General features: G+C 65.3%; 105 protein-coding genes, 1 tRNA gene and 3 pseudogenes (1 of these 109 cut by a window edge). 55 read left to right on the top strand and 54 right to left on the bottom strand.

Features of this window, described 5'->3' with window-relative positions:
- A protein-coding gene (locus DFR51_RS16880; RefSeq protein ID WP_197723681.1) for a CoA transferase subunit A crosses the window boundary here: on the bottom strand, positions 1-532 show its 5' portion. Its footprint begins 173 nt before the window's first position; only the first 532 of its 705 coding nucleotides appear in the window; it begins with the start codon at positions 530-532; its stop codon lies beyond the left edge, outside the window.
- Between the two features lie 105 nt (positions 533-637).
- Between DFR51_RS16880 and DFR51_RS16875 the strand changes: the two genes are divergently transcribed.
- Both DFR51_RS16875 and rlmN read left to right on the top strand, forming a co-directional pair.
- Positions 638-1,288 (top strand): histidine phosphatase family protein, encoded by a 651-nt coding sequence (locus DFR51_RS16875; protein ID WP_121053341.1) that lies wholly within the window; start codon positions 638-640, stop codon positions 1,286-1,288.
- A 33-nt stretch (positions 1,289-1,321) separates the two neighbouring features.
- A complete protein-coding gene (gene rlmN / locus DFR51_RS16870; RefSeq protein ID WP_243445539.1) occupies positions 1,322-2,536 on the top strand; it encodes a dual-specificity RNA methyltransferase RlmN in 1,215 nt (404 codons plus the stop codon).
- A 24-nt stretch (positions 2,537-2,560) separates the two neighbouring features.
- Here the strand turns inward: rlmN and DFR51_RS16865 are convergent, their stop codons facing one another.
- Positions 2,561-3,097 (bottom strand): septal ring lytic transglycosylase RlpA family protein, encoded by a 537-nt coding sequence (locus DFR51_RS16865; RefSeq protein ID WP_243445540.1) that lies wholly within the window; start codon positions 3,095-3,097, stop codon positions 2,561-2,563.
- A gap of 66 nt (positions 3,098-3,163) precedes the next feature.
- Between DFR51_RS16865 and DFR51_RS16860 the strand changes: the two genes are divergently transcribed.
- The 8 genes from DFR51_RS16860 to DFR51_RS16825 all read left to right on the top strand — a co-directional run bounded on the left by DFR51_RS16860 (position 3,164) and on the right by DFR51_RS16825 (position 11,325).
- Positions 3,164-4,387 (top strand): SAM-dependent methyltransferase, encoded by a 1,224-nt coding sequence (locus DFR51_RS16860; RefSeq protein WP_121053340.1) that lies wholly within the window; start codon positions 3,164-3,166, stop codon positions 4,385-4,387.
- On the top strand, positions 4,384-5,124 hold the full coding sequence (locus tag DFR51_RS16855) for a lysophospholipid acyltransferase family protein (RefSeq protein ID WP_121053339.1): 741 nt from the start codon (positions 4,384-4,386) through the stop codon (positions 5,122-5,124). The genes DFR51_RS16860 and DFR51_RS16855 overlap by 4 nt, the downstream gene beginning before the upstream one ends.
- 130 nt (positions 5,125-5,254) lie before the next feature.
- Positions 5,255-6,655 carry an efflux transporter outer membrane subunit gene (locus tag DFR51_RS16850; RefSeq protein WP_420853256.1) on the top strand — a complete coding sequence of 467 codons (1,401 nt, stop codon included), beginning with the start codon at positions 5,255-5,257 and terminating at the stop codon, positions 6,653-6,655.
- A complete protein-coding gene (locus DFR51_RS16845; protein WP_243445541.1) occupies positions 6,652-8,025 on the top strand; it encodes an efflux RND transporter periplasmic adaptor subunit in 1,374 nt (457 codons plus the stop codon). Before DFR51_RS16850 ends, DFR51_RS16845 begins: the two co-directional genes overlap by 4 nt.
- Positions 8,015-8,719 (top strand): ABC transporter ATP-binding protein, encoded by a 705-nt coding sequence (locus DFR51_RS16840; RefSeq protein WP_121053336.1) that lies wholly within the window; start codon positions 8,015-8,017, stop codon positions 8,717-8,719. Before DFR51_RS16845 ends, DFR51_RS16840 begins: the two co-directional genes overlap by 11 nt.
- Before the next feature lie 3 nt (positions 8,720-8,722).
- On the top strand, positions 8,723-9,931 hold the full coding sequence (locus DFR51_RS16835) for an ABC transporter permease (RefSeq protein ID WP_121053335.1): 1,209 nt from the start codon (positions 8,723-8,725) through the stop codon (positions 9,929-9,931).
- Positions 9,928-10,830 carry a DMT family transporter gene (locus DFR51_RS16830; RefSeq protein ID WP_121053334.1) on the top strand — a complete coding sequence of 301 codons (903 nt, stop codon included), beginning with the start codon at positions 9,928-9,930 and terminating at the stop codon, positions 10,828-10,830. Before DFR51_RS16835 ends, DFR51_RS16830 begins: the two co-directional genes overlap by 4 nt.
- Positions 10,831-10,890: 60 nt before the next feature.
- Entirely contained in the window at positions 10,891-11,325 is a 435-nt protein-coding gene (locus tag DFR51_RS16825; protein WP_121053333.1) for an RrF2 family transcriptional regulator, read from the top strand.
- On the opposite strand, the gene DFR51_RS16820 is transcribed toward DFR51_RS16825, so the two are convergent.
- The 5 genes from DFR51_RS16820 to DFR51_RS16800 all read right to left on the bottom strand — a co-directional run bounded on the left by DFR51_RS16820 (position 11,276) and on the right by DFR51_RS16800 (position 15,350).
- Positions 11,276-11,500 carry a DUF2783 domain-containing protein gene (locus DFR51_RS16820; protein WP_121053332.1) on the bottom strand — a complete coding sequence of 75 codons (225 nt, stop codon included), beginning with the start codon at positions 11,498-11,500 and terminating at the stop codon, positions 11,276-11,278. The two genes, DFR51_RS16825 and DFR51_RS16820, sit on opposite strands and share 50 nt — an antisense overlap.
- Positions 11,497-13,059: an FAD-dependent oxidoreductase gene (locus DFR51_RS16815; protein ID WP_121053331.1), complete on the bottom strand. Its 1,563-nt coding sequence runs from the start codon at positions 13,057-13,059 to the stop codon at positions 11,497-11,499. The genes DFR51_RS16820 and DFR51_RS16815 overlap by 4 nt, the downstream gene beginning before the upstream one ends.
- Before the next feature lie 4 nt (positions 13,060-13,063).
- Entirely contained in the window at positions 13,064-14,023 is a 960-nt protein-coding gene (locus DFR51_RS16810) for an MBL fold metallo-hydrolase (protein ID WP_121053330.1), read from the bottom strand.
- A 109-nt stretch (positions 14,024-14,132) separates the two neighbouring features.
- A complete protein-coding gene (locus tag DFR51_RS16805) occupies positions 14,133-14,711 on the bottom strand; it encodes a TetR/AcrR family transcriptional regulator (protein ID WP_121053329.1) in 579 nt (192 codons plus the stop codon).
- 108 nt (positions 14,712-14,819) lie between these two features.
- Positions 14,820-15,350 carry a dihydrofolate reductase family protein gene (locus DFR51_RS16800; protein ID WP_121053328.1) on the bottom strand — a complete coding sequence of 177 codons (531 nt, stop codon included), beginning with the start codon at positions 15,348-15,350 and terminating at the stop codon, positions 14,820-14,822.
- 251 nt (positions 15,351-15,601) lie between these two features.
- On the opposite strand from DFR51_RS16800, the gene DFR51_RS18865 reads away from it, so the two are divergent.
- Positions 15,602-15,892 (top strand): hypothetical protein, encoded by a 291-nt coding sequence (locus DFR51_RS18865; RefSeq protein ID WP_126494514.1) that lies wholly within the window; start codon positions 15,602-15,604, stop codon positions 15,890-15,892.
- A 26-nt stretch (positions 15,893-15,918) separates the two neighbouring features.
- Here the strand turns inward: DFR51_RS18865 and paaK are convergent, their stop codons facing one another.
- Genes paaK through DFR51_RS16780 form a run of 4 tightly spaced genes read right to left on the bottom strand, consistent with a single transcriptional unit; the run spans position 15,919 to position 19,308 of the window.
- On the bottom strand, positions 15,919-17,214 hold the full coding sequence (paaK, locus tag DFR51_RS16795; RefSeq protein ID WP_121053327.1) for a phenylacetate--CoA ligase PaaK: 1,296 nt from the start codon (positions 17,212-17,214) through the stop codon (positions 15,919-15,921).
- A gap of 15 nt (positions 17,215-17,229) precedes the next feature.
- Positions 17,230-17,784 (bottom strand): VOC family protein, encoded by a 555-nt coding sequence (locus DFR51_RS16790; protein WP_243445542.1) that lies wholly within the window; start codon positions 17,782-17,784, stop codon positions 17,230-17,232.
- Between the two features lie 10 nt (positions 17,785-17,794).
- Positions 17,795-18,547, bottom strand: coding sequence for an SDR family oxidoreductase (locus DFR51_RS16785; RefSeq protein WP_121053326.1), 753 nt, complete (start codon positions 18,545-18,547; stop codon positions 17,795-17,797).
- Between the two features lie 2 nt (positions 18,548-18,549).
- The gene (locus DFR51_RS16780) at positions 18,550-19,308 is read right to left on the bottom strand and encodes an SDR family oxidoreductase (RefSeq protein WP_243446578.1); all 759 of its coding nucleotides are present in this window, start codon (positions 19,306-19,308) and stop codon (positions 18,550-18,552) included.
- A gap of 215 nt (positions 19,309-19,523) precedes the next feature.
- Between DFR51_RS16780 and DFR51_RS16775 the strand changes: the two genes are divergently transcribed.
- Both DFR51_RS16775 and DFR51_RS16770 read left to right on the top strand, forming a co-directional pair.
- Positions 19,524-20,003 (top strand): 2,4'-dihydroxyacetophenone dioxygenase family protein, encoded by a 480-nt coding sequence (locus DFR51_RS16775; protein WP_121053324.1) that lies wholly within the window; start codon positions 19,524-19,526, stop codon positions 20,001-20,003.
- 8 nt (positions 20,004-20,011) lie between these two features.
- Positions 20,012-21,637: a long-chain fatty acid--CoA ligase gene (locus tag DFR51_RS16770; RefSeq protein WP_197723682.1), complete on the top strand. Its 1,626-nt coding sequence runs from the start codon at positions 20,012-20,014 to the stop codon at positions 21,635-21,637.
- A gap of 7 nt (positions 21,638-21,644) precedes the next feature.
- On the opposite strand, the gene DFR51_RS16765 is transcribed toward DFR51_RS16770, so the two are convergent.
- From DFR51_RS16765 to paaI, 8 genes are all read right to left on the bottom strand, one after another.
- Positions 21,645-22,325, bottom strand: a complete 681-nt coding sequence (locus tag DFR51_RS16765) for a PEP-CTERM sorting domain-containing protein (RefSeq protein WP_121053323.1) — start codon at positions 22,323-22,325, stop codon at positions 21,645-21,647.
- A 104-nt stretch (positions 22,326-22,429) separates the two neighbouring features.
- Positions 22,430-23,509: a 1,2-phenylacetyl-CoA epoxidase subunit PaaE gene (gene paaE, locus DFR51_RS16760; RefSeq protein WP_121053322.1), complete on the bottom strand. Its 1,080-nt coding sequence runs from the start codon at positions 23,507-23,509 to the stop codon at positions 22,430-22,432.
- Between the two features lie 8 nt (positions 23,510-23,517).
- On the bottom strand, positions 23,518-23,985 hold the full coding sequence (gene paaD / locus DFR51_RS16755) for a 1,2-phenylacetyl-CoA epoxidase subunit PaaD (RefSeq protein WP_243445543.1): 468 nt from the start codon (positions 23,983-23,985) through the stop codon (positions 23,518-23,520).
- Entirely contained in the window at positions 23,982-24,734 is a 753-nt protein-coding gene (paaC, locus tag DFR51_RS16750; RefSeq protein ID WP_121053321.1) for a 1,2-phenylacetyl-CoA epoxidase subunit PaaC, read from the bottom strand. The genes paaD and paaC overlap by 4 nt, the downstream gene beginning before the upstream one ends.
- Positions 24,734-25,018, bottom strand: a complete 285-nt coding sequence (paaB, locus tag DFR51_RS16745) for a 1,2-phenylacetyl-CoA epoxidase subunit PaaB (RefSeq protein ID WP_121053320.1) — start codon at positions 25,016-25,018, stop codon at positions 24,734-24,736. The genes paaC and paaB overlap by 1 nt, the downstream gene beginning before the upstream one ends.
- 14 nt (positions 25,019-25,032) lie before the next feature.
- On the bottom strand, positions 25,033-26,019 hold the full coding sequence (gene paaA, locus DFR51_RS16740) for a 1,2-phenylacetyl-CoA epoxidase subunit PaaA (RefSeq protein WP_121053319.1): 987 nt from the start codon (positions 26,017-26,019) through the stop codon (positions 25,033-25,035).
- Between the two features lie 70 nt (positions 26,020-26,089).
- Positions 26,090-27,292: a 3-oxoadipyl-CoA thiolase gene (pcaF, locus tag DFR51_RS16735; protein ID WP_121053318.1), complete on the bottom strand. Its 1,203-nt coding sequence runs from the start codon at positions 27,290-27,292 to the stop codon at positions 26,090-26,092.
- Positions 27,289-27,756, bottom strand: a complete 468-nt coding sequence (paaI, locus tag DFR51_RS16730) for a hydroxyphenylacetyl-CoA thioesterase PaaI (protein WP_170151804.1) — start codon at positions 27,754-27,756, stop codon at positions 27,289-27,291. Before paaI ends, pcaF begins: the two co-directional genes overlap by 4 nt.
- A 91-nt stretch (positions 27,757-27,847) precedes the next feature.
- On the opposite strand from paaI, the gene paaG reads away from it, so the two are divergent.
- Positions 27,848-28,636, top strand: a complete 789-nt coding sequence (paaG, locus tag DFR51_RS16725) for a 2-(1,2-epoxy-1,2-dihydrophenyl)acetyl-CoA isomerase PaaG (RefSeq protein ID WP_121053426.1) — start codon at positions 27,848-27,850, stop codon at positions 28,634-28,636.
- A 37-nt stretch (positions 28,637-28,673) separates the two neighbouring features.
- Positions 28,674-30,686 (top strand): phenylacetic acid degradation bifunctional protein PaaZ, encoded by a 2,013-nt coding sequence (gene paaZ, locus DFR51_RS16720; protein ID WP_121053317.1) that lies wholly within the window; start codon positions 28,674-28,676, stop codon positions 30,684-30,686.
- Positions 30,687-30,728: 42 nt separating this feature from the next.
- Here the strand turns inward: paaZ and DFR51_RS16715 are convergent, their stop codons facing one another.
- Entirely contained in the window at positions 30,729-31,460 is a 732-nt protein-coding gene (locus tag DFR51_RS16715; RefSeq protein ID WP_121053316.1) for a LuxR C-terminal-related transcriptional regulator, read from the bottom strand.
- 19 nt (positions 31,461-31,479) lie between these two features.
- On the bottom strand, positions 31,480-32,574 hold the full coding sequence (locus DFR51_RS16710) for a helix-turn-helix transcriptional regulator (RefSeq protein WP_243445544.1): 1,095 nt from the start codon (positions 32,572-32,574) through the stop codon (positions 31,480-31,482).
- 274 nt (positions 32,575-32,848) lie between these two features.
- On the opposite strand from DFR51_RS16710, the gene DFR51_RS16705 reads away from it, so the two are divergent.
- Positions 32,849-35,047, top strand: a complete 2,199-nt coding sequence (locus tag DFR51_RS16705) for a TonB-dependent receptor (RefSeq protein WP_121053315.1) — start codon at positions 32,849-32,851, stop codon at positions 35,045-35,047.
- A gap of 67 nt (positions 35,048-35,114) precedes the next feature.
- On the opposite strand, the gene DFR51_RS16700 is transcribed toward DFR51_RS16705, so the two are convergent.
- The 10 genes from DFR51_RS16700 to DFR51_RS16655 are packed head-to-tail and all read right to left on the bottom strand — an operon-like array spanning position 35,115 to position 48,724.
- A complete protein-coding gene (locus DFR51_RS16700) occupies positions 35,115-37,481 on the bottom strand; it encodes a TonB-dependent receptor (protein ID WP_121053314.1) in 2,367 nt (788 codons plus the stop codon).
- Between the two features lie 34 nt (positions 37,482-37,515).
- Positions 37,516-38,655: a thiolase family protein gene (locus DFR51_RS16695; protein WP_121053313.1), complete on the bottom strand. Its 1,140-nt coding sequence runs from the start codon at positions 38,653-38,655 to the stop codon at positions 37,516-37,518.
- 7 nt (positions 38,656-38,662) lie between these two features.
- Positions 38,663-39,076, bottom strand: a complete 414-nt coding sequence (locus DFR51_RS16690; RefSeq protein ID WP_160119078.1) for a Zn-ribbon domain-containing OB-fold protein — start codon at positions 39,074-39,076, stop codon at positions 38,663-38,665.
- Positions 39,073-40,689, bottom strand: a complete 1,617-nt coding sequence (locus DFR51_RS16685) for an AMP-binding protein (protein ID WP_121053309.1) — start codon at positions 40,687-40,689, stop codon at positions 39,073-39,075. The genes DFR51_RS16690 and DFR51_RS16685 overlap by 4 nt, the downstream gene beginning before the upstream one ends.
- A gap of 1 nt (position 40,690) precedes the next feature.
- Positions 40,691-42,769 (bottom strand): hydantoinase B/oxoprolinase family protein, encoded by a 2,079-nt coding sequence (locus tag DFR51_RS16680; protein ID WP_121053307.1) that lies wholly within the window; start codon positions 42,767-42,769, stop codon positions 40,691-40,693.
- A gap of 12 nt (positions 42,770-42,781) precedes the next feature.
- A complete protein-coding gene (locus DFR51_RS16675; protein ID WP_121053305.1) occupies positions 42,782-44,923 on the bottom strand; it encodes a hydantoinase/oxoprolinase family protein in 2,142 nt (713 codons plus the stop codon).
- A gap of 16 nt (positions 44,924-44,939) precedes the next feature.
- Positions 44,940-45,713: a hypothetical protein gene (locus DFR51_RS16670; protein ID WP_121053303.1), complete on the bottom strand. Its 774-nt coding sequence runs from the start codon at positions 45,711-45,713 to the stop codon at positions 44,940-44,942.
- Entirely contained in the window at positions 45,710-46,045 is a 336-nt protein-coding gene (locus tag DFR51_RS16665; RefSeq protein WP_121053301.1) for an acetone carboxylase subunit gamma, read from the bottom strand. The genes DFR51_RS16670 and DFR51_RS16665 overlap by 4 nt, the downstream gene beginning before the upstream one ends.
- A gap of 3 nt (positions 46,046-46,048) precedes the next feature.
- Positions 46,049-48,064 (bottom strand): hydantoinase/oxoprolinase family protein, encoded by a 2,016-nt coding sequence (locus DFR51_RS16660; protein ID WP_121053299.1) that lies wholly within the window; start codon positions 48,062-48,064, stop codon positions 46,049-46,051.
- A gap of 42 nt (positions 48,065-48,106) precedes the next feature.
- Positions 48,107-48,724: a TetR/AcrR family transcriptional regulator gene (locus DFR51_RS16655; protein ID WP_121053298.1), complete on the bottom strand. Its 618-nt coding sequence runs from the start codon at positions 48,722-48,724 to the stop codon at positions 48,107-48,109.
- A 277-nt stretch (positions 48,725-49,001) separates the two neighbouring features.
- Between DFR51_RS16655 and DFR51_RS16650 the strand changes: the two genes are divergently transcribed.
- Both DFR51_RS16650 and DFR51_RS16645 read left to right on the top strand, forming a co-directional pair.
- Complete coding sequence (locus DFR51_RS16650; RefSeq protein ID WP_121053296.1) at positions 49,002-49,865, top strand: alpha/beta fold hydrolase; 864 nt, start codon at positions 49,002-49,004, stop codon at positions 49,863-49,865.
- A 2-nt stretch (positions 49,866-49,867) separates the two neighbouring features.
- The gene (locus DFR51_RS16645; protein ID WP_121053293.1) at positions 49,868-50,644 is read left to right on the top strand and encodes an SDR family oxidoreductase; all 777 of its coding nucleotides are present in this window, start codon (positions 49,868-49,870) and stop codon (positions 50,642-50,644) included.
- On the opposite strand, the gene recQ is transcribed toward DFR51_RS16645, so the two are convergent.
- The 6 genes from recQ to hisG form a co-directional block, all read right to left on the bottom strand.
- Positions 50,641-52,410: a DNA helicase RecQ gene (recQ, locus tag DFR51_RS16640; RefSeq protein ID WP_121053291.1), complete on the bottom strand. Its 1,770-nt coding sequence runs from the start codon at positions 52,408-52,410 to the stop codon at positions 50,641-50,643. The genes DFR51_RS16645 and recQ overlap by 4 nt on opposite strands.
- Positions 52,411-52,463: 53 nt before the next feature.
- Positions 52,464-53,093 (bottom strand): energy transducer TonB family protein, encoded by a 630-nt coding sequence (locus DFR51_RS19445; protein ID WP_243445545.1) that lies wholly within the window; start codon positions 53,091-53,093, stop codon positions 52,464-52,466.
- A gap of 4 nt (positions 53,094-53,097) precedes the next feature.
- Complete coding sequence (locus tag DFR51_RS16630) at positions 53,098-55,215, bottom strand: TonB-dependent receptor (protein ID WP_121053289.1); 2,118 nt, start codon at positions 55,213-55,215, stop codon at positions 53,098-53,100.
- Positions 55,216-55,321: 106 nt separating this feature from the next.
- Positions 55,322-55,708 carry a DUF2946 family protein gene (locus DFR51_RS16625; protein WP_121053423.1) on the bottom strand — a complete coding sequence of 129 codons (387 nt, stop codon included), beginning with the start codon at positions 55,706-55,708 and terminating at the stop codon, positions 55,322-55,324.
- A 66-nt stretch (positions 55,709-55,774) separates the two neighbouring features.
- On the bottom strand, positions 55,775-57,055 hold the full coding sequence (gene hisD, locus DFR51_RS16620; protein WP_121053287.1) for a histidinol dehydrogenase: 1,281 nt from the start codon (positions 57,053-57,055) through the stop codon (positions 55,775-55,777).
- Positions 57,045-57,701, bottom strand: a complete 657-nt coding sequence (gene hisG, locus DFR51_RS16615) for an ATP phosphoribosyltransferase (protein WP_121053285.1) — start codon at positions 57,699-57,701, stop codon at positions 57,045-57,047. The genes hisD and hisG overlap by 11 nt, the downstream gene beginning before the upstream one ends.
- 81 nt (positions 57,702-57,782) lie before the next feature.
- Here hisG and DFR51_RS16610 point away from each other — a divergent pair, with 81 nt between their 5' ends.
- The 7 genes from DFR51_RS16610 to DFR51_RS16580 all read left to right on the top strand — a co-directional run bounded on the left by DFR51_RS16610 (position 57,783) and on the right by DFR51_RS16580 (position 61,653).
- Entirely contained in the window at positions 57,783-58,085 is a 303-nt protein-coding gene (locus DFR51_RS16610) for a hypothetical protein (protein WP_126494515.1), read from the top strand.
- Between the two features lie 92 nt (positions 58,086-58,177).
- Positions 58,178-58,396 carry a translation initiation factor IF-1 gene (gene infA / locus DFR51_RS16605; protein ID WP_121053282.1) on the top strand — a complete coding sequence of 73 codons (219 nt, stop codon included), beginning with the start codon at positions 58,178-58,180 and terminating at the stop codon, positions 58,394-58,396.
- Positions 58,397-58,408: 12 nt separating this feature from the next.
- Entirely contained in the window at positions 58,409-58,987 is a 579-nt protein-coding gene (locus DFR51_RS16600) for a Maf family protein (RefSeq protein WP_121053280.1), read from the top strand.
- Entirely contained in the window at positions 58,980-59,957 is a 978-nt protein-coding gene (locus DFR51_RS16595) for an Rne/Rng family ribonuclease (protein WP_121053278.1), read from the top strand. The genes DFR51_RS16600 and DFR51_RS16595 overlap by 8 nt, the downstream gene beginning before the upstream one ends.
- Complete coding sequence (locus DFR51_RS16590; protein ID WP_197723684.1) at positions 59,935-60,117, top strand: DNA gyrase inhibitor YacG; 183 nt, start codon at positions 59,935-59,937, stop codon at positions 60,115-60,117. Before DFR51_RS16595 ends, DFR51_RS16590 begins: the two co-directional genes overlap by 23 nt.
- Positions 60,118-60,187: 70 nt before the next feature.
- Positions 60,188-60,263, top strand: a tRNA-Phe gene (locus DFR51_RS16585).
- A 160-nt stretch (positions 60,264-60,423) separates the two neighbouring features.
- Positions 60,424-61,653: a tyrosine-type recombinase/integrase gene (locus DFR51_RS16580; protein WP_121053274.1), complete on the top strand. Its 1,230-nt coding sequence runs from the start codon at positions 60,424-60,426 to the stop codon at positions 61,651-61,653.
- 413 nt (positions 61,654-62,066) lie between these two features.
- Here the strand turns inward: DFR51_RS16580 and DFR51_RS19440 are convergent, their stop codons facing one another.
- On the bottom strand, positions 62,067-62,339 hold the full coding sequence (locus tag DFR51_RS19440; RefSeq protein WP_243445546.1) for a hypothetical protein: 273 nt from the start codon (positions 62,337-62,339) through the stop codon (positions 62,067-62,069).
- Between DFR51_RS19440 and DFR51_RS19435 the strand changes: the two genes are divergently transcribed.
- The 4 genes from DFR51_RS19435 (at position 62,283) to DFR51_RS16550 (ending at position 64,631) form a co-directional block, all read left to right on the top strand.
- Positions 62,283-62,411 (top strand): hypothetical protein, encoded by a 129-nt coding sequence (locus tag DFR51_RS19435; protein ID WP_243445627.1) that lies wholly within the window; start codon positions 62,283-62,285, stop codon positions 62,409-62,411. The two genes, DFR51_RS19440 and DFR51_RS19435, sit on opposite strands and share 57 nt — an antisense overlap.
- A 2-nt stretch (positions 62,412-62,413) precedes the next feature.
- On the top strand, positions 62,414-62,767 hold the full coding sequence (locus DFR51_RS19430) for a HipA N-terminal domain-containing protein (protein WP_243446577.1): 354 nt from the start codon (positions 62,414-62,416) through the stop codon (positions 62,765-62,767).
- Positions 62,768-63,053: 286 nt separating this feature from the next.
- Positions 63,054-64,199, top strand: coding sequence for a P1 family peptidase (locus tag DFR51_RS16555; RefSeq protein WP_197723685.1), 1,146 nt, complete (start codon positions 63,054-63,056; stop codon positions 64,197-64,199).
- 45 nt (positions 64,200-64,244) lie between these two features.
- Complete coding sequence (locus DFR51_RS16550; protein ID WP_121053266.1) at positions 64,245-64,631, top strand: RidA family protein; 387 nt, start codon at positions 64,245-64,247, stop codon at positions 64,629-64,631.
- On the opposite strand, the gene DFR51_RS16545 is transcribed toward DFR51_RS16550, so the two are convergent.
- From DFR51_RS16545 to DFR51_RS16535, 3 genes are all read right to left on the bottom strand, one after another.
- Complete coding sequence (locus DFR51_RS16545; protein WP_121053264.1) at positions 64,609-66,057, bottom strand: sulfatase-like hydrolase/transferase; 1,449 nt, start codon at positions 66,055-66,057, stop codon at positions 64,609-64,611. The two genes, DFR51_RS16550 and DFR51_RS16545, sit on opposite strands and share 23 nt — an antisense overlap.
- Positions 66,018-66,317, bottom strand: a complete 300-nt coding sequence (locus tag DFR51_RS16540; protein WP_121053262.1) for a carboxypeptidase regulatory-like domain-containing protein — start codon at positions 66,315-66,317, stop codon at positions 66,018-66,020. Before DFR51_RS16540 ends, DFR51_RS16545 begins: the two co-directional genes overlap by 40 nt.
- 74 nt (positions 66,318-66,391) lie before the next feature.
- Complete coding sequence (locus DFR51_RS16535) at positions 66,392-67,567, bottom strand: thiolase C-terminal domain-containing protein (RefSeq protein ID WP_121053260.1); 1,176 nt, start codon at positions 67,565-67,567, stop codon at positions 66,392-66,394.
- A 57-nt stretch (positions 67,568-67,624) separates the two neighbouring features.
- Here DFR51_RS16535 and DFR51_RS16530 point away from each other — a divergent pair, with 57 nt between their 5' ends.
- The 17 genes from DFR51_RS16530 (at position 67,625) to DFR51_RS16450 (ending at position 85,656) form a co-directional block, all read left to right on the top strand.
- On the top strand, positions 67,625-68,101 hold the full coding sequence (locus DFR51_RS16530; protein WP_121053258.1) for a MaoC family dehydratase: 477 nt from the start codon (positions 67,625-67,627) through the stop codon (positions 68,099-68,101).
- A gap of 22 nt (positions 68,102-68,123) precedes the next feature.
- Positions 68,124-69,119 (top strand): DODA-type extradiol aromatic ring-opening family dioxygenase, encoded by a 996-nt coding sequence (locus DFR51_RS16525; protein WP_121053256.1) that lies wholly within the window; start codon positions 68,124-68,126, stop codon positions 69,117-69,119.
- Between the two features lie 26 nt (positions 69,120-69,145).
- On the top strand, positions 69,146-70,405 hold the full coding sequence (locus DFR51_RS16520) for a Rieske 2Fe-2S domain-containing protein (RefSeq protein ID WP_121053254.1): 1,260 nt from the start codon (positions 69,146-69,148) through the stop codon (positions 70,403-70,405).
- Positions 70,405-71,052: an RraA family protein gene (locus DFR51_RS16515; RefSeq protein ID WP_121053252.1), complete on the top strand. Its 648-nt coding sequence runs from the start codon at positions 70,405-70,407 to the stop codon at positions 71,050-71,052. Before DFR51_RS16520 ends, DFR51_RS16515 begins: the two co-directional genes overlap by 1 nt.
- 16 nt (positions 71,053-71,068) lie before the next feature.
- The gene (locus DFR51_RS16510; RefSeq protein WP_243445548.1) at positions 71,069-71,470 is read left to right on the top strand and encodes a RidA family protein; all 402 of its coding nucleotides are present in this window, start codon (positions 71,069-71,071) and stop codon (positions 71,468-71,470) included.
- Entirely contained in the window at positions 71,467-72,435 is a 969-nt protein-coding gene (locus DFR51_RS16505) for a hydroxymethylglutaryl-CoA lyase (RefSeq protein WP_197723687.1), read from the top strand. The genes DFR51_RS16510 and DFR51_RS16505 overlap by 4 nt, the downstream gene beginning before the upstream one ends.
- Positions 72,428-73,600 carry a CaiB/BaiF CoA transferase family protein gene (locus tag DFR51_RS16500; protein ID WP_121053247.1) on the top strand — a complete coding sequence of 391 codons (1,173 nt, stop codon included), beginning with the start codon at positions 72,428-72,430 and terminating at the stop codon, positions 73,598-73,600. Before DFR51_RS16505 ends, DFR51_RS16500 begins: the two co-directional genes overlap by 8 nt.
- A gap of 34 nt (positions 73,601-73,634) precedes the next feature.
- Positions 73,635-73,967, top strand: coding sequence for a cupin domain-containing protein (locus DFR51_RS16495; protein WP_121053421.1), 333 nt, complete (start codon positions 73,635-73,637; stop codon positions 73,965-73,967).
- A gap of 8 nt (positions 73,968-73,975) precedes the next feature.
- Positions 73,976-74,848 carry a fumarylacetoacetate hydrolase family protein gene (locus tag DFR51_RS16490; RefSeq protein WP_121053245.1) on the top strand — a complete coding sequence of 291 codons (873 nt, stop codon included), beginning with the start codon at positions 73,976-73,978 and terminating at the stop codon, positions 74,846-74,848.
- A complete protein-coding gene (locus tag DFR51_RS16485) occupies positions 74,838-76,493 on the top strand; it encodes a thiamine pyrophosphate-dependent enzyme (protein WP_243445549.1) in 1,656 nt (551 codons plus the stop codon). The genes DFR51_RS16490 and DFR51_RS16485 overlap by 11 nt, the downstream gene beginning before the upstream one ends.
- Before the next feature lie 119 nt (positions 76,494-76,612).
- The gene (locus DFR51_RS16480) at positions 76,613-78,157 is read left to right on the top strand and encodes a class I adenylate-forming enzyme family protein (protein WP_197723688.1); all 1,545 of its coding nucleotides are present in this window, start codon (positions 76,613-76,615) and stop codon (positions 78,155-78,157) included.
- 31 nt (positions 78,158-78,188) lie between these two features.
- Entirely contained in the window at positions 78,189-79,064 is an 876-nt protein-coding gene (locus tag DFR51_RS16475; protein ID WP_160119080.1) for an SDR family NAD(P)-dependent oxidoreductase, read from the top strand.
- On the top strand, positions 79,061-79,423 hold the full coding sequence (locus DFR51_RS16470) for a Zn-ribbon domain-containing OB-fold protein (protein WP_121053237.1): 363 nt from the start codon (positions 79,061-79,063) through the stop codon (positions 79,421-79,423). The genes DFR51_RS16475 and DFR51_RS16470 overlap by 4 nt, the downstream gene beginning before the upstream one ends.
- Positions 79,420-80,580, top strand: a complete 1,161-nt coding sequence (locus DFR51_RS16465) for an acetyl-CoA acetyltransferase (RefSeq protein WP_121053235.1) — start codon at positions 79,420-79,422, stop codon at positions 80,578-80,580. The genes DFR51_RS16470 and DFR51_RS16465 overlap by 4 nt, the downstream gene beginning before the upstream one ends.
- Complete coding sequence (locus DFR51_RS16460; protein ID WP_121053233.1) at positions 80,577-81,683, top strand: pyridoxal phosphate-dependent aminotransferase; 1,107 nt, start codon at positions 80,577-80,579, stop codon at positions 81,681-81,683. Before DFR51_RS16465 ends, DFR51_RS16460 begins: the two co-directional genes overlap by 4 nt.
- 16 nt (positions 81,684-81,699) lie before the next feature.
- Positions 81,700-83,106, top strand: a complete 1,407-nt coding sequence (locus DFR51_RS16455; RefSeq protein ID WP_170151803.1) for an aldehyde dehydrogenase family protein — start codon at positions 81,700-81,702, stop codon at positions 83,104-83,106.
- A 459-nt stretch (positions 83,107-83,565) separates the two neighbouring features.
- Positions 83,566-85,656, top strand: coding sequence for a TonB-dependent receptor (locus DFR51_RS16450; protein ID WP_170151802.1), 2,091 nt, complete (start codon positions 83,566-83,568; stop codon positions 85,654-85,656).
- A 152-nt stretch (positions 85,657-85,808) separates the two neighbouring features.
- On the opposite strand, the gene DFR51_RS16445 is transcribed toward DFR51_RS16450, so the two are convergent.
- The gene (locus tag DFR51_RS16445; RefSeq protein ID WP_121053227.1) at positions 85,809-86,594 is read right to left on the bottom strand and encodes a phytanoyl-CoA dioxygenase family protein; all 786 of its coding nucleotides are present in this window, start codon (positions 86,592-86,594) and stop codon (positions 85,809-85,811) included.
- Between the two features lie 124 nt (positions 86,595-86,718).
- On the opposite strand from DFR51_RS16445, the gene cuyB reads away from it, so the two are divergent.
- Positions 86,719-87,447 carry a cysteate racemase gene (cuyB, locus tag DFR51_RS16440; protein WP_121053226.1) on the top strand — a complete coding sequence of 243 codons (729 nt, stop codon included), beginning with the start codon at positions 86,719-86,721 and terminating at the stop codon, positions 87,445-87,447.
- A gap of 95 nt (positions 87,448-87,542) precedes the next feature.
- On the opposite strand, the gene DFR51_RS16435 is transcribed toward cuyB, so the two are convergent.
- On the bottom strand, positions 87,543-88,883 hold the full coding sequence (locus DFR51_RS16435; RefSeq protein WP_160119082.1) for an aspartate aminotransferase family protein: 1,341 nt from the start codon (positions 88,881-88,883) through the stop codon (positions 87,543-87,545).
- A gap of 179 nt (positions 88,884-89,062) precedes the next feature.
- Between DFR51_RS16435 and DFR51_RS16430 the strand changes: the two genes are divergently transcribed.
- Positions 89,063-89,449 (top strand): RidA family protein, encoded by a 387-nt coding sequence (locus DFR51_RS16430; protein ID WP_121053222.1) that lies wholly within the window; start codon positions 89,063-89,065, stop codon positions 89,447-89,449.
- A gap of 16 nt (positions 89,450-89,465) precedes the next feature.
- Here DFR51_RS16430 and pepN read toward each other — a convergent pair whose 3' ends face one another.
- Positions 89,466-92,135, bottom strand: a complete 2,670-nt coding sequence (pepN, locus tag DFR51_RS16425; RefSeq protein ID WP_160119083.1) for an aminopeptidase N — start codon at positions 92,133-92,135, stop codon at positions 89,466-89,468.
- 98 nt (positions 92,136-92,233) lie between these two features.
- Between pepN and DFR51_RS16420 the strand changes: the two genes are divergently transcribed.
- Positions 92,234-93,187, top strand: a complete 954-nt coding sequence (locus tag DFR51_RS16420; RefSeq protein ID WP_243445628.1) for an SMP-30/gluconolactonase/LRE family protein — start codon at positions 92,234-92,236, stop codon at positions 93,185-93,187.
- Positions 93,188-93,243: 56 nt separating this feature from the next.
- Here DFR51_RS16420 and DFR51_RS16415 read toward each other — a convergent pair whose 3' ends face one another.
- The 6 genes from DFR51_RS16415 to DFR51_RS16390 all read right to left on the bottom strand — a co-directional run bounded on the left by DFR51_RS16415 (position 93,244) and on the right by DFR51_RS16390 (position 99,508).
- Complete coding sequence (locus DFR51_RS16415) at positions 93,244-94,338, bottom strand: enolase C-terminal domain-like protein (RefSeq protein ID WP_121053216.1); 1,095 nt, start codon at positions 94,336-94,338, stop codon at positions 93,244-93,246.
- Positions 94,338-95,297, bottom strand: coding sequence for a ketopantoate reductase family protein (locus tag DFR51_RS16410; protein WP_121053214.1), 960 nt, complete (start codon positions 95,295-95,297; stop codon positions 94,338-94,340). The genes DFR51_RS16415 and DFR51_RS16410 overlap by 1 nt, the downstream gene beginning before the upstream one ends.
- A gap of 109 nt (positions 95,298-95,406) precedes the next feature.
- Complete coding sequence (locus DFR51_RS16405; RefSeq protein WP_121053212.1) at positions 95,407-96,540, bottom strand: acyl-CoA dehydrogenase family protein; 1,134 nt, start codon at positions 96,538-96,540, stop codon at positions 95,407-95,409.
- 28 nt (positions 96,541-96,568) lie between these two features.
- Positions 96,569-97,732: an acyl-CoA dehydrogenase family protein gene (locus DFR51_RS16400; protein ID WP_243445550.1), complete on the bottom strand. Its 1,164-nt coding sequence runs from the start codon at positions 97,730-97,732 to the stop codon at positions 96,569-96,571.
- A gap of 167 nt (positions 97,733-97,899) precedes the next feature.
- Positions 97,900-98,667 (bottom strand): SDR family NAD(P)-dependent oxidoreductase, encoded by a 768-nt coding sequence (locus DFR51_RS16395; RefSeq protein WP_121053207.1) that lies wholly within the window; start codon positions 98,665-98,667, stop codon positions 97,900-97,902.
- A 28-nt stretch (positions 98,668-98,695) separates the two neighbouring features.
- A complete protein-coding gene (locus DFR51_RS16390) occupies positions 98,696-99,508 on the bottom strand; it encodes an HpcH/HpaI aldolase family protein (protein ID WP_170151801.1) in 813 nt (270 codons plus the stop codon).
- Between DFR51_RS16390 and DFR51_RS19635 the strand changes: the two are divergent.
- The 3 genes and pseudogenes from DFR51_RS19635 (at position 99,483) to DFR51_RS16375 (ending at position 104,276) form a co-directional block, all read left to right on the top strand.
- Positions 99,483-100,620: pseudogene (locus DFR51_RS19635) on the top strand (threonine aldolase family protein). The gene DFR51_RS16390 and the pseudogene DFR51_RS19635 overlap by 26 nt on opposite strands.
- A 121-nt stretch (positions 100,621-100,741) precedes the next feature.
- Complete coding sequence (locus tag DFR51_RS16380) at positions 100,742-102,898, top strand: serine hydrolase (RefSeq protein ID WP_121053205.1); 2,157 nt, start codon at positions 100,742-100,744, stop codon at positions 102,896-102,898.
- A gap of 37 nt (positions 102,899-102,935) precedes the next feature.
- Positions 102,936-104,276 carry an MFS transporter gene (locus DFR51_RS16375; RefSeq protein ID WP_121053203.1) on the top strand — a complete coding sequence of 447 codons (1,341 nt, stop codon included), beginning with the start codon at positions 102,936-102,938 and terminating at the stop codon, positions 104,274-104,276.
- Between the two features lie 28 nt (positions 104,277-104,304).
- On the opposite strand, the gene DFR51_RS16370 is transcribed toward DFR51_RS16375, so the two are convergent.
- Positions 104,305-104,937 carry a TetR/AcrR family transcriptional regulator gene (locus tag DFR51_RS16370; protein WP_160119087.1) on the bottom strand — a complete coding sequence of 211 codons (633 nt, stop codon included), beginning with the start codon at positions 104,935-104,937 and terminating at the stop codon, positions 104,305-104,307.
- Positions 104,938-105,275: 338 nt separating this feature from the next.
- On the opposite strand from DFR51_RS16370, the gene DFR51_RS16365 reads away from it, so the two are divergent.
- From DFR51_RS16365 to DFR51_RS16355, 3 genes are read left to right on the top strand one after another with little or no spacing between them, the layout of a single operon-like run.
- Positions 105,276-106,829, top strand: a complete 1,554-nt coding sequence (locus DFR51_RS16365) for a M81 family metallopeptidase (RefSeq protein WP_121053199.1) — start codon at positions 105,276-105,278, stop codon at positions 106,827-106,829.
- 10 nt (positions 106,830-106,839) lie between these two features.
- Entirely contained in the window at positions 106,840-108,363 is a 1,524-nt protein-coding gene (locus DFR51_RS16360) for a serine hydrolase domain-containing protein (RefSeq protein ID WP_121053196.1), read from the top strand.
- Between the two features lie 14 nt (positions 108,364-108,377).
- Positions 108,378-109,517, top strand: a complete 1,140-nt coding sequence (locus tag DFR51_RS16355; protein ID WP_121053194.1) for an alanine racemase — start codon at positions 108,378-108,380, stop codon at positions 109,515-109,517.
- 49 nt (positions 109,518-109,566) lie between these two features.
- Here the strand turns inward: DFR51_RS16355 and DFR51_RS16345 are convergent.
- The 3 genes and pseudogenes from DFR51_RS16345 to DFR51_RS16335 all read right to left on the bottom strand — a co-directional run.
- Positions 109,567-111,266 (bottom strand): annotated as a pseudogene (locus DFR51_RS16345) (CocE/NonD family hydrolase).
- 433 nt (positions 111,267-111,699) lie between these two features.
- A pseudogene (locus DFR51_RS16340) lies at positions 111,700-112,414 on the bottom strand (ATP-binding protein).
- The coding region (locus DFR51_RS16335; protein WP_420853254.1) for a Mu transposase domain-containing protein at positions 112,399-113,296 on the bottom strand (898 nt) is incomplete at its 5' end. The pseudogene DFR51_RS16340 and the gene DFR51_RS16335, both read right to left, overlap by 16 nt.

Raw genomic sequence — 113,296 nt, 5'->3', positions numbered from 1 at the left:
GGTTGAAGTTGCGCGCGGTCTTGCGGAACACGAGGTTGCCGTAGGGGTCCGCCTTCCACGCCTTCACGATGGAAACGTCCGCGACGAGGCCGGTTTCGAGAATATAGGTCTCGCCGCCGAACTCCTTGTGCTCCTTGCCCTCCGCAACGAGCGTGCCGACGCCCGTCTTGGTGTAGAAGCCCGGGATGCCCGCCCCGCCCGCGCGAATGCGCTCGGCAAGCGTCCCTTGCGGGTTGAATTCGAGCTGCAGCTCGCCCGAAAGATACTGGCGCTCGAACTCCTTGTTCTCACCCACGTAGGAGGAGATCATCTTGGCGACCTGGTGTGTCTTCAGCAGCAGGCCGAGCCCGAAATCGTCGACGCCGGCGTTGTTGGAGATGAATGTGAGGCCCTTCGTGCCCGAATCGCGCAGCGCCGCGATCAGGTTTTCCGGAATGCCGCACAGGCCGAAGCCGCCGGACATCACCGTCATTCCGTCGAAAAGCAGGCCATCAAGGGCGCTCACCGCGTCGTCGTAAAGCTTGTTCGCCAAGGGGCATCTCCCGCGCTGCAGCAAAGAATGTCGCCCTGCTAGCGCACGCGCTTCGCTTAGGAAAGAGTAGGTTTTCTGTAAAAATCTTTGCATAAGCGCGGCGCCATGACCCTCACGACCCCCACGCTCTACCTCGCCCGCCACGCCGAAACCGTGTTCAATGCCGCTGCGCGGATGCAGGGGCACATGGGTCACACGCCGCTCACCCGCAACGGTATCCGTCAGGCGGAAGACATGGGCCGCGCGCTGCGCAATCTGCTTGGCCCCAAGCCCGATATCGATCTCTGGGCGTCGCGCTCGGGGCGCACGATGCAGACGGCGGCGATCATCGCCGAGCATCTGGAGCGCGATTTTTTCGATATCCACGCCGACGATCGACTGCTCGAGATCGACGTGGGGGACTGGGAAGGGCGCAGCTATCAGGAGATCGTCGCCGAATCCGGGCCGATCGTTTGCCCGGACCGCCGCGTGTTCCTCAGGAAGCCGCCGAACGGCGAATGGTATCCGGATATCGCACGGCGCCTTGCAAGCTGGATCGCGGACCTAGATCCTGCACGCCCCGCGCTCGTCATCAGCCACGGCGTCACCGCCCGCGTCCTGCGCGGCGCGCTTGTCGGCGGCACGCCGTTCGAGCCCGGCTGCGTGCCGCTCGCACAGGACGCGCCGCAAGGCACGGTGTTCCGTATCGAAGCCGGTCGTGAGGAGCCGATCCATGTCGGTCACGGCAGCGTCGACGGGAAATCGAAGGGCTTCTAGGCAAAACGCCCGAAAAGCCTTACATGGCGCGCCATGCCGACTGCAGCCATGACGATTCCCGGCGGGGCCGATCCCGTCCCCGTGCCGCGCGCACCCACTGCGCGTGAGGACGGACGTGTCGATCTCGTCGGCCTGAACAAGGCCGAAATGGCAGCGGCGCTGGTCGCGGCGGGCGTTCCCGAAAAGCAGGCCAAGCTACGCGCCAAGCAGGTGTGGCACTGGATCTACCACCGCGGCCTGACCGATTTTGCGGGCATGACTGACATCGCGAAGGAGACGCGCGCGCTTCTCGCCGAGCGCTTCGTCGTCGGCCGCCCGGAAGTGACGCTGCAGCAGGTCTCGACCGACGGCACGCGCAAATGGCTGCTGAAGACTGACGACGGCAACGAATACGAGATGGTGTTCATTCCGGATGCGGACCGGGGCACGCTCTGCGTGTCGAGCCAGGTCGGCTGCACTCTCAACTGCCGTTTCTGTCACACCGGCACGATGAAGCTTGTGCGCAACCTCACGGCGGGCGAAATCGTCGGGCAGGTCATGCTCGCGCGCGACACGCTCGGCGAATGGCCGCAGCCGGGCGAGGATCTGACCGGCGAAGCGCGCATGCTCTCCAATATCGTGATGATGGGGATGGGCGAGCCGCTTTATAATTTCGATAATGTTTCCAAGGGCCTCGGCATCGTCATGGACGAAACGGGCCTCGCGCTCAGCCGCCGCCGCATCACGCTTTCGACAAGCGGCGTCGTGCCCATGATGGCGCGCGCGGGCGCCGAGATCGGCGTCAATCTCGCCGTCTCGCTCCATGCCGTGACGAAGGACGTGCGCGACGAGATCGTGCCGATCAATCGCAAGTACGGCATCGAGGAACTGCTCAAGGCCTGCGCCGCGTATCCCGGCGCCAACAACGCCCGCCGCATCACGTTCGAGTACGTGATGTTGAAGGACAAGAACGATTCGGACGCGGATGCGCACGAACTCGTGCGGCTGATCCGCAAGTACAAGCTGCCCGCGAAGGTGAACCTCATCCCCTTCAACCCTTGGCCGGGCGTGGCTTATGAATGCAGCGACGACGACCGCATCGCGCGCTTTTCCGACATCATCTTCAAGGCGGGCATCTCGGCGCCGGTGCGCACGCCGCGCGGGCGCGACATCATGGCAGCCTGCGGCCAGCTGAAAAGCGAAAGCGAGAAGTTGTCCCGCGCGGAGCTTGATCGGATCGCAGCGGAAAAGCAGGCCGCGCTCGGCTGATACAACCAGCGGCGCGTAAAAAAGTCAGGCGGTGGGAAGCAGTTCCAGCGTCACGTCGGTGAGGCCGGCATTCAGCATGCCGAGCTCGCGGGCGGCGGCTTTGGAAACGTCGATCACGCGGCTGCCGGTGAAGGGGCCGCGGTCGTTGACGCGTACGGTCACGCTGCGGCCGGTCTTTTCGCAGGTCACCTTCACCAGGCTGCCCATCGGCAGGGTGCGGTGCGCGGCGGTCAATGCGTCTTGGTCGAAGATTTCGCCGCTTGCGGTGCGGCGGCCGTCGAACTTGTCTGCGTAATAGCTAGCGCGACCGGAGCCGAGCAGCTGCAGTTCCGCTTCGCTCGCGAAAACCGCGTCTTCGGCGTCAAGGGTTGCGGAAAGTTCGTCTGAGAGTGGGGCAGGTGCGGAAGCTTCGGCAAAGGCGCACAGCGCAAGCGCCGTGGCTGCCGCCGCTGCCGCGCGGATCCAACGTCCGCGAATCTGAATGAGATCGGCCCCAATCACGAGTGTGTCCCTGACGACTTCGCTTCGTCGCATCCACTCGCCTGCGATGAAGCGTTTCAAACCCGCGTTCCGGCGAGAGGGTTAACGGGGATTTGCATGGCCCAAGTTCTTGATTAGGGTCGCGCCATGCTGCTGCTGGATCGTATGCTGAAGCGTCTTGTTCGCGACGGCGAGCTCACAGTCACCACCTCGGATCGGCGTGTCCGCCGCTACGGCAGGCCGCATCCCGCGTTGGCGCCGGTATCCCTGCATTTCACGGATGCGCGCACGCCGCTGCGCATCGCGATGAACCCGGCGATCGGCGCTGGCGAAGCCTTCATGGACGGGCGGCTTCAGTTTACCCAAGGCGGCATTTCAGAGCTTCTCGACCTCGTGGCGATGAACGCGCGCTGGTCGGATGACAATAATATCCGCAGCGAAACCCGCCGCACGCAGAGCATCGGCGCTTATCTCTATCAGCTGAACTACCGCCGCGCCGCGAAGCGCAACGTCGCGCACCACTACGACCTTTCGGACCGTCTGTACGACCTCTTCCTCGATGCGGACCGGCAATACAGCTGCGCCTACTACCGCTCGGACGACACGACGCTCGAACAGGCGCAGGTCGACAAGAAGGCGCACATCGCCGCGAAACTGGCGCTGAAGCCGGGGCAGAAGGTGCTCGACATCGGCTGCGGCTGGGGCGGCATGGCGCTCTATTTGAACCGGGTCGCCGATGTGGATGTGCTCGGCGTCACGCTGTCGGAAGAACAGCTCAAGGTCGCCCGTCGCCGCGCTGAGGAGGCCGGCGTCAAAGACCGCGTGCGTTTCGAACTGATCGATTACCGCGATGTGGAGGGCCCGTTCGATCGGATCGTGTCCGTCGGCATGTTCGAACACGTGGGCCTGCCGAACTATCGCACGTTCTTCCGCCGCGTGCGCGAGCTGCTTACTGTGGACGGCGTCGCGCTGCTCCACACGATCGGCCGTTCGGACGGGCCGGGAGCGACCGACGCATTCACCGCGAAATATATCTTCCCCGGCGGTTACTCGCCCGCGCTTTCAGAGATCGTGCCCGCCATCGAGCGTGAGATGCTCTGGGTCACTGATGTTGAGGTGCTGCGCGTCCACTACGGCAAAACGCTGGACGAATGGCTGCGCCGTACGGAGGCCGCGAAGGCGGAGATCATCCAGCTTTACGACGAGCGGTTCTACCGCATGTGGACGTTTTACCTCGCCGCCGCGCGCGGTGCTTTTCGGCACGACGGTCACGTCAATTTCCAGATCCAGCTCACGCGCCGCCGCGATTCGCTGCCGATCACGCGCGATTACATGGTCGAGGCCGAAGCGCGCTATCGCATGGCGCCATGACAGACCGTCCTTTCGGGCGAACGCGCGCGGCCCTTGGTCTTGCCGGGGCCGCCATGCTGGTGCCGCCCTGGCTCCTGATGAGCCCGAAGAGCATCCCTGCAAAGGCGCTCGAACGCCGCTTCCACCGTACGATCGCTGCAGGTTTCGGCCTGCGCCCGCAGGTTCTGGGAACGCCGGGTATGGCCGGCACGATGTTTGTCGCCAATCACATCAGCTGGGCGGATATCATCAGCGTCGGGGCGGTGGTGGATACGGATTTCGTCGCGAAGGCGGATGTCGCGGCCTATCCCGGCATCGGCGCGCTCGCCGGGCGCACCGGCACGATCTTCGTGGAGCGTGAACGGCGCTCGCAGGCGGGTAGCCAGATGGAGGCGATCCGGCAGCGGCTTATCGCCGGGCGGCGCGTGCTGATGTTCCCGGAAGGCACGACTTCCGACGGGCGCGGGCTGCTGCCGTTTCGCAGCAGCCTGTTCGCCGCTGCGGACGCCGCCCTCGCCGTGCAGCCCGTCACCATCCGCTACACCGCGCCCGGCGGCGGCCCGCTCGATCCGGCGGCGCTCGATGCGATCGCGTGGATCGGAGACGAGGACATGCTGCCGAACGCACTCGCGCTCGCGCGCCAGCGTGCGGGTGTCATCCTGCATTTCCACGAGCCGGTAAAGCCTGCCGCGTTCGACACGCGCAAGGCGCTCGCCGAGCATTGCCGCGACGTCATGCTGCGTCATTACGTTCCGTGAGGGTCGCGGAAGGACGTTTTGCAAAAAATTCTTCAACATATTCATGCGCGCTGCAGGGAATAGCCTGTACGTGGCACGTATGGCGTTTGTGGCGATGGGCCGTGGCCGCTGAATTCGAAACAAGGTGCGCGTGAAGAAGCTGTTTCCCCTCATCTCCGGGCTTGCGCTTGCCGCGTGTGCTGCCGGACCGGACTATCGCGCTCCCGCGCCCGCGGCGCTTGCCGTGCCTGCGGCATGGAGCGACGGCAGTGCCGCCCCCGAAGCCGATGCCGCGCTCGCAGAATGGTGGCGCGTCTATAACGATCCGGTGCTCGACGGGCTGGTCGCCCGCGCCGTGGAAAGCAATCTCGATATCGCGCAGGCGGTGTCGCGGCTGCGGCAGGCGCGCGAATCCCTTCGGCAGTCGCAGGCGGATTTCCTGCCGTCGGTCAGCGCGTCGGGTAGCGGCGGACGCAATTTCCGCGAAGGCGCGGCCGATAACAGCAGCTATTCGCTCGGCGCCGACGCGTCGTGGGAGATCGACCTGTTCGGCGGCACACGCCGCGCCGTGGAGGCCTCGCGCGCCGATCTCGCCGCCGCGGGTTACAGCCTTGCGAACGTGCGCGCGGCGATCATTGCCGAAACCGTCAGCAACTACGTCACCGCGCGGCTCGCGCAGGAGCGTCTCCGCATCGCGCGCGACACGCTGAAAACGGTCGAGGACAATTACGATATCGCGCGCTGGCGCGTGCAGGCCGGGCTCGTCTCGTCGCTCGATGCGGAGCAGGCGCGCGCGCAGCTTGCGCAGAACCGCGCATCGATCCCGTCGATCGAGCAGAGCCTCGCGGGCGCGCTCAATCGTATCGCGGTGCTGACGGGCGATGCGCCGGGCGCGGCGACGCGCGCGCTGGAAACCGCGGCGCCGATTCCGGCTGCGCCCGATGCGATCACGGCGGGCATTCCCGCCGATACGCTGCGCCAGCGGCCCGATGTACGGCAGGCCGAACGCGTACTCGCGGCTGCGACGGCGCGCATCGGTGTCGCGGAGTCGGCGCTTTACCCGTCGCTCCGCATCAGCGGCAATGTGGGCACCAGCGCGCTTTCGCTTGGCAGCCTCGGGGACGTCATTACCGGCGGCCTGTTCGCTTCGATCGGGCAGCTGATTTTCGATGGCGGCGCAACGGCATCGCGTGTCCGCGCGCAGAAAGCGGCGGCGGAAGGCGCGTTCGCGTCCTACAAGGCATCGGTGCTCGGCGCGCTCGAAGATGTGGAGAACGCGCTCGTCGCGCTCCGCGCCGCGCGCGAACGGCAGGTCCAGTTCACCGAAGCCTATGACGCGGCGAACACCAGCGCCATTCTGGCGCGCAGCCAGTATCAGGCAGGCCTCACCGATTTCCGGACGCTGCTCAGCGCCGAACAGTCGCTGCTGTCGGCGCGGCAGGGCCTCGCCGACGCGGACGCCGACGAAGTGTTCGCGGCGGCGCAGCTTTACAGCGCGCTCGGCGGCGGATGGCAGACAATGAACCCGATTGACGGATGGCAGCCCGAATGAACGACACCAACACCCAGACGCTCGATGATTTCCTCGGCGCGCAGCCGGAAAAGCCGTGGCGGAAGTGGGCGATCTATGCGGCCGTCGCCGCGGCGCTGATCCTGTTCGTCATTGTCGTGCGCAGCTTCCTCTCCGACGATGCGCCGCAATACGACACGCGCCCCGTTGAGCGCGGCGACCTTACCGTCACCGTCTCGGCGACGGGCAATCTGAAGCCGATCAATCAGGTCGATGTCGGTTCCGAACAGTCGGGTCTCATCACCAAGGTGTTCGTCGACGTGAATGACCGCGTCACGCGCGGCCAGCAGCTTGCCGAGCTTGATCCTTCGCGGCTCCAGGATACGGTCACCCAGTCGCGCGCGCAGGTTGCATCCGCCGAAGCGAGCGTCGCGCAGGCGAAGGCGAGCGCCGCGCTCGCGAAGGCGACGCTCGATCGGCAGGAGGAGGTCTTCCGCCTTTCGGGTGGCCGCGTCCCGTCGAAGACCGAGCTGGACACGGCGCGCGCGAGCCACAGTCAGGCCGTCGCCAGCCTGCGCGCGGCAGAAGCGCAGGTGCTGGTCGCGAAGGCTCAGCTCTCGTCGTCGCAGACCAATCTTTCCAAGGCACGCATCGTTTCCCCGGTCACGGGCGTCGTGCTCTCGCGCGATATCGAGCCCGGTCAGACGGTGGCCGCCTCGTTCAACGCGCCGGTGCTGTTCACCATCGCCGAAGATCTGAAGCAGATGGAGGTCGAGGTCTCGGTGGACGAGGCGGACGTCGGCCAGGTGAAAGACGGCCAAAGCGCGAACTTCAGCGTGGATGCCTTCCCCGGCCGCAGCTTTCCCGCGAAGGTCACGCGCGTCAACGTCGGCTCGAACGCCAGTTCGAGCAGCAGCAGCAGTTCGTCCGCGTCGTCGAGCAGCACGGCAGCCGTCGTCGCCTACACGGCGGTCTTGAACGTCGACAACCGCGACGAGACGCTTCGCCCGGGCATGACAGCGACGGCGGATATCGTCGCGAGCCGCGTGGAAAACGTGCTGCTGGTGCCGAATGCCGCACTTCGCTTCAACCCGGCGACACAGGCGGGGGCGTCGCGGGGCGGCGGGATCACCGGCCAGCTTGTCATGCGCCCGCGGCGCGGCGGCAATGCGCAGAAGTCGGTGGGCTTCGGCGCGGGCAGCACGCAAACGGTGTATGTCGTCGGCGCGGAGGGTGAGCCAAAGGCCGTGGAAGTCGTCGTCGGCGACAGCGACGGTACCAACACCGCGATCCTGAGCGGCGACATCAAGGAAGGCATGAAGGTCATCGTCGGCCAGCTCGTCGCCGGGCAGGAAGCGCCGCCCGCGCGCGGTAATCGGCGTTCGGCGGAAAAGGCCGGCAATGGGCGATGATCCGATCATCCGCCTGCGCGGCATCTCCAAGACCTACGGTACCGGCGCGACGGCGTTTCAGGCGCTGAAAGGTGTCGATCTCGATATCGCGCGCGGGGATTTCGTCGCGGTGATGGGGCCGTCGGGGTCCGGCAAGTCGACGGCGATGAACATCCTCGGCTGCCTCGATGTGCCGACGAGCGGCGAATACCTCTTTCACGGCCACCATGTCGAAACGCTGGACCGCGATCAGCGCGCGCTGCTCCGTCGCCGCTATCTCGGCTTCGTGTTCCAGGGTTTCAATCTCCTGTCGCGCACCACCGCGCTCGAAAACGTCGAGCTGCCGCTGCTCTACCGCGGAGAGGACCGGCGCGCGCGCTACCAACGCGGCATGGCGGCGCTCGACAAGGTCGGCCTCAAGCCGTGGTGGGACCACACACCAGCAGAGCTTTCGGGGGGGCAGCAGCAACGCGTCGCGATCGCGCGCGCCATCGTCACGAGCCCCGACGTGCTTCTTGCCGACGAACCGACCGGCAACCTCGATACCGAGCGCTCGTTCGAAATCATGGAGCTGCTCACCGATTTGAACCGGACCGGCATCACGGTACTCATGGTCACGCACGAGCCCGACATGGCGGCGTACGCACGTACCATCGTGCATTTCCGCGACGGTCTCGTCGAGCGTATCGAAAACACCGGCAGGGCGGGGGTGTAACCGATGCTCGGCACCACGATCACGCTCGCCTTCCGCGCCATCATGCGCCACAAGCTGCGCTCGTTCCTCACCACGCTCGGCATCATCATCGGCGTCGCCGCCGTCGTCACCATGACGACGCTCGGCAACGGCGCGACGGCTGCCGTGCGCGAACAGATCGCCAGTCTCGGCGCGAACATCCTGCAGCTCCGCCCCGGACAGGGCTTCGGTCGTGGCGGTGGCGGTCCGCGCCCACCCAGTTTCAAACCCGAGGATGTGACAGCGATCGCCAATCAGCTCACCGGCGTGCGCGCCGTTGCTCCGATGGCGCAGTCGTCGGGCACGGCGATCTACGAAGGCAATAACTGGAGCACGACCGTCAACGGCACCTCGGCGTCTTATTTCGAGGCGCAACAATGGCCGCTTGCGGGCGGCCGCCTGTTCATGCCGGAGGAGGAGCAGGCGGGAAAGCCGGTCTGCATCATTGGGAATACGCTGAAAAACAACCTGTTCCGGCAGGTGGATCCGCTGGGCAAACGCTTCCGCATCAGGGGCGTCTCCTGTCAGGTCATCGGGGTGCTTGGATCACGCGGGCAGGGCGGTTTCGGCCAGGATCAGGACGATGTCGTGGTCATGCCGATCAAGTTCGTGCAGCGGCGCTTCACGGGCGACCGCGACATCGGCCAGATCATGGTCGCGGTGGACGATGCCTATGATACGCAGACCGTGCAGGCCTCGCTCGAAGACCTGATGCGCGAACGCCGCAAGATCAAGCCGGGCGATGCCGACAATTTCAACGTCTTCGATACGAAGCAGATATCGGACACACTGACCGGCACCACCACGATCCTCACGCAGATCGTCGGCGCGGTCGCTGCGATTTCGCTGCTCGTCGGCGGCATCGGCATCATGAACATCATGCTGGTGTCGGTCACGGAGCGCACGCGCGAGATCGGTATCCGCCTCGCGATCGGCGCGGTGGCGCGCGAGGTGCTGCTGCAATTCCTTGTCGAAGCCGTGGTACTGTCTTGCCTCGGAGGGCTCATCGGCCTCGTCATCGCGCTGTTCGCGTCGCTCGCGATCGCGCCCTTGATGCAGGTGCCCTTCATTTTCGATCTGAAGATCAATATGCTCGCCTTCATGTTCTCGGCGGCAATCGGCGTGGTCTTCGGCTATTTCCCGGCACGGCGTGCGGCGTCGCTCAACCCCATCGACGCGCTCCGCCACGAATGACACCCGCCCGTAGCGCAGAGCTTCGGGCTTACGCGATGCTCGTGCTTGTCATGCTGTTCTGGTCGGGAAACGCCATCGTCGGGCGCGCGGTGCGGGGCGATGTCCTGCCGTTCACACTGGCCTTCGGGCGCTGGCTCGGCGCGTTTCTCGTCCTCGCGCCGTTTGCGCTGCGCCATGTCGCGGCAGATAGGGAGGTGCTGCTGCGGCATTGGCGCCCTGTGCTGTTCCTCGGGCTCGTCGGGGTCAGTGCGTTCAACGCGTTCATGTATTCGGGGCTGCGATACACGACCGCGACCAACGGCCTCCTTTTGCAGGCCGCGATTCCGGCTCTCGTGCTGATCATCGATGCGCTTGCCTTCCGCGTGCGCGCACCGGCGTGGCAGATCGTGGGCGTCGTGCTTTCGATTCTCGGCGTCGGCGTCGTGCTGTTCCCGGATTTCGCTTCGGTGCTCCGCCTTCACTTCGGGCGCGGCGACGCGCTCGTCCTCGTCGGGGTGGTCGCGTGGGCGATCTACACCAGCCTTTTGCGGCTTCGCCCCGATGTGCACGCCCTGTCGTTTCTCGCCGTCACCTTCGCCATCGGGGTCGCGGCGATGCTGCCGCTCGCGATGCTCGAATGGCGGCACGCGCCGGCCATCGATTGGCGGCCGGAGATCGTCGGCGCGTTCATGTATGTCGCGCTGTTTCCCTCGCTCGCCGCCTATTTCCTGTTCAACGCGGCGGTGGGCATGATCGGGGCCGCGAAGGCAGGCCAGTCGATCACGCTGATGCCCGTGTTCGGTGCGCTGCTTGCGGCGGCGCTCCTCGGCGAACCGCTTGGTCCGCGTTATTTCGCGGGCATGGCGCTTATCCTCTGCGGTATCGGCGTTTCGGTGTTCCTGGTGCGGAAACCGGCCTGAAGAGCATCATCAATTGCCCTCTGCCACGGCATTGCCTTATTGCGGCATCATAGGGGGACCATGCTTTCTCAACGGACGCGGTATACAATTCGCGCGCTCCAACACCTCGCCGACCATTATGGCGAGGGGCCGATCCGGCTCGTCGACATCGCAGACGCGCAGAACATCCCGAAAAAGTTCCTGACCGTGATCCTTTCGGAGTTCAGCCGACTCGGCATCGTCGGCACAAAACGCGGCCCGGACGGAGGCTATTGGCTTGCCGTACCGCCGGTTGATGTGCGCTACGGTGACATCGTGCGCCTGACGCGCGGTTCGGTGGCGCTGGTGCCCTGCGCCAGCCGGTTCGACTACAAGCCCTGCGAGAACTGCGTCACCCAGGAAGAATGCCGCCTGCACCGCCTGATGGTGATGGTGCGCGATGAAACCGCGCGTATCCTCGACACCGTTACCCTCGCGGACCCGATCCCGCTGCCGGAGTCGGAGCTGGCTCTCTAGCCGCCGCAATCGCGTCCTTCACCAGCGCGTCATTGCCGATCTGGTTGATGAGCAGCAGGATGAGCCGCGCCGAGAAGCGCAGGCTTTCCGCCTCGTTCATGCCCGTCTGCGCGGCGATCAGCGCCTCATAGATATCGTCGGGCCGCGCGACGTTCGGCTTCGTTTCAAGGCTCATGCGGCGGCTCCTTCGGCGCGTGCGATCGCGGCGCTGATCTTCGCGGGGCTGGGATGCCGCCAGCGCGCCGCGACATACTGGTCCGGCCGGATCAGGCAGGCGCTTCCCGGTGCAAGATCGTAGCGGTCCACGATCAGCGCCTCGCCCTCAACATCGATCACCGGTACGGGCGCCTCGCCCTTCCAGCCGTTTGCGATCAGGCGGAAGCCGCCGCCGAGCTTGCCGAGCAGCCAGTCCTCTCCAATGGGCGCATCGAGCGCGGGGGAGCCAGGTGGCACGCCGTCCCAGTCCCCATCCTCATCCGGCGTCGAAAGCGGGCTCGCAGGATACGAAACCGCCATCGAAAGACGCCCGCTATTCACGAACGGTCGCGCGAATGGATGCTCGCCCGCAAGGCTCAGCACGGCGTCGCGGTAAGCGGCGCTCGCGGTGGACTTGGGTGTCAGGAAATCGGTCGAGCGCGTCGAATTCAGGATATTCTCGTCCGCGGTCGTGATCGCCTCGTGGTTGTAGCTTTCGAGGAAGCTTTCGAGCGCCTTGCCCTCCAGCACGCGTTCCAGTTTCCAACCGAGGTTATCGACGTCGGCGAGACCCCCGTTCGCGCCGCGCGCGCCGAATGGGGACACGAGGTGCGCGCTGTCTCCCGCGAAGAGTACGCGCCCGTGCACGAAGCGCTGCATCCGCCGGCACTGGAAGGTGTAAACGCTGTACCACTCGCGCTCGAATTCGATCGTGTCGCCCAGCATCGCGCGCACCAACGGCTCGACATTCTCGGGCCGCATCGCCGCCTCGCGGTCGATGTTCCAGCCAAGCTGGAAATCGAGCCGCCACACGTCGTCGGGCTGCTTGTGCATCAGCGCGGATTGGCCGGGGTTGAACGGCGGGTCGAACCAGAACCAGCGCTCGGCCGGGTGCTCGCCCTTCATTTTGATGTCGGCGATCAGGAAATTGTCCTCGAACACGCGCCCTTCGAAATCGAGGCCCATGAGCCCGCGCACGGTGGACTTGTTGCCGTCGCACGCGATCAGCCAATCCGTGTTGAGAGTATAGCGCCCGCCCGGCGCCTCCACGCTCACGCTCACGCCGTCCGCCCGCGCATCGAGCGCGGTCAGTTCATGCCCCCAGCGGATATCGACATTCGGATACCGGCCAAGCGCATCCACGAGTATCGCTTCCACATGATATTGCTGCAGGTTGATGAACGCGGGCCGCCGCTGATCCTTCACCGGCAGCAGGTCGAATTCATAGATCGGCGTCGTGCTTTCGCCCCAGAACACCTTGCCGAGGTTCCACACGACGCCCCGGTCCACCATCGCCTGGCCGACGCCGAGCCGGTCCCAGATATCGAGGCTGCGCTTCGAATAGCAGATGCCCTTGGAACCGGCGGCGATGAAGTCGAGCCGGCTCAGCACCGTCACCTTGCGCCCCCGCCTTGCGAGGTCGAGCGCCATCGAAAGCCCCACCGGCCCCGCGCCGACGATCAATGTTTCAAGATGCGCGCCATCCGTCCCCACCGGCGAAGCGCCGATGGAGCGGTGGACCGGAATGCCTGTCGTCATCGTGTCAGTCCTGAAGTTCAGCCCAAACCTCGCGGTCGCGCTCCATCGTCCAGATGCGCGGCCAGTCGATGCCGTCGAATTCGTCCCACAGTCGCTGCACGTCGAAGGGCAGGCAGTGCTCGAAGATCGGCCAACGTCCGAATTTCGGGAACAACGCCTCGTGCGTCGCCTCGAACGCCTGCTTCAGCGTGCCGCCCGCGCGGTGCACGGTGCCCACCTTGTCGATCATGGTTTTCAGGAATTCGCGCGTCTGCTCGATCGCGGCGTCGGTTTCGGCAAGGCCGCGCGGCACACGCCCGCGCCCGCCGATCAGGTTCTCGGCGCGATAGGCCTTCACCTTGTCGAGCGTGCCCGCCGCCCAGTCCATGTGGAAGGCGTCGCCCGTGTAGAGCGCGGCCTCCGCCTCCACGAGGTCGCCCGCGAACAATGTCTTCGATTTGTCGTGCCACACCACGATGTCACCCGCCGTGTGCCCGCGCCCGCAGAAGGCGAGGTCGAGCTTGCCGCGTGTTCCCCCGAGTTCGATTTCGAACGTGTCGGTGAACGTCTGCGTCGGCCACGTCAGCCCCGGCACCGAATCCGGCTCCTTGAACAGGCGCGGCATCCGGCCGAATTCGCTCGCCCAGTCTTCCTTGCCGCGCTCCTCGATCAGTTTGCGCGTCATCTCGCTCGCAACGATATGCTCGGCCTCGAAGGCGCTCGCGCCGAGCACGCGCACCGCGTGGTAGTGCGTCAGGATCAGGTATTTCACCGGCTTGTCGGTGTGCTCGCGCAGTTTCGCCAGCCAGTCGCGCGCGGCAACCGGCGTCGCCCGCGCCTCAATGGCGACAACGAAATCCTCGCCCTCGAACGCGCCCACATTGGGGTCGCCCTCGGCGGTCAGCGCGTAGACGCCGTCCGCCAGGATTTCGAGCGTTTCAACCTTCTCGGCGGTGTCCGCCGAAGATGCGAAAGGTTTTGCCACGGGTAAGCCTCCTCATGTGCCGCGCTGTGTTCGCGGGCCTTGAGGCGCAGTGTAAACGAGGTGGGCGCCGGCGTCTGTCATCAGCTCTGATGACAAGGGGGCCTCGCGGTTAGCGCAACCCGCCCAGCATCTGGTCGATCACCGTCTCGGCGAGTGCGTCCACGGTAAAGCGGCCGGTGGGGCGGAACCACGTGTGCGACCAGTTGATCATGCCGAAATAGAGCATTGCACGCACGCGGGCGTCCTTTTCGGAAAGCGTGGGCGCGATCTCGCCGAAGGTGTGCGCGACAAGGTCCACAAGCATCCGCTCGGTGTCCACGATGTGGCGCCGCCGCTCCTCGGGAAGCTTGTCGAGATCGTTCACCAGCACGCGGTGCCGCGCCGATGCGTCGGCATAAAGCTCAAGGAACCCGTGCGTCAGCTTGCCGAAGCGCGCGACCGGATCGGCCTCACCCCGATACGCATCCGCCACTTCGGCGAGCGCGCCGATGTGCCCGTCCATGATCTCGAACAGGATGTCCTCTTTGGACGCGAAATAATGATACAGCAGCGACTTCGACATGCCGCACGCGGCGGCAAGGTCAGCGATCGAGCAGCCGTGAAATCCCGAATGCGCATAAAGCTCGGCAGCCTTGTCGAGAACGGCCATCCGCCGCTCGTCATAATCCGCCGCCTGTGTCCGGGCCACCCGTACGCCTTTCCTTCGGGAATAACAGAGCGTTCGTGTCTAGGCGGTGCACGCGGTGCCCGCAACGGCTTCGTCCGGAGAATTGCCGCCGGTATGACGATGCCGCGATTATGCCGGAACGTATGTCAGCCTGACCACCTGCTCGCCGATACGGTCGTGCGCCACGAGCCGCAGCGACGGCCGCGACCCGGCGAAGAACGTTTTCCCCCCGCCGATCACGACGGGATGAACGTACAATCGATATTCGTCGATAAGGCGCAGCGCGGTCAGGCTTGCGGCCAGTTCCGGTCCGGCGACTTCGATCTCCCCGTCGAACCGCTCTTTCAGCGTGCGGATTGCCGTCTCCACGTTGTTGTCGACAAGCGTGGCATTCGGTCCGACCGACTTTAACGTGCGCGACACCACCCACTTCGGCAGGCCCCGCCATGCCGCCGCATATTCCCGCTGCGCGTCGTCCCAGTCGGAATGCTCCTCGTCCCAATAGCGCATCGTCTCGTACATGCGGCGACCGTAAACGGTAGCGGCCAGCCCGCGCACATCGTCGATGAAATGACGAAAAACCTCTGCGTCAGGCGCAAACGCCATATGGTCGACATAGCCGTCCAGCGATTGGTTCAAGGCATAAACGAGCTTCGACATATGGATTATCTACCCCGTCGCCCTCGACTCCCAAGTCTTTGTCACCATAATAAACGGCCAGTGAACATTGTAGTTATGAAACGCGGACGGGGGCAACGTAGCTAAGCTTTCGTATGACTGATCGATTTGAGAGATTGTTCGACCGTGCCGAGGCAATCTTGGAAGGGCGTCAGAACGGGCTTGGCATGCCAATCCTGCGACACTTGGCTTTCCGGCGGTATGGCCCGGCATTGTTGAGCCTAGCGTGTCGAATGACACAAAAGGGTACCCGCTTTGAATGGGGTCGTATCTGCCGAGCGTCCAGCGCTGCAGGAATGATGTATCGCGCGTACCGAATTGGCGAGATCAATGCGGCGCAAAACTTGGCAATGACGCGATTCAATATGGGCGACATGCAAGGCTATCGGCATTGGATGCACCGCGCTGCGAAAGCCGGTGACACCGATGCAGCTTATGAGTTGAAGCTGTTTGAAATACGGATGCCTCATCCCCTCGCGCGCAGGCTGCGTCGATTAAGGTCGTATCGTCGCGACGGTAGCTGACGAACGCAACCATCGCCACAAATACCCTACCCCCGCGGTCGTTTATCGACCACCCGCGCTGCCTTCCCCTGCGAGCGCGGCAGCGCTCCCGCAGGCTGGATGTCGATCTTCACGGAGATGCCGACCATGGTCTTGATGCGGTGGGCGAGCGTGTAGGCGTGCTCGGTGTGGCTGGAGGCGTCGGTGTCCTCACGCGCCTCGACCGAGAGGCGCACCATGTCCATCCGGTCCGGGCGGGTCAGTTCGATCATGAAGTGCGGCGCGAGTGCGGGGACCGAGAGGATGTGCTCCTCGATCTGGCTCGGGAACACGTTCACGCCCCGGATGATCATCATGTCGTCCGACCGGCCGGTGATCTTCGCCATGCGCCGCATGCTGCGCGCCGTGCCGGGCAGAAGCCGGGTGAGGTCGCGCGTGCGGTAGCGGATGATCGGCATCGCCTCCTTGGTGAGCGAGGTGAACACGAGCTCGCCCTCTTCGCCGTCGGGAAGCACGTCGCCCGTCTCCGGGTCGATCACCTCGGGGTAGAAATGATCCTCCCAGATGGTGAGGCCGTCCTTGGTCTCCACGCACTCCTGCGCCACGCCCGGGCCCATCACCTCGGAGAGGCCGTAGATGTCCACCGCATCGATCGCGAACGCGCTCTCGATCTCGCTGCGCATCGCCTCGGTCCACGGCTCGGCGCCGAAGATACCCGTCTTCAGCGAGCTTCTCGCCGGGTCGATACCCTGCCGGCGGAACTCGTCGAGGATCGCCAGCATGTAGCTTGGCGTCACCATGATGATCTCAGGGCTGAAGTCGGTGATCAGCTGCACCTGCTTCTCGGTCTGCCCGCCCGACATCGGGATCACCGTGCAGCCGAGCGCCTCCGCCCCGTAGTGCGCGCCGAGGCCGCCGGTGAAGAGGCCGTAGCCATAAGCCACGTGCACCTTCATCCCCGGGCGTCCGCCCGCCGCATGGATCGAGCGCGCGACGAGGCCGGACCATGTCGCGATGTCCGCCTTCGTGTAGCCCACCACAGTGGCCTTTCCCGTCGTTCCCGACGAGGCGTGGATGCGCGAGAGCTTCTCCTGCGGCACCGCGAAGAAGCCGAACGGATACGCATCACGCAAATCCGCCTTCGTCGTGAACGGGAACTTCGCGAGGTCGCCGAGCGACTTCAGATCATCCGGGTGCACCCCCGCCGCGTCGAACTTCGCGCGGTACGCAGGGTTCCCCGCATACGCATGGGAAAGGCTCGCGCGCAGGCGCTCCAACTGCAACGCCGATATCTCGTCCCGGCTCGCCGTCTCAATGGCGTCGAGACCAACCTTGTCTGTCATGGGTTCAATGTGCCCTTATTCGGCCGGGGGCTGCAACACGCGGATCGGGTCGCTGCCGTCCCAGTTTTCCGACGCGGTCTTCATCATCGTGAAGAAGGCCTCGGTCTGGTCGGTCATCTCGATGAGTTCGATCATGCCGGGCAGCACGTCCGACGTGTCCATATAGGCCGCGCGCGCGCCGACGCCCGCGACGCCGTACAGCGCCATCTCGTGGCCGAGTGCCTTGTATTTCGCAACGTCCGCGTCGAAATCCGCGCACGAAACCGCGAAGTGGTGGAAGCCCCAGCCGCGCTTCTGCTGCACTTCGGTGTAGACCGAAGGCGTCTCCCAGTTGTTCTGCTGGATCAGTTCGAAGCTCATCGAGCCCGAAAAGCCGATGGCGAGCGTGATGTCGAGTTCGGTCGGCGCGCCGCGATACTGCGCATCGAGCAGCGGGAAGTGTTCGATCACGAACCACGGGCCGCAGTTCAGGCGCGGCATGTAGTGTTTCATCGCGGCCGTGATGTCGGGCACGATGTAGGCGATCTGCATGATGCCGCCCATCGGCTGGCCGAAGTCGAGTGTACGCACGGGTTGTCTCCTAATTGGTCAGGCTCATGCCGCCGTCCACGACGACGGCGGTGCCGGTGATGAAGCGCGCCTCGTCGGAGACCAGGAACAGCACCGCGTTCGCGATATCCACGGCCTCCTGCCACGTCTTCATCGGCACCTTGGTGAGGAAGGCCTGCGCGGCGTCATCCTCGCTGATGCCGTGCTCGGCGGCGGTGCGCGCGATCAGCACGTCGTGCATCGGCGTGCGGACCTGCCCCGGGTGCACGCTGTTGCAGCGGATCGCGTAGTTCTTCTCGCAGCAGTGGAGCGCGAGCGAGCGCGTGAACTGCGCGACCGCGGCTTTCGATGCGCCGTACGCGGCGATGAACGGCGTCGGCACCAGTGCGCCGATCGACGACATGTTGACGATGGCGCCGCCGCCGCCTTTCGCGATGGCGGGCATCGCGTATTTGCAGGCGAGGAACACGCTTTCCACGTTCACCGTGTTGATGCGCCGCCAGTCCTCGAGTTCGGCCCCTTCCGGGTCCATCGGGCTTTTGCTCGAAGAGATGCCGGCGTTGTTGACGAGCCCATCGATGCGGCCGTGTTTCGCCATCGTGTCGGCGATCAGCGCCTTCCAGCCCGCCTCGTCGGCGACGTCCTGCTGGATGATGCCTTCTCCGTCCGCGATGTCGGTGCGGATCACCGTGGCGCCTTCTTCCGTCAGCCGGTCCGCGATTGCCGCGCCGAGGCCCGCTGCCGCGCCGGTGACGATGACGACCTTGTTTGAAACACGTCCCATGTTCAGCCTTTCGTGTGCGCGCTGGAGGGGCCTGCAAGCTGCGCCCCGTCGATGATCAGCGGCGATCCGCTCAGCATGGCGGCTTCGTCGGAAACCGCGAACAGGATCGCGTTCGCGATGTCCTCGGGCTTCGCGATGCGGCCCATCGGCACAAGGCTCGCCATCGCCGCCACCATCGCCGCGCGGTCTCCGATTGCTTCGGCGACAGGATCCAGCATCTCGCTATCCACATACGTCGGATGCACCGACACGCACCGTATCGGTAGTCTGCGTTCCGCGCAGTAAAGCGCGACCGATTTGCTGAGTGTCGTCACCCCGCCCTTCGAAGCGCAGTATCCCGCGACGTCCGAAATGCCCACCAGTCCCGCGAGTGACGAGACGTTCACGATCGCGCCGAAACCGCCCGTCTCCGAGATCGCGCGGATCGCGGCCTGGCAGCCGAGCATCACGCCGGTCAGGTTCACCGCGATCATCTTGTTCCAGTGGTCGATGGTCAGGTCCATGATCGTGCCCGGGAAACCGATGCCCGCCACGTTCGCGAGGCTGTCGAGCTTGCCGAAGCGCCTGACTGTGGCGGCGGTCGCCTCGGCCCAAGCCGCTTCGCTCGTCACATCGAGCGGGAGGGCGATCGCCGCGTCGCCGATCGCGGTGGCGGTCGCCTCCGCGCCCGCAAGGTTGATGTCGCTGACGCCGACGCGTGCGCCTTCGCGTGCGAAGGCGATGGCGGTTGCACGGCCGATGCCGGATGCCGCCCCGGTCACGATGGCGACTTTGCCTTGAAGGCGCATGATGTTCGAACCTCTCCCCAACGCCCCTGAAGGGCAGTCCTCGCAGTGTCGCACGAAGGCTAGAGGGGTGGCCGCTCATTCCAATAGCGGGAAACACCTAAGCACCTAGGTGTTTCCCGCCATTTCGGGACTCGGATCGCCGCGTCACAATGCACGCCTGAAAATCCGATAATGAGGGAGGTTTGATCATGGTCCTGCTGACGCGCGAGGATGCGCCCGATATCGAAGAGACGAAGCGCCACACCCCGGCGTTCTACAATCTGAAGGACCTGCCCTGGCATGATTGGGTGATGCCGGAAACCTGGTTCAAGCTCCTCAACGTCAATCCGTTCACCGGCGGTTTCACGATGCTGCTGAAGGTCGGGCCGAACAACACCGCGCCCGTTCACGGCCACATCGGTTCGGTCGAGGGCATCCTCATCGAAGGCGGCTTCGGCTACGGCGACGATCGCGGTCGCGCCGGGGATTACGTGCGGGAAATGGGCGGCATCAACCACATCCCCGACACGGATGGCGACGGCATGGTGATGTTCGCGGTCGTGAACGGTCCGCTGGTGGGCTACAATGCCGATGGCAGCATCGCCGCTGTTGTCGATGCGAAGTTCATGTATGGTCTTGCCGCGGCAAAGGGCGCTGCCGATCACATCGAAAAGCCTGCCGACTGGTAAGGGGGACAATGCTGGGTTTGATGCAGGCGAGCCCGCTGCTCATCAGCGGGCTGCTCAGCCACGCTGCCGCCGCGCACGGCAAGCGGCCGATCGTGTCGCGTCTCGTGGACGAGCCGGTGTGGCGTTACGACTATGCCGGTCTCGCCGCGCGTACGGCGCGCGGCGCGCATTTGCTGCGCGGCATGGGCGTGGCGCCGGGCGATCGCATCAGCTCACTCGGCTGGAACACGCACCGCCATATGGAGCTGATGTTCGCCGCGCCCGGCATCGGCGCCGTGCTGCACACAGCGAACCCGCGTCTCACCGACGAACAGATCGCCTATACGATCGAGCACGCTGGCAGTTCGATCCTGTTCTATGAACGCAGCTTCGCCGATCTCGTCGAACGACTGGCGCTATTGCTACCGCAGCTCACCCGCTTCGTGATGCTGAGCGACGCCGAGCACACGATCCCCGGCAGCGTTGGTGCGGAATCGTGGGAAACGCTGATCGCTGATCAGCCCGATGCGATCGACTGGCCGCGCCTCGATGAGAACGCGGCGGCGTTCCTCTGCTACACCTCGGGCACCACGGGCTATCCAAAGGGTGTCGTCTACAGCCACCGCTCGACCGTGCTCCATGCGATGGCGGCGAGCCTGCCCTCGGCGTTCGGGCTCGACGTGTTCGATTGCATCATGCCCTGCAGCAGCTTCTATCACGCGACCGGCTGGGGGCTGCCGTTTGCGGGCGCGCTGAACGGCTGTGCGTTCGCGCTGCCCTGCGACCGCATGGACCCGGCGAGCCTGCATGAACTTGTCTTGGGTGAAGGCGTCACCTTCTCGGGCGGCGTCCCGACGATCTGGACGATGTACCTCGACTACCTCCAGCGTACTGGCAGCACTGCGGGCAAGCTGCAGCGGCTGGTGATCGGCGGTTCCGCCGTGCCGCGCGCGATGGCGGAGGCGTACTCGCGCACGTATGGCGTCAAGGTGCTGCAGCTCTGGGGCATGACCGAACTCAATCCGCTCGGCGTCGTCGCGACGCCGACACCCGCGCTTGCCGAAGGCGGCGTGGATCATGTCGACGATATCATCTGGACGCGGCAGGGCCGGATGCAGTTCGGTGTCGAGCTGCGCATCACCGACGAGGAAAATCGCGTTCTCCCGCACGACGGCGAGACCTCCGGCGCGCTCAAGGTGCGCGGGCCGTGGACCATTGAACGCTACTACCGCGCGGACGGAAGCGCGCTCGACGAAGACGGCTGGTTCGACACCGGCGATATCGCGACGATCGACGATTACGGTTTCATGCGCATCACCGACCGCGCGAAGGACGTCATCAAGTCGGGCGGCGAGTGGGTCAGCTCGATCGACATCGAGAATATCGCCGTCGGCTTTCCGGGCGTGAAGGTCGCGGCGGTCATCGGCGTGCATCACCCGAAGTGGGAAGAACGCCCCGTCCTCGTCCTCGATCTCTACGACGATGCCGATGTGACCGAGGAAGCGATGCGCGCGCACCTCGCCCCGGCCATCGCGAAATGGTGGATGCCGGATCGTGTCTACTTCGATGCCGTGCCGCTCACGGCGACGGGGAAGATCGACAAGAAAACACTGCGCGCGCGCTATTTGAACTGTCTGGAAAAGCCGGCGGCCTGAACGGGCCTCAGACCTTGCGGCGTCTCAAGGCAAACCCTGTCAGCCCAAGGCCGAAAAGCGCGAGGGTGGCGGGCTCCGGGACGGTCTCAATCACGATGCGCATATCCGAAAGCCCGATGATCGTGTCGGCATAATTGTCGGTCGCAAACTGTATCCCGAGAAAGTCCACTTTCTCCTTCAACATCGTATTCAGCAACGCTGTGATGTCGAAGACGCCGTCGAGCCCGTAGGAACCATCGTCGTCATTCCATTCCATTCCAAAGGAGTAGATTTCTGACTTTCCTGCTGGTGTATAATCGCCGAGCGTTGTGACGCCGTCTCCCGTGTAGGCGAAAATGCAGTTTTTAGAATTGCCATCGCCGTATTGGTCATATGCGCTGAATCTCAGCGTGGCGTTCTTCACCTTCTTTTTGAAGGTGGAAATATCAAACTCGAAGCTGGCACGGTTGTCGTCGACGAAGAAGTAGCCGCCCATGTTGCCGATCTCGCCGTAATTCGACGTACCAGCGCTCCATACCACGGGGCCCGGCCGCACCGTGTTACAGTTGTCACCATTTTCAGGATCGTAGCCCTCTTCGGGCACGTCTCCGACAAACCATCCGGAAACGGTGGGGCTCGTTGTGACTGACTTTGCAATCGCTGGCGAAGCAACACACACGACAATCGCGGCGCACGACAGTAAACGCATAGTAAGGCCCTCCCTGTTGCAAGAGAGGCTATGGTTAATCAAATACTGCGGCAACGATTCGATTTAGGCGTTACGCTGATGCAGCCCGCGAGGGCGCTTACCCATCACGCGTCGTAGTCGACCGCCACGTTGTCGGTCAGCGGTACGGCCTGGCAGGTGAGGATGTAGCCCTGCGCGACCTCTTCGGGGGAGAGGCCGTAGTTCGCCTTCATGTGCACCTTGCCGTCGATCAGCTTTGCGCGGCAGGTGGCGCAGACGCCCGCCTTGCAGGCGAACGGGGTCTGCAGCCCGGCGGCGCGCGCGTTTTCGAGGATGCTGCCCTGCGCGCTGTCGAAGGTGATGCGGCGGCGGCGACCTTCCAGCGTCACCTCGACCTTGCGGCCTTCGGCTTCGCGCTCAAGCTCGCGCTCGACAGCCGCCTGCTCGGCGGTCGGGCGGTCGATCGTGAAGCGTTCGACCTTGATGCGGTCGGCGGGAACGCCTGCTGCGGTAAGCGCGGTTTCCACGGCGTCCATCATCGGTCCGGGGCCGCAGATGAACGCGGCGTCCACGTCGTCGGCGTCGATGAGGCCGCCGAGAAGTTCGGTGAGCTTCGCCGAATCGAGGCGGCCGTTGAAAAGCGCGATGTCCTCGTCGTCTTCGTCTTCAAGGAAGTGGTAGGCTTCGAGCCGGTCGAGGAAGCGGTCCTTGAGCGCGGCGATCTCTTCCAGGAACATGATCTCGTTGCTGGCGCGGTTGCCGTAGAAAAGGGTGAAACGGCTCTTCGGCTCTTCGAGAAGCGTGGTCTTGAGGAGCGAGAGCACGGGCGTGATGCCTGATCCGCCTGCGAAGCCCACGTAATGCTTCTGCGCGTTCGCATCGAAATCCCACGAGAAGCTGCCATGCGGCGGCATCACCTCGATCGTGTCGCCCGCGGCGAGCGCGGTGTTCGCCCAGCGCGAGAAACGGCCGTCGGAGATCGCCTTGATGGCGACGCGAAGCTGGCCCTCGTGCGGTGCGACGCACAGCGAATAGTTGCGGCGCAGATCCTCGCCATTGATGTCGGCGCGCAGCGTGATGTGCTGGCCGGCGCGGAAGGCGAAGGCATCGCGCTCGGCTTCGGGCACGTCGAACAGGATCGAGACGGCGCTCGGCGTTTCGCGGCGGACTTCGGCGATTTTAAGCGTGTGGAAATGCGTGGACATTCAGGGCCTCAATGGCATTTGAAACGATCGAAGGGTTCCCGGCAGCTGTCGCATTGCCAGAGCGCCTTGCAGGGAGTGGAACCGAACCGACTGATCTCGTGCGTCTGTTTCGATCCGCAACGGGGGCAGGTGGCCGGTTGGCTGTTGAGCGCGGTGCTCGCGGGCGGTGGATCGATCCCGTAGGCGCGCAGTTTCTCGCGGCCGTCTTCGGTGATCCACGCCGTCGTCCACGGCGGCGACAGCCGGGTTTCGATGGCGACATCCTGCATCCCCGCCGCGTCCAGCGCCTCGCGCACGGCGAGCTGGATGTAGGCGGTCGCCGGGCAGCCCGTGTACGTCGGCGTGATCAGCACGCGCGCCGGTTCGGCATCGGTGAGCACATCGCGCACGATGCCGAGATCGACGAGCGATACCGCCGGGATCTCGGGATCGGGCACGGAGGCAAGCACGGCCATGATGGCGCGTGCGTCGTTCACCAGACGGCTTCCGGGTAGGTGCGCGGAATATGCTGCATCACGGCGAGCATATGCCCGAGATGTTCGGAATGATGACCCTTGCGGCCGCCGACGATGGGGCGCGGCAGCTTTATTTCAGGCAGGCCCGCCTCGGCGAGCACCGCCGCGACGCGCGCCTCGAACACCGGACGCAGAGCGGTAGGATCGACCGCGATGCCTTCCGCGACGAGCGCGTCGGTGACGGCATCGGTCTGGAACAGCTCGTCGACGAAGCGCCAGTGCCAGTCGAGGCCATCGATCATGCGCGTCCGGCTCTCTTCGGTGCCGTCGCCGAGACGGATCACCCACTCCGCCGCGAGATCGGCGTGATAAGCGACCTCCTTCACGGCCTTGGCGGCGATTTCGGCAAGGCGCGCGTCCTTCGAAAGCGCGAGCTTGTCGAACAGCGCCTTCTGCCATGTCGAAAACAGGAACTGCCGGGCGATGGTGCGTCCGAAGTCACCGTTCGGCTGCTCAACCATCAGGCAGTTGGTCCATGCCAGGACGTCGCGATGGAAGGCGAGGCGGTCCGCATCGCGGCCCTTGCCTTCGACTTCGCCGGCATAGCCGAGGAACAGTTGTGCCTGCCCGACGAGATCGAGCGCGACGTTGGCGAGCGAGAGATCGACCTCGATGGTCGGCGCATGGCCGCACCATTCGGAAAGCCGCTGCCCGAGCACGAGGCTGTCGTCGCCGAGACGCAGCGCGTATGTGAAAAGCGCGTTTTCCATCACATGTGCTTCACGGCGTCGGGGAGTTCGTAAAACGTCGGGTGACGATAAATCTTCGTCTCCGCCGGTTCGAACATCGGGCCTGCCTGTTCGGGGTCAGACGCCGCGATGTCGGACGAGCGCACCACCCACAGGCTGACGCCTTCCATGCGGCGCGTGTAGGTATCCCGCGCGTGGCGGAGCGCGATCGTCGCGTCGGGCGCGTGCACCGAGCCGGCATGGCGGTGCGAAAGCCCGCCGCGTGCACGCACGAACACTTCCCAGAGAGGCCAATCGGTCTTCATGTCTTGTCTTTCCTTCAGGCTGCGGCCTTGATGCGGCGGCGGGCTTCATGGGCATCCGCGGCTTCGCGCACCCAGGCACCGTCGTCCCATGCCTTGCGGCGGGCTTCCATGCGTTCCTTCGCGGTCGGACCTTCGCCGCGCACAACGGCGTAGAACTCTTCCCAGTCGATCGCGCCGTAATCGTAGTGGCCGCGTTCCTCGTTCCACTTGAGATCGGGATCGGGCACTTCCATGCCGAGCAGGTGAACCTGCGGCACCGTGGCGTCGATGAACTTCTGGCGTAACTCGTCGTTCGTCTCGCGCTTGATGCGCCAGCGGATCGACTGCGCTGAGTTCGGCGAATTGTCGTCGGAGGGACCGAACATCATGATCGCGGGCCACCACCAGCGGTCGATCGCGTCCTGCACCATCGCCTTCTGCTCGTCCGTGCCCGCGGCCATCACGAGAAGGGCGTCATACCCTTGGCGCTGATGGAAGCTCTCTTCCTTGCACACGCGGACCATGGCGCGCGCGTAGGGGCCATAAGAGGTGCGCTGCAGCGGCACCTGGTTCATGATCGCGGCGCCGTCCACCAGCCAGCCGATGGCGCCGATGTCGGCCCAGGTCAGCGTCGGGTAGTTGAAGATCGTGGAGTATTTCGCCTTGCCGCTGTGCAGCGCGTCGATCATTTCCTCGCGCGAGGCGCCCAGCGTTTCGGCGGCGGAATAGAGGTAGAGGCCGTGGCCGCCCTCGTCCTGCACCTTCGCGAGCAGGATCGCCTTGCGCTTCAGCGACGGTGCGCGCGTGATCCAGTTGCCTTCGGGGAGCATCCCGACGATCTCGCTGTGCGCGTGCTGCGAAATCTGGCGGATCAGCGTGCGGCGGTACGCTTCCGGCATCCAGTCCTTGGGTTCGATGAACGCATCGTCGGCGACCCGCGCCTCGAATGCATCGACAAGCTCCTGCGGCTCCCGCGTCGGGGCCTGCTGCGGATCAACCTTCTGAAGTTCAGTGGTATACACGGGGGCGCTCCTTCCTCCCTGCGAGTCCTATAATAAATCGACCGATCGATCAATTATTATTTGTGGTCCGTCAAATGCGCTCGATCAGCAGGGCAATGCCTTGCCCCACGCCGATGCACATTGTGGCGAGGCCGTAGCGCCCGCCGCGATTCCTGAGTTCGATCGCCGCGGTCATCGCGAGCCGTGCGCCCGACATGCCGAGCGGGTGGCCGAGTGCGATGGCGCCGCCATTCGGGTTCACGTGCGCGGCGTTGTCAGGCAGCCCGAGCTGGCGCAGCACGGCAAGGCCCTGCGCGGCGAAGGCTTCGTTCAGTTCAATGACGTCAACGTCGCCGATCGACACGCCCGTCCGGGCAAGCAGCTTCTGCGTGGCCGGGGCGGGGCCGATGCCCATGATGCGCGGCGCAACGCCTGCGACAGCGCCGCCGACGATGCGCGCGATGGGCGTCAGGCCGTGCTTCGCGGCGGCAGCTTCGCTCGCGATCAGCAGCGCGGCAGCGCCGTCGTTGACGCCGCTGGCATTGCCTGCCGTGATCGTGCCGTCCGCCCGCACGATCGGCCGCAGCTTGCCGAGTGCTTCCATGCTCGTTTCACGCGGATGCTCATCGCGGTCGACGACGATAGGATCGCCCTTCTTGCGCGTGATCGTGACCGGCACGATTTCCTGCGCGAAGCGTCCGCTGGCCTGCGCGGCGGCGGCGCGGCGCTGGCTTTCGACCGCGAACCGGTCTTGATCCTCGCGCGAGATGCCGAAGTCGTCTGCGACGTTCTCCGCCGTCTCGGGCATCGAATCGATGCCGAAGCCCGCCTTCATCAGCGGGTTCACGAAGCGCCAGCCGATGGTGGTGTCGTAAACGGCGTTGCTGCGCGAAAAGGCGCTGCCCGCCTTCGGCATCACGAAGGGCGCGCGCGTCATGCTTTCAACGCCACCCGCCACGATGAAATCGGCATCGTCCGCGCGGATCGCCCGCGCAGCCATCGCCACGGCATCGAGGCCGGAGCCGCACAGGCGGTTGATCGTCGTCCCCGCCGCGCTTTCGCCGAGGCCTGCGAGCAGCGCGGCCATGCGCGCGACGTTGCGGTTGTCTTCGCCCGCCTGGTTGGCGCAGCCCATGATGACGTCGTCGAGCGCGGCCCAGTCGATGCCCGGGTTGCGCGCGGCGAGCGCCCTCAGCGGCACCGCGGCAAGATCGTCCGGCCGGACCTCGGCGAGCGATCCGCCGTAACGTCCGATGGCCGTGCGCGCGGCGTCGCAGATGAAAGCGTCGGTCATTCCTGTTCCTCTTCGATCACGGGGCCGCCGATCGTGCGGCTCAGCCCCTGGAATTCAGCGATGATGCGGCCGTCTTCGCCGAAGACGCTGACGGCATAAACCCCTGTGCGGCCCTTCACGGCGCGCTCCTGCGCCTCGGCGACGATTCGCTCGCCCGCGCGGCCCGCATCGATGAAGCTGATGCTGGCGTGCTGCGCAACCGTCTGCACGTTGCGCGAATTGCACGCGTAGGCGAAGGCCGTGTCGGCGAGCAGGAAGATCATGCCGCCGTGAGCCATGCCGAAGCCGTTCAGCGTCCCCGGCGAGAGCCGCATGGCAACGCGCGCGAAGCCTTCACCGGCCGCTTCGATTTCAAGGCCCAACGCGGGCGTGGTGCCTTCCTTCGCAGCCATTGCGCGCGCAATGCGGAGCGCCTTATGGTCGGCATCGGAATCGGCCGGAGTCGGCAGTGTAGAATCAGGCATGGCAGTGCAGATAGCGCGCGATTTCGCGCTTGCCAATAATAGTTCGACCGTTCATTCTATCATTAAGCATTGCGGATGGGGAGGCTTTCTCGTGTCTTTCGAAACAATCATATTCGATATCAGCGAGGGTGTCGCCACGCTCACGCTGAACCGCCCGGATCGCCTCAACAGCTTCACGGTGAAGATGCACGGCGAAGTCGCCGAGGCGCTGGATCGCACCGAGAAGGAAGGCGCGCGGGCACTGCTGCTGACCGGCGCCGGACGCGGCTTCTGCGCAGGGCAGGATCTTTCCGACCGCGCCGTGGCGCCGGGGGAAAGCGCCGTTGATCTCGGCGATTCCGTCGAGCGCTTTTATAATCCGCTGATCCGCCGCCTGAACACGATTGCCATGCCCGTCGTCTGCGCGGTGAACGGCGTCGCGGCGGGTGCGGGTGCAAACATCGCGCTTGCCTGCGATATCGTGCTCGCCGCCAGAAGCGCGAAGTTCATCCAGTCGTTTGCCGCCATCGGCCTCATTCCCGACAGCGGCGGTACATGGGCGCTGCCGCGCCTTATCGGGCAGGCGCGCGCGCTCGGCCTTGCAATCACCGGCGAGCCGCTGAGCGCGGAGCGTGCCGAGGAATGGGGCCTCATCTGGAAGTGCATCGACGACGAGGCGCTTGCCGGCGAAGCCCGCGCGCTCGCCGTGCGGCTTGCTGCCGGGCCGACGCAGGGCCTTGCGGCGACGCGGACGGCCATTCGCGGCGCGTGGGCGAACACGCTCGACGAGGAGCTCGACAACGAGCGCGATCTGATGCGCCGCCTCGGCTTCTCCGCCGACTACAAGGAAGGCGTCGCCGCCTTCATGGAAAAGCGCAAACCCAAATTTACCGGCGCCTGAGCCGGTTTCCTCAGCTGACATTCGGAGCCATTCCCGCATGACCAAGATTCTTGAAAACTACGTCGAAGGCCGCTGGGTGAAGAGCGCGGGTGGGCTTTCGCCCATCCATTCCGCGCTCTCCGGCGATGTCGTTGCTGAAACCGGCAGCGATGGTCTCGATTTCGTCGGCATGGCGGACTTTGCGCGCAAGAAGGGCGGCAAGGCGCTGCGCGCGATGACCTTCCACGAGCGGGCGCTGATGCTGAAGGCGCTCGGCCAGGCGATCATGGAGCGCAAGGAAGAGCTCTACGACATGTCGTGGGACACGGGCGCGACGCGCACGGACAGCTGGATCGATATCGAAGGCGGCGCGGGCACGCTCTTTTCCTACGCCTCCAAGGGCCGCCGCGAGCTGCCGAACGACCGTATTCTCATCGACGGCGACACCGAAGTGCTGGCGCGTGACGGCACGTTCATCGGCCAGCACGTCTACACCTCGATGCAGGGTCTCGCGCTCCACATCAACGCATTCAACTTTCCCGTGTGGGGCATGCTCGAAAAGCTGGGGCCGACGCTGCTCGCCGGTGTTCCGGCGATCGTGAAGCCGGCGTCCGCCACCGCCTATGTGGCCGAAGCCGCGTTCCGCATCATGATCGAAAGCGGCGTGCTGCCCGAAGGCGCGCTGCAGTTCATCGCCGGGATGCCGGGCGATCTGATCGATCATCTGACGGGGCAGGATTCGGTGGCCTTCACCGGCTCTGCGGCGACCGCGGCGAAGCTGCAGCAGATCCCGGTGATCGCGCGCGAAGCCGTGCGCTTCACGGCAGAGCGCGATTCGCTCAATGCCTCGATCCTTGCGCCCGATGCGGTGCCCGGCACGCCCGAGTTCGACCTGTTCGTGAAAGAGGTCGCGCGCGAGATGACCGTGAAGGCGGGGCAGAAGTGCACCGCGATCCGCCGCGCGCTCGTGCCCGCCGCGCTGATCGACGCGGTGCAGGACGCGCTTTCCGCGCGCCTCGCCAAGACGGTCGTCGGCGATCCGCGCAGCGAAGGCGTCACGATGGGCGCGCTCGTCAGCCGCGGCCAGCTTGCGGACGTGCGCGCGAAGGTGGCCGAGCTTTCGGCGGTCGCGCCCGTGGTCTACGGCGACCCGAACGGGGCGGACGACGGCAAGGGCGCGTTCTTCGCGCCGATCCTGATGCGCACCGACGACCCGTGGAAGGCGGAAGCCATTCACGAAGTGGAGGCGTTCGGCCCGGTTTCGACGCTCATGCCTTATGCCGATCTCGCTGACGCGGCGGCGCTCGCCAACCACGGCAAGGGCTCGCTCGCGATTTCGGTGTTCACGCACGACGGTGCCACGGCGCGCGAACTCGTGCTTGAATCGGGCGCGTTCCATGGCCGCATGGCGTTCCTCAACCGTGAGTCCGCGAAGACCTCCACGGGCCACGGCTCGCCGCTTCCCGTTCTCGTCCATGGCGGTCCAGGCCGCGCGGGCGGCGGCGAGGAGATGGGCGGCATTCGCGGCGTGAAGCACTACATGCAGCGCACCGCGCTGCAGGGCGATCCGGGGCTGCTTTCGAAGGCGCTCGGCGAATATCTGCCCGGCGCACCGATGGCCGAGGGTACGGTGCATCCGTTCCGCCTGCGCCTAGGCGAGCTGGAGCCGGGCTATACGCTGAAGACCGGCTCGCGCACGATCACGCTCGAAGACATCGAACATTTCGCGGACTTCACCGGCGACAATTTCTACGCGCACATGGACGAGGAAGCCGCGAAAGCGAGCCCGATCTTCGGTGGGCGCGTGGCACACGGCTACCTGATCCTGTCGTTCGCGGCGGGCCTCTTCGTCGATGCGCCTCCGGGGCCGGTGCTCGCGAACTACGGCCTCGAGCACCTGCGCTTCGTGAAGCCGATGAAGCCCGGCGATTCGATGAAGGTGTCACTCACCGTGAAATCGAAGTCGCAGCGTTCGCCCGAGATGGGCGAGGTGCGCTGGGCCGTGCGCGTCACCAATCAGGACGACGAGCTCTGCGCGACCTACGACCTGCTCACGATGAACGCCGTATAGGTTTGTCGCGCTTTCCGGCCTGACCGGAAAGCGCGACAATCCCTAATCGAGGATCGCGGGCAGAAAATCCGCCGCGCCTGAGAAGCCGAGCCGCTGGTAGGCGCGCTGGCGGTAGGTGAGGACGCTGCTCGGGCGGATGTCGAGCGCGTCTGCCGTGCGTTCGGCGGTCCAGCCCGCGACGGTGCGCGCGGCGACCTGGCGTTCGCGCAGGGTCAGCACCGGAAAGGCGCGCGCGATACGGGTTTCCAGCCGTTCGACGAGACTGGTTTCGGAAGCCGGAACAGCCTGCCGGGCGAGCGCGGTGAGGCCGACGTTCGCAAGTGCGGTGAGCGCGGCAGTGCCTTCGCTGTCGCGGCGGCGATAGAAGCTCAGCACGATCGCCCGCCCGGCGCCGCGCCAGCCGAAGCAGAGCTTGTCGGCGAAGCGGGGCTGCTCGAAGCAGATCGCACGGTAATCGCGCAGGCCGATCTCGGCCGCACGCACGCAGGCGACGAAACCGCGTCCCGCTGCCGTGCGCTGGCGGGCGTGGACGACGGGATCGTGATGATAGAAGCGCTCGGCATAATGGCGCGCGCGCCGATCGTGGTCGCCGCGTTCGCTGATCGAGGAGAGCGCGACCGGGCGTTCGCCGTCGCGGATGTGATAAGCGAAAATCTCGTCGACCCCCGCCTCGCGCTGGGCGGCATCCAGCATCAATGTTCCGAACGCTGGCGTGCCGACGGCGTCGACGAGGGCGGCGCCGATATCGGGATCGAGGAGTGGAAGTTCGGCCATCGCCGAGACGCTACCCCGGCTACTGGATGTGCAGCAAGCGCGAGACGAGCTGCGTCCGGCTGCTGACACCGACCTTGCGGTAGATCGAGCGGAGGTGGTTCTCGCCGGTCCGCAGCGAGATGCCGAGTTCGTGGCTGAGCGAGGCATTGCACTTGCCAGAGGCGATCTGGCGCGCGATTTCCGTCTCCCGTTCGGTGAGGCCGAAGCGGCGGCAGGCGTCGCCGATCGCGTGGCGGGGCCCGCCGCCGCTCGTGACGACGAGATGGAAATTGCGACCGTCAGCGGTTTCGAAATTGCGCACCTCGACGTCGAACGTCCGCAGGCCGCTCGCCTTGAAGCTGAACGAAACACCCGGCGCGCGATCGGCGGCGAGCAAACGCGCCTTGATTTCGCCAAGCACCGACGAGCCGCCCTGCGCCCCGCCGGTAAGGCCCAGATCCTCCATGCCCTTCGCGTTGCCGTTGCGCACCACAAGATCCTCGTCGAGGATCAGGAAGCCCATTTCCGTTCCCGCCTCGCGTGCGGCGATGGCGATGGTTTCCGAGAGCGCCAGCGCCTCCTTGCAGGCGAGCGCGTAGAGTACGGAGCGAATCGCGGGCACCAGACGCTGGAACCACGAAAGCTGCTCGGGGAGGAAGGCGATGTCGCCGTGACGGCGATGAAAGCCGACGCAGGCGAGTTGCGTTTCAAGCCCGGTGCGCATCGGCATGGCGACGGCGACGACGTGGCCGATGTCGTAGGGGCGGAGGAACGTATCGCGATATTGGGGGTCTTCCTCGAGATCGCGCTCGAACGAGCCCGTCAGCAGGCTCGGCGCCGGACCGCGCTCGTCGTCCAGCCAGTCCATCACCGGACGGATCACCGGATCGAGCGCATAAAGCCCGTCGACATAGACATCCACCGAAGTGGGCTTGCTGCCGACGTAGCTGCGCGCACCGAAATGCCGATCGCCATAGGGCGAGGAAAAAATCTGCATGAAAACGCCGCTGCGCGCGCCCAAGGCTTCGACCATCGGTTCGAGCAGGGTTTCGCTGACTGCATCGGCGGTCTCGCAGGACAGAATCTTCTCGAAGAGTTCCGCCGAGGGATCTCCCCCGAAATTCGCGCTGGGCACCTCCGCCTCCCCTCATCTATCGGCCAGGCGCTCTTTAAGGCGCGTGTGCATAGATCGACCGATCGTACAATTAATCTACTGCCCCTGCAGTATGCATTCAATCAGAAAACCGGTCGCAGGGAAAGTGCCGGATATTCGCGGCTTTCGTGCCACACTCCCCATGAGTGTTTCCCGTTATAGCAGGGGCGCCGCAAGCGGGGCATGAAGCACCCCGAGAAGCAAGATGCCGGCCGCCATGGGGCGTGACCGGCTTTTCGGGGGAGGTACCAGACTCATGAAACGGACCAGCGGCTTGAACATGGGCGCCGGCGTTCTCGCGCTTTCGATCGCCCTTTCCGCAAACGCCGCAGCGGCGCAGGATGCGGCGACCAGCAACGATGCAATCGAGGAAATCGTTGTCACCGCGACGCGCCGCGCTGCGAACGTGCAGGACATCGGTATTGCGGTCACGGCACTCGGCGGCGAACGCCTGACAGAGCTTGGCCTTCACGACACGACCGAACTCGCCGCGATGACGCCGGGCCTTCAGTTCAGCGCGCCGGGCGGCCCGCCGGTGGCTGGCCTCATCTCGATTCGCGGTGTGTCGCAGAACGATTTCGCCGGTCATATCGAACCCGCCAACGCGTTCTATATCGACGAAGTCTATCAGCCTTCGAACGGCACGAGCGTGCAGCAGTTGTTCGACGTCAATCGCGTCGAGGTGCTGAAGGGGCCGCAGGGAACGCTGTTCGGCCGCAACGCGACGGGCGGTCTTATCCACGTCATCACGAACCAGCCGGGCGACACGCTCGATGGCTACGTCGATCTTACCTACGGCAGCCATGACCAGTTCCGTGCCGAAGCCGCCATCGGTGGCCCGATCGCGGAAGGCGTTTCCGCACGCGTGTCGTTCCTGAAGGATCGCCACGACGGCTACGTGAAAAACGCGATCGGGCCGGATCTGCTGGCCGACGACACGATCGCCGGCCGTTTTCAGCTCCGCCTGGAGCCGAGCGAAGCGCTGACGATTAACCTGTTCGCCGACTGGTACAAGATTCGTCCGGTCGCAACCGGCGGCGCGATGATAACGGGTGCGACGCAGGATGCCGACGGCCTTGGCGTGCCGCTGCCACCGGGTTCGCCCACCGGCTTCGGATATGCCGATGCGGATGGCGATCCCTACACCGGCGAATTCAACTATGCGGGCAATTTCGCGCGCGAAACCTGGACCATCGGCGGCAAGATCAATTACGATCTGGGCGGCGGCTATTCGCTCGCGACCGTTACCAGCTATCAGAAACTCGACAGCACCTACGCGGCTGATAACGACTTCTCGCCGGTCGACATCGGCGTTTTCGAACAGGATGCGAAGGCGAAACACATCACGCAGGAAATCCGCCTGATCGAGGACGACGGAGCGTTCCGCTGGACGGCGGGCCTCTATTACCTCAACATCAAGGGCGACTACTTCCAGGGTTTCAATCTTTCGGGCTTCGCCACCTATCCGCGCGCGGATTACCGGGTCGATACCAAGTCCTACTCGGGCTTCGCGCAGGCCGAATACGATCTTTCCGACCAGCTCAAGCTGTCGGCGGGCATCCGCGTGACGCGCGACGAGAAGGACTATTACTACTCCGAAGTCTGCGACGGCCCGCTCTGCCCGTTGTTCATTGCACCGGGGTCGCTCGCGGCGAACGGCGTCACCACGGACAAGCACAGCGAAACGGGCGTCTCCGGCCGTCTTGCACTCGATTGGAAGCCGAACGACGACACGCTGCTCTATGCAAGCATCAACCGCGGCTACAAGGCGTTCAACTATAACGCCGGCTTCGTGGGACAGGCACCGCTTTCAGGTTTCCGCTTCAAGGGGGAAAATCTGATGGCGTATGAAATCGGCGGCAAGTTCGAATTCTTCGACCGCCGTGTGCGCTTCAATGCGGCGACGTTCTATTACGACTATTCGGACTATCAGGCGTTCGACCAGCGCGGCTTCAACTTCACGCTGTTCAACACCAGTGCCGAAATCTACGGCGCCGATTTCGAACTGTCAGTGGCACCGGGCATGGGCTTCCGCTTCGATGCGGGCCTCGCGCTCCTGCACACGAACGTCGAGGATATTCCGATCGGCACGCGTCTTGTCGACCGCAAGGCGCCGCAGTCGCCGGGCCACACGATCAACCTCGCCGCGACGAAGGATTTCGATCTCGGCTTTGGCGAGCTGAGCACGACGTTCAACGCCGTCTACACCGCGGACTTCTACTCGCAGCTCACCAACGCGGCGGTCACGAAGGTTCCGGGTGGCTGGCTCGCCAACGCGCGCATCTCGCTGAAGACGATGGAGAACAAGCTCGAACTGTCGGTGTTCGCGAACAACGTGTTCGACAAGGCGCGCAAGGTCTTCTCGTTCGACGTCTCCGCCCCGCCGCTCGGCGGTGCCTACGACACCTACACGCAGCCGCGCTGGTTTGGTGCGCAGGTGCGGTACAACTTCTAGTTCGATACGAAAACGGCCGGAGGCAGGGCGCTGCCTCCGGCCGATACCGGCGATCCGAAGGGGATCGTCAGAAACGCGCGGTGAGTTGCAGCCCCCATTCGCGGGGACGGCCGACCACCATGTTCTGCACACCGAACGCGGGCACGAATTCGGCGGCGGTGAAATAGTCTTCCTTCGTCAGGTTCTTGCCGAAAAGAGCGACCTCGAACGCCTCGCTCGATGACGTCCAGGCGAGACGTGCATCAACAACCGTATAGGCCGGCTGCACGATCGTGAGCGAATTCGCCGGATCGTGATAGGTCTTGCTTCGGTGGCTGAGATCGCCCCGCACCGTCAGCCCGCCCATCGTTCCCGGCAGATCGAAACGATACTGCGCGCCGAGCGCGAGCGTCCATGCGGGCGCCTTCGGCAATTTGTTGGAGATCGGATAGCCCGTGCCCGCCGCGAGCGACTGATATTCGTTGTGCAGGTAGCCGATGCTTGCGTTGAGATCGAGGCCGGGCACCGGCGCGGCAAGGATCTCCGCCTCGAACCCGTAGAGATCGACGCTGCCCGCATTGTCGACCGTCAGAATGAGACCGCCCGTCGTCGGTGAGACGCTGTTGGTCTGCAGCTGCAGATCCTTGTACTGGCTGTAGAAGCCGGCAAGGTTGAAGGTCATCAGCCCATCCAGCAGCCGCGACTTCAGGCCCGCCTCATAGGCCGTCAGCTTCTCGGGATCGTAGGACTTGAACTCCTCGGGCGTCAGCGGCCGCGGGTTCCAGCCGCCGCTCTTGAAGCCCTTCGACCACGACGCATAGAGCAGCACGTCATCGCTGGCGCGGTAATCGATGCCGATCTTCGGCGTGAAGTTCTTCCACGTGCGCTCGTCGTGCGTCGGCGGTGTCGCGATGCGGCCCGAATTCGGGTAGATCGAATCGATGAAGTAGCGTTTGCTTTCCCAGCTGTAGCGCCCGCCGAGCGTCAGCGTCAGCGCAGGCACCACCTCGTAGCTCGCCTGGCCGAACACCGCCCAGTTGTTGGTGGTTAGCGCGGTCTGCGGCCGCACGTCGAGATCGAGCAGTGCGTTGAACGGATTGCCCGCGCCGCCCGCGCACGGAAGCCCGGCGACCGGCGGCGGGCAGGGCACGCCCGCAACGAGCGGGATCAATGCATCGGGGAGCAGTTCGAGCGCATCGTAGAGGCCCGAGGCGAGCAGCGTCTGGTTCACGTCGTGCGCGCGTTCACGGAAATAATAACCGCCGACCAGCCAGTTGAGACGCTTGTCTTCGGTCGCGCCGCTCAGCTGCAATTCCTGGCTGAACTGGTTCTCGCTCTGCACCTCGTCGGTGTGGATGATCGGGAACGGAGACTGGTCCATGTCGACCTGGATTTCCGCATCCATCTCGCGGTAGCCGGTGATCGACTTCACCGTGAGCGCCGGGCTTGCCTCCCACGCGATGGTGAGGTTCGTGCCCCACACGTCGGCCTTGTCGCGTGTCGGCCCCGTGCCGTTGCTTACGCGCCGGTCGGACGAGACCCAGCGGTCGTCGAACAACGAGCCTGCCGGGAGACCGTCGCGTGCGGTAACGAGCGGCGCGGCGATGGCATTGTAGAGATCGTAAAGACCGCCCGGGAACGAGAACGTGTCCGAAAGGCGCTGCGGCGATCCGTTCTGGCGGATGCGCGATGCATCGAACGACAGGTCGACGGTCCAGTCTTCGGATGGGTTCCACGCGATCGCGAAGCGGCCCGCATCGACATTGATGTCGCCAAGGTCGGTGCCGTCCGGGCGGATCACATAGCCGTCCTGGTTCTTGCTCGCGGCGGCGATCTTGATCGCAAGCACATCGGGAATCAGCGGCACCGAGATGCGGCCTTCCACATCGATGCGGTCGCGCGCGCCCACTGTCGTGCGGACCTGCCCGGAAAGTTCGTTGCCGGGCCGCGAGGAGATGATGTTGATCGCGCCCCCGATGGTGTTCTTGCCGTAGAGCGTGCCCTGCGGGCCGCGCAGCACCTCGATGCGCTCGATGTCGGAAAGGTCCATCATCGCGCCGATCGAGCGCGCGATATAGACGCCGTCGACGTAAACGCCGACGCCTGGATCGGTCGGGAAGATGAAGTCGTTCTGGCCGACGCCGCGGATGAAGATCGCCGCGTTGGTGCTGCCGCCGTCGCCCTTGCCCGAATTGATTTCGACGTTCGGCACATAGGCCGCGACATTGCCGATGTTGGTGACGTCGCGCGCGTTCATCTGCGCCGCGCCGAAGGCGGAAACGGAAAGCGGCGTATCCTGCAGGCTCTGCTCGCGCTTCTGCGCGGTGACGATGATCTCGGCGATGCCGGTTTCATCGGTGTCCTGCGCGGCGGCGGGCAGGGCAATACAGCCTGCCATCATCGCGGAAATGGAAATGCCGGCCCTTATGGCACCGGCAACAGACCTTCGAACCATGATGCAATCCTCCCTTGTTCTGGTGCTCTCTGCTTCAGCGTGACAGAACCGCCACGGTGCAGGATTTCGTGTCGCCGGCGAGGTCGCCGCCCATGCACTGAGCGAGGCCGACCCTGGCGCCTTCGACCTGACGCGCACCGGCGGTACCGCGCAGGTGTGCGGCGATTTCGGCGATCTGGGCGACGCCTGTCGCTGCGACCGGATGGCCGCGGCTCAGAAGCCCGCCGGAGACGTTGACGGGAATGCGGCCGCCGAGCGACGTCGCGCCGCTTGCGGCAAGAGGCCCGCCTTCGCCGGGCGCGCAGAGGCCGAGCGCTTCGCAGTGCAGGATTTCGGCGATCGAGAAGGCGTCGTGGCACTCGACGAGATCGAGATCGTCGGGGCCTATACCGGCGCGCGCATAGGCGGCGGCGGCGGTTTCGCTGTCCGTGTCCCACCGCGCGAGATCGACCGGGTTCTCGTAGCCGCCGCTTGCGAGAACGATGCTGTCGATACGAACGCCCGCACCCAGTTCGCGCGCCAGGCGATCGGAACCGATGACGATCGCGGAGGCGCCGTCCGCGATCGGGCAGCATTCGGAACGTGTGAGCGGATCGGCGACTGCCGGACCGGCCAGAACATCGGCCACGGTTTCGGCGCGCTGAAACAATGCATTCGGATTGAGCGCGCCATGGCGGCGGCTTTTTTCGACGACCGCAGCCATCTGTTCGCGCGTGGTGCCGAATTCATGCATGTGCCGCTGCGCACGCAGGGCGAAGCTCGCGGGCGTGACGAGGCCGAGCAGCGTGTCGATCTCGGTGCGCCCGGAATTGATGAGGCCGAGCGAGGGCACGCACATGCGCTCGACGCCGAGCACGAGCGCCGCCTCCATCTGCCCGGCGCGCACGGCATTCCAGGCGAGCCACAGCGCGCTCGATCCCGATGTGCACGCGTTCTCGACATTCACGATCGGCAGGCGCCGCAGGCCGACGTCGCGCAGCAGTGTCTGGCCGATCGTCGTGTCGCCGAACAGCATCCCGCCGAGCGCGTTCGCGACAAACGCACCTTCGATGCGGGCTGGCGCGAGACCGGCGTCGGAAAGCGCCAGGCGTGCCGCCTCGACACCGAGTGAAACGATCGTTCGTTCTAGTTTCTGCGTGAAGCGTGTCGTGCCGACACCGAGGATCGCGACCATGCGGGGATCAGTCTTTCAGTGCAGGCGTGAAATAGGGGCGGATGCAGGGTTCGCCGCCAAGCCCGACGCCGAGCGCGCCGCTTCTCAGATCGAGCGGCATACCGATACGGAAATCCTCCGTGTGCGCGGGATCGAGCAGCATGAAGATACGCAGCGGGTGCGCATCGAGATCGACGTAGCCGACAGCATAGGGCGCGGGCAGGCCGAACGGCGGCTTGGTGCGGATCACCGTGGCGCTGTAGAGCGTGCCGCTGCCGCCGAGGTTCACGGTTTCGGTTTCGGTCATGTCATCCGGGCAGTGCGTGCGTGCCGGAAAATGCTGCGCGCCGCACGCGGTGCAGAGGCTGCCGACGAGTTCGGTAATCGTGCCGTCGCCCGTAAAGATCCCCTCGGCGAAGGGCAGGAGCGTGTCGCCGCTCATGCCGCCGCATCCTTCAGCAGCGCATGCCATGCGGGGTCTGCCTCGCGGTCATAGGTGTCGGGCGTCACGCCCTCGGCGCGCAGCGCATATTTCTGCACGCGTTCGGTCGGCGTCTTGGGCAGGCTCGCGAGGATACGAACGTAGCGCGGCACCATGAAGCGCGCCATTTGGCGCAGACAATGCCGCATCAATTCGATCGGTTCGAGGCTCTGGCCCGGACGCAGCGTCAGGCAGATCATTACCTCGTCCTCGCCGAGTTCGGAAGCGACGGCGACCGCAGCGGATTCGAGCACGGCGGGGTGGGCGTTGACGCCGCGCTCCACCTCGTAGCTCGAAATATTCTCGCCCCGCCGGCGCAGCGCATCCTTCTTGCGGTCGACGAAATAATAATAACCGTCGCTGTCGCGTTTCAGATAATCGCCCGTGTGGAACCAGAGATCGCGCCACGCCTCCACGGTCTTTTCCGGCATCCGGTAATATTCCAGCATCATGCTGTTCATCGCATTCGGCCGGATCAGCAATTCGCCGGGCATATCGTCGGGCACGTCGGCGCCGTCGTCATCGACGAGCCGGACTTGATATTGCGGCAGCGGCTGGCCGCAGCATCCGGGGCGGCGATGATCGATGCTGTTGTTGAGCGGAATGCCGATCTCGCTCATGCCGTAGCCTTCGACGAGACGGACGCCGAAGCGCGTCTCGAATGCTTCGAACAAGTCCTTGGGCGCGCCCGCGCCCATCATCAGACGGAGGCTGTTGTTCGCATCGTCCGGTGAGGGTGGTGCCTTCCAGAGAATCGGGAGAATACCCCCGATATAGTTGAACGCCGTGCAATTGTATGTGCGCACCTCGTCCCAGAATGCGGAGGCGGAGAAGCGCCGCGCGAGCACCATGCGCGCGCCTGAAAGCAGCGCGGGAATCGTCGAGAGGAATTGTGCATTGCCGTGGAACAGCGGCAGCGCGTTGTAGAGGCAGTCCTCGGGCGTGTAGCGGCAGCCTTCCGCGATGATCGCGGCCTGCATCAGCACGTAATTCTGCGGCAGCACCGCGCCCTTGGACGGGCCGGTGGTACCGGAGGTGAACATCACCGCGACGGGGTCGGCGGGACCGACCAACGGCGCATCGCCGAGAGGCGCGGCGTTTTGCAGCGCGCTGAAACCGACGACCTGCTGCGAGATGCCGTCCAGCCCTGCACCATCCAGCAGCACAATCGTGCGCAGTTTCGGCAGATCGGCGGCGATGTCCTGAAGGCGGACCTGAAATGCGCCTTCCAGGATCAGCAGGGAGCAATCCGCCTGATCCAGCATGTAGTGCAGCAGCGTGCCGCGATGCGCCGTGTTGATCGGCACTTCGATGGCACCGAGCTGCGAAAGCGCGAACCAGGAGATGAGAAATTCGGGCCGGTTCCCCATCATGATCGCGACCTTGTCGCCGCGCCCGATGCCGAGCGCGGCAAAGCCGCCCGCAACGCGCGCTGCCGCGTCGTTCAGCGCGCCGAACGTGAAGTCCGTTCCTTCGAAATGAAGGAACGGATCGTTCGGGCGTTCAGCGGCCCGCTGTTTCAGCAGGCCGTGAACGGTTCGTTCGGCAACGTTCGCGAGCATGTCTACCGGCATCTCAGGCGGCGCGAAGCTGCACGACCGGCTGCATCCCGTCGCGCGGGTTCGGCCAGCTGCCGTAGTAGCGGAGCGCCTCTTCCGGCGGCGAAAGCTTCGACCAGCCCTTCACGAACGCGCCGTAGGGTTTCGCCCGGGCGAGACGCTCGGTGCGTGCCGCCTTGCGCAGCGCATCGGTGCCATCGGCATCAAGGCGCATCGTCTCGAGATCGTAGGCGATCTTGTAGATGTTCGCCGCCGCCCAGTGCGACACGCGTCCGTTGCGCAGATCGCCAAGCACGCTCGCCGGATCGCGCTCCAGCGGATCGCCGTAGCCGCCGCCGCCACCGACGCCGACATAATAGGTGTCGCCGTCGTTGAACGGCTGCACGACCATGCTGACGTCCATCGCCTGCTTCTTGCCGATCTCGGGATTGTCCGCCGCGAACACGCCGGAAAGGTCGTGCGGCAGCGGCGTTGCGCCGTCCGCCATCAGCGCTTTCAGGTTGCTGTCGTGCACGGTCTGCACGAACACCGGCGGCACGGCATAGCCGCCGAACAGGCCGAGCGTCGTCGGGAAGCGTGAACCGCCGCCCATCGAGCCGAGCATGAAGCGGTTGGTATCGTGCACCATCAGCCCGAAGCCGACGCCGCAACCGCCGCGCTGCTTGCCGTGGCCGTAGCTGTTGTTGAAGAGATTGCGGAACGTGTAGAGGAACGGCCGGTCGCTCTCGGTCGCCTCGACGTCGGAGCAGTCGCTCATCGTCGCGAAGAAAGCGCCCGCCGCTTCCACGCCGTCCATGTCCGGCCGCGCGCCGCAGCCCGTCGCGTTGATCTCGGGCGTGATGTCCGCGATGCCTTCGCCGAACTGGTTGATCCCGCCGAAGGTCGGGATCGCGAAGCCGGAGAACCAGGCGGCGACTGCGCGCGAGGAATCGTAGCTGTAGGTCATCCGCGCGCCGGTAAGGAAAATGCCCTGCGTGAAGCAGGTCTGCACCAGCGGTGCGAGCGAGGTGGAGGCGTCGCCCTTGGCGTTCACCATGCAATCCTCCGGGAAGCGCCAGTCGATCGCTTCCAGAAGGCCGTTGTTGGCGGGCAGGTCGTGGAACAGCCAGCCGCAGTAATAGACGCACGACAGGCCGAGGATACCCTGGAAGAAGCTGTTGATCGGTCGGCCTTCGACGAGCGGCGAGGTGTTCTCGAAATCCATGATGATGCGGTCGCCCTGCTTGATCATGGTGAGATTGATTTTGGTGAGGCCGGATTCGGTGCCCACCGTGTCGAGGAAGCGCGGCTGCCGGTAGATGCCGTCGTTGAGTTCGGCTACGCGGCGCTTCGCGGCTTCGCCCGTCTGCGTCAGGATGCGGCGCAGGCCGCCGATGAAGAACTCCGGCCCCTTTTCCTCGATCACTTCGAGCACACGGCGCTGCGCGATGCGCGCCGCGGCAAGGCGTGCTTTGATGTCGAGGATCATCGTGCGCGGGTCGCGCGTCATCGCCGCCAGCATGTTGAGGATATCCTCGCGCAGCTGGTAATTCTCGCCGATCTTGATCGGCGGCACGAGAAGCCCTTCGTCGTACTTGGTCTTCGCGGTGTTGCAGGTGCCGCCGGGCTCGGTGCCGCCCGCCTCGCCGGTATGCACGGCGGCCGCGATGAAGCACATCAGCTCGCCCTTGTAGAACACGGGCACGGCGAGACCCATGTCGGCGTTGTGCACACCGCCGTAGAAGGGGTCGTTATAGAAGAAGCTGTCGCCGTCGCGCACGCCCACCGATGGTTCGTCCACCCAGTGCTTCACCGCGTATTTCAGCGGAAGCTGGCCGAGCACGGCGTGGTGATAGATGCCGGTTGCGCAGACGCTGAGATCGCCCTGCCGCGTGAAGACGCCGAAGGCGACGTCGCCCCAGCGCATCGCGGTGGAGGCGCCGAGCTTCATCGTCGTCTCTTTGCCCTCAAGCGCGATCATGTGCATCTTGTGCTTGAAGATATCGAACTCCACCGGGTCGATATGCGCCTGTGCGGCGGCTTCGGCCTCGGTCATAGGTTCGGGGCGCAGACGCTGAACCACCTCGTAGTCGCGGGCGTAGGCTATGCCGGTCATGTTCTCTCTCCCTCAGGCGCTGCGTTCGAGGACGCCGTTCCGCCAGGCGTCGATGTGGAAGGTCCAGCCCGGCGCGACCACATGGGTGGTGTCCGGGCTTTCGATGACGGCGGGTCCGGCGAGCCGATTGCCGGGTTTCAGGCGGCGCGCGTCGTAGATCGGCGTGGCGACGAAGCCGTCCGCCGGGTCCCAGTAGACGGGGCGTGTTTCGGTCTTCGCGCTTGCATCCGGCTCGGCCGCGGCGAGCGTCTCGGCCGGCAGCGCGAAGGGGTTCTGCGCGACGGACGCTGTGAGGAAAAAGCTCTCCACGTTGATACCGCCCGCCGGGAAGGTCGCCTCGGGCGAATAGACCTCGGCGTAACGCGCGGTGAACGCATCGCACAGCGCCTTCACGTCGTCCGCGTTATCGAGCCGCAGCTTCGGCGCGGTCACGCGCGTCATGTTGTACTGGCTGCCGTAGCGCATATCGAGTTCGAGCTGGAACGCCATGTCGCGCTCGTTGAAGCCTTCGAGCTTCAGATCGCGCGTCGCGAGATCGACGAGTTCCGAAACGAGATCGTTGAACGACGCGAGATCGGAAAGATACGCCTGCTCCGACCAGTTGAAGAGCTTCAGTGAACGCGAGCGTTCCCACACCTCCTTGATCGCCATCGTCGAGGCGCCGAATGCGCCGAACACGGAGGATTGCAGCGGCACGACGATCTTGCTGACGCCGATGAACGGCGCGAAGCCCACCGCATGCGCGCCGCCCGCGCCGCCGCAGGCGTAGAGAACGAAGGTGCGCGGGTCGTGACCCTTCAGCGCAACCTCGTTGAACACCTCCTGCCCCATGCGCGCATCGATCATGCGGCGGATGCGCCATGCGGCTTCCTCCACGGGAATGCCGAGCGGCTGCGCGATCTTCTCGTTGATCGCCTTTTTTGCGAGATCGATGTCGAGCAGCATCTCGCCGCCGAGATAATTCTCGGCATTGTAGAGGCCGAGCACGAGATCGGCGTCGGTCACGGTCGGTTCCTTGCCGCCCTTGTCGTAGCAGGCCGGCCCCGGCATCGATCCGGCGGACTGCGGACCGACTTCGAGCGTGTCGCCGAGCGTGGCGTTGATCCACGCGATCGAGCCGCCGCCCGCGCCGATCGATTTCACTTCGATTGCCGGAATGTTGGTGCGCCAGCGGTCGATCACCGGGATGAAATCGTGCGCCTTGATCGCGCCGCCCTCGATGAGGCCGATGTCGAACGAAGTGCCGCCCATGTCCGTGAACACGATGTTGCCGTCCGCCGAGAGGCCGCCGAGCGCCGCAGCGCCGTGCAGCCCCGCGACCGGCCCGGCGTTGTGCGTCAGCACGGCGCGGGTGCGTGATGCCTTCTTGGTGCCGCCGGTGTTGTGGACGAGCGTCAGCGGCTTCTTGTAGCCGCCGTCGCGCAGTTCGTTGCCGAGCTTGTTGAGTTCGTCGGCCATGAGCCCGTGGATGTAGGCATTGACGACAGCGGTCATCGTGCGCGTGTATTCGCCCGCCTTGGGCGAGATTTCCGAAGATAGGATCACCGGCATCGAGCCGAGATAATCCTCGGGATATTCCTCTTCGATCACCTGCTTGATGAACTGTTCGTGCTCGGGGTTCACAAACGACCAGAGCAGCGACACGACGAAGCCCTGCGCGCCGCGATCAACGAGCGCCTGCAGCTTTTCAAGAACCTCCTCGCGCGAAAGCGGCGCGATGATCTTGCCCGCATAATCGATGCGCTCGCGCACCCCGACGACCATGTCCGGGCTGATCAGCGGCACTGGCTTTTCGATGCGCGCAAGGTCGCGGCCCTGCTGCCAGCCGAGCCCATCCGCCCAGCTACGGCCGCGGCCGATGAAGATCGTGTCCTCGAAGCCTGCCGTGGTGATGAGCCCGAGCTTGGGGCCGGTGCGCTCGATCAGCGCGTTCGTGCCCACCGTTGTCGAATAGCGAACGCTCGAAAGACCGCTCAGGAATTCCGGCAGTTTCAGTTTCAGCCCCTTCGCGAGCAGGCCCATGCCGCGCATGAAGCCGACCGAAAGATCGTAGTGCGTTGTCGGCGTTTTCGCCGTGTGGAAGCCGCCGCCCTCGTGGGCGCAATAGAAATCGGTGAACGTGCCGCCGACATCGATGCCTACCGTGTAACTCATCGAAACGCCCTCGTCCTCAAGGTTGGCGGGCGCCGCTGAAGGCGCCCATGAATGCGTGCATGGTCTCGACCGGCAGCGGATCGGGTCCGCCGCCGAGCGTCGTGATGATGAGCGGCCGTGTCGCCGCGAGCGCTGCTGCGTTACTCGCTGCCGCTGTGTCGTTTGCCGCTAGCGCGATTCCCGCGACAGGGCCTTCGGCGGCGATGCGGTCGAGAAGGGCGGCGTCCGCTGTTCCTGCGGCGATCACCGCCTCGGGTTTCAGTCGCACCGCTGCATCGGCGGCGTCTTCATCCGGGATCGCCATGATGATGCCGAGCGGCACGTCGAAATAGGAGGTGACGTTGCGCAGCGTGTTGAACAGCTTGCGCGCGCCCATGCCTGCGAGTTCCGATGCGGGCACAGTGCTTTCATCGAACAGCAGAAGCGCCGGGCGCGCCTCACCGATCCCCTCGACGATGCCCGTCAGCACCTCCTTCGCGGCGTCGGCGTCGCTCGTCGCGGCAAGCGTCACTGGACCGGGCAGAATGGGGACGACCGGGCGGCCACCTTCGGCGGCGAGGCGGCGGACCGCTTCCACCGTGCTCGCGCTATCCGACGCATCGATTTCGATAACGATGGCATCTGTCGCGAACAGCGCGGCGATGCGCTTCGCCGCCTGCACGATCTGGCCCGCATCAGCGGCAAACGCGTTCCACGGCTGGCCGCACACTGGCGCGGCGAGGGACGCAAGGCGCGGCAGCACTGCTGCGCCTGCGTCGCCGCCGAGAACAGAGGCCAGCCGGTTGGTCATGCAGCGGCATGGCGGCGCTTCAGCGCAGCGATATCGAGTTCGATCTCGTGCGTGATCGGGTGTCCCGGCGGTAGATACTCGTTTTCCAGCATCGTCGCGCAGCCGGGGCAGTAGAATTCCACGAGACGGCAATAGGTGCTGTCCGGGGTGAAGCTGTAGCTGCCCTCCGCGACGAGCGGGGGATGCACCTCTTCAAGCGGCGGCTGCGCCACGACGCAGCCTTCCTTGTAGTTGCGGTGCGCGGAGCCGAGATCGTGGCCGCAGCGGTTACAGCGCCACGTTTCCGTGGGCAGGTCGATATCGAGATACTCGGTGATGCGGACTTTGCTCATCGCTTAATTCCGTTCGAGAAGCGCGTTGTCGTAGGCGTCGATGGCGAGGCTCCAGCCTTCGGGCACCAGGATCGTCGTCTGGCTCGATTCCACGATTCCCGGGCCGGAAAGTGCGTGGCCGGGCCCCATGCGCGCGCGGTCGTAAACCGGTGTCGCGATGCGCGCGGGACCGCCGAACCATACCTGCCGGTCGGCAAGGCGCGCAGACGGGAAATCCGCCGCTGCCGTCTGCCCGTGCCGCCATTCGAAATGGGGCACGCGCGCGGAGGCGCTGTAGGCAATGCTGGCGAGGCGCAGCGGACCCGCGGTGCCGAGTGCGTCGCGTGCGGCGACGAGCGCAGCTGCTGCAGCATCGGCGTCGGAAATCGCGGCGGTTTCCGCGGCGACGAGAATTTCGGGCTCGCCGCCCGCGCCGGTCCAGAAGAGCTGGAGCCGTGCCTCGGCATCCGCCGGTTCGAAGCCCTCGCCGCGCATGTCACGCGCGGCCTCGGTCGCCATTTCCGCAACAAGCGTGCCTGCGGAGAGAAGGTCGCTCGCGCTTTCCACAAGAAGGTCCGCGCGGCGGTAATAGATATGGCCGACGTCCATCAACGATGATCCGAACGCCGAAGAGACGGCGGAGAAGGGCGTGATGATCACGCGGCCGACACCGGCGTTCGTCGCAATGTCCGCAGCGTGGATCGCGCCCGCGCCGCCGTAGGCGATGACGGGAAGACCGCTCGGGCGCCCGAGCCGCTCGGCGACCGCGCCGACCGCCTTGCCCATCGCGGCTTCCACGTTGCGGCGGATGGCGAGCGCGGCGTCTTCGATGCTGAGCCCCAGCGGCTGCGCGACGGCGGCGTCGATCGCGGCGCGCGCTTTACCCAAGTCGAGCGTCATGCCGCCGCCGAGGAAGCGTGCGGGATCGAGGATGCCGAGCACGAGGTTCGCGTCCGTCACCGTCGCCTTCGTGCCGCCAAGCCCGAAGCACGCCGGGCCGGGGAGCGCTCCCGCCGATTGCGGCCCCACCTTCAGCACGCCGCCCTCGACCTCGGCGATCGATCCGCCGCCCGCGCCGAGCGCGTCGATCGCCATCATCGGCAGGTTACACGCGAAGCCTTCGACCTCGGGCTGCAGCGCGTAGCTCGCCTGTCCGCCGTCCACGTAGGAGATGTCGAAAGAGGTGCCGCCCATGTCGGTGGCGATCAGCGTGTTGGCGCCGTAGAGCGCGCCGATCGCGCGAGCGCCATAAAGCCCGCCTGTGGGGCCGCTGTTGTAGGTGTTGATCGCGCGCGTCTTCGCGACACGGGCGACCGCGCCGTTGTTGTGGCCGATGAAGAGCGTGCCGCGATAGCCGCGCAGCCGCAGCTCTTCGCCCGCCTTGTAGAGCAGCCGCGCGAGCTTGCCGTGGATGTAGGCGTTGAGCACGGCGGCGTTGATCCGCTCGCGCGTGCCCGGCCGCGCCGAAATGTCCGAAGCGAGGAAGGTGGGCACCGAGCCGAGGTAATCGCGCGGATACTCGGCCTTGATGACGGCGCGCACGCGGCGCTCGTTCGCTGGGCTCAGATCGGAGTTCGCGAGCGCGACGACGATGCCGCGTGCGCCCCGGTCGATCAGCGTCTGCGCCGCATCGAGAATGGCGGCGGCGTCCGGCGATGTCGTCACCGTGCCGTCGGCGGCTACGGCTTCGGCGATCCCGATCACCATGTCCGGTGCAACGAGCGGCGATTTGCCCTCCTCGTCATGTGTCGGCGCCATCGCTTCCGAGCCCGCCGTGACGATCAACCCGATCTTGGAGCCGTTGCGCTGGATGATCGTGTTCGTGCCGATCGTGTTCGAGAAGCGGATGATGTCCGTCTCGCCCAGGAAATCCTCGATGCCGCGTTCGAATGCCTCCGCGCCTGCGCTGATGCAGTCGAGGAAGCAGGCGGTGAGGTCGTGCGGCGTCGTCGGCACTTTCACGGTGCGCACGTCGCCGTCCCGCACGATGAAGCCGTCGGTGAACGTTCCACCGGTGTCGATGTCGATGGTGATGCCCATGAGGTTTTTGTTTCCCTGGCGCCGGCCTGTCCGGCGATTTGCCTATTGTTCCGAGCCGGCGCCGCGCAGGATGAAGGCGAGCACCTGATCGACGGTCTGCTCGCGCTTCGCCTGGCTTGCGGAGGGTTTCGACCAGCGCAGATACCAGTTGATGACGCCGAGCATGTTGAACGCGGTGATGCGGATGTCGCCGTTCGCAAGGAGGCCCGCAGCGCGCAGGCCTTCGAGTTCGGCGACGTAGATCGTGAGAATTTCGCGCTGGATACGCTTGTTGGCCTTGTTGCCGGTTGCGGACAGGCGTTCTTCGTCGATGAAGAAGATGCGCGATTCCCGGCGGTACTGTTCGGAGACGTCGAGATGTTCGCGCACCAGCGCGGCGACCCGGGCGCGCGGATCGGCAATGCCGTCGATCGCGCCGCGCAGGCGGGCGGGAAGCGCCTTCACCGAGCGTTCGAGGATGGCGAGCCAGAGCGCCTCCTTGTTCTCGAAATAATGATAGACGTTGGAAACGCTGCGCCCCACCGCATCGGCGATGTCGCGGATCGAGGTTCCCGCGAAGCCGTTGCGGGCGAACAGCTCCACCGCGACTTCCACGAGCTCCTCGCGGCCCCGCGCTTCGCGGGCGGCGGGTGAATTCTTCAGGCTGACGACGCGCGCCATACACTCTCCCCAGGTTCCAGTCCGCCGAATCGCGGATCTTGTCTGTTCTATCACGGCTTCGAATCAAGCCGACTCGAACGATCGTTCTATGATTGACTGATCGGTCGGGGATTTGTCAAGAGACAAGTTCTCGGCCTCAAAATTATATCTAATTATATGTTTTTACGTTATAAAAAATTGTGTTGAGCAACACGCCTCATCGCGTCATATTCTGTTTATCCAAAAGATCGACCGATCGGTCTATTTATAATTTTCGTTTCGTAGGGGGAGTGACAGCATGGACGGCGCCTACTCGCGGCTGATCCCCATCGGTGCTGAGCGCATGCATGTGCGCATCTGGGATGCGGACGGCCCCACGGTGATGATCGCGCACGGCGTTACCGGCACCAGCGCCGATCATACCCCGCTCGCGCGCAACCTGCGGGCGCGGGGCTTCCGCGTGATCGCCCCCGATGCACCGGGCTGCGGCCGGTCCGATCCGTCGATCGATCCTGAAAACGGTTACGGCCTCGGCGCGATGGCGGTGACCGTGCGCCGCTTGCTCGATTCCGTTGCGGACGGTCCCGTGCACTGGGTGGGCGCCTCCAAGGGCGGCGCGCTCGGCATCCGCATGGCCGGGGAAACGCCAGCGCGTATTGCCAGCCTCGTGCTCTACGATGTCGGCACCACGCTTCCCGATGCGATGCGCAGCGTGCTCGGCGAACGCCTCGGCGGCCCGCCGCGCTTTGCAAACATGGGCGCATTCCGCGAACACGTCGGCCGCTTCTTCGAGCGCGCCGGCGCCGGCCTCTCATCCGATCGCCTCGACGAGATCACCATCGGCTGGTCGCGCCGCCTTGATGACGGCGGCGTCGGCTATCACTACGATCCGGCGCTCTCCAATCAGTTCCGCAACAACCCGGAAGACTTCGCGCTCTGGCCGTGGTGGGATCGCGTCGCCTGCCCGGCGCTCATCATGCGCGGCGAACGCTCGAACGTGCTGAGCGCAGCCGAGCTCGCCGAGATGGCCGCGCGCAACCCGCGCGCCACTGCGCACACCGTGCCGGGCGCGGTGCACGTCGACATGCTCGACAGTGCGGAGATGCAGACCACGATCATTGATTTCATCGCAGCCCATGCCGGGCAGGGGGAGGAGGTTTAAGCATGACAGGACGGGTTCAGGACAAGGTCGCGGTGATCACCGGCGCGGCAGGCGGCCTCGGCCTCGCGATGGTCGAAGCGCTCGGCCGCGAGGGCGCCGTTGTCGTCCTCACCGATATCGACGCCGCGCGCGGGGAGGCTTCCGCCAAGGCTCTTGCAGGCAGTGGCATCCCCGCCCGCTTCGTCCGCCACGACGCGACCGTGCCCGAGGAATGGGAGCGTCTGACGGCAAACGTGCTTGCGAACGAAGGCCGCATCGATGTGCTAGTCAACAACGCCGGCGGCGGGCTCGATATGGACATCGAGAGCATGGATTTCGCGCACTACAAGCGCATGATCGCGCTCAATCTCGATACCGCGTTTCTTGGGTGCAAATACGGTATCACCGCGATGAAGGGTCAGGGCGGATCGATCATCAACATCTCGTCGGTCGGCGGCCTCATCGGTACGGCGGCACTGCCCGCATATTCCGCCGGGAAGGGCGGCGTCCGGTTGCTCACCAAGTGCGTCGCGGCGCACTGCGGCCAGCGCGGCTACGGCATCCGCGTGAACAGCGTCCACCCTGGCCTCATCCGCACCGCGGCGGGCGTGGAGGTAACGCGCATGGCGACGGGGCTGGACGAGGAGGGCGCAGTCGCCGCTTTCGCCTCGCTGCACCCGATCGGCCGCGTCGGCCAACCGCACGAGATCGCAAACGGCGTCGTCTTCCTCGCGTCGGACGAATCGAGCTTCATGACTGGTTCGGAACTCGTCATCGACGGCGGCTACACCGCCGTTTAGCCGCTGAAGGCGCGGATCGTCTCCAGGAAGCGCTCGCCATAGGCGTCCAGCTTTCGCGCGCCGACGCCGGAAATCTCGGAAAGGCCTGCGCGCGATCTCGGCTGCGCCGCCGCCATTTCGCGCAGCGTGCTGTCGTGGAAGATCACGTAGGGCGGAACCCCCGCTTCCTCGGCAAGCGCGCGGCGGCAGGCGCGCAGCGCCTCGAACAGCGGATCGCCCACCGGGTTCTCCGCCTGCTGTTTGCGCCGTCCCCCGCGCTCGCGGCGCGGCGGCAGCACCAGCGACAGGCTCTCTTCGCCGCGCAGGATCGCGCGCGCGCCGGGCCCGAGCGCGAGGCCGCCATGCTCGGTGGGCGTCACCGCCTCATGCACCAGCAGCGCGCGCGACACCGGCTTCAGCAATGGCGCCTCTTCGGCGGAAACGATGCCGAAGACCGTAAGGCTGTCGTGCCCGCGCGCGCGCACCTTGTCGCTCGCCTTGCCGGTCAGCACCTCTTCCAGATGGCCGATGCCATAGCTTTGCCCGGTGCGGTAGACGGCGGAGAGGAACTTCCGCGCCGTCTCCGTGGCGTCGATGCTGGCGGGCGGGTTCAGGCAGTTGTCGCAGTTGCCGCACGTCTGCGGCGGGTTTTCGCCGAAGTGTTTCAGCAGCACCGCGCGGCGGCACCCGCCGGTTTCCACCAGTGCGCCGAGCGCTGAAATGCGCGCACGTTCGCCCGCCTGCCGCGCCTCTTCCACCTCGAAAACCCGCGTCCGCGCGCGCGCGAAATCCTCCGCGCCCCAGAACAGATGCGCCTCGGCGGGCTCGCCATCGCGGCCCGCGCGCCCACTTTCCTGATAATAGCCCTCGATCGATTTCGGCAGGCCTGCGTGCGCCACGAAGCGCACGTCGGGCTTGTCGATGCCCATGCCGAACGCGACTGTCGCGACCATCACCATGTCCTCGCTGGCGATAAAGGCGGACTGGTTCGCCGCGCGAACCTCCGGTGGCAATCCTGCGTGATAGGGCAGCACGCGCCGTCCGCCGCGCGACAGCGTTTCCGCCAGGCTTTCGGTCGCCGCACGCGTCTGCGCATAGACGATGCCGGGGCCGGGGTTCGCCGCCAGAAGATCGCCGAGCTGCCGCGTCAGCCCGTTTCGCGGATGCACGGCGTAGCGGATATTGGGCCGGTCGAACCCGGCGACGATCATGCCCTCTTCGGGAATACCGAGCGCCGCGAGCACGTCGATCCGCGTGTGCGCGTCGGCGGTGGCGGTCAGCGCCAGGCGCGGCACGTGCGCGTAGTCGTCGAGCAGCGGGCGCAGCAGGCGGTAATCGGGCCGGAAATCGTGGCCCCATTCCGAAACGCAATGCGCCTCGTCGATCGCGAACATCGAAATATGTGCGTCGTCGAGAAGCTGGCGGAAGCCATCGCCGCTCGCGCGTTCCGGCGCGACATACAGCAGATCGAGTTCGCCTGCGCACAGCCGCCGCTGCGTCTCCCAGCGGTCGGTGTCCACGGAGGTGAGGCTGGCTGCGCGGATGCCGACGGCTTCAGCGGCGCGAAGCTGGTCGTGCATCAACGCGATCAGCGGCGAGATGACGACGCAGCAGCCGTCCATGGCGACGGCAGGAAGCTGATAGCATAGCGACTTGCCCGCGCCCGTCGGCATGATGGCGAGCGTATGCTGCCCGGCGAGCACGCGCGACACGACGGTCTCCTGCACGCCCCGAAAGGCGGGAAAGCCGAAAACCTCGTGAAGAATGGCGGCGGGATCGCGTCGCATTGCAGCGCGTGTAGGGAAGCGGCGCGGCCTGTGCAAAGCGGAAAACCGCAGGATCAGCGAAAATGAAACGTCAACGTGAAGCGCAGCGCATCATCGGGCAGGGCTTCGGGCGGTGGGGGGACAGGCGCTGAAAGACGCACGGTCCGCTGCGCCAGCCGGTCGAGCGACATGCTGCCGCTCGGCTGCACGAGCTGAATGTCGGAAATCGAGCCACTCCGCGCGACGCTGAACGCGACCACCGCCTCGCCCGCCAGTCGCAGGCCCCGCGGCCGCCGCGCAGCGATCCACTGCCACAGCCGCCGGGCATAGTCGTCGCGGACGGCATCGGTGTTCGAAGGCGGGGGCATCTCGGGTCGCGGCGGGGGCGTGATCGTCAGCACGGCGGGCAGGGCGGCGGGCAGGATTGCGGGCGGCGAAGGCACCGCAATCTCGGGCGCGGCTGTCGGCGGCACCGTGCTGCGTGCCGGCGGAGCGGCCCGCGTGGGCGCGGGCGTCACCACCGCGTCGGGTTCCGCAACCGGCGGCAACAGCGTGATCGCAGCCGTGTGTAGCGCGGGCACGGGCGGCGTGTCCGCCCGCCCGCTGACCACGAACGCGGCAACGGCAAGGTGCAGCGCGGCGGACACGAGGATCGGAGTGATCCTCGCGCCGCCCGCTTGCCCGCCGGAACCGCGCCCGCGCATGGACTCAGAACGCCGCCGAAAGCCCGACGTTTACCGATCGGCCGCGCCCCGGCACGGGCCGCAGCACACCGGTCGCGTCATAGTCGCCAAGCGACTTGCCGCCGAGCGGCAGGTCGTAGCCCGTGTCGAACAGGTTCTGCACATCCAGGCTGATGCGGTAGCTGCTGAAGCGGTAGCCGGTCGACACATTCACCAGCGCGTAGCCATTGGTGCTGGGCTCGTTGCGTGTCGCATCGACACGCGTCTTGTCGTCGACCAGCTCCACCTCGATCAGGTTTTCCCAGCCGCCGAGCGCGTGTTCGATGCCGATCCGGGCATTCAGCGGCATCTGGTGATAGAGCGATCCGCCGTCGTCCCGGTTCTTGCCGCGCAGCCAGCTCGCGCTCGCCGTCAGCTTCGCCTGGCCTGCCGCGCTGCTCGCCCAAAGCGGCAGTTCGCCCGACACGTCGATGCCGTAGAATTCGGCGTCCTGGTTCACGAACTGCAGCTGCGCGAACGGGGTCGGCATCCCCATCATGTCGGTGAAGTCCTGCAGCTTCACCGCGTCGATATAATCGTCGACGCGCGTGTAATGCGGCGCGATCTTCAGCGACCAGCTCTCGGCGCCTTCGCCCTTCAGGCTCAGTGCAGCGCTCAGCGTGTCGGCCTTCTCGGGCTTCAGTGCCAGATTCCCCACGTAGCCGTTGCCGTCGCCGTACCAGCCGATCATCCGGCTCGACATCGAACCCCGGCCCCAAGAGTAGCGCACGTAGACGTTGGGCGAGCGCACCTTGCGCGCGTAGCCGATTTCCAGCGCCGCGCGGTCGCTCGCCGCATAGCGTGCGATCGCGCTCCAGCCCCAGTTGCTGTCGTGGCGTTTGTGATCGGCGGCGTTGAACGCCGTCGCCGCCATCGCGTCCGCCATGTTCATCATGGATGTCGAATAAGGCTGCACGTCGCCCGTGTTCATCCACACCTGGTCGTTGCGAATGCCGATCGTCGTCGTCAGTGCGGGAGACCATTTCGCTTCCCATTCGGCGAAGCTGCCGAGCCGGTCGCGTTTGGAGGCGTTCACGTTTATGTAGGTGTCCGGCCCCATCATCATGCTTCCCGCGACCGGCGGCCAGTAATCATCCAGCCATTGGCGGTGGAACTCGCTGCCTGCGCGCAGCGTGTCGCGCGCATTCAGCGGCACGTCGATCTTCAGCGTGGAACCGAGTGTATGCACTTCGGTGTTCATCGGCATCCCGCCGCTTGCCGTGCCGCCCTTGTCGGCCAGGAAGTTCATGCGGTGGTCGGTGTCGCGCCAATAGCCGCGAAGGTCGATGTCGCCCCAGTCGAATGTGCCTTTCCAGCCGCCGTTCAGGAACCACGAGCGGTTCGATGTCATGTCCATGTACTGGTTCGGGAAGCCCTCGTAGGGCGAGAAATGATAGCCGCCCTTCAGTGTGAACAGTCCCACGTCTGTCTGCGCCGCGAAGCCGAGCGCGTGGTCGGTCTTCTTGTATTCGGTGGATCGCACCGTGCCGTCGTTGCCGCCGCCCTTGTAATTGTCGCTCTGCGTGAAGGATCCATCATAGGTGAAGCTCGTCTTGTCGCCCGCGATGGTCAGCGATGCGGCGCCGCCGAAGCCGTCGCCGTTGCTGCGGAAGAAGGTGGAGACTTCGCCCGTCACCAGCGTCTGGACCGCCGCCGCGAAACGCGGGGTTGCGGTCTCGACCGAGATGACGCCGCCGATGCTGTCGCCGCCCATCGAGACGGGCGATACGCCGGTGATCACGCTCACAGCGTCGATGGTCTGCGGGTCGGTGTAGGACAGCGGCGGGTTCATGTCGTTGGGGCAGGCGCTGTCGATCGGTGCGCCGTCGATGCGGATCGAGATGCGCGGGCCATTGAGACCGCGGATCGTCGGCAGGCTGGAAAACCCGCCCGCGCCATACGCGGAAACGCCGGGGATGCGCGAAAGCAGCGCGCCGGTGTCGCTGCTGCGCGTTACGGCAATGCCGTCTTTCGAGAGCGTTTCGGCAGCGGCAGGGGCTTTTTCGGAATCGACGTCGATGTCGGGAAGCGCGGTCGGATCGGCGGCTGCGGGCGTAGCAACGGCGAGCGCGGCCGCGAGCGCGGCAAAAGAGGTGCGGGACATGAAAACTCCATCCTGTGCTTTGGGGCAACGGCCGGGCGCGGATGGCCCGGCAGGCGGTGGAGATGCGTCCGCAGAAGAGGGGGCGCCGCGCGGCGCCGGTGGTAGCCTAGCTGCGGACGCTAAGGCCCGGCGGTCCGCGCAGCGGCGGCCTCAGCCGCATCGCGGCGGTGCGCGGCGCTTGCTGTGGGGTGTGCAGCGCGGCGGCGAGGATGAAAACGAGCGCCAGCGCAAGCAGGGCGGGGTCGATCGCACCCATCATCGGTGCGGCAAGCTCCGCGAAAGCGCACGGCATGTCGTTGCCGCCCTTATGTTTGCTCTCGGTGGGTGTGGCGACGGCGACCGATTTCAGTCCATCGCCCGTGCAAAGCTCGATGACCATCACGCCGTCGACGACGGCAGGCATGAAGCCGGTGGGCACCAGAATCTTCACAAGCAACGTTGCGGCGGCCAGCCAGACCGCAAGCCAACGGTATCGCAGCAAGGTCGCGTGCATCGTGTTCACGCCTGCTCCCCTAGCCCTCGCAGGCCTCTGTTGTCGCGAGGAAAGGGTGTCGCACCCTCACCCCAGGCGGCGCGTCACCGAAAGCGCGTGCGCGGGCAAGCCTTCCGCTTTGGCAAGGCGGGCTGCGGCGGGGCCGATGGCGGCGAAGGCTTCGGCTGAGCAGTCGAGGAAGGTCGTGCGCTTCATGAAGTCTGCGACTGAAAGCCCGGATGAGAAGCGCGCGCGGCGCCCTGTCGGCAGCGTGTGGTTCGGCCCGCCGAGATAGTCGCCGATTGCCTCGGGCGTGCGGTAGCCCATGAACACCGAGCCCGCGTGGCGCACGCGCGCGAACATGGCCTGCGGGTCCGCGATGCTGAGCGCGAGGTGTTCGGGCGCGAGCGCGTCGATCAGCGCGGGGGCTTCGTCGAGGCTGCCCACCGTGATGATCGCGCCGAAGCGTGCCCAGCTTTCGCGGGCGACATCGGCATCAAGCTCGTCGAGCGCCGCGTTCACGGCCTTCGCCGTCCGTGCGGCAAGGTCCGCATTGTCGGTAATCAGGATCGCCTGCGCGACGCGGTCATGCTCCGCCTGGCTCAGCAGATCGGCAGCGAGCCAGTCCGGGTTCGCGGCGCTGTCGGCCACGACCAGGATTTCCGAAGGCCCGGCGACCATGTCGATGCCGACGCGCCCAAAAAGTTGCCGCTTGGCTTCGGCGACGTAGGCATTGCCGGGACCGGTGATCTTGTCGACGCGGCGGATCGTGTCCGTCCCGAAGGTCAGCGCCGCGATCGCCTGTGCGCCGCCGACGCGGTAGATCTCGTCGACACCCGCGAGGCTGGCGGCATAAAGCACCAGAGGATTGACTTCACCGCCCGGCGTCGGCGTCGTCATCACCAGCCGGCGCACGCCCGCGACCTTCGCGGGGATGGCGTTCATCAGCACGGTCGAAGGATAGCTGGCGAGCCCGCCCGGCACGTAGATGCCCACGTCGTCGATCGCCGACCAGCGCCATCCTGCCCGCACCCCGGCGGCGTCCACCGCGTCATGGTCGGCGGGAAGCTGCCCGACGTGGAACGCGCGGACGCGCTCCGCCGCGAGCTCGAGCGCAGCGCGAAGGTCGGGTTCGATCTGATCCTTCGCGGCGCTGATTTCAGCTTCAGTGAAGCGCAGCGTCGTCACATCCGTGCGGTCGAAGCGCCGCGTCAGTTCGAAAAGCGCCGCATCGCCGCGTTGGCGAACATCGGCGATGATCCCGGAAACCGCCGCTGAAACATCGGTTGCCGTCTCGCGCCCGGCCTCGACGAAGGTCGCGAAGCGTGCCGCGAAATCCGCGTCGGCGCTGGAAAGCTCAAGCGGCACCGGCGGCCTCCCGGAAGCGCTCGATCCACGGCGTGATCGCTGCCGCCTTGGTCTTGAAGGCGGCGCGGTTGACGATCAATCTGCTCGTCACCTCGGCGATCTTCTCCACCTCGACAAGGCCGTTTTCCTTCAGCGTCCGTCCGCTCGACACGAGATCGACGATGCGCTGCGTCAGGCCGAGCTTCGGCGCGAGTTCCATCGCGCCGTTCAGCTTCACGCACTCCGCCTGCACGCCTCGCGCGGCGAAGTGCTGGCTGGTGAGGTTCGGATACTTCGTTGCGACGCGCACGTGGCTCCAGCTGCGCGGATCGTCGCCCGCTGCCATCTCCGCGGGTTCGGCCACCGAAAGCCTGCAGTGTCCGATGCCGAGGTCCACGGGCGCGTAGATCTCGGAGTAAGCGAACTCCATCAGCACGTCGTTGCCCGCGATGCCGAGGTCTGCTGCGCCGTGCGCCACGAAGGTCGCGACGTCAAAGGCGCGCACGCGGATCAGTGAAAGCCCCGGCACGTTCGTGGCGAACTGCAGCGCGCGGCTGTTCTCGTCCGCGAATGCGGGTTCGGGCTCGATTCCAGCGCGCGCAAGCAGCGGCAACGCTTCTTCAAGGATGCGTCCCTTAGGGATTGCAAAGACCAGTTCCGTTTTCATCGCGACTGCCTGTAAAGAAGGCGGTGCTGCGCCGCAACGGAGTCGGCGGTTCGCCGGTGCGGATAAACATGCGGGGTGTGTATGGTCGACTGGTGGTATTCGGGTCCGCAGATGGTCCGATTGTGGCGTATGTCGATGGAAACCTGGTCGGCCTCGATGGTCGTGATCGCAGAGCGTAGCGCCATGTTCGGCAACGCGGCGATCTTCCCGGAAGCCTTCGATGCCAAGGAATTCAATCGCATGGTGCCGGAAAAGGTCGATGCCTTCACGCGCGGCATGATGGGTGCGGCGCGCGCCCGCGACCCCATGGAGGCTGCCGAAAACGCGCTTGCCCCCGTGCACAGCCGCGTCACCGCAAACGCGCGGCGTCTCCGGCGCCGCTGAACCCTTCGCCAACAGCAACCTTGCGTTTCTGCGCCTTTTCCGCCAAGGGCAGGCAGCATTTGCGGGCACGCTTGCCCGCGCAAGGAGACTGAATGGCGAAGGAAGAACTTCTGGAAATGCGGGGGATGGTCACTGAACTGCTCCCCAACGCGATGTTCCGGGTCAAACTTGAAAACGATCACGAGATTTTGGGCCACACCGCCGGTAAGATGCGCAAGAACCGCATTCGCGTGCTCGTCGGCGACGAAGTGCTCGTCGAACTGACGCCCTACGACCTCACCAAGGGCCGCATCACCTACCGCTTCAAGTAACGGAACTGTCCTGTGCCGGCGCTGGTCCTTGCCTCATCGAGCCCGCGCCGCCGCGCCCTTCTCGAACAGATCGGTCTCGTTCCGGCGCGCACGCTTTCGCCCGACATTGACGAAACGCCCCGGCGCGGCGAACTGCCGCGTGACTACGCCGTGCGTCTTGCCGCAGAAAAGGCCGCCGCCGTGCAGCGGGAGCCCGGCGAGGTGGTGATCGCCGGCGACACCACGGTCGCCGCAGGCCGACGTATTCTGCCCCCCGCGGACACCGACGAGATCGTCCGGCAATGCCTCACCCTGCTTTCGGGGCGGCGGCACCGCGTTTACAGCGCCGTCGCGGTCATCGATGCCGAAGGGCGCCTGCGGGAGCGTGTTGCCGAAACCATCGTCACCTTCAAGCGACTCTCGGACGCCGAGATCGATGCTTATGTCCGTGCGGGCGAAGGACGCGGCAAGGCGGGCGGCTATGCGGTCCAGGGCAGTGCCGCCGCCTTCGTGCGCTTTCTCTCGGGCAGCTATTCGGGGGTCGTCGGCCTGCCGCTCTACGAGACATCGGCGCTTCTCGCCGCGTCCGGCATCGCCCCTTCCGATGGCTGAATGGCTGATCGAGCGCGGCATCGGCGAAACCCGCGCCGCGCTTGTCGAGGCTGGCGAGATCGCCGAAATGCGGATCGGTCGCGAAGGCGCCCCCCGCGTGGGCGAAATATGGGATGCGCGGCTGACAGCGAAGCTTGGCGCGCGGCGCGGCATCGTCCTGCTGGGCGATCATGAAGCGCTGCTCGAACCCGTTCCCGCCGATCTTGCCGAAGGCGGGCTCGTGCGGGTCATCGTGGCGCGCGAGCCGATCCCGGAGCGTGGCCGTCCGCGGATTGCAAAGGCGCGCGCGGAAGGCGTTGCGGGCGCTACGCCGGGGCTGATCGCGGCGCCTGCATTCGATCCTCCGGGCGCGCGCGTGCTCGGTCACGGGGAAACGCTGGATGATTATGGTTGGGGAGACGCGATTGCGGACGCCGAAAGCGGCCATGTCGCATTTACCGGCGGCAGCCTCGCGATCGTGCCGACCCCGGCGATGACAACCATCGACATCGATGGCGATCTCCCCGCGGTCGATCTCGCCCTGGCCGGGGTTCGCGCCGCCGTTGCCGTGATCCGGCGGTTCGACATCGGCGGCTCCATCGGCATCGACCTACCGACGCTGCGCGACAAGGTCGCGCGTCAGGCGGCTGCCGACCTTGTCGACAGCCTGCTCCCGCAGCCCTTCGAGCGTACGGCCGTAAACGGCTTCGGCTTCCTCCAGATCGTACGCCCGCGCCCGCGCGCTTCGATCGTCGAGCTTGTGCAGAACGCACGGCTCGAAACCGCCGCGCTTGCGCTCCTGCACCTTGCCGCGCGGACGCCGGGGGCAGGGCCTCGCACGCTCACCGCCGCACCACGCGTCACCGCGTGGCTGCGCGCGCACGCGCCGTTGGTCACCGAACTCGAACGCCGTATCGGTGCGCAGGTCGTGCTGGCCGAAGATGCCGCGCTCGCGCTACAAGCCGGTCATGTCCATGCCGCCCAAAGCTGACTCGCGCCTCGGCCGCTGCCCCGTCTGCGGCAAGCCCGAAACGCCCACGCACAAGCCCTTCTGCTCGCAGCTCTGCCGCGACCGCGACCTCATTTCGTGGCTCGACGAACGCTACCGCGTGCCCGTGCATTCCGATGAGGAACCCCCTGCAGAGGATTGATGCGCAGGTGCTGGACAAGCCCTGCGCAGGCCATTAAGAGGCGCGCTTCATTCCGCGTTCGCAGGAATGTGCCCGGGTAGCTCAGTTGGTAGAGCATGCGACTGAAAATCGCAGTGTCGGCGGTTCGACTCCGTCCCCGGGCACCATTTGTTCTCCACAGCCGTCCGTAGCCGTCCAAGAAAGTACGCATTTCTGCGGCTCTCCGGAGATTTGAGTCCGGCGCAGTTCAGGGCCGGTTGTTGGTATCCAGAGCGTTCAGTGGTAAAAATGATGGTATCTGCCAACACTCGAACGGGAGATACCATCATGGCGCTATCCGCAGCGGCGGTGCTGCACGCGAAGGGCAGGCAGCAGCCGTACAAGCTGACCGATTCTCCGGGTCTCGTGCTTCTCGTGAACCCCGACGGCCGGAAGTATTGGCGCTACAACTACCGCTTCGACGGCAAACAGAAGACGATGGCCCTCGGCGTCTATCCGGACATCGGCCTCGCTGAGGCGCGCGAGAAGCGCGATGCTGCACGGAAACTCGTGGTTTCGGGCATCGACCCGATGAAGCAGCGCAAGGAAGCCGAGCGTGAAAAACGTGTCCGCGAACAGGAAACCTTCAAGGCTATTGCCGAAGAGTGGCTGGAACGCCTCGAGCTCCAGGGACGCGCAGCAGCGACGCTCAAGAAAAACCGGTGGCTGATGGAGTTCTCCTATCCGCGCCTTGGCGATCGTCCCATCGCCGAAATTACAGCGACGGACCTCCTGGAGGTGCTTCGTAAAATCGAAGTTCGGGGCCGCTACGAAACTGCGAATCGGTTGCGCGGGACGTTCGGCACGCTCTTCCGTTTTGCCGTCGCGACTGGGCGCGCGCCGCGCGACGTTGCCATCGACCTTCGGGGTGCCCTCATTCGGCCACAGGTCACGCATCGTTCCGCGCTGTTGGAGCCTGGAGACATCGGCGCCCTTCTGCGAGCGATCGACGGGTATGAGGGTCAGCCTACGGTTCAGATTGCGCTTCGCCTCGCTCCACACCTTTTCGTTCGTCCCGGCGAGCTGCGACAGGCTGAATGGCAAGAGTTCGATGCGGATGCAGCGATCTGGACCATTCCCGCTCACAAAGCGAAAATGCGCCGCCCGCACCGTGTGCCTCTCGCCAAGCAGGTCATGGAAATGCTCGAAGAGCTATGGCCGATAAGCGGCGACGGCCGGTTCTTGTTTCCGAGCATTCGCTCCTCGGAGCGGCCAATCACTGACAACACACTGAATGCCGCCTTGCGCCGTCTCGGGTACGACAAGACCCAGATGACCGCTCACGGGTTCAGGGCGATGGCAAGCACGCGGCTTAATGAAATGGGGAAATGGCATCCGGATGCGATCGAGCGCCAGCTTGGACATGTCGAAAGCAACGATGTCCGCCGCGCCTATGCGCGGGGAGAACATTGGGCCGAGAGGGTCAAGATGATGCAGGCATGGTCGAACTATCTGGATGATTTGCGGACAGGAGCCCAAGTCATTCGTGCAAGCTTCGGACGCAAGCGGTTCGGATAGACCTGAAACCTGCATTCGCTTCATCGACCTTCTAACAGGCGAGCCGCCCAAGATGGTTGGCCACGGCGTGTAGACTGCGATCGCCGCCGGCCGCCCGAGGCTGGAAAGCGATCACAGTGTCCGCCAACAAAGCCATCGACACGACTTCGGCGCCGCTTATTGGGTGTTCGCTCGCGCCAAATAGTAACCGACCAGCCGATCTTGTCAGGTTCTCGGCGCCTGAGATGATGACCTCCTTTCGTTGACCATCTTCCCAATAAGACCATAGGCGCGTTTTAGTCAGGATCATGCCTTGATGGCGCCGAAACTGTTGAAAGGGGATGCATGGGCAAGTTTGCGCTGTATCGGCAGATGATCGGAAGGCTGGATGAAGCGATTGAAGGCAGGCATTTCTTCGAGGCGTCATGGTATGTCTATGCGCTGCTCGAAGATAGGCTAATTTCGTTACTTTCAGCCAATTCAGGGTAATTACTTCCCAATCGGGAAATAATCCTCTTGAACCCGATAGCCCACATGCAATCTTCCCGTTCGGTAACAATGGCATAATCGACAACGCAACCCAGTTCGGCGCCGCCGTCGCTGCTGCCCGCAAGGCCCTCGGCCTCACCCAGCGGGAGCTGGCTCTCGCCATCAACAGCGGCGAACGCTTCATCGTCGATCTGGAAGCGGGCAAGCCTGCTGCGCAACTCGGCAAGGCGCTTGCTGCCGCCAAGGCTGTCGGCCTGCGCCTTGCCGCTACCGGAATTTCGCAGGCCTGACGGTGGAGCTGCCGGTTCATTACGAAGATCGCATGGTCGCCACGATCAGCGCGGATGCGCAGGCAACCCGCCTTGCCTACGCTGATGCCTGGCGTTCGTCCCCCGACAGGTTCCCGGCCTCACTGGCGATGCCGATCCGTCCGGAACCCTATGAGGGAGAACTGGTCCTTCCCTGGCTGATGAACCTCCTGCCGGAAGGCAAACCGCTGCGCGCCATGACGCGGCCCTCGTTCTTCGCAAAAGAGATCGAGGAACGGGCAACCGAAGTCAGGGCGTATGCAGCACAGGAAGGTGTGCCGGACGTCGCAGAAATGCCAGAACCAGAAATCAATTCATCGCCGACTGCCTATGAATGAGAACCTAAGGCCGACCCTGACAACACGCCGCACCGCCTCGCGCACGAAGGCTGTCGCGCTGGTCTCTGGGGTAAACGGCCCGGTTTTCGCCGCCTCGATCGAGCGGTCGAGAATGGCCGTGTTGGCGTTGGAGGGGTACGTCATTGGGAGCAAACGTCTCCTTTCCACCCATTTCAGACGACGGCGAGGTACCAGGTACTGGAAAATAGATTTCCCGACGTGGCCGGCCCTTGCGGACAAGAATAGAATGGGTATTCTATAAAGTGCGCGCGAGAGGAGCTGAACTTTGACGATTTCCGGGCAAGTGCAGTGGGACGGGTCGGGCCGGATTTCCATCGGACCCGATGCGCCGGGGCCGTTAAACGCCATCACCGACGTACCTGGCGTCCAGGTGGGCCATGCTACCGTGATCGCCGACGCGCCCGTGGTGGCGCGCACGGGCATCACCTTCGTCCAGCCGGTGCCCGCGCCAAGCTGGGAGCAGCATGTCTTTGCCGGCTATCATCGCTACAACGGCTTTGGCGAGGTGTCCGGGCTGCAATGGCTCGACGAGACGGGCGTCCTGAATTCGCCGATCGGGCTGACCGGCACCTTTTCGCTGGGCATGGTGCGCGACACCGTCCTGCGCCTGACCACGCTCGCCGGGCCCAAGCGGCGCTTCCAGATTCCGGTGATCGGCGAGACCAACGATTTCCTGCTGTCCGACGGACCCGCTGGCCCCTTGCGCCCCGAGCATGTCGAGCAGGCGCTGGCCAATCTCAGGACCGGGCCCGTCGCGGAAGGCAATGTGGGCGCAGGAACCGGAGTCGTCGGATATCTGGTCAAGGGCGGCATCGGCACGGCGTCAAAGATCGCCAACACCGCTTATGGACAATTTACCGTCGGTGCGCTGGTGCAGACCAATCACGGGCGGCGTGAGGATCTTCGCTTCGACGGCCTGAACGTCGGCGACCATATCGGTGCGGACAAGGTGCCGTTTCCGCGTCTGTCGCCCGACGATCCCTACATTCAGCTGCCCCCGTTCATGCGTCCCTCCGACGCGGAGAGCGGCTCGGTTCAGATCGTGATCGCGACCGATGCGCCGCTGATCCCGATTCAGTGCCGCCGCCTGGCGCAGCGCGCGATCGTCGGGCTTGGCCGCGTCGGCGGCACCGGCAACAACGGCAGCGGCGATTTCGCGATCGCCTTTGCGACCGGCAATCTGCTGCCCGGTCAACCGACCAACATCATCAGGCAGCTGAACATGATCCCCAACGAGGCGATCTCGCCCCTGTTTGCCGCGACCATCGCCGCGGTGGAGAGCGCCGTCCTGAACGCCCTCATCGCGGCCGAAACGATAACCGGGCGGGGTGGTAATACCGTCTGGGCGCTGCCCGCGGACCTGCTGGCCGACACCGTGGCCCGGTGCAGAGGACGGGACAGTGCCGGCTGAACCGGGTGCCGACGATCTATCCCTGAGCCCTGCCTGGAGACCGTGATGCCCGTTGAGACCATCCATACCGATTACGCGCCGCCGCCCGCCGGACATTATGCGCAGGCCTGCCGCGCGGGCGACCTGTTGTTCGTTTCGGGCCAGCTGGGCATCGCCCCCGACAGCGACCCGGCCATACCCGTCGAACGCCAGGCCGAGCGCGTTCTCGATGCACTGGCCGCCATCGCCGGAGCCGCCGGGGCCGCGCTGCACGACGTCGCCAAGGTCACCGTCTATGTCACCGACATTGGCGACTGGCCGACGATCAATGCGATCTACGCCAGCTATTTCGGCGCGCATCGTCCGGCGCGCGCGATCGTGCCGGTACCGGCGCTTCACTATGGCGCCAAGATCGAACTGGAAGCTGTCGTCAGTCTCTCTTTCGGCCCGTGACATTTTCGTCTAGCCCCGCGCGGAAAGCCTTGAGCGCGGCGTCCAGCCTGGCCTGGTCGGCGGGGTAGCGATTGCTGAGGTCGTACGATTCATTGTCGCGGTGAATGTCCGTCAGTATCGGCCGGGAAAAGGTGGAATGGATCGGCATCGGCGCGGGATAGTAGAAGTCCCCCTGTTCCATGAGCGCGGGCGCACGCCATTTGAAATGCTCGTCCCGAACCGCTTCCGCGCCGCCGACGTAGGGCGTGAAATTATAGAGATAGTCGTGGATCGACGCGGTCTTGCCCGTCAATAGCGGCATCAGGTTCCGGCTGTCGATCACGCGGTATGCCGGCGGCACGATCCCCGCCACCAACAGCAGGGCCGGGAGCAGGTCGATCTGCATCGCCATGCCGGCGCGGACCTTGCCCTTGGGCAGGCGGCCGGGCCAGTGGAAGATGCCGGGCACGCGCATCCCGCCCCCGAACGTGTCGCCCTTGCGGCCGCGCAGATTGCCGACGCTCGACACAAAGCCGCTGCCATTGTCGCTGGTCACGATCACCAGCGTGTTCTTCGCGACGTCCCGCCGTTCGAGCGCCGCCATGATGGCGGCGACGTTCCGGTCGAGATCGGCGATCATGTCGCCAGATTCGCCGCCGGGGGTATGGCCGCGATGGTCGGGATCGGCGTGGTGCGGCTCATGCGGGAAGGTATGCGACATATAGAGGAAGAAGGGCCCGTCGCCGGTCTTTTCGATGAATTTCACTGCCTCGCTCTTGTAGAGCGCGGTCAGCCTGCTCTGGTCGACATCCTTGGTGGCGATCTCGACGGTGCCGTTGCGATAGATGTTGAACGGCTTCTTGTTGTTGCTGTGCATCGGGCCGAATGCGCTCTGGAAGCCGAGTTCGTTGGGGAAGAAGCCCGGCTCCTTGCCCAGATGCCATTTGCCGATGATGCCGGTCCGGTAGCCCGCGGCCGAGAGGATCTCCGGCAGCCGGATCTCGTCGGCCAGGATGTGGGTGATCAGACAGTTGGCGTGGAGCGCCATCTCCTCCAGCGATCCCTTGGGGGCGAAGACACAATGATGCGAGAGTGCGCGGACCGGATAGCGTCCGGTCATCAGCCCGACCCTAGACGGGCTGCACCGCGGCGAGGTTGCATAGAACTGCGTGAGCTTCACGCCGCCGGCGGCAAGGCGGTCGATCGCCGGAGTCCGCGCGAGGGGATTGCCGTATGCGCCGATATCGCCATAGCCCATGTCGTCGAACAGTATGACGACGATGTTGGGCGCGCCGTCATTCGCCCGGCCGACCGAGTCGAGATAGACCCGCTTCTGCGGCAGGCGTTCGGGCGGTGGGTCGCGGTAACGGGCGGCGGCGGCCTCCAGATGGCGATTGGGGCCGAGCGTCAGCGTGACCGTCCGGTCGTCGCCCCCCGCCACGGCCATCGGCACCAGCCTGGTCTCGCGATCAGGGCGCGACGCGGAGAGGACGTATTCGCCGGGGGCACGTCGGTGATCGCGAAACTGCCGTCACGCTCGGCCACGGCCGCCAGAAAAGTGTCGACCAGATAGACCCGCGCCCCCGGCACGGGTTCGCCCGACGGCGAGACGACCTTGCCGTCGATGCGCGCAGTAGCGCCGCTGCCGTTCGTGGCGTTGCTGCCGGATGACAGGCCCACCAGCAGCAGCGCGATGAGCGCGGTCATGAGGGTGCGAAGGGGTCAGGGAAGAGTCAAATCGCATATCCTTTGTCGATCGGTGCGGCGGGGCGGGGCCGATCTCACGCGCGTTCGTAAAGCCCGACGACGCAGGCGCCGCCGAGGCCGATGTTGTGCTGCAGTGCCAGCCGAGCGACCTCGACCTGACGGGGGCCAGCCTCGCCGCGCAGCTGGGTGGTCAGTTCGACGCATTGCGCGACCCCGGTCGCGCCGATCGGGTGGCCCTTGCCGATCAGGCCGCCGGAAGGATTGACGACGTAGCGACCGCCATAGCTGTTGTCGCCGTCGAGCGCCATCCGGCCGCCCTCACCTTCGGGGACAAGGCCCAGTGCCTCGTAGCTGATGACTTCATTGGAAGCGAAGCAGTCGTGCAGTTCGACAATGTCCAGATCCTCCGGTCCGACGCCGGTTGCTTCGTATAGGTCGGCGACGCATTGCTTGACCATGTCGAAGCCGACCACCTTGATCATGCTCTTCTCGTCCTGTGCCGACGGCGAGTCGGTGCGCATCTTCTGGGCCGACAGCCGCACATCGGTCCGCAGGCCGCGCCGCTTTGCGAAGTCCATGCTGGTCAGGATCACGGCTGCCCCGCCATTGGTGGGGGCTGAACATTCGAACTTGGTCAGCGGATCCACGATCAGCTTCGACTCGAGGATTTCTTCGACCGTCAGCAGATCGCGAAACGCCGCGTTGGGGTTGTGATGCGCGTGACGGCGCGCCTTGGCGGCCACTTCGGCGAAGATCCTCGTGTCATAGCCCGTTTTGTCGAGATATTCGCGGCCCGCGCCGGCAAACCATCCGACCGTCGAGACATCGGCGTCCACGCCCACCAGTTCGCGCGTGCGATCGTCGATCCAGCCGACGGGCAGCGTGCGGTCGGGAAAGCCGCGGATGAACTGCCGCCCCATCTGTTCGAACCCGACCGCGAGCACGGCATCGGCCTCGCCGGAGAGGATCGCCTGGCGCGCCAGGTACAGCGCCGTCGATCCCGATGCGCAGGCGTTGGACACATTGACGATAGGGACGCCATGCAGGCCAAGTGCGTATAGCGCCACCTGGCCCGAACAAGTCTCGCCCATGGCGTAGCTGGCGACCGCAAGGTCGATGTCGGTCATGGCCAGCCCCGCATCGGCGAGGGCTGCGCGTGCCGCCTCCGCACCCGACCGTTCATAGGGCACCGGCGCCGACACCTTGGTGAAGCGGGTCATGCCGATTCCGGCTACGCAGACCTTTGCCATAAGATTCTCCTTGATTTTCGAATCGAGTTTCTATTTCTAATAGGGAAGAGGTGACGGATGAACAAGATTTTTGAGGTGGCTGCGCGGGCCGAGCTGCTGGCCGTGCCGCCCGGCGTGACCGGGCAGAGCGACTGGCTGGTCGTTACGCAGGAGATGGTCGACGGCTTCGCCGACGTGACCGGCGATCATCAGTGGATCCATGTCGACCGGGAGCGGGCGGCGCGCGAACTGCCCAGCGGCGGGACCATCGCGCACGGCTTTCTGACGCTCTCGCTGCTGCCGCAGCTGCTTGAAGCCTCGTGGACCGTCGACAATGAACGGCAGAGCCTGAATTATGGTGCCGAGCGTTTGCGCTTCATCTCGCCCGTGCCCACCGGATCGCGGATTCGCCTGAACACCAGGCTCGTGTCGGTCGAGGAACGCGAGCAGGACGATGGCCTGAAGCTTGCCATAGACTGCGGCTTCGAGCTGGAAGGGCAGCCAAAGCCCGCGCTGGCCCTGACCGTTCTCGCCATCTTTTACTTCGACCGATAACCGGCGAAGGAGAGGACGGGGCATGGCCACCATCGTGCTAGGAGCCGCTACCTCCCATGGACCCATGCTCGCGCTTCCCGCGAAGTTCTGGGTGGAACGCGCGCAGGACGAGATGAAATCAGATGCGCGGATGATGAACACCCTTGACGGGCGGCGGCTGACCTATGCCGAGCTGTACCGCGAGCGGGGGGATCGCCATCGCGACGACATCGATCTGGCGACCTTCGAGAAGAAGGAGGCGCTGTGCCGGTCCGCGCTCGACCGCTTGCGCGCCGACATCGAGGCGGCCCGACCGGACGTCATCCTGCTGATCGGCAACGATCAGAACGAACTGTTCGCGGAAAACAACGTGCCCTCGCTCGCGGTGTTTCACGGCGACGCGATCACGACGCATCCGCGCGACACCTCGCGCATGCCCGAATGGCGGGTGCGGGTCACCCGCGATTACGGCATGGACTGGCCGCGATCGTACCCCGTCGACCGGAAGATGGCGGAGTATCTCGTCGGCGGCCTGATGGATGCCGGTTTCGACGTGTCGGCGCTGGGTTCGGTGCCCGAGCCGGAGAAGCTGGGGCTGGGCCATGCGCACGGCTATGTCCTGGAACGCTTTTTCGACGGATCGCCGCCGCCGGTGGTGCCGGTCTTCATTAACACCTTCACGCCGCTGCATCCGATGCGGCCGGGCCGCTGCCTGGCGCTGGGGCGGGTCTTGCGGCAGCTCGTCGAGGCGGACGGGACATCGCGCCGCGTCGCGATAATCGCTTCGGGCGGGCTCAGCCATTTCATCTGCGAGGAAGAATTCGATCGCGAGTTTCTCGCGCTGATCGCGGCGCAGGACTGGGACGCGCTCGCCGCGATCCCGGAAGCGAAGCTGTCCGCGGGCACGTCGGAAAATCGCAGCTGGCTGGTGCTGGCGGGCGCGATGCACGGCCGCGCGCTGGTCTGGCAGGATTATGTGCCCATTCCACGTACGCCGGCCGGCTCGGGGCAGGGGATGGGCTGGTCGGTCTGGTCTTGAGCGACCGGGGCTATGGAGAGGAAGCTATGCTGAACGAAAAGAACGCCAATCTGCTGGGTGACATCAGACCGGGCACGGCGATGAATGCGGTTTTCAAGCGCATGTGGCTGCCGGTGATGACATCCAATCATCTCGCTCCGGGCAGCGACCCGGAAAAGATCAGGGTGCTTGACCAGTCCTATGTGGCGTTCCGCGCCAGCAACGGGCAACTGGCGGTATTCGACGAAAAATGCCCGCATCGCGGTTGCTCGCTGGAACTGGCGAATGTCCAGGACGATTCGCTGCGCTGTATTTTCCACGGCTGGAAATTCCATGTGTCGGGCAAGTGCGTCGAGACCCCGAACGAACCCGACCCGCGCTTTCCCTCAAGGGTCCCGCTCAAAAGCTATCCGGTGAAGGAAGCGGGCGGCGCGGTCTGGGTCTATTTCGGCGAAGGCCAGGCACCGGAACTGCCCGACCTCATCTTCAACCTGCTTGTCGACGACCAGCTGTGCTCGCGCCGGGCGGTTTGCGACTATAACTGGCTGACCGGGCTGGAGGCGATCCTCGACCCCTCGCACCTCGGCATCCTGCACAGCAGCTGGATCCAGAAGGCCCCCGACAGCAGCAGCAGCGTGGATCTGGGCGCGGCGGGTGCCAATCTCGCTCCGACGCTGGAATGCGAGGAGACCGATCACGGCTTCCGTTACGTGACGTTGCGCAGCATGGGCGACGGCTCCAGCTATATCCGCGTGTCGGAAATCGTCGCGCCGAACGGCGTGTTCATCGCCACCACCGATCCGGGCCGCAAGCTGTTCATCATGTCGGTGCCGATCGACAACTATACGTCGATGCAGTGGTATTTCCGGCACAGCCCGGACGGCCCGATGCCGGAGTCGGACCGTTCGTGGGCGATCGGCCGGTCCGACCTGGACGACAACGACTTCTACCAGACACCCAAGACCCAGCCCCGCTGGGGGCAGGACCGCGAGGCGATGCGGCGCGGCGAGAGCTTCACCGGCTTCACTGACATCATGTTCGAGGACTTCATCGTCGGCGAATCGCAAGGGGCCTGGCCCGACCGCACCAAGGAGTTCCTCGGCACCGCGGACAAGGCGATTCACTTTGCCCGCCAGTATCTGCTGGAGCGTCTGAAATCGGACGTGCCGCCGCTGCCCAAGCCCGGCACCCCGCTTTACCATCTGCAGGCCCTGGCGGCGCGCATCCCCGGCGACGAGGACTGGCGCCGGGTGACCGAGACCGAGCAGGCGGCGCGTGCCGAACGCTATGCAGGACTGCGCGGCTGATGGATGCGCTGCTCGCCCTGCTCGCCAGGACATCGACCTCGGTCATGTCCGACGCCTTGCAGAAATGTGGCATCGACGGCCAGTGCCGGGGCATCGGCCCAATCAATCCGGGCGACCGCGTACATGGCGTGGCGGTGACCGCGCGCATATCGCCCTATAACGCGGCGTCCAAGCACCATGCCGAATATATGGACCTGCTGGGGCCGGGCAGCGTACCGGTACTCGACGGCCGGGGCATCCGCGAAGGCGCGCTCTGGGGCGATCTCCGTGCGACCGTCGCCAAGCGGGTGGGTGCCCACGGCACTGTCGTCGACGGCATGGTCCGCGACCGCGACGGCTGCCGCGAACTCGGCTATCCGGTGTTCGCGCGCGGAGCGCACATGCTGAGCGGCAACAAGCTCGCCTGGATTGAGGAGCGCGATGTGCCGGTCACGATCGGAGGGGTCTATGTGCGGCCGGGCGATTTCGTCCTGGGCGACGGCGACGGCGTGCTGTTCATCCCCCGGGATGCGGCCGCCCAGGTCTATGACCAGGCCGCGCCGCTCCAGGAAGCCGACGAGCGTATGCTGGCGGCCTTGCGCGACGGCATGTCGCTGGTCGAGGCGCGCAACGTCTATGGCCTCAAATCGATTTTGCCGCCGCGGTAACGGGAAAGGAATCCTCATGCGCAGGAAAAGCATCGACATCGACGGCTATCGTCACATCGGCGCGCCGATACCCGTCGCTTCGCGGATCGACAACATCGTCTACACCGGCGCCATCTCCGGCTTCGATCTGGACAAGGGCGAGCATGTCGAGGGGCTGGAGGCCCAGGCCGAACTGATGTTCACGCATCTGAAGGCGGTACTCGAGGCGGCGGGAGCCACGCCCGAGGACGTCGTGCGGATGACCTTCTACGTCAAGACGCCGGAGGCGCGGAAGGCGATCAACGCGGAATGGGTCAAGCTGTTTCCCGATGAGGCGTCGCGTCCCGCCAGGCACATCCTGAACTACGAAACACCGCGCGCGTCGCAGATGCAATGCGATGCGGTCGCGGTGTTGCCGAGGGAGGGACGCGGATCGTGACCGGCGGTCCGGGTTCCAGCACGGCCGTCGACACCACGTTCGTCGAGATCGTCGATGTGGGGATGCGCGACGGTCTCCAGATCGAGCGGGAGGTCATGCCGACCGGGAGCAAGGCCGCGTTCGTCCGCGATCTGGTCGAGTCCGGGGTTCCCGCGCTCGAGATCGGGTCGTTCGTGTCGCCGCGCGCGGTGCCGCAAATGGCAGATACGGCCGAGCTGTTCGCGCTGGTCGGCGATCTGAACTCGCGCGCGTCGCTGCGCGCTCTGGTGCCGAATGTGCGCGGGGCTGAGCGGGCGGTTGCGGCGCAGGCCGGCGAGATCGTGGCGTTTCTGTCGTCGAGCGAGGCGCACAACCGCACCAACCTCAACCAGTCGCTGGCCCAGGGGCTGGAACGGCTGGGCGAAGTGGTCGCCATCGCCCGCTCGCACGGCCTGCCCGTGCATGGCGGCATCGCGACTTCGTTCGGGTGCCCGTACGAAGGCGACGTGCCGCCGGCGGCGGTACTGGCGGTCGTGCGGCGGATGGTCGATCTCGGAATCCGGTCGGTGACGCTTGGCGACACGACCGGGATGGCAACGCCGGAGATCGTCCGCAAGGTCTGCACAGTCCTGCGCGATGCGGTGCCGGATCTGCGGCTCACCCTGCATTTCCATAATACCCGCGGTCTCGCCCTGGTGAACGTCGCGGCCGCGCTGCAACTCGGCATTCGGTCCTTCGAGGGCGCGATCGGAGGGCTGGGCGGATGTCCCTTCGCGCCGACCGCCAGCGGCAATCTGTGCACCGAGGATCTGGTGAACTTCCTTCACGAGGAAGGCTATGAGACCGGCATCAACCTTGCCCGCCTAATCGCCATCTCCCGGCGGATGGAGGCCTGGACAGGGCGGACGCTGCCCGGCCAGGTCATGCACGCCGGGTCCCGGCTGACACTGCACGATCCCGCTGCGGCCAGCGTCGCCCATGGCTGAGGATAACAGCGCCGGACCGGTGCCGGGCCAGCCGCTGTCGGGCATCAGGGTCATCGATCTGACGCGGATCGTGTCCGGTCCCTTCTGCACCATGTTGCTCGGCGATTTGGGTGCCGAGGTGATCAAGATCGAGCCGCCCGCAGGCGATCCGATCCGCGCGCAGTCGGTAGGGACGCTGCGCGGCTATTTCGCCTCGTGCAACCGGAACAAGCTGTCCGTGGTGCTCGACCTTTACGAGCAGGAGGATCTCGCGCGGCTGAAGGCGCTGGTCCGGACCGCCGACGTGCTGGTCGAGAATTTCCGTACAGGGGTGATGGCGCGCATGGGGCTGGGCAGCGACGTGCTGGCCGCTCTCAATCCCGCGCTCATCCATTGCAGCATCAACGGTTTCGGCAGTACGGGACCGGATGCGGAGCGGCCCGCGTTCGATTTCATCGCCCAGGCCATGAGCGGCTTCATGAGCGTCACCGGGACACCCGATCAACCGATGCGCGCCGGCCCGCCCATCGCTGACCTCGTCGCTGGCCTCTACGGCGCGCTCGCGACGGTTTCGGCGGTGCTCCACCGGGTCCGCACCGGAGAGGGACAGCGGGTGGAGACATCGCTCACCACCTCGCTCATGAGCTTGCTGAGCTATCATGCGGCGTCGTACCTCAACGCTGGCGTAATTCCCGAACGCCTCGGCAACGAGCACTTCGTCGTCGCGCCCTACGGCCTGTTCAGCAGTGCCGACGGGTTCCTGGCGATCGCGCCGAGCAACGAGCCGACATTGCGGCGCTTTCTCGCGGCGATCGGGCTGGAGGCGATTCTCGAGGAGCCTGATTTCAGCTCCAACGAGCGCCGCAAGGCTCATCGTGCGGCGCTCAACCGCCGGGTGGAGGATTGTCTGCGCACCCGGTCGAGCGCCGAGTGGATCGGCCTGCTGACCGCTGCGGGCGTGCCCGCGGGGGAGGTGCGCTCGCTCGATTCGGTCTTCGCCGATCCTCAGAATGTCGCGCAGCACATGGTTCTCGACACCAGCGAGGCCGGCGCGCCCGTGCGGACCATCGGCTTTCCCATGAAGCTTCACGGCACCCCCTGCCGCCTGCGGTCCGGTGCGCCGTCGCTGGGAGTGGATTCGGACGCGTTTCTCTCCGCGCTTGACCAACGGGCGACCGACAATTAGAAAATAGAAAATAGATTCTATTATGGAGCCGCATATGGACGCGATCCTGGCCAATTTCGAGGACATGGACTGGTTCGATGTCCGGGACGGCGTGCGCCGCAAGGCGTTTTCCGGCGACGGTGCGACGATCGCGATGCACGAGCTGCTTCCCGGTCACGAGCCGCGGCCGCACGACCATCCCTATGAGCAGATCGTGTATGTGGCCGAGGGCGAGATGGATTTCCATGTCGGCGGCAAGGTGCACCGGCTGACGAAGGGAGGCTTGCTGGTCATTCCGCCGAACGTGCGCCATCATGGGGTCGTGGTGGGCGACCGGCCCGCGATCAACATCGACATCTTCACGCCGCGCCGCGCAGAATACGCCTAGGGCCTGCCATGCGTTTCGTTCGTTTCGCGGATGCCGGTGGACGGCAGGGCCTGGCGCTTCGCACCGAGCAGGGGTTGCGCGGCTTCTTGGAGGACGACCCCGGCGGTCCGGGACGGCTGGAAGACCGGTTGGGCGGCGGCGAGGCGGCGCTCGAAGCCTATGGCCGCGCGCTGGCGGCGGGACCGGCCATCGATACCGATGCGATCGCGTGGCTGCCGCCACTGATGCGGCCGGGCAAGATCCTGTGCGTCGGCCTCAACTATCGCGATCATACCGCCGAGGTCGCCTTCGAGCAGCCCGATTATCCCACCTTCTTCGCCCGCTTCGCCAGCACGCTGGTCGGGCATGGGGCCGACCTCGTCTGTCCCGTCGATTCCGACCAGTTCGATTTCGAGGGCGAGATCGCCGCGATCATCGGCAAGGGCGGCAGGCACATCCGCGAACAGGACGCGCTGGACCACGTCATCGGATGGTCGCTCTTCAACGATGCGTCGGTGCGCGACTATCAGTTCCGCACGCCGCAATGGACGGTGGGCAAGAATTTCGACGCGACCGGTGCCTTCGGGCCCGAGCTCGTGACCGCGAGAGAATTGCCGCCCGGCGCGCGCGGCATGACCCTTCAGACGGTTCTCAACGGCGAGACGGTCCAGTCCGCCTCCACCGATGACATGGTCTTCGGCGTGGCCGAGCTGATCGCCATCGCATCGCGGGCGATGACGCTCGAGCCCGGCGATGTCCTGGTCACGGGAACGCCAAGCGGCGTCGGCATGGCGCGCAAGCCGCCGCTGTGGATGCGGCCGGGCGATGTGGTCGAGGTGCGGGCGACCGGCCTTGGCGAGCTGGTGAACACGGTAATGAAGGAAAATGCCCGTGAATGCTGAAGCGAAAGTGACGGAAGCGGCCGCGACCATGACCGGTGGCGCGGCGCTCGTGAACGGGCTGATCGATCATGGCATCGGGACGCTGTTCGCGCTGCCCGGCGTTCAGATCGATCCGCTGTTCGCGGCGCTTTACGACCGGTCCGACGAGATCCGGGTGGTGACCAGCCGGCACGAGCAGGGCGCGGCCTATATGGCGTTCGGTGCCGCCCGTTCGACCGGCAAGGCATCGGCCTATGCGGTGGTGCCCGGCCCGGGCTGGCTCAATGCCAGCGGCGCGCTTGCCACCGCTTATGGCTGCAATGCGCCGGTGGTCTGTCTTGCCGGGCAGATTCCGTCGCGCTCGCTGGGCCGGGGGATCGGCGAACTGCATGAAGTGCCCGACCAGCTGGCACTCGCGCGCGGCCTTACCAAATGGGCTGCCCGTGCGGATCATCCCGCCGACGCGCCGCGTCTGCTCGCCACCGCCTTTTGCGAGGCCCGTTCGGGCCGGCCCCGGCCGGTTCACCTCGAGATGGCGACCGACGTCATGGCGCAGGAGGTGCCGGTCGGCGCTGCCCCCGTGCTGACGCCGTGGACCCCCCCCGTCGATCCGAAGGCGATCGAGCGGGCGGTGGCGCTCGCCTCGAAGGCCGAAAGGCCGATGATCCTGGTGGGCGGCGGCGCGCAGTCGGCTTCGGTCGAGGTGACCCGCCTCGCGGAGCGGCTGCATGCGCCGGCGGTGGCGTTGCGCAGCGGTCGCGGCGTCGTCGATGAAAGCAGCTGGCTGGCGCAAGGCTGGCTTGCCGGCCATGCCCTGTGGGCGGACGCCGATCTGGTCATCGCCATCGGCACGCGGCTCGACTTTCCGTTCCGGCACTGGGGCAAGGACGATCGCCTGGCCGTGATCCGCATCGATGTCGATCCCACCGAGGTCGCCCGGCAGTTCGTTCCCGACGTGGCCATCGTTGCCGATGCCGCCGCCGCGGTGTCGGCCATACTGGCAGAGCTGCCGGCGGGTCTGCCGCGCGCATCGCGGGAAAGCAAACTGCGCGCCCTCAAGGCCCGGTCGGAAGCCGATTTGGACGCTCAGATGGGGCCGCAAATGGCGATCCTACGCGACCTGCGTGCCGCGCTTCCCGACGACGGCTTCTTCGTCGATGAGCTGACGCAGATCGGCTATGCGTCCTGGTCCTGGTTCCCCACTTACGGACCGCGCCAGTACATATCCAGCGGCTATCAGGGCACGCTGGGCTACGGTTTTCCGACGGCACTCGGCGTGAAGGCAGCGAATCCCGACCGTGCGGTGCTCTCGATCAGCGGCGATGGCGGGATCATGTTCGCCATCCAGGAGCTGGCGAGCGCGGTCAAGTACGGCCTCAACACCATCAACATCGTGTTCGCGGACAACAAGTTCGGCAACGTGCAGCGCATCCAGCGCGAGCGATATGGCGGGCGGGTGCTCGGCTCCGACCTGCACAATCCCCGGTTCGCGGAACTGGCGCGCGACTTCGGCGCGATCGGCGTGAAATGCGACGACGTCGCGAGGCTCGGGGACCTGGTCGCCGCGCACCGGGACGCCGATCGTCCGGTCCTCATCGAGGTCCCGGTGGGTGACTTCCCGACGCCGTGGTCGGCGATCAGGCGACCGCCCGTTCGGGGGCAGTGACCGGCCGTCCCCCCGAAAGCGGTGCGGGACGGCCCCAAAATAGAAATTGATTTACATTTTCATGCCTGCCGGATTATGGTCGGCGCAAGGCGGCAGGCATCAGACCGCGAGGAGGGACCGTGACCGAGAGAACAGCGCATGCGCCCTTGGGGGACATCCACCCGTTCATGGCCATGGATGTGCCGTGGCTGCTCGACCACCAGGCCGGGCGCTACCGCGACAAGCCGTTCATGCACTGGGACCCGTTTGAAGGCGAGGGGTATAGCTGGAGCTACGCGGATCTGCGCCACCAGGTCGCGTGCCTTGCCACGGGGCTCGTCAGTGCCGGCGTGATGCCCGGCGACCGGGTCATCGTCCACATGGGCAACCGCCCGGAGTTCCTGCTGTCGTTCTTCGCTTGCTCATGGGTCGGCGCGATTGCCGTCACGACCAACATCCACTCCGCGCCCGGTGAACTTGCCTATTTCGCGGAGCATGCCGATGCACGCTTCGCCATTACCGAAGCTGCGCTTCGCGACGTGATCGAGGCGTCGGGCGCGGAATTCGTCTGGACGATGTCGGTCGATGACGACGCCTTCCGCCGGCTGCTCGCCAACGACCCGATGGAGCGCCGCGCGCCCGAGCCGGACCGCTTTCACAGCATCATGTACACATCGGGAACGACGAGCCGGCCCAAGGCGGTCGTGTTCTCCCATGCGAACATGCTGTGGACCGCGTCGACCAACGCCGTGCACGAGAAGATCACGGCGGACGACATCACGCTCGTCTATCTGCCGCTCTTCCATCTGAACGCGCTCGGCTACTCGACCTTCGCGACCTTGTGGACGGGCGGAACGATCGTCCTTCAGCCCAGATTCTCGGCCACCCGCTTCTGGGACACCGCGAAACGGTTCAACCTGACCTGGACCTCGATCGGGCCGTTCGTGACCAAGGCGCTGCTCGACCTGCCTTATCCGGACCGGCACAGCTTTCGCTTCTGGGGCAATAACTGGGGGCATGACGGGACCATCGAGAAGGAATGGGGCATCGCCTCGCTCGGCTGGTACGGCATGACCGAGACGATTTCGCACCCGATCATTTCCGACATTGCCAAGCCGCCGGTCCTGCACTCGATCGGGCGCCCCGCGCCGGAATATGAACTGCGGGTCGTCGACGAGAATGGCGAGACAGTCAAGCCGGGCGAAATGGGCCGGCTTTACGTGCGCGGCGTACGCGGCATCAGCCTGTTCTGCGAGTATCTGAACGATCCCGAGGCCACCGCCAACGCCTTTACCGCCGACGGATGGTTCGACACCGGCGACATGATCAAGCTGTGCGAGGACGGCACGCTGCAGTTCGCCGACCGCAAGAAGGACATGCTGAAAGTGGGCGGCGAGAATGTCGCGGCGTCGGAAGTGGAAAGCGTCATCCTGGATGTCGAGGGCGTGGCGGAGGTCGCCGTGGTCGGCAAGCCGCACGATTTCCTGAGCGAGGTGCCGGTGGCGTTCGTCGTCGCGACGGGCGGGACCGAGGAGCTGACGCAGCGCATCGAGGCCCATTGCGTGCACCATCTCGCCAAGTTCAAGCGCCCCGTCGAAATCCGTTACATCGACGCGCTGCCCCGGCTTTCGATCGGCAAGCTCGACCGCAAGGCGCTCCGCGCCGGACTCACCGACGCCGGCTAGTGCCCGTCCCACCTTCACGCAGAGGATCATCGTGACTGACAGGATAGACTTTACCGGACGCACAGCCATCGTGACCGGCGCGGGACGCGGCCTCGGACGTGCCTATGCGCTCGAACTGGGGCGGCGCGGCGCGAATGTCGTGGTGAACGATCCCGGCGTCGCCAGCGACGGCAGGGGAAGCGACGCATCCCCCGCCGAGCAGGTCGCCGGGGAAATCCGGGCGGCAGGCGGGCGGGCGGTCGCGGACATGTCCGACATCACCGATCGGGCGCAGGCCGCCTCGATCGTCGATCACGCCATCGCCGAATATGGACGGCTCGACATCGTTCTGAACAATGCCGGGATCATCCGCGACCGTACCTTCGTGAAGAAGGAGCTCGACGATTTCGAGGCGGTGTTCGCGGTCCATTTCTTCGGATCGGTCTATGTGACGCGCGCCGCCTGGCCGCATCTCATGGAACAGAACTACGGCCGGGTGCTGTTCACGACCTCGGTGTCCGGCACGCTGGGCAGCTTCGGGCAGGCCGATTACGGTTCGGCGAAGACCGCGTTGCTGGGGCTCATGAACACCCTGGCGATCGAGGGCGAGCGCAAGAACGTGCGCGTCAACGCCATCAGCCCCGCTGCGGCCACGCGGATCACCGACGGCGTTCTGAGCGACGCGGCAAAGAGCAAGCTGGCGCCCGAGCTGGTCGCGCCCGCGGCGCTGCACCTGGTGAGCGAGAATGCGCCGACCAAGGTCGCGATCCAGGCGGGCGCCGGCCAGTTTTCGCGCGTGCTGTTCGCGCAGAACGAGGAGATCACCCTCGATGGCCCGGAGACGGTGGAGGCGTTCGCCGAAGCCTTCGACCGGATCGCGGCGACCGACGGGCTGTTTCCCGTGCGTGCGCCGGAGAGCGCGACATGAGCGCCGCCCCGCATCCGCCGGGGACCGTTGCATGGCACCGCCAGGGGATCGAAGCGGGCGTGCTGCTGCTCGCCCGGTGCCAGGTCTGCCAGGCGCACCATTATTACCCGTCGATCGTCTGCCGGGCCTGCGGCTCCGACAAGCTGGCCGCGGTCGAAGCGAGCGGCCGGGGTACGGTTTACGCAAGCACCGTCAACGCCGGCGACCCCGGCTTCAGCGTGGCTATCGTTGAACTTGCCGAAGGGCCGCGCGTCCTGACGACGCTGGCCGTGCCCGATCTGCCGATCGATGCGCCGGTCGAGCTATTCTTCGATGACGGCAGTCAAGGCCGCCGCCCCTGTTTCCGGACCGCGCCATGACCGGGATCGCGGGCAGCGTGCGCGGCAAGGCGGCGATGGTATCCGCCGCGACGGCGGGGATCGGCAAGGTTGGGCCGAACCGGTCGTTCATGGAGATCGCAGCCTTGGCGAGCGTGGCGGCACTCGGGCGTTGCGGCCTGTCAGTGAAGGATGTCGACGGGCTGTTCGGGGTATCGATGTCCCGCCTGATGTGGGGCGTCGACTTTGCCGAATATCTGGGCATCGATCCCAGCTATTGCGAGGGTACGCAGCTCGGCGGATCGTCGTTCGAGGCGCATTGCCTCAATGCCGCGCTCGCGCTCGAGGCGGGGCTTTGCAATGTCGCGCTGATCGCGTTCGGGGCGACGACCCGGTCCGGACGCGGACCGTGGCCGCAAGTGCGCGAGCCCGATCCCTATCTCGACGCCTATCGCGCGGAAGGTCTCCATACCTACGCCATGGCGACCCAGCGCCATATGCACGAGTTCGGCACCACGCGGGAACAGCTGTCGGAGGTTGCCGTCGCGGCGCGCCAATGGGCAAAGCTCAACCCCGAAGCGTTCATGCGGGACGATCTGAGCCTTGCCGACGTCTCGCAGTCGCGCCTCGTCAGTTCGCCGCTACGGTTGGGCGACTGCTGCCTCATCACCGACGGCGCTGCCGCCATCGTCATGACCCGCGCCGATCGCGCGCGGGACATCGCGGCGCGGCCGGCCTATCTGCTCGGCGCAGCGATGGCGCTCGACGGCACCAATCCGGCGTTGCGGCCATCGCTGACCACGACCGTGGCGGCGCAATCGGGTGCGCGCGCGTTCGGCATGGCGGGCATGCGGCCGAGGGATATCGACGTGGTGCAGCTTTACGACGCGTTCACCATCAACGTGATCATGTTCCTCGAAGATCTTGGCTTCTGCGCCAAGGGCGAGGGCGGATCCTATGTCGACAACGGGGCGCTCGCACCGGGCGGCCGGCTGGCGGTGAACACCAATGGCGGGGGCCTGTCGTGCGTTCATCCGGGCATGTACGGGGCCTTCATGCTGGCCGAGGTGTTCGAGCAACTGGCCGGAACGGCCGGAGAGCGCCAGATCCAGTCCGCGAAAACGGCCATCTGTCATGGCAACGGCGGCAACTTCTCCACGCAGGTGACCACCGTGTGGGGCACGGAGGAAACGTTATGAGCGACGTCCAGGTTCTCCCGGCACCGGGCGTGTTGGATATCGCGACCTACAAGCCCGGAGCCGCCGGGCAGGCCGTGCGCAATCCCGTGCGCCTCGCCTCGAACGAGGCGGCGCTCGGCCCGTCGCCGAAGGCGGTGGGTGCGGCGAACGAGGCGCTTGCCGGGATGCAGCGCTACCCCGACCCGTCGTGCGCGCAGCTGCGCTCGGCCCTGGCGACGAAATATGCGATTCCCGCCGACAACATCCTTTGCGGTGCCGGATCGGAGACCCTGATCCATGTCGCCATGCGGACCTTCGTGTCGCTGGGGGACGAAGTGATCGTGCCCACGCAGGCCTTCGTGATCGGGAAGATCGCGGGGCTCAGCTGTGGCGCACGGATCGTCGCGATCCCGCCCAAGGGCGATTACGGCGTCGACACCGACGCCATCGTCGCAGCGGTCACCGACCGGACCAAGGTCCTGTACCTTCCCAATTTGAACAACCCGACCGGAACGATGCTGACGCGCGAGGAGGTCCATGCCCTGCGCCGCCGGCTTCCCGACCGGGTCCTGCTGATGATCGACGCCGCGTATCGCGATTATATCGAGCGGCCGGATTACAGCAGCGGCGACGAACTTGTCGGTGCCGACGACGGCAATGTCCTGGTGTTCGGCACGTTCAGCAAGTCCTACGCGCTGGCGGGGCTGCGCGTGGGATGGTGCCATGCGCCCGCGCGGCTGGTCGAGCTGATGAACCGCGTGCGCTGTGCCTTCAACGTCAGCGGACCGGGGCTGGCTGCGGCCGTGGCGGCGATTGCCGATGCGGAGCATATGGGACGTGAGCTCGCGCTCGTCCGCGAGCAGCGGGCCGCGTTCCAGCAGTCGCTCGCCCGGCTGGGAATCGAGGCAGCGCCTTCGGACGCGAACTTCGTCATGCTCCGGTTCGAAGCGGAGCAGGGCACAGGCGGGGGGGCGGCGGCGTTCCTTGCCGAACGCGGGGTCTTCGTTCGGCCGGTCGCAAACTATGGTCTCGACCAGTGCCTCCGCATCACCATCGGTACAGAGGCGCAGATGCAGCAGGTCGCCGACGGGCTGGCGGCCTTTCTCGCGGATGGCCGGGGATGAACGAGACACAGCGATGATGGAGTTGCAGCCTCTGGCGGACGGGACCCTCAGGCGTTTTTCGGAACGCCTGCCGGTGGTCGACCCCGCGCTGGGAACGGTGGTCGCCGAGGCACCGGCGGCGAATATCGACGAGATCGAGGACGCGGTGAGCGAAGCGGCAAAGGGCTTCGCAACATGGCGACAGATCCCGATCGAAGAGCGGCGAGCCTATCTCGGGCGTTTTGCCGATGCGCTCGCCGCTGCGGTGGAGCGGATCGCGCCTGTCCTGACGCGTGAACAGGGCAAGCCCGTCGCCGATGCGACGCGTGAGGTACTGGGAAGTGCGTACTTTATCCGCCAGCTCGCCGGCATCGATCTCAAGCCGGTCGTCCTGCGCGATGATGAGCAGGAACGGATCGAGGCGCATTACGATCCGCTCGGCGTGGCGCTCGGGATTACCGCCTGGAACTTCCCGCTGCTGCTGTCCGCCTGGAAACTCGCGCCCGCCCTGCTCGCGGGGAACAGCATCATTCTCAAGCCCTCACCCAACACCCCTTTGGCGGTGTTGATGATGGACGAGGTCGCCGAGACGATACTCCCGCGCGGCGTCTTGCAGGTCGTGCCCTGTGCGGACGTTCTCGCGCCCCGTCTGGTGGAGCATCCGCTCATCCGGAAAGTCTCGTTCACCGGCTCGACCCGCAGCGGCGGCGCGGTGGCGAGCGCGGCGGCATCCGCGATCAAGCGCGTGACGCTGGAACTTGGCGGCAACGACGCGGCGATCCTGCTCGACGATGTGTCGGTCGATGCGATCGCGCCCGCGCTGTTCCAGGCGCGGTTCGCCAATGCCGGGCAGGTGTGCTCCGCGCTCAAGCGCCTGTATGTGCCGCGTGCGCTAGAAGCGGCGGTGGTCGAGGCGCTGGTGCGGGAGGCGGGCCAGGTTGCGATGGGTCCGGGCAGCGACCCCGCCAGCACCATGGGCCCGGTTCAGAACGCCCGCCAGAAAGCCGAGCTGGAAGCGATGATCGAGGATGCGGTGCGGCTCGGCGCGCAGGTCGCCTATCGCGGCTCCGCGCCGGAGACGGGCTGCTTCGTTCCCGTCACCATCCTGACCGGAGTACCCGGCGACGCCAGGATCCTGAAGGAGGAAGCGTTCGGACCGGTGATGCCCGTCATCGCCTATGACGATGTCGCGGATGCGCTCGCGGCAGCCAATGAAAGCCCGTTCGGGCTGGGCGGATCGGTCTGGTCCGGTGACGTCGAGAAGGCGAAAGCCCTGGCGCTCGGTTTCGAAACCGGAACCGTATGGATCAACCGGCATCCCGCGATCTCGCCCGAGATACCTTTTGGCGGCGCGAAGATGTCCGGCGTGGGCGTCGAATTCGGTGCCGAGGGGCTGAAGGAGTTCGCGCAGCGAAAGATCGTGAGCGTCGCCAAGGCGTCGTGACCGGCGCGCGCGTCGCGCTGCATGTCCGATCCGGACGGCGGGACTGATGGTCCCGTCCGCCGTGCCGCCAGCCCTCGGTCGCGCCTGGCTGGCTGCCCCCCCGGCAAAGATCATCCTCGCGCGCCCCCGATCACGAGACGGGCATGGAATTACCCGATGAAAAGCAAGGGGATCAATCGTCGGATCGCCCGACTGTCCGCTGCTTGCCGGCGGTCGGAGAACCCTGTTCTGCATGGCGGCCGGTCGGAGGTGTTGTGGCTTTGCTACACCCCCTCACGATTTTCCAACTCTCCCCTTGCAAGGGTTCAGGGAATAGTAATAGAAATCTATTTCTATTTAAGAGGGGAATGAACGATGATGAGCTTGCGCCCGAAGTCGGTGTCTTCGAATATGCGATGGGCAGTGGTTACCCTCCTCAGCACATCGTGCCTGATCGCCCAGCCTGCCGCTGCGCAAAACATGGCGCCGGCCGATCAGGAGCTGAAACAATCGGTTATCGTCGTCACCGCGCAAAAGCGCGAGGAACTGCTTACCGAAGTGCCCGTGGCGGTGTCGGCCTTCAGCGGCGAGGATCTGGACGACAGGGGCATATCGGCCTTCGACGCGCTCGCCACCGTAACGCCCGGCCTCTTCCTGACCACCAGCGAATCGGTGCGCGCCAGCAGGATCAACATCCGCGGCATCACCTCGACGCCGACGACGCCCGGGTTCGAACCTGGCATCACGATCAACATCGACGGCGTGTCGCAGGGCAGGGCAACGACCGTCAACAACGAGTTTCTTGACATCGAGACGATCGAAGTCCTGCGCGGTCCGCAGAATACCCTTTACGGCCGCAGTTCCGTGGCCGGCGTCATCAACATCACCACCAAGAAGCCGGTGATCGGGGAGCTGGGCGGCGACGTCTCGCTGTCTTACTCCAATTATGACGAAATCCTGACGCGCGGCGTTCTGAACGTGCCGCTGGGAGACAAGGCCGCATTGCGCCTCGGTGCCTATTACAAGGACCGCGAAGGTTTTCTCGAGAACACGCTTCTCGGCGTCAAGCACAACAACATCGACCGTTACGGCGTCAGGGGATCGCTGCTGATCGATCCGGGCGGCGACTTCGAACTGATCCTCCGCGGATCGTACACGGAAGACGAATCGGTGGGCAACACCTACGAGCCGGTCAGCCCGGCCGGTAACGAAGGTGCGATCGACCGCAGGATCGCGCAGGATTTCCGCGACGAACAGACCCGCGAAACCTATGATTTCTCCGCGACGTTCGAAGGGGAAATCGGGTCGGGCTACACGCTGACCTCGATCACGTCGTTCAGCGGTTTCGATTTCTACGCGGCCAACGATCAGGACCGTTCGCCTGCCGATTTCCTGGTTTCAGGCATCACCGAAAAGCAGGATCAGTTCTCGCATGAGGTCCGCCTCACGTCTCCGGGCGATGCTCCGTTCAGGTGGATTGTCGGTCTCTATTATTTCGACCAGAAGGTCGAACCCGATGCCTTCGCGGCTTTCGGTACGGCCTTCCCGGTGGCACCCTTCAGGGGAGTGAGGGCCACGGCCTATCGCGCCCAGATCGACGTCAAGGAATATGCCATCTTCGGTCAGGGTGACTTCGATCTGAGCGACGGCCTGACGCTGACCGCGGGTCTGCGGTACGGTCGTACGGAGAAGGACATTCTCTACGATCAGCGCAACCCGTTCGTGCCGACATTCGTGGCGGAGACATCGCTCGATGACAATGCGCTGACCGGCACGGTCAAGCTCGCCTACGAGATCGCACCGGACTCGATCATCTATGCGTCCTATTCGCGCGGTGAGAAGTCCGGCGGGTTCAACGCGCCCGGCGATCTCAATGTGACAGCACCGATAAGCTCGCTCACCGATGAACAGGTACGAAGGCTGCTCTCGGTCGCTCCGGAAAAGGTCGACAGTTATGAGGCCGGCCTGCGCGGGTTGTTCCTCGACAACCGTCTGACCGTCACGCTGACCGGCTTTTATGCCGAGTATCGTGACCGGCAGGTGTTCGAGCTCGACTTCAGCGGCATCATTCCGTCCAACCGCAGTTTGAACCGCAACACCGAAGCGTTCGGTGCCGAGTTGGAAGCGCGGCTCAGCGCGACTGACTTCCTTGACATCGGCGGAAGCTACGGTTTCCTCGACACGACGGTCAAGAGCAACACCGGCAATCCGGTGACCGACAATACGTTCGACGGAAATGACGCCGAGCGGTCTCCGCGGCACCAGGTGACGCTGTTCGCGGAAAGCAACGTCCCGGTGACCGACGATCTCGAGGCGCGGCTGCGGGCGGATTTCTCGCATATCTCGAGCTGGTATGACGAGGACAACAATCTGCCGGCTGCCCAGGCCGATGCGCACACGCTTGTCAATTTCCGTGCAGGTCTTTCCAGCCGCGGCGGCGGCTGGACCATCTCGGGCTATGTCGACAACATTTTCGACGAAACCTACGTCACTGATTTTCTGAACAATGGCGCTGCGGTGGCCCCCAATCTGGGCCGTCGCTATGGCGTGCGCGTAGACTTCACCTTCTAACGCAGGGGGAGCTCCGGCGCCCGGGTGCGATCCTTCGGGGTCAATTCCGGGTGCCGGAGCGGCCGGTTCCCGAGGCAGCGACTTCGTGACGGCTGTGGCGGCGTTTGCCACGGCCATGAGCTGCTTCGCCTCAGCCGATCAGACTCCAGGCTCTAGCCCGCCGACCATTGGGGGGTCATTGCCAGCGCCGCGACCTTGCGACCGGGGACGAGCGGCAGGGGTTTTCGGATCACGTTGAGCCGGCCTTCCAGATGGCAGACCGCTTCGTCGCCGACCCACCGGGTGGCGAGCGCGCGGCGCTGGCCGCTGACGTTCGTCCTGGTTGCGGCCCCGTGCAGCGTCCGCATCTGAAATATGACAAGGTCACCCGGCTCGCATGCGAAACTCACCACCTCCGGATCATTCTCGTCGATGTCCGGAACGGGCGGGAGGCTGAGGTCGGGATGTCCCGGCGTGGCGAACTGATAGAGTTGGCCGGACCGGTGCCAGCCGCGCAGGAACTGGAGCGCATTGTCCTTGGGGACCGGGTCGAGCGCCATCCACATGACGCACATCTGGTCGCCGTCGAACGGCATGTACGGCATGTCCTGATGCCAGTCGGTGCCTTTAACGACCTCGCCCGCCTGCTTCACGAACAACTGGTCGTAGATGCAATAGGCGTGGCGCGCGCGCATGATCTGTCCGGCGACCTCGCCCGCGGGCGAGTCGTCGATGAAGTTCCGGATCGCGGCTGAGCGTTGCGCGACTTCCGCCTCCTCGTAGAATTCGCTCTGACGGGCGTCAGTCTTCCAGAACCGGGCGTGTTTGCCGGGATTGGCCCGCGCCTCATCGACCGCTTCTCTCAGTTCCGCGATCCTTCGATCGTCGAAGGGGTTCGGTATGTGCACCACCCCGTCGCGTTCATAAGCTGCAACCTGGGAATCCGAGATCATCGTCATCGCTGTTCATCCCTCCTGACCTGAACCGCCGCGGGCCGGCCATTCATCGATTAATTTCTTGAGTTCCAGCAATCATACAGGCAAAGAAAAATAGAACAAGAATTCTATAATCGGGGTTGCGGGCATGGAAACGGCGCTCGACGCGGTCAGGCGCTCGCCGGGCGACGGGCCGGTGCTCGGGGTCCTGGGTGGAATGGGACCGCTCGCCACGGCCGATTTTCTGCGCAAGCTGGTTGAGCGGACGCCGGCCCGGCGGGACCAGGATCACATTCCGGCGCTGACATTCTCGGCGAACTTCGTCCCGGACCGGACAGCGTTTCTGCTGGGATCGGGTCCCGATCCGTTTCCCGCGCTCGTGGCGTCGGCCCGCTATCTTCGCGACTGCGGGGCCGCGATGCTGGCCATGCCCTGCAACACTGCGCATTACTGGCACGCGCGGCTGGCCGGGGAGGTCGACATCCCCTTCGTCAGCATGGTTCAGGCGACGCTGAAGGCCATTGGGGAGGTCGCACCGACCGGGCCGGTCGGGCTGCTCGCCACGACGGGCACCGTCTCCAGCGGCATCTACGCGCAGCCGCTGGCGGACGTCGGGCGAACCTGCCTCGCCCTGAGCGAGGAACTGCAGGCAGAGGTGATGTCCGGCATCGGGCTCGTGAAGGCGGGGCAGATCGCCGCCGGTGCGGCGAAATTTGCAATGGCCGAACGCGACCTGGCCGATCGCGGTGCGCAGGCGATCATCCTGGGATGCACCGAGATCCCGGTCGCGCTCGACGCTGCGGCCGGCTTGGGTCCTGCACGGATCGACACGCTGCTTTGCCTCGCCGACGCGGTCGTCGATCGTTCGCAGCGTTGAAAGCCCCGTCCCCGCGCGAGAACCCGATTGACGTTCCGGACTGATCTCCAGCCCGGAAAGATCGCGATCGTGGATCCGGCTCTGTGGATCGACGTCTAGGAAGCGAGCGCGCGTCTGCCGACCTGAACCTGCTTAAGCCCTGCCTCGACCTGATCGACCGCGAAATCGATGTCGCTGTCCTTCATCGGCAGAGAGGTGAACCATGCCTGACCTTCGGCGGTGAGCACGCCGTTGTTCAGGAGATGCACGTGGAGCAGCGAGTGTGCTTCGGCGTCGTGATTCATGCCCACGCGGACGCGATGATCGGTGATCGGGCCTTCGTCGCCGATGTGCATGTACGTCAGCGATCCGACGCCCTGAACGCACCCCGGCATGTCCGCATTCCTGAGCGCGGCGCGCAGTCCCGCACGCAGCCGCTCGCCAAGCCGGTTGATATGGTCGTAGGCGTCGGGCGTCATCACGCCGAGTGCCGCGGCACCGGCCGCAGTTGTCATGGGATTGGCGTTGTAGGTGCCCGAGTGATAGACACGATGGCGCGAGTCATGCTGGTCGAACACCGCCATGAACTCGCGCAGCCCGCCGACCGCGCCGACCGGAAGCCCGCCGCCGATCACCTTGCCGAAGGTGGTGAGGTCGGGAACGACGCCGACCTGTCCCTGCGCCCCGTGATAACCGGAGCGGAACGTCATCACTTCATCGAAAATGAGAACGGAACCGTTACTCCGCGTGAACTCCCGAAGATAGGCGAGGAATTCGTCGCTCGCCCTGATGAAGCCCAGCCGCGGAGTGAAGGGGTCGAGGATGACCGCGGCCAGATCGCTGGCATGATCGCTCAGGATCGCCTTCGCGGCCGCGACGTCGTTCATCGGCAGCGTGATCACCTCGTCGATCACCTCGCTGCCGACACCGGTATCGACGCGGGTCGTGTTCGGGCGCTCGGCCGGACCCCAGGTGTCCGGGGTCGATCCTGACTGGCTGGTTTCCATGAGGTCGGAGCCGCCATGATAGGCGCCCTCGACCCGCGCGACCTTGTTGCGCCCGGAATAAGCGCGCGCTGTCCGGATCGCGTACATGATGCCTTCGGTGCCCGAATTGGTGAAGCGGATTTGCTCCACGCCCGCGACCCGTTCGCAAATCATCTCGGCAAGGCGCACCTCGTTTTCGTGCGGCGCACCGACCCCCATGACCGACTGCGCCTGGCGCGTGACCGCCTCCACCACCTTGGGATGCGAATGTCCGGCGACAATCGCGGTCATGTTGTTGATGAAGTCGATCCGTTCGACGCCGTCGACGTCGGTCAGCCGACAGCCTTCGCCCTTGGCGATGTAGACGGGGTAGGGCGGATAGTAGACAGCTACGCGGGAATTGCCGCCGGGAATGACGTTCCGCGCTTCCCGGTAGAGCTGCGCCGATCTGCTGTTGTTATCCGGAAACATGAGTTCCTCTCCTCCAGAGCGCCATTGCAGGCTGGACAAAAATAGAATTGCTATTCTATAATGCCGCCGCCGAGTTCGCAACAGGTGAATGCACGATCGCATCGAGAAATCGCAGCCGGGCCGCGGCCCCCGGCGACACCGCGCCGGCACCGGCAGCCGCGAGAAAGTGGGAGAGGACCATGCGCATGACCAAGCACAATCCGGCCACGGTGGGCACCGTCCCGCACGGCTATTCGCACGGCGTGGAAGTAAGCGGAACGGGGCGCATCCTCTACATATCCGGCCAGGTCGGGGTCGGCGCGGACGGCCAGACGGTTGCCGACTATCCAGACCAGGTGCGCACTGCCCTGAAGAACTTCCTCGCCGTCCTCGACGCCGCGGGCATGGACGCGTCCAACATCGTCAAGATGAACATTTTCGTGACGCCCGAGGCGGATACCGGCATCTATGGGCGCACCCATGCCGAAATGCTCGGCGACATCACGCCGGCGGTTACCCTCGTCACCGTGGTCAAGCTCGGCGATCCCCTGTGGCGAGTCGAGATCGAAGGCGTGGCGGTCGGCTGACCGCCACGCGCCGTCCTCATTCCTCCGCCAGCGCCTTGTCGCACAGCTCGATCAGGCCCTTGGAGACGCCTTCGGCGTCGCGCATCGTCCTGAAGGCCAGCTTGATCAACTCCTGACGGCGCGGATCATATCGCCGCCAGCGCGAGAATCCCGAGCGGGAAACCGTCCAGTTCGACAGCAGCGGCACGACATGATCGACCCGGATCATCTGTTCGGCATAGACTCGATAGCCTTCGCCCGTCGGCTCGTGCACGCCGTAATGGTTGAAGTAGAAGAACTGTTCGCAGATGCTGAAGCACCGGCTGAAAAGCTTGAGGTTGAAGTCGTCGGCCGACATCAGTTCCTCGACGCGCGCCGCGGTATCCGACCGCGCCGCCGCAGCCTGCGCCCGATACCATTTGTCCGTCGCGAGCTGATCATGTTTCCAGCGGTCGCGATAGATCTCGATCGCCTCCGCCTTCTGTTCGGAGCCCGTCGCGCACAGGATCTTGAGCGCCACATATTGCTCGGTGATATTCCTTGAGTCCTTCACCTGCCTGAGCGCGAGGTCGAGCATGTCGGGCTCGCCCAGGCGGACGAGATAATCGAGCGCCACGTTGCGCAGCTTGCGCTTGCCGACCGTTTCCGGCGCCAGGTCGTAAGGTCCGGTGCCGCCATTTTGCTCGTAGGCCTTGAGCAGCAGATCGGCACCCTTGCGGGCGACGGCCTGCGCGGTGAACGCCCAGGCCTCATGCACCCCGTCGACGTCGAACACGTCCATCCACTCGCCGATCGTCCGCTCGTCGGGAAGCCCCAGAAGATCGGCGCGCAGCCGCGGCGACAGCCGCTGATCGTCAAGCGGCGACAGGAAGGCCGCGACGAAGGCGTCGTCGACGGCGGGCGTCTGTCCCTCGGCCAGCCGGGCGACGTCCCGGAGAATGACGCGGGCCGCGTAGGACTGCCCGGCATCCCATCGAGCGAAGATGTCCTGATCGTAGCGGACCAGATGCGCCAGATCGGCGTCCTGCGGGTCATCCTTGATCCGCACCGGCGCCGAGAAATAGCGGTGGCGCGACAGCACCGGGCGTTCGTTGACACCGATGAAGGTGACGCGCTGGCGACGCTCGGTGAAATCGATCACGCGCGTACCCGGCTGCGGCACGCCGTTTTCGCCGGCGAGACGGGCCGGCATTTCCTGTCCCCGATGGTCGAGCAACGCAACCGCGAGCGGAATGTGAAGTGGCTGCTTGGTCCGTTCGCCGGGGGTCTGCGTCGTTTCCTGCGCCAGGTCGATATGGAACTCCCCCGCCGCCTCGTCATACTCGGTCGCGATGCTGACTTCGGTCGTCCCGGCCTGATAGAACCAGCGCCGGAACTGCGAGAGATCGATGCCGCTCTCCTCCTCGTAGCAGCCCAGAAACTCCTCGATGGTCGCCGCGGTGCCGTCGTAACGGTCGAAGAAGGCGGCGACGACCTCGCAGAAGCGGGGCCGCCCGACCATCCACATCAGCATGAACATGCATTCCTGGCCCTTGTCGTAGACCGTGTTGGTGAAGAGGTTGCGCGGTTCGATATAGGCATCCCAGATGATCGGATGCGCGGTGGGGCTGTCGTCCTCGGTGAACTGGTTGTTGCGGATGTGGCGGCACATGTTAATGCGCACCGATCCGAACTCGGTCACGTCGGCGAGGAACAGCTGGTCGCGAAACCGCGTCAGACCTTCCTTCAGCGATACCTGGAACCAGTTGCGGATGGTGACCTTGTCGCCGCTCCAGTTGTGGAAGTATTCGTGGGCCGTGGTCTTCTTGCGATACTCGTACTCGTCGTCGGACGTATTCGTGGGATCTGCAACGATCCAGTTGGGATCGAACAGGTTCAGCCCCTTGTTCTCCATCGCGCCAGGCCCGCCGTTGAGGATGCCGACATTATAGACGTCGAGGTCATATTCGCGGCCGAACACATCCTCGTCCCACTTCATCGCCTTGAGCAGGAAGTCCATCGAATGGCTGCACATGTCGATGCTTTCCGGGCTGGCATAGATCGACACCTCGACATCCTTGCCCGATATGGTGCGATACGTTTCGGTCGTCCGTTTCAGATCGCCCGCGAGCAGCGCGAAGATGTAGCAGGGCTTGACGAAGGGGTCGTGCCATGTCGCCCAGTGGCGGCCGTCCTCAAGATCGCCCGCTTCGAAGAAATTGCCGTTCGACAGCAGGATCGGATACTTCGCCTTGTCGGCGCGCAGCGTCACCGTATAGCGGGAAAGGACGTCGGGGCGATCCTGGTAATAGGCGATCTTCCGGAACGCCTCCGCTTCGCACTGGGAAAAGATCTCGCCGTCATAGGAGGCGCACAGGCCCATGATCGACGTGTTCCCCTCGACCGTGACATCGTTGACGATCTCGAGCGTGAACATGTCGGGCACGTCGAAGATGGTCAGCAGGCCGTCGCTCTCGATATAGGCATTGCCCGACAGGACACGGCCATCGATGGCGACCGAGATCAGGTCGAGGCCTTCGCCGTTCAGGACGAGCGGATTGCCCTTGGAGTCGACGTCCTCGTTGCGCCGCACGGCGATGCGCGAACTGACGCGAGTCTTGACGGCGTCGAGGTCGAACTCGAGGTTCGTATGGTCGAACCAGTAATCCGGCGCGCTATAGTCGGAACGCTTGACAAGAGGGACATTGACCGATTTTGTCGCTTCCATAACTCGAACTCCCATTCCACTGGCTTCAATACCGCGCCGCCGGGCGTCGGGCGTCCATGCGCCCGAAGCCTGGCCTGCAACGGAGGTGTGCTTTGACGATGCAACTCAGCGATATCGTCCCGGTCGATGCGATCGGAACGGGCCTCGCCAGGCCGGAATCGGTTCTCGCGACCGCGCGCGGTGAGATATTCGCGAGCCATGTCGAGGGCGTCACCTGGATCGAACGCGGCGAAACCCGGCTGATCCGGCCGCGCTCCGCGCCCCGCGGTTTCATGCCCAACGGCATTGCGCTGGCGCCGGACCGGTCGCTGCTGATCGCCAATGTCGGGGACACCGGCGGTCTCTGGCGGATGTCGCTCGACGGCGATCTGGAACCGTTGCTGCTCGAAGTCGACGGCAAGCCCCTCCCGGCGCTGAACTTCGTCAGCGTCGACCGCGCCGGACGCGTCTGGATCACCGTCAGCACGGTCGCCAATCCCCGCTGGCGGCATTTCCGCCCCGACCGGGCCGACGGGTTCATCGTGTTGCTCGACCGCGGCGCGGCCAGGGTCGTCAAGGACGGGCTGGCCTGGACCAACGAAGCCGTGCCGAGCCCCGACGGCGGCTGGCTGTACGTCAACGAGACGGCGCTGCGGCGGACGAGCCGGTTTCCCATCCTGGCGAACGGCGATCTGGGCGCGCGCGAAACCGTGGCGCAGTTCGGGGCGGGCATCTTCCCCGACGGGCTGGCCTTCGATGCGCAAGGCGGCTTCTGGGTGGTGAGCGTGATCAGCAACCTGTTGATCCGGGTCGCGGCCGATGGCGGGCAGACGGTAATGCTTCGCGACGAAAATTCCGGCTTCACCGCCGCGATCGAGGCCGCCTTCGCCGGCGGCACCTTCGCCCCGGACATGATGGAAGGGGGTGGCGGTGAACGGCTCAACAACATTTCGAGCATGGCCTTTTGCGACGGCGACCTTTCGACGATCGTGCTCGGTTCGCTGCACGGACGCACGCTGGCGCGCTTCCGGTCGCCCATTGCCGGGGCGCCGCCGGTGCACTGGCGGTTCTGAGCAGCGACGGGGGCGCGGCAGGGCCGGGATGATCGCGACGGCGTAACGGCTCCCTCCTAATGTACGCGGTAACGCGCGACCGCGGCTTGGTCCCACAGCAGGCCGATGCCCGGCCGATCGGGGGCGATCACATGCCCGGCCTCGGCGGTCAGCGGCTCGTGCAGCAGCGGCGCGGCCCAGTCGATATGCTCGTGCCAGTCAGCGCCGGGCGTGACAGCGAGAAGGTGCGCGGACACCTCCGGAAAGAGGTGAGAGGAGACCCGTGTTGTCGGCGGCAGGTTCTTCGTCGCGTGCAGCCAGCCCGTCACGCCGCCGATCCGCGCGGCGTCGAGCATGATCGGCCCCTTCCAGCCGGCCTCCAAGCCGGCCCGCAACTCGATGCCGTCGTGCAGATTCTCGCCCAGCTGGATCGGCGTGGCGAATGTGCGCGCGAGCCGGACATAGGATGCCCAGTCGGCATGGGGCAGCGGCTCCTCGATCCAGGCAAGCCCGCTCTGGTCGAGGATGTGACAGCGTTTCAGCGCCTCGGGAAGGTCGAGCGCCTGGTTGTAGTCGGCCAGTATCGCCGCCCCGGCCGGAAGCGCGTTCCGGATCGCGGACACGATCTCCAGATCCTCTTCCGCGCTGGCATAGCCCAGACGGACCTTCACCCCGGCGAAGGACTGCGTCAGCTCGCGTGCTTCTTCACCCACCGTGTCGACCGACGCGATGCAGAGGCCCGCCGAATTGTAGCTTCTGAGCCGCCGGGGCCCGGCACCGATCAGGCGGGCCAGCGACTGGCCGGCAAGTTTGGCTGAGGCGTCCCATATCGCCATGTCGAGACCCGACAGCGCCATCCGGACCAACCCTGTCAGGCCGATGAGGATGAAGGACCGCGCCACTAGGGCGGATGCGGCCTGCGGCTCCAGTGCCCGACCGGCACAAATCCCCGCTGCGTCGTGCGCGATCGCCATGATCCCGGCTGCCGCGCTCCTGCGATAGCAGAAGATGTAGCTTTGCCCGGTGACGCCTTCATCCGTCCTGAGATCGAACAGCAGCAGTCCGGCCTCGGCGACCGTGCCGTTCGCGGTGCGGATCGGACGCCGCAATGGCACTTCGCAATAGCGCAGATCGAGCGCGCGTGCCGTAACGGAGGGTGGGGCCACGTCCATCACGGCCCGGCCCGTCTTCGCTCGAGCGACTCGCGGTGCTGCCGCGCGGCGTAGGTCCTGAAATGAAGGTCGACCAGGGGCAGCAGCGCCATGTCGCACCCGAGCGCACGGCCGCGCGCCACAAGGTCGCCGACCACATGATCGCCCTCGGTCGGGCCGCCGCGGTCGATGTCGCGGAAGGTGGAGGCCGCGTTCTCGGACCCTGCGGCGGTCAGCGCCGCGTCGCCGGTCTGGAGACAGGCCTCGCTGGGCGGAAAGCCCGCCGCCGTGGCGACCGCGGCACATTCCACGAGCAAGGCGCGCGCAAAGGCCTGCCCGTCCGCTGCCACCACATCGCCCACCTGCCCCCGCATCAGGCATGTTACCCCTGCAAGCGAGGACAGCAGAACCCATTTTTCCCAGAGATCCCGCAGGATGTCCGGGGACAGGCGGTTGTCGAAACCACATCCGTCCAGCGTCTCGTGCAGGCGCTCGATGCGATCCGAGCGGCGGCCGTCCAGTTCGCCGTAGGACAGCCGGTGGCGATCGTCGAAGTGCCGGACGCCTCCGTCGCCATCGAGCATGACGCCGATATGGCACAGGCCGCCGACGATCGCCTCCCGCCCGAAAACGTCCTGAAGCCTGCCGATATGCGCCATGCCGTTGAGAAGCGGCAGGATGGCCGTCTCCGGACCGACTGCAGGCCTGACGGCCGCGATCGCCGAGTCGAGATCATAGGCCTTGCAGGCGATGAGCACGGTGTCGAAGACGCCGAGCGTGTCGCCTGTCCTTGCCAGCGGCGGGTCGGCGAAATGCAGGTCGCCGTGGCCGCTGCTGATTCGCAGGCCAGATGCCCGCAACCGCTCGTATCGGTGCGGTCTGACGAGGAAGGTGACATCGCGCCCCGCCGCCAGCATCCGACCGCCGAAATATCCGCCGACCGCGCCGGCACCCAGCACGAGAATGCGATTGTGATTCATGGCTCTCCCTCACGGCTGCACGAACGCATGCGTCTGCATAACAGAACTTTGCTGAATTTAGAAAGTCTATTCTATTTCCGGTCCGGGCGGCAGCGACGCCGCGCCCCCGTCAATAGTTCAGCAGCCTGGCGACGCGGTTCGCATGGAAATAGGTGTCGCCGAGCGTTTCCATCGCCGCGCGTGCGCGCTTGAAATAGAGGCCGATGTCATGCTCGTCGGTCATGCCGATGCCGCCGTGCATCTGGACCGCCTCGTTGGCGGCCAGATGCGCCACTGCTCCCGCCTTGGCCTTGGCCGCGCTCGCCAGCAGCGACCGCTCGCCCGCGCCGTCGTCGAGCGCGCGCAGCGCCGCGAACGAGACGGAACGCGCCAGCTCGATCTGGCAGTAGAGATGCGCCATCCGGTGTTGCAGGGCCTGAAAAGATCCGATCCGGACGCCGAACTGCTCGCGCTGTTTGAGATGGTCGAGCGTTAGCGCGAAACAGCTTTCGGCGATGCCGACCAGTTCCGCGGAGAGCGCGGCGCGACCGGCGTCAAGCACCAGATCGCAAAGGCCGTCGGTGCCGTCGGACAGCATTGCGCTCTTCGGCACTGCAACCTCATGAAGCGCGACGCGCGCGGTGTTGCGGCTGTCGATCGTCTTCACCGGCGCAATCTCGAGACCGGGCGCGGATGCCGGCACGAGGAACAGGCCGATCGGCCCCTGATCGTCCAGGCGGGCTGCCACGATAAAAAGGTCGGCACCCAGCCCGTCGAGCACGAAGACCTTGCGGCCCGTCATGACGAACCCCGCGTCGCCTGCGCGCGTGCGCGCCGCAATGTGCTCCGGATCGTGCCGGGGCACCTCATCCACGGCCAGTGCCGCGATCGCGTCGCCCCGGGCGATGGCGGCAACATGCGCCGACCAGCGTGCCGCGGCAGCGCATCGGGTCAGCGCGGTGAGCGAGAGGACCGCGCTAGACAGTGCGGGAACGGGCGAAAGGTTGCGGCCGATCGCATAATGCATCAGCCCGGCGGCAACATAGCCGAGACCTGCACCGCCGTCGGCCTCGCTGGCGATGCAGCCGGCAAAACCCGCCTCGGCAGCGGCTTTCCAGACGTCCGGCTCGTAAAGCCGGACGTCTTCCCTGTCACGAAGCCGGCGAAGGCGCGCCACATCCGCGTGCTCGCCAAAGAACGCCAGGGCCGTATCGCGCACCATCTGCTCTTCGTCCGACAGGGACAGGCTTAGCTCACTGAACATGGCGTCGTTCACTCTTCAGCATAAGGATCTATTTGAGGCCCAGTGCGGCCCGGGCGATGATGTTCCACTGAACCTCGGTGGTGCCGCCAGCGATCGCGCTGGATCGGGAACGCAGCCAGGTCCGCGCCGCCGCGCCGCCCTCCTCGTCGAAGCGCAGCGCCTCGCTGCCGCCGATGCTCATCGCCAGCTCCTTGCGACGCATTTCCAAGTCGGCGCCGAGATTTTTTAGCACCGAGGGCATCGCCGGCAACGGACTGGTGCCCGATGTGACCTCGTCCGCCATGCGCTTCTTGAACGCCTCATAGGCGATCAGATCGATGTCATAGTCCGCCAGCGCGGCGCGCAGCATGCCATCGGGCGCTTCCCCCCGGGGCAGCGTTGCGCCGAGGTCGCCGGGAGCGGGCGTGACGCCCTCGAACTCGGACCCGCCGATCATCTCCCGCTCGTGCGACAGAATGTACTTCGCGATGTTCCAGCCGCGCCCCCTCTCGCCCAGCAAGTTGTCCCTGGGGACGCGGACATCGTCGAAGAACGTCTCGCAGAAGTCGGCATGACCCGAAATCAGCCTGATCGGGCGGGCCTCGATTCCCGGCGTCTCCATGTCGATCAGCAGAATACTGATGCCCTCGCGCTTCGATGCCTCGGGTTCGGAGCGCACCAGGCAGAACATCCAGTCGGAATCATGCGCATAGCTGGTCCAGACCTTCTGGCCGTTGACCAGCCAATGATCGCCGCGGTCCTCGGCACGGGTCTTGAGACTCGCAAGGTCTGATCCTGCGCCCGGTTCCGAAAAGCCCTGGCACCAGCGGATCTGGCCTCGCGCGATCCTGGGCAGATGCTCCCGCTTCTGCGCGTCGGACCCGAACCGCAGGATGGCAGGGCCGATCATCCACAGACCCTCGGACAGGATCGGGGGCCGCGCACGGATGCGTCTGAGCTCCTCCGCCAGCACCTGGACGGCCGCGGCGGAAAGGCCTGCGCCGCCATATTCCTCGGGCCAGTCGGGCGCGAGCCAGCGGCGCTCCACCATCCTGTCGAACCACATTTTCTGCGCATCGGAATCGAACTGCGCAACGCGTCCGCCCCAGGGCGCGTCGAACTCGCCCTTCATGGGGGTGCGCATCTCTTCCGGGCAATTGTCAGCCAGCCATTCGCGGACGTTGCGGCGGAAATCGTTGATGTCTTCGGTCAATCTGCACGCTCCCTGGACCCGACCGGACATCGGTCGACCACAGCCATGAACGTCGCGGAGGATCGTCCACATTTGCGTCCGTTACAAGAAAAATCGAAATCGAATTATATTTTTGTGAGGGGCGGCGCGCGTGGCCGCAATCGCTCCCGCGGCGCCGTTCGTGCGGGTCACTGCGCCAGAAAGCCGCCGTCCACGGCCAGCACATGACCGGTGACCATCGCTGCCGCAGGGCTGGCCAGGTAGAGCGCGGCATAGGCTACGTCTTCCGGTTCGGCGATCTTCCGGAGCGGCGTGGCATCGTAGATCCTGTGCATCACGTCGCGATCGTCGAGCAGCGGACGAATGAACGGCGTGTTGACATAGGTCGGCGCGACGGCATTGACGCGGATGCCGTCGCCGGCCCATTCCACCGCCAGCGCACGGGTCATGTTCACGACCGCGCCCTTCGTCGCCTGATAGGAGACATTGGGATATACCCCGCCACCCGAAAGTCCCATGATCGACGCGATGTTGACGATGGCCCCGCCGCCCGACTTCATCATCCTCAGCGCCGCGTGGCGCGCGCACAGGAACAGTCCTGTCATGTTGACCGCGACCACCTTGTCCCAGTCCTCGACCGAAAGTTCGACCGCCGGACGCCTGATCGCCCGGCCCGCGCTCGACACGAGGATATCGAGCCGGCCGAAACGGTCGACCAGACCGTCCATCGCGGAGGAGATCGCGGCTTCGTCGGTCACGTCGACCGGGCAGGCGACGGCTTCGATACCGGTCGCGGCAAGTGCCTCGGCGGCGGCGGCCGTCGCCGCTTCGTTGACGTCCAGAACGGCAATGCGCGCGCCTGCCTCGCCCATGATCCTGGCCGTCGCGAGCCCGATGCCGCTCGCCCCTCCCGTGATCGCCCCGACCTGTCCGTCGAGCTGGAATCCTCTCATCATGCGGCGCTTTCCACTCCCTTCGACAATGTTATCCGGGCGCGCGGAGCGTCGCCACGTCGCGGCTCAGCGCGGTACGCAGCATCGCCTGATCGGTGGCCAGCACGATGACCGCCGCGCCCCGTTCGCGCCAGGCCCGCGCTTCCTCGACCGACGCGGCGAAAATGGCCGTCGGCAGGCCTGCCGTGTCGGCAGCCCGGATGGCGGCGGCCACGGCGCGGTCGACCGCCGGATCGTTCACGTGCGCCGCGCCAAGCGCGTGGGCCAGATCGACGCGTCCCACGAACAGGCAGTCGATGCCCGCTACAGCGGCGATGTCGTCGAGCGCGGCGACCGCGTCAGGGTCCTCGATCTGCGCCCAGATGCCGGTGGCGGCGTCGGATGCGGCGATATAGTCGGCCGCGCCCATGCCGCCATAGCGACCGGCCCGCGTCGAGGGGGAGACGCCCCGGTCGCCCTCGGCGAATCGCGCTGCGCGGACGATCGCACGCGCCTGATCCGCGTCGGGCACGTGCGGCGCGACGATCGCGGCGGCTCCAAGATCGAGCGCCGCGCCGATCAAGGGGCGATCGCCGCCGGGCATGCGCACCAGGGCAGGAAGCCCGACGCTCATGGCGGCCATCAGGCACGTATCGAGGGCGGTACGATCGAACGGAGCGTGCTCGCCGTCCAGCACGATGAAGTCGACCCCCGTATGGCCGATGATCTCGACGATGTGGGGGGAGGGCGTTTTCACGAACGTGCCCGTCAGCCTGTCCCGCGCCCTCACGCGGTCGCGGAATGCAGCAGCAATCTCCAGTGGCGAGGGCAGGCCCGTCATGTCCGCTTCTTCCCGTCTTGCCATCCGCAGGCGGCAGGTCCAAAATCGAAATAACATTCTATTGCTAGCATGGGCAAGCCGGCGTGTGAATAACGATACCGCAATCGATCTGCGCAGCGACACATGCAGCAAACCGACCGACGCGATGCGGGCGGCGATGGCCGCGGCAGAAGTGGGCGACGATGTTTATGACGACGATCCCGCCACGATCGCGCTCGAACGGAGGGTCGCGGACGAACTCGGCAAGGAAGCGGCCGTTTTCGTGCCGACCGGGACGATGGCCAACCAGATCGCGCTCCGGTTGCACGCCGGCAATGGCGAGGCCGCGATCGTCGACGCCGCCTCGCATATCGCCGACTGGGAAAGCGGCGGTCCCGCGGCATTGTCTGGCATCAGCCTGCTGCGCGTGGAGACCGCTGGCGGCATCATGATCCCAAACGACATCGAGGCGCAAATCTACCGGCCGCATCGTTTTTCGCCGCAACGGATGCACCCGGTCGCGCGAGTGCTCTGTCTGGAGAACGCCCACAATTCCTCGGGCGGAACGGTGTGGCCGCAAGCGGCGCTGGATGCGTCGGCGGCCGCCGGGCCGGCCTCGCGCTGCATCTCGACGGGGCGCGGCTCTGGAACGCCAGCGTCGCGAGCGGCGTCGGCGCCGACCGCATCGCGGCTTCCTTTGACACCGTCAGCGTATGTTTTCCGAGGGTCTGGGTGCGCCGGCCGGGTCGGCACTCGCGGGCAGCGCAGGGGATGTCGAACGCGCCCGGCGAATCAAGCATCTGTTCGGCGGCGGCATGCGCCAGACCGGCATCCTCGCGGCGGCGGCGCTGCACAGTCTCGACCATCATCGCGACCGCCTCGCGGAGGATCATGCCCATGCCCGCGCCTTCGCGGAGAGGCTGGCAGAGATCGATGCGGTGCAGATCGACCTGGCGCGCGTTCAGACCAATATCGTGCGCTTCCGCCTCGCCTCGCCGGTCGCGGAGGCGGTGTCCGAGTGGTGCGCGGCGAAGGGACTGAAGATCCTCCCAGTTTCGCCCTATGCGATGCGTGCGGTGTTCCACCTCAACGTCCGCCGCGACCACATGCTAGGGGCCGTCGAGATCATCCGCGATGCAGTGAGCGGCATTGCCTGAAGCACCGGCCCGCTGGCCTCCGCTGTGGCCATCCGATTTATTCAGTTGCACCTACAATTAGAATTGATATTCTATTTTTTCGAAGTTCACGCGCCCAAGACACAGAGAAGGCCGAATTGCCATGATCAAATCCCATGCGAGCATGACAGGACGGCGTCCCGGATCCACCGAACGCCCGCTCATGCGTTACATGCGGACTGTCGGCCCGATCGGCTTCGAACGGCTGGTTTGGGTGGCGCTCCTGCTGGCGATCGCGACGGTCGTGGCATTTTTTGTGGCCAGGGCTGCCGGCGAGGACGGCGCGGGGCGCTGGACCGTATATTCCGACAACAAGCCGCGCCCCGCTGGCGAGCCGGTGCCGCCGCTATTCAGTGATCCTGCAGCTCTCGAGGCCTATGTCGACCGCAACCTGGGCGCAAAAATGAAGGAGGAGCATCTCGTCGGCGCGGTGTTCCTAGCGATCAAGGACGGCGAGGTCATCTTCCAGCGCGGCTATGGCGTGAAGGACCTGAAGACCGGCGAACCGATCAATCCCGAGACCGACATGTTCCAAGTCGCTTCGATCTCCAAGACCTTTCTTGGAACGGCCTTCATGCGGCTGGTTGACCAGGGCAAGGTTTCGCTGGACGATTCGGTTGCCAACCGGGTTCCGTCCATCGAGCTTGAGAAGAAGATCCGCTTCGATGAGCGGCCCGTCACTTTCCGCGATGTGTTGATGCACCGCAGCGGATTTCGGGACCTTTTCCTCAACAGTACCGCTCCCAGCGTCGAAAAGTTCGAAAAAATTCGTCCCGTCATCCGGGAATATCTGAACGAGCAGGGCGCGCCTCCCGGAGAGTTTTACGAATATTGCAATATCTGCATTTCGATGGCTGCCGCCGGCATCGAGGAAATCAGCGGCCAGGAATATCAGGATTGGCTGCAACAGCAGGTCTTCGATCCGCTGAACATCAAATATGCCGTGCTGAACATCCCCGGTAACGAGCGCGTGGAGAAGTTCCGCAAGGCCGGCAACTTCGTGGTCCCTTATGTCTATGATGAGGACACGGGCGAGTACAAGACCTACGGGGACTTCATCCGCAATCTCTACCCGCCAAGCTCGATCGCGATTTCGGCGAACGGCATGAAGAACTACATGCTGATGCATATGGGCAACGGCATGTTCAATGGCCGGCGGTTCCTGAGCCAGAAGTCCTACAACGAGATGCACAAGACCCGTGGCAGCAATGGCGAGCTGATGCCCGGCTTCCGCGTGCCCTTCAAGGAAGGCATCCGCAACGGAGTGGCCTATTACGGTCATTCGGGCGACTATCGCGGCACCGATTCGACGATGCAGTTCTTCCCCGAATATGGCTTCGCCTTCTTCCTGAGCTACACGGGCGACAACGACACCTTCTACCGCCGCTTCACGAACGACATCCTCGACACGGCGTTTCCGCGCCAGACGGAGACGGTGACGAAGAAGGATGTCCCGATTTCCGAACTCAGGAAGCTGGCAGGTCCCTACACCTCTTTCCGGTTCGACGAACCGACGCCGATGCAGCTCGTCTGGCCCCTCTTCGGGCAATATGAGGTCTCGGTCACGCCCGATGGTCTGGTGAAAATCGACTTCCCGTCATTCTTCTTCGGCGGCGGGCCGGCCATCTATGCGCCGCAGGGCGACGGCGTGTTCCGCAAGGTCGGCGAAGGCAAGCCCGGTCAGATCGGCGAGCTGCTGACCGACTCGCTGGTGATCGTGACCGACGAGTCGGGCCGGGGCCGGGCGATCAAGGCGAACCTGCAGAACCACAGTTTCATCCTGACCCGCATCCCGGACTGGAAAAGCGGCGACAACTTCAAGCTTCTCCTTGGGTTCGCCGGTATCGGCATGGCGGCGACGGCCGTGCTGGCATTGCTCTACGGGGTCGGCAGACTGGTCCGCCAGCGTGTTTTCAAGCGCGAGGTGACCACCCGCTTCTGGAGTCATCCGGCCATATGGGCGCTGGTGGGGGCGTCTGTCGCCGGGATCTGGTTTCTGGGACAGTTCATCTACACCTTGTACACTACGTTGCCGGTGAATCTGACCTATGGCTTCGATGATCTCGGGCTGGAGCCGGTATTCATCCTGCCCATCATCAGCCTTGTGCTCACCCTGGTCGCGCTGATTTTTGTCGTGCGGCTCTGGGTCAGGCGGGAACTCGGCTTGATCGTCCGGATCGTCGCAACGCTGGCGCTTCTTCCGCTGATGGTCTGGGTGTTCCTTTCCTATCAATCGGAACTGCTGACCTTTTACTTCTGAAGATCGGCAGAAACATCACGCGGCGTAGGGGGCGGCAATGAGCAATGATGGTGAGAGCGGCGTTACCGCATCGGAAACACGGGCCGACTGGCCCAAGCTGACGGTCATTGCCTTCATGTACATGGCCCAAACCTTCCCGGCGGGTTTCGCGGCGGGTCTGATGCCCACGCTGTACCGGGAACAGGGTCTGGCGCTGGAGAAGTTCTGGCTCTTCAGCCTGGCCATCATCCCCTATTGGGTTCGCTGGGCGATCGCGCCGGTCGTCGACAGCTACTGGTCGCCGCGCATCGGGCCGCGCCGGTCGTGGTTCATCCCGTGCACCTTCATCGCGGTGCTCGCCTATATGTCGCTGGCGCTGTTCGAGCCGACCGAGGCCTATCTGTTCATAATCGTCGGCATCCTGTTCGTGAAGTCTATGTTCACCGCGACGCAGGAGGTGGCGATCGACGCCTACGTCGTCGACAATGTGACCAAGAGCGAGCGACCGACCGCCGCAGCGATGAACACGGTGTTCGAGGCGGCGGGGCAGTTCGCCGCGCTGGCGGGGCTTGCCATCGTCTATGACCGGTTTGGGTGGCAGGTGGCGGTTTGCGTTTCCGCCCTGCTGATGCTCGTGTTCATCACCCCGGCTTTCTTCCGGAAGGAAAGGGTCGACAAGGCCCAGCTCCAGCGCGCGCAGGAAGCGCGCGAAGGGGGCGCGGCGGCGCTCATCCAGCCGCTGGTCCGCTTCTTCCGGCGTCGCGACAGCTACATCATCATTCCGTTCGTGCTCGCCGGCGGTCTCTACACCGGCCTGATGTTCCCGATGGTCGGTCCCTTCCTGATCGATCTCGGTTTCGGAGTAGGAGAGATCGGCGCGATGGTCGGGACCGTGTTGCTGGCCGCCACTGTGCTGGGGTCGCTGTCGAGCGCGCGCCTGGTCGGCCGCCTCGGCGAGCGCCGGTTGATGTTCGTGCTCATGGTCGCGATCATCCCTGCCACCTTGCCCGTGGCCTATCTTGCCTTCACCAAGGCCGCGATCAGCGCGCCTGTCGCGATACTGGTGACCTTCCTGCCCTTCTTCGTCCTGTCGATGTTCTACGTCACCTTCGTCAACCTGCGGCTTGGCTACGCGTCGGCCTTGCAGGCAGGCACGGACTATTCGATCGGATCGGCGATTTCGCGGATCGGCCAGACCATCGCGGCGGCAATCGGCGGGTTCATCGCGGCTTGGAGCGGCTGGGCGGGCTTCTTTCTCGTGGCGGCGCTGTTCGGAATCGGCGCGATGTGGCTGTGCTGGTTCACCCACGCCCGCCTGCAGCGCCTGATCGAGGAACGCAACCACAGCGAGCAGGCTGGCGCTGCTCCGGCCGGGATCGGAGAGCCTGCGCTCAACTGACCGGGGGCCTGACCCGCGCGGCAGGCGGTCAGTCGAGATCCCTGAGGTGAAGCAGGCTGTCGAACCGTCCGTCGGTGATCTTGCTGTGCGGCTTCAGGAAAAGCAACCTGACCCAGATCGTTGCGACATAGGACGTCGCCGTTTCGAGATCGGGCAGGAGGTGACGCAAGGTGCGGTTCTGGACGACGTACAGTTCCTGCGCGATCATCTCGGTGATGCCGCCGACCGTCAGTGACAGCGCGGCAAGTTCGACTTCGTTGCGATGTTCGGGATCGACGAACTGCGCCAGCCCGGTACCCACCCGGTCATGCCACATGTTCAGCTTCCTTCGCCAGATCTGCGCGAATTCCGGCTCGTCCACTTCGGAAAGGCAGCGCATCAGCCCGGCATTGTCCCTGTACAGCTTCAGCATTTCGCGATTGTGCGCGATGACGCCGTTCTCGAAACTTCCGAACGGCCCGGCCTGAACGACCGTCTTCTCGAACCGGGCGAAGACCTCGTCGAGCAGTTCCAGGATCAGGGTGCGCTTGTTGGGGAAATAGTGGTAGAACACGCTCGTCGGGATTTCGGCCGCCGACGCGATCTGCTCCAGTTTCAGCTCGTGATAGCTATGGCTCTTGAGCAGGTCCATTGCCGCCTCGCGCAGCTTCAGACGGCGCATGCGCCCCTTGTTCGTCCGCGGCAGCGCGGGGTCCTTTTTGGGGGCAGGAGCTGGGGCTGATTTTCGAGCGATGCGGGTCTTCGTTTCGGCCATGACTTCGTTCGGATCCCTCTTGCCGCGGCTGCGCGGAGCGCAGCCTTAGCGTGCTGCCACCATCGGCAAAAGTGCAAAAACGCGCTTACACAAGCCGCGCCTGCCTCCGCCGAACCTGCGCATGGCCGCGACCCGGCAGCTGGTGCATGACCGGGCCGTGTCCCGACAGAACGTATTGTCTCCTTTACACGCTCCGTCGTGAAACCTAATATAGAATCGAAAATCTATTTTTGGGAGAGGCCTTTATGTCTTCGCCACGGATCGCCATGCTGGGGCTGTTCAGCGAGTGCAACGTCCTGGTACCACTTTACTCCGTCGAGGAATATGGATGGCTCGGCTTGTTTCGCGGCGCGGAGATCGAGCAGGCGATCGAGGACCCCGACGCCTTCATGGCCCCGGAAGTCAAGGGCTTCGTCAAGCGGATGGGCGAGACGGGTGCGTGGGAGCCCGTGCCCATTCTCCTTGGATATGCAGCATCCGGGCCGCCGTTGCCCGAGGCGCTGTTCCGCTCGCTCCTGGCTGAGATCATCGAGCGTCTGAAGGCGGCGGGTCCCCTCGACGGCGTCTATAGCTCGACGCACGGGTCGATGCGCACCGACCAGACCCTGGATCTGGAGGGCGTGCTCTATTCCGAAGTGCGCGATGTCGTCGGGGCGGATGTGCCCATGATCGCGATCCTCGATCTGCATGGAAAGCTCAGCCACCAGATGATGGCCAAGACCGACCTTGTGATCGGCTATCACACCAATCCCCACATCGACATGGCGGAACGGGGCATCGAGGCGGCGGACGCGATGCGCCGGATGGTTGCCGGAGAACGCATGACGAGAGCGGCCGTCCGCGTGCCGATGATCGCATCGCCGACCGGACTGTCGACGGTGCGGGGCACGTTCGCCGACATCTACCGCGATGCGCTCCAGGAATTGCCCGTGGGACGCGGCAACGTTACGCTCCTGGGCGGCTTTCCCTATCTCGACACCCCTTTCAACGGGTTGAACATTTCGATCGCCACCTGGAGCAACGGCCCCGAAGCGCGCGATCTGGCGACGCGCATTGCCCATCGCTGCTGGGAAATGAGGACGACGCCGCTACCGCCCTATACGCCGCTGGACGAGGCGTCCCGAATGGCGGTGCGCGCCGGCGAAGACCCCTCGCTCCCGCCGATCTGCCTCGCCGATGTGGCGGACAATCCCGGGGGCGGTGCGCGCGGCAACACCACCTTCATCCTGCGCCGGCTGTACGAGGATGGCGCGCAGGGTGTCGTTCTCGGTCCCTTCTGGGATCCGGCCGTGGCAGCGGAAGCGCACAAGGCAGGCATTGGCGGCCGCTTCACGGCCCGTTTCAACACGATCGAGCCGACCGAGTTCGCGGAGCCGTTCGAAGCGGATGCGGAGGTTACCGGCCTTTCCGACGGCAATATCCGGATCTCGGGCGATCTGGGCCGGGGCATGATGCTGAAACACGGGCCGATGGCAGCCGTGAAGGTGGGCGGCGTCACCGTCGTCGTGTCCACGGAACGCTTCCAGACATTCTCCATGGATCAGTTCGAATGTGTCGGTGTCGACGTCGCCAGCATCAGGACACTTGTGGTCAAGAGCCGCGGCCATTTCCGCGCAAGCATCGAAAACTACATCGATCCCGCCAACATCTACGAACTGGCCTTGCACGGGCAGACGACACCGGACATCCTCAAGGTGCCGTTCAAGAATGTCCAGCGCCCGATCTATCCGCTCGATCCTGACCTGAGCTGGGATCCGGCGTCCTGCGTACGGGAGTATCCCGCCAGATTGCCGGGATAGGGCAGGGTGCATGATTGTTTGCGACGTTGATCTCGGCGGCAGCGCCGCAGCTGCGGTGGCCATCGCCCCGCCGCGGTACGCGGGCCACCACCAGGAGACCATTGTGACCCCATTCGCTCACCGCCGGGTACGGTTCGCCGCGCCGCTCGCCGCTTTCCTCGCGGCGCTGTTCGCCGCGATCGCCGTGCCGTCGGCCCATGCCGACGCGCCGCCCACCGGCGCGCAGCTCGAACAGGATGCAGCGGCACTGATGGCCGAACATCGTGTTCCGGGGGTTGCTGTCGCCTATGACAGCGGTGGCGGCGCGGATGCGGTGTTTCAGCTCGGCGATGCCAACGCCATCTCCGGCAGCGACGTGACGCCGGAAACCCTCTTCGCGGCGGCATCGCTGGGCAAGGTGGTCACCGCCTATGGCGCGATGCTGCTCGTCGACGAGGGCAAGCTCGCACTGGACAGGCCGCTGTCATCCTATCTCAAGGAGCCGTGGCTGCCGACCGAACCCGCCGGCAACCCGGTGACGCTGCGCCAGGTGCTGAGCCATAGCTCCGGCCTGCCGAACGACATCACCGGCGGCAATCGCGCCTTGACCTCTCCTCCGGGTAGCGCCTTCGCCTATTCGGGGACGGGCTATGTGTATCTGCAGCATGTCATCGAGACGGTGACGGGCATGCCCTTTCAGGATTTCGCCCGCGACCGCATCTTCGGTCCGCTGGCCATGAACCGGTCCGGCTTCGCGGTCAGTCACGACTGGCGCGGCGATCTGAGCGCCGGTCATCTGCCCTTCCTGCCGGTGTCGATCGGCGTCGTCGTGGCGGTGCTCGTCGTCTTCCTCCTCCTTTGGCTCGTGGGCGCGGTCGTCCAGCGCGTCCGGGGGCGCGGCTGGGGCGTTCCGGCAAGCACGCTGCGGGTGATGGCGGGGCTGTCGCTGGCCGCGGTTGCGATCCTGGCAGCAGTTGTGGCGGGCAGCGACATCCTGCCGTCGCTCGCGCTTGCGGCCGGCGTGCCGCTGGTCGTCATCGGCCTGGTCTTCGCAGTCGCTCCGCGATTTGCGCCCCTGTCGTCGCGGGCGGTGCTTCGCACCGTGCAGCTGACGGCGGCGGCGCTGGTGCTTTGCGGCGCGTTCTGGTTCGCGGTCCGGGCTGTCTTGCTTCCTGTGCCTTTGCTGAAGGGCAATGACGTGAACGCCGCGTTCACGCTGCGGACGACCGCGGGTGATCTGGCCCGCTTCGCCGACGCGCTTGCGATCGGCAAGGGGTTGTCGCGCGAGAGCCGCGCGGCGATGCTTGCGCCGCAGATCAGGGTCGATGAGAACCACCAATGGGCGTTGGGGCCGTCGATCCTTCAGACCCGGACAGGTCCGGTCTATTGGCAGTGGGGCTCAAACCCGGGGTTCGAAAGCCTGATCGCGGTGCAGCCTGCAACCGGGCGCAAGCTGACGGTCCTGACCAACGCGGGCGGCGGCAACGATGTGGCGCGAGAGCTGGCAGCGCGTGTTTTCAGCGAGCCTGCCTCGGCTTTCAAGATCAACAACTGAGCGCGGATGAGACCATGAAGCAGCTGCTGGACCTCGAGACGCCCGCCCTTCTGCTCGACCGCGACGTGATGCGCGCGAACCTGACGCGCATGGCCGATCGCATCCATGCCCTCGGCTGCGACCTGCGCCCGCATGTGAAGACTCACAAGTCGCTCGACGTGCTGCGCGATGTAAAGGCGCTGTCCAGGCTGATCGGCATCACCGTCTCCACGCTGCACGAAGCGGACTATTTCTTTGCCGGGGGCGAGAAGGATATTCTCTACGCGGTCGGACTGACGCCGGGCAAGGTGAGCCATGCTGCGACGCTGATCCGCGCCGGCTGCGATCTGACGGTGATCAGCGACAGTCCGGACGCGATCGAAGCGATCCAGGCCGCGGCACGAGCGGAGGACGTCCGTCTGCCTGTCCTCATCGAACTCGACGTCGACGGTCACCGGTCGGGCGTGGAGCCGGACGGACCCGAACTGATCGAGATGGCGCGGCGCATAGCGGCCTCGGCCAATCTCGACCTCAAGGGAGTGATGACTCATGCCGGCGGCTCCTATGATTGCCGGTCGGTGGATCAGATCCGCGACCATGCCGCGCGCGAGCGGGGACTGACGGTCGGTGCGGCGGAACGCCTGCGCGATGCGGGTCATGACTGCCCGGTGGTCTCGATCGGCTCGACCCCCACCGCCATGTTCGCGGAGGATCTGTCGGGCGTGACCGAGGTCAGGCCGGGTGTGTACACATTCTTCGACCTGTTTCAGGCGGGTCTGGGCGTGGCGAGGCTGTCGGACATCGCCGTCAGCGTCCTCGGGACCGTCATCGGGCACAAGAAGGAAAAGGGCTGGGTCATCATCGATGCCGGCTGGATGGCGATGTCACGCGACCGAGGAACGGCCAATCAGCCGCAGGATCAGGGCTATGGCGTGGTGTGCGATCTGGACGGACGTCCGATCGAGGACGTCTATCTCGGCATTGCCAATCAGGAGCATGGCATCGTGATCGCCCGCCCCGGCGAGCCCGATCTCGACGTCGGCCGCTTTCCCATCGGGTCGCGGCTGCGCATCCTGCCGAACCATGCGTGCGCGACATCGGCGCAACATAATCGCTACGAAGTGCTGGAGGACTCCCGCGTGGTCGCGGAATGGCCACGCACGCACTTCTGGTAGCGAACGACGGGGATGGAGCCGGGGAAGGGCCCCCGCGGGCCGTGACGGATCAGTCCGGTACGACCGGCATCAGGATCGCACATCCCCCTTCGTTTCCGAGATGCAGCCTGTTCTTCGCCACCCGATCGTCGGTCAGTACCGCCGCGATCCTCGACTCCCGGCTGTTGGGATTGACGGGAAAGGCGGGGAAGTTGCTCGACGAGACATGGAGGCGGATGCGGTGTCCTTCGCCGAAACGGATGGCGGTTGAACCGAGCGTGACGGTCACCGTCGACGCGGTGCCGCTGCCGGCGAAACGGACTTCCGCGATGCCGTCGAGCACGTTGAATGCCTTTCCGTTCGGATGAACGTCGATCAGCTTCGCCGTGATGTCGGTCGCGGGGCAATCGGACGAGACCGTCAGCCGCACGTCGACAGGACCCGCGATTTCGAGCGGGGCGGTCAGCGCCCCGCTGGTGAACACCAGAACGTCCCCACGGTCCTCGAGCGGCCGCTGGTCGAACGCGCCGGGTGCCACCCCGCTCAGCAGCCGGCCACCCAGCGTGGGCGCGGGTGCCGCCGGGTCGAAGGTTAACGCGATCTCGCCGGGCTCGGCCGGCCCCCAGCGCAGCGCATGGTCCCGTCGAGGCCGGCACCCAGGTGCAGGGGCCGGACCCCGGGCGGGCGGGGCGGCCAGGTTTCCGCGCTGCGCCATTCGTTCGCGCCGAGCACGAAGTAGCGGACTGGCGGCGTATCGAGGGGATGCTCGGCGTTGCCCTTGATCCAGTGGTCGAACCAGCGCAGTTCGAGATCGCCGTTGCCGAACATCGCGGGGCCATTTCGCAACGCTTCCTGGCCGAAGACAAGGTCGCCGGCGCGGTCGTGCCCGAAACTGTGGCACCACGGCCCGATGACGAGGCGCTGGCCTGTACGTGCCTCGGGCGTGGCACCCGTTTCGCGCATCGCCAGGAAGTTCCGGATCCCGCCTTCGACGAAGAGGTCGTACCAGCCGCCCCATTGGAGCGCGGGAACCTCGATCTGGTCGGCCAGCGCCGCCGGGTCGACCGCGCGCCAGAAGGGCGCATTGGCATCATGGGTCAGCCAGTCGAGGTACCAGGGCGCTCCCGTTGCAAGTTCCGGCACATCGGCGAGGGGCCGGCGGGCCATCAGCGCGTTCGCGCGCCGGTCGGCCTCGTCCCGCATGGGCGTGCCGCTCGTCTGGCCGATCAGGACGGCCATCGATTCCCGGAGCACGTCGAGGCCTGACGGGCAGCCCTCGAGTCCCGGTGCCTGCGCCTGCCCGGTTTGCATGGCGGTCGCCAGGCACAGCATCGCCCAGGGAAGGGCAAGGCTCAGCTGGTACAGCCCGGATTCGCCATAGACCCAGCTGTGATTGACGCCCGATGGCGAGACATAGGCGGAGATGGCACGCAGGTGCGGCGGGCGCGCCAGCGCGGCGAGCCACTGGACATAGGCCGAATATGATCCGCCGAAAATGCCGATCGCGCCCGACGACCAAGGCTGCGCTGCCAGCCACTCGATCGTGTCGTGGCCGTCATCGGCTTCGCAGAAGAACGGGGTCCACGAACCCTCCGACGCGAAGCAGCCACGACAGTCCTGGAATGCCACCGCATAGTCTTGCTGGAGGAACGGCAGTCCGGTCGCTGCCACCATGTCCTTGCCATAGGTCGTGCGCGACAGCAGGACGGGCAGCGGTCCGCTCGATCTGGGCCGGTAAATATCGGTTGCAAGCGCGACGCCGTCGCGCATCGGCACCATGACGTTGCGCTGCACATCATAATCGGCCAACATGGGTTCCGCCCTTCCGGAAAGGCGGGCAGAAAAAGCACGTAATCACAGGTATATAGGCCGAATTCTGTGAAATGGCAGCTTCTCCGTCAAAATGACGGGGACGAGGGGAGTTACGTGGATTTGACCAAAGCGAGGCGGGGAATGGCGGAATTCCGCAGTCCTGTATGTTCTTGATATGTTCTTGAATCTGACTGAGCTTCGATCCCGCCTTTCGCAGTGTGCTCCGAGCTCCTGACCACAAGGAGTCCGTGCATGACACGGCCAATCTGTCTCCAGGTTTACATCTCCAGCGAGCTCAGCTCGCTGATCCGCAAAGCTGCCAAGGCCAAGGGTGTTGATTTTCACTGAGAGTTGACCCGGGGTTTTCACCGAGAAGTGGCCCGTCTGAAGGTTATGTTACCTGTGTTATCGTTGGGTCAAGATGGGGCTTCTCCTTTCTGGGTTTGGCCTGCTGGGCGGAGCTGTTTTTGAACCGGAAGCTGTCGTTGCCGGTCTCGAGGATGTGGCAGTGATGGGTGAGCCGATCGAGGAGCGCGGTGGTCATCTTGGCATCGCCGAACACGCTGGCCCATTCGCTGAAGCTCAGGTTGGTGGTGATGATGACGCTGGTGCGCTCGTAGAGTTTGCTCAGCAGATGGAAGAGCAGCGCCCCGCCTGAGGCACTGAACGGCAAGTAGCCGAGCTCGTCGAGGATCACGAGGTCGGAGTGAACGAGCCAATTGGCGATCTGCCCGGCCTTTCCTCCTACCTTTTCCTGTTCGATCGCCTGTACGCCCAGCGCCGTGGCGACATGGGTTTTCCCCGGTACCGGGGCCGCCGACCAGCACGACATTGTCGGCGACGTCGATAAAGTCGCAGCGGTGCAGTTGGCGGGCCAGCGCTTCGTTGATCTCGCTGCTGGCGAAGTCAAAGCCCGCCAGATCACGATAGGCCGGGAACCGCGCAGCCTTGAGCTGATAGGCCACCGATCGGACCTCGCGTTCGGCGGTTTCGGCTTTCAGCAACTGGGAGAGGATCGGAACGGCGGCTTCAAAGGCCGGTGCTCCCTGCTGCATGAGATCAGTGACAGCCTGGGCCATGCCGTGCATTTTCAGGCTGCGGAGCATGACAACGATGGCGCCGCTGGCGACGCATGGCGGGTCTCCCGACGCAGCGCATCATAGCGTTCCACATTGGCCAGTGGCTCGCTGACCAGCCTCAAGGCCTGTGGCGGTGTCACCGGCGGCGTTGTGATCGGTTTCCCGTCGAGCAGCCGGTGCAATAGATTGAGGATATGGGTCTTGGTCGGAACGCCCGCGTCCAGCGCCATTGCGACCGCGGTCAGCACGGCCTGCTCATCATGGTGCAGGACGAGCGCCAGGATCTCGACCATTTCCCTGTCACCGCCCGGATTGCGCAGAAGGTGTCGCTGCAGCCGCTGGAAGGCTTCGGGAAGTTCGAGGAACGGCGCCCCGTTGCGCAGCGCGTCGGGTTTACGCTGCACCACTGCCAGATAGTGGCGCCAGTCATAGACGGTATGCCCCGGTCCATCATGGGATCGATCGATGATGCGCTGATGTTCGCACACCACCTGTCCCTCGGCGACAACTAGAAAGCGGTCGGGATAGACCCGCAGGCTGACAGGCCGATTGGCGAAGGACGCCGGCACGCTGTAGCGATTGCGCTCCAGATGGATGAGGCAGGTCGGCGAGACGCGCTTGCCATATTCGACAAAGCCGTCGAACGGCCTACCCACTGGCATCAGGCATTCCACCTCATCCGCCCAGGCATCGGCGACCGAACCAGATTCGATCCCATGCGGAATCTCCTGCCAGAATGCCTTGCAGCGCTCCTCCAGCCACAGGTTGAGGGCCTCGAGCGTCTCGGCCTGCGGTGTCGGCTGCCACTGGAGTGGGGCCCCTTGGGTCGGAGAGAGGCTATGCGGCTGATTTGACCATGGCGCGGGCGTGATGCTCCTCGAACTGCGCGGGGCTGAGGTCGTCCAGTGC

Source organism: Sphingosinicella microcystinivorans, assembly GCF_003634215.1.
GTDB classification, from domain to species: domain Bacteria; phylum Pseudomonadota; class Alphaproteobacteria; order Sphingomonadales; family Sphingomonadaceae; genus Sphingosinicella; species Sphingosinicella microcystinivorans.
The sequence above is the reverse complement of the archived record's forward strand: the minus strand, read 5'-3'. Positions and strand labels throughout refer to the sequence as shown.

Excerpts from the sequence above, each read along its gene's own strand:
- DFR51_RS16875 (WP_121053341.1), top strand. The coding sequence starts at position 638 with ATGACCCTCACGACCCCCACGCTCTACCTCGCCCGCCACGCCGAAACC.
- rlmN (WP_243445539.1), top strand. The coding sequence starts at position 1,322 with ATGCCGACTGCAGCCATGACGATTCCCGGCGGGGCCGATCCCGTCCCC.
- DFR51_RS16860 (WP_121053340.1), top strand. The coding sequence starts at position 3,164 with ATGCTGCTGCTGGATCGTATGCTGAAGCGTCTTGTTCGCGACGGCGAG.
- DFR51_RS16855 (WP_121053339.1), top strand. The coding sequence starts at position 4,384 with ATGACAGACCGTCCTTTCGGGCGAACGCGCGCGGCCCTTGGTCTTGCC.
- DFR51_RS16845 (WP_243445541.1), top strand. The coding sequence starts at position 6,652 with ATGAACGACACCAACACCCAGACGCTCGATGATTTCCTCGGCGCGCAG.
- DFR51_RS16840 (WP_121053336.1), top strand. The coding sequence starts at position 8,015 with ATGGGCGATGATCCGATCATCCGCCTGCGCGGCATCTCCAAGACCTAC.
- DFR51_RS16835 (WP_121053335.1), top strand. The coding sequence starts at position 8,723 with ATGCTCGGCACCACGATCACGCTCGCCTTCCGCGCCATCATGCGCCAC.
- DFR51_RS16830 (WP_121053334.1), top strand. The coding sequence starts at position 9,928 with ATGACACCCGCCCGTAGCGCAGAGCTTCGGGCTTACGCGATGCTCGTG.
- DFR51_RS16825 (WP_121053333.1), top strand. The coding sequence starts at position 10,891 with ATGCTTTCTCAACGGACGCGGTATACAATTCGCGCGCTCCAACACCTC.
- DFR51_RS16820 (WP_121053332.1), bottom strand. The coding sequence starts at position 11,500 with ATGAGCCTTGAAACGAAGCCGAACGTCGCGCGGCCCGACGATATCTAT.
- DFR51_RS16815 (WP_121053331.1), bottom strand. The coding sequence starts at position 13,059 with ATGACGACAGGCATTCCGGTCCACCGCTCCATCGGCGCTTCGCCGGTG.
- DFR51_RS16800 (WP_121053328.1), bottom strand. The coding sequence starts at position 15,350 with ATGTCGAAGCTCGTTTATGCCTTGAACCAATCGCTGGACGGCTATGTC.
- DFR51_RS18865 (WP_126494514.1), top strand. The coding sequence starts at position 15,602 with ATGACACAAAAGGGTACCCGCTTTGAATGGGGTCGTATCTGCCGAGCG.
- paaK (WP_121053327.1), bottom strand. The coding sequence starts at position 17,214 with ATGACAGACAAGGTTGGTCTCGACGCCATTGAGACGGCGAGCCGGGAC.
- DFR51_RS16785 (WP_121053326.1), bottom strand. The coding sequence starts at position 18,547 with ATGGGACGTGTTTCAAACAAGGTCGTCATCGTCACCGGCGCGGCAGCG.
- DFR51_RS16775 (WP_121053324.1), top strand. The coding sequence starts at position 19,524 with ATGGTCCTGCTGACGCGCGAGGATGCGCCCGATATCGAAGAGACGAAG.
- DFR51_RS16770 (WP_197723682.1), top strand. The coding sequence starts at position 20,012 with ATGCTGGGTTTGATGCAGGCGAGCCCGCTGCTCATCAGCGGGCTGCTC.
- DFR51_RS16765 (WP_121053323.1), bottom strand. The coding sequence starts at position 22,325 with ATGCGTTTACTGTCGTGCGCCGCGATTGTCGTGTGTGTTGCTTCGCCA.
- paaE (WP_121053322.1), bottom strand. The coding sequence starts at position 23,509 with ATGTCCACGCATTTCCACACGCTTAAAATCGCCGAAGTCCGCCGCGAA.
- paaC (WP_121053321.1), bottom strand. The coding sequence starts at position 24,734 with ATGGAAAACGCGCTTTTCACATACGCGCTGCGTCTCGGCGACGACAGC.
- paaB (WP_121053320.1), bottom strand. The coding sequence starts at position 25,018 with ATGAAGACCGATTGGCCTCTCTGGGAAGTGTTCGTGCGTGCACGCGGC.
- pcaF (WP_121053318.1), bottom strand. The coding sequence starts at position 27,292 with ATGACCGACGCTTTCATCTGCGACGCCGCGCGCACGGCCATCGGACGT.
- paaI (WP_170151804.1), bottom strand. The coding sequence starts at position 27,756 with ATGCCTGATTCTACACTGCCGACTCCGGCCGATTCCGATGCCGACCAT.
- paaZ (WP_121053317.1), top strand. The coding sequence starts at position 28,674 with ATGACCAAGATTCTTGAAAACTACGTCGAAGGCCGCTGGGTGAAGAGC.
- DFR51_RS16715 (WP_121053316.1), bottom strand. The coding sequence starts at position 31,460 with ATGGCCGAACTTCCACTCCTCGATCCCGATATCGGCGCCGCCCTCGTC.
- DFR51_RS16705 (WP_121053315.1), top strand. The coding sequence starts at position 32,849 with ATGAAACGGACCAGCGGCTTGAACATGGGCGCCGGCGTTCTCGCGCTT.
- DFR51_RS16700 (WP_121053314.1), bottom strand. The coding sequence starts at position 37,481 with ATGGTTCGAAGGTCTGTTGCCGGTGCCATAAGGGCCGGCATTTCCATT.
- DFR51_RS16695 (WP_121053313.1), bottom strand. The coding sequence starts at position 38,655 with ATGGTCGCGATCCTCGGTGTCGGCACGACACGCTTCACGCAGAAACTA.
- DFR51_RS16690 (WP_160119078.1), bottom strand. The coding sequence starts at position 39,076 with ATGAGCGGCGACACGCTCCTGCCCTTCGCCGAGGGGATCTTTACGGGC.
- DFR51_RS16685 (WP_121053309.1), bottom strand. The coding sequence starts at position 40,689 with ATGCCGGTAGACATGCTCGCGAACGTTGCCGAACGAACCGTTCACGGC.
- DFR51_RS16680 (WP_121053307.1), bottom strand. The coding sequence starts at position 42,769 with ATGACCGGCATAGCCTACGCCCGCGACTACGAGGTGGTTCAGCGTCTG.
- DFR51_RS16675 (WP_121053305.1), bottom strand. The coding sequence starts at position 44,923 with ATGAGTTACACGGTAGGCATCGATGTCGGCGGCACGTTCACCGATTTC.
- DFR51_RS16670 (WP_121053303.1), bottom strand. The coding sequence starts at position 45,713 with ATGACCAACCGGCTGGCCTCTGTTCTCGGCGGCGACGCAGGCGCAGCA.
- DFR51_RS16665 (WP_121053301.1), bottom strand. The coding sequence starts at position 46,045 with ATGAGCAAAGTCCGCATCACCGAGTATCTCGATATCGACCTGCCCACG.
- DFR51_RS16660 (WP_121053299.1), bottom strand. The coding sequence starts at position 48,064 with ATGGGCATCACCATCGACATCGACACCGGTGGAACGTTCACCGACGGC.
- DFR51_RS16655 (WP_121053298.1), bottom strand. The coding sequence starts at position 48,724 with ATGGCGCGCGTCGTCAGCCTGAAGAATTCACCCGCCGCCCGCGAAGCG.
- DFR51_RS16650 (WP_121053296.1), top strand. The coding sequence starts at position 49,002 with ATGGACGGCGCCTACTCGCGGCTGATCCCCATCGGTGCTGAGCGCATG.
- DFR51_RS16645 (WP_121053293.1), top strand. The coding sequence starts at position 49,868 with ATGACAGGACGGGTTCAGGACAAGGTCGCGGTGATCACCGGCGCGGCA.
- recQ (WP_121053291.1), bottom strand. The coding sequence starts at position 52,410 with ATGCGACGCGATCCCGCCGCCATTCTTCACGAGGTTTTCGGCTTTCCC.
- DFR51_RS19445 (WP_243445545.1), bottom strand. The coding sequence starts at position 53,093 with ATGCGCGGGCGCGGTTCCGGCGGGCAAGCGGGCGGCGCGAGGATCACT.
- DFR51_RS16630 (WP_121053289.1), bottom strand. The coding sequence starts at position 55,215 with ATGTCCCGCACCTCTTTTGCCGCGCTCGCGGCCGCGCTCGCCGTTGCT.
- DFR51_RS16625 (WP_121053423.1), bottom strand. The coding sequence starts at position 55,708 with ATGCACGCGACCTTGCTGCGATACCGTTGGCTTGCGGTCTGGCTGGCC.
- hisG (WP_121053285.1), bottom strand. The coding sequence starts at position 57,701 with ATGAAAACGGAACTGGTCTTTGCAATCCCTAAGGGACGCATCCTTGAA.
- DFR51_RS16610 (WP_126494515.1), top strand. The coding sequence starts at position 57,783 with ATGGTCGACTGGTGGTATTCGGGTCCGCAGATGGTCCGATTGTGGCGT.
- infA (WP_121053282.1), top strand. The coding sequence starts at position 58,178 with ATGGCGAAGGAAGAACTTCTGGAAATGCGGGGGATGGTCACTGAACTG.
- DFR51_RS16595 (WP_121053278.1), top strand. The coding sequence starts at position 58,980 with ATGGCTGAATGGCTGATCGAGCGCGGCATCGGCGAAACCCGCGCCGCG.
- DFR51_RS16590 (WP_197723684.1), top strand. The coding sequence starts at position 59,935 with ATGTCCATGCCGCCCAAAGCTGACTCGCGCCTCGGCCGCTGCCCCGTC.
- DFR51_RS16580 (WP_121053274.1), top strand. The coding sequence starts at position 60,424 with ATGGCGCTATCCGCAGCGGCGGTGCTGCACGCGAAGGGCAGGCAGCAG.
- DFR51_RS16550 (WP_121053266.1), top strand. The coding sequence starts at position 64,245 with ATGCCCGTTGAGACCATCCATACCGATTACGCGCCGCCGCCCGCCGGA.
- DFR51_RS16545 (WP_121053264.1), bottom strand. The coding sequence starts at position 66,057 with ATGGCCGTGGCGGGGGGCGACGACCGGACGGTCACGCTGACGCTCGGC.
- DFR51_RS16540 (WP_121053262.1), bottom strand. The coding sequence starts at position 66,317 with ATGACCGCGCTCATCGCGCTGCTGCTGGTGGGCCTGTCATCCGGCAGC.
- DFR51_RS16535 (WP_121053260.1), bottom strand. The coding sequence starts at position 67,567 with ATGGCAAAGGTCTGCGTAGCCGGAATCGGCATGACCCGCTTCACCAAG.
- DFR51_RS16530 (WP_121053258.1), top strand. The coding sequence starts at position 67,625 with ATGAACAAGATTTTTGAGGTGGCTGCGCGGGCCGAGCTGCTGGCCGTG.
- DFR51_RS16525 (WP_121053256.1), top strand. The coding sequence starts at position 68,124 with ATGGCCACCATCGTGCTAGGAGCCGCTACCTCCCATGGACCCATGCTC.
- DFR51_RS16520 (WP_121053254.1), top strand. The coding sequence starts at position 69,146 with ATGCTGAACGAAAAGAACGCCAATCTGCTGGGTGACATCAGACCGGGC.
- DFR51_RS16515 (WP_121053252.1), top strand. The coding sequence starts at position 70,405 with ATGGATGCGCTGCTCGCCCTGCTCGCCAGGACATCGACCTCGGTCATG.
- DFR51_RS16510 (WP_243445548.1), top strand. The coding sequence starts at position 71,069 with ATGCGCAGGAAAAGCATCGACATCGACGGCTATCGTCACATCGGCGCG.
- DFR51_RS16500 (WP_121053247.1), top strand. The coding sequence starts at position 72,428 with ATGGCTGAGGATAACAGCGCCGGACCGGTGCCGGGCCAGCCGCTGTCG.
- DFR51_RS16495 (WP_121053421.1), top strand. The coding sequence starts at position 73,635 with ATGGACGCGATCCTGGCCAATTTCGAGGACATGGACTGGTTCGATGTC.
- DFR51_RS16490 (WP_121053245.1), top strand. The coding sequence starts at position 73,976 with ATGCGTTTCGTTCGTTTCGCGGATGCCGGTGGACGGCAGGGCCTGGCG.
- DFR51_RS16470 (WP_121053237.1), top strand. The coding sequence starts at position 79,061 with ATGAGCGCCGCCCCGCATCCGCCGGGGACCGTTGCATGGCACCGCCAG.
- DFR51_RS16465 (WP_121053235.1), top strand. The coding sequence starts at position 79,420 with ATGACCGGGATCGCGGGCAGCGTGCGCGGCAAGGCGGCGATGGTATCC.
- DFR51_RS16460 (WP_121053233.1), top strand. The coding sequence starts at position 80,577 with ATGAGCGACGTCCAGGTTCTCCCGGCACCGGGCGTGTTGGATATCGCG.
- DFR51_RS16455 (WP_170151803.1), top strand. The coding sequence starts at position 81,700 with ATGGAGTTGCAGCCTCTGGCGGACGGGACCCTCAGGCGTTTTTCGGAA.
- DFR51_RS16450 (WP_170151802.1), top strand. The coding sequence starts at position 83,566 with ATGGCGCCGGCCGATCAGGAGCTGAAACAATCGGTTATCGTCGTCACC.
- DFR51_RS16445 (WP_121053227.1), bottom strand. The coding sequence starts at position 86,594 with ATGACGATGATCTCGGATTCCCAGGTTGCAGCTTATGAACGCGACGGG.
- cuyB (WP_121053226.1), top strand. The coding sequence starts at position 86,719 with ATGGAAACGGCGCTCGACGCGGTCAGGCGCTCGCCGGGCGACGGGCCG.
- DFR51_RS16435 (WP_160119082.1), bottom strand. The coding sequence starts at position 88,883 with ATGTTTCCGGATAACAACAGCAGATCGGCGCAGCTCTACCGGGAAGCG.
- DFR51_RS16430 (WP_121053222.1), top strand. The coding sequence starts at position 89,063 with ATGCGCATGACCAAGCACAATCCGGCCACGGTGGGCACCGTCCCGCAC.
- pepN (WP_160119083.1), bottom strand. The coding sequence starts at position 92,135 with ATGGAAGCGACAAAATCGGTCAATGTCCCTCTTGTCAAGCGTTCCGAC.
- DFR51_RS16420 (WP_243445628.1), top strand. The coding sequence starts at position 92,234 with ATGCAACTCAGCGATATCGTCCCGGTCGATGCGATCGGAACGGGCCTC.
- DFR51_RS16415 (WP_121053216.1), bottom strand. The coding sequence starts at position 94,338 with ATGGACGTGGCCCCACCCTCCGTTACGGCACGCGCGCTCGATCTGCGC.
- DFR51_RS16410 (WP_121053214.1), bottom strand. The coding sequence starts at position 95,297 with ATGAATCACAATCGCATTCTCGTGCTGGGTGCCGGCGCGGTCGGCGGA.
- DFR51_RS16405 (WP_121053212.1), bottom strand. The coding sequence starts at position 96,540 with ATGTTCAGTGAGCTAAGCCTGTCCCTGTCGGACGAAGAGCAGATGGTG.
- DFR51_RS16395 (WP_121053207.1), bottom strand. The coding sequence starts at position 98,667 with ATGATGAGAGGATTCCAGCTCGACGGACAGGTCGGGGCGATCACGGGA.
- DFR51_RS16390 (WP_170151801.1), bottom strand. The coding sequence starts at position 99,508 with ATGGCAAGACGGGAAGAAGCGGACATGACGGGCCTGCCCTCGCCACTG.
- DFR51_RS16380 (WP_121053205.1), top strand. The coding sequence starts at position 100,742 with ATGATCAAATCCCATGCGAGCATGACAGGACGGCGTCCCGGATCCACC.
- DFR51_RS16375 (WP_121053203.1), top strand. The coding sequence starts at position 102,936 with ATGAGCAATGATGGTGAGAGCGGCGTTACCGCATCGGAAACACGGGCC.
- DFR51_RS16370 (WP_160119087.1), bottom strand. The coding sequence starts at position 104,937 with ATGCGCCGTCTGAAGCTGCGCGAGGCGGCAATGGACCTGCTCAAGAGC.
- DFR51_RS16365 (WP_121053199.1), top strand. The coding sequence starts at position 105,276 with ATGTCTTCGCCACGGATCGCCATGCTGGGGCTGTTCAGCGAGTGCAAC.
- DFR51_RS16360 (WP_121053196.1), top strand. The coding sequence starts at position 106,840 with ATGATTGTTTGCGACGTTGATCTCGGCGGCAGCGCCGCAGCTGCGGTG.
- DFR51_RS16355 (WP_121053194.1), top strand. The coding sequence starts at position 108,378 with ATGAAGCAGCTGCTGGACCTCGAGACGCCCGCCCTTCTGCTCGACCGC.